Source organism: Leifsonia tongyongensis (assembly GCF_010686705.1).
GTDB lineage: Bacteria > Actinomycetota > Actinomycetes > Actinomycetales > Microbacteriaceae > Diaminobutyricibacter > Diaminobutyricibacter tongyongensis.
Window position 1 is genome coordinate 1,305,584 of the sequence record NZ_JAAGWY010000001.1, and the last position, 113,435, is coordinate 1,419,018.

Here is a 113,435-nt window from a genome sequence, read left to right on the forward strand (position 1 = left end):
CGCAACCTTCAGGCCGAACTGAACATGGGCGTCGTGCTCGTCACGCACAACTTCGGCGTCGTCGCCGACCTGTGCGACCGGGTGTCGGTGATGCGCAACGGGCGCATCGTCGAGTCCGGTCCGGTGCGCGCGATCTTCGCGAACCCCGAGCACGAGTACACCAAGTCGTTGTTCGCCGACATCCTCGAAGAGGGCGAAGCCCGCGGCGAGCTCGTCACATCCAGCGCGATCAGTACGACCAGCGCGACCATCGAAGGAGAACGGTCATGAGCGAGCTGCTCCTCGACGCCGACGAGGTCGTCGTCGACTATCCGGTGAAGGGCTTCCGCAAGGAGCCGTTCCGTGCCCTGAAGGGTGTCTCCCTCGACATCCGGCCGGGCGAGACCGTCGGCCTGGTCGGCGAATCCGGCTCGGGCAAGACGACGCTGGGGCGCGCGGTGCTGGGGCTGGCCCCGGTCACCGGCGGCGCCATCCGGTACAAGGGCAGGGACATCAGCAGGCTGGGCCGCAAGGACCGCCGGGCGCTGTCGAGCGAGATCCAGGTCGTGTTCCAGGATCCGTACACCTCGCTGAACCCGTCGCTGACGATCGAGCAGATCCTCGTCGAGCCGCTCACCGTGCGCAAAGTCCCGGCCAAGGAGGCCTCGAAGCGCGTGCGCGACCTGCTCGACCAGGTCGGCCTGCCGGCCAGTGCCGCGGGCCGTCTGCCCCGCGAGTTCTCCGGCGGCCAGCGTCAGCGCATCGCCATCGCCCGCGCCCTCGCGCTCGAACCGCGGCTGATCGTGTGCGACGAGCCGGTGTCGGCACTTGACCTGTCGACGCAGGCGCGCGTGCTCGACCTGTTCAAGGACATCCAGGACCGCACCGGCGTCGCCTACTTGTTCGTCTCCCACGACCTGGCCGTGGTGCGCCACCTCAGCCACCGGGTCGCGGTCATGTACCACGGTGAGATCGTGGAGTGGGGCTCCGGCGACCAGGTCACCGCCCACCCCGAGCATCCGTACACCCAGCGTCTGTTCCTGGCGGCTCCGGTGCCCGACCCGGACCGCCAGGAGCAGCGGCGTGCCGACCGCGAGCGCCTGCTCGCGGCGCACGCCGAGCAGAACCTGCAGGCGGGCGTCTAGGTGAGCAACGAAGCGGCCGGCCCCGGCATCAGGTTCGGGGCGGCCTACTACCACGAGTACCAGCCGGGGCCTCGGCTCGAGGAGGATTTCGAGCTGATGGCCGCGGCCGGATTCACGGTGATCCGGGTGGGCGAGTCGGTCTGGTCGACCTGGGAGCCGGAGCCGGGCGCGTTCGACCTGGACTGGCTGGAGCCGGTACTGGATGCGGCGCACGCCCGCGGCATCGGTGTCATCCTCGGCACGCCGACGTACGCGATCCCGATGTGGATGAAACGCCTCCACCCCGAGGTCGCTGGCGACAGTGCGACCGGGGTCCCGATCCCGTGGGGGAGCCGGCAGGAGATGGATTTCACCAACCCGGCGTACCTCTTCTACGCCGAGCGCATCATCCGCGCGGTCGTCGGCCGCTTCCGCGACCATCCGGCGATCATCGGCTACCAGGTCGACAACGAGCCCGGGTTGCGGCTGCTGTTCAACGAGGGGATCTTCCAGCGGTTCGTCGACGAGCTGCGGCACACCTACGGCGACGTCGAGACACTGAACCGCGAGTGGGGCCTCGTCTACTGGTCGCACCGGCTGTCGACCTGGGCCGACCTGTGGCGGCCCGACGGCAACTTCCAGCCCCAGTACGACCTTGCGTGGCGGCGCTTCCAGGCGCGACTCGTGACCGAGTTCATCGGCTGGCAGGCCGGCATCGTGCGTGAATTCGCGCACGACGGCCAGTTCGTCACCACGTGCATCTCATACGACCAGGTCGGCGTCGAGGATGTGGACCTCTCGGCGCAGCTCGACATCGCGTCGGGCAACGCCTACTACGAGATGCAGGATGCGCTCGCCCACCCCAGCACGGACGAACGGTCGACCGGCTGGATCGTGAAAGGCACGTGGGCGCTCTACCAGCTCGCCGACCTGATGTTCTCGTCGAAGCAGGCGCCGTTCCTGATCACCGAGACGAACGCCTCGTCGATCGGGCATTCCTCCCTCAACTTCTCGCCCTACGACGGGCAGTGGCGCCAGGCCGCCTGGGCGCTCGTCGCCCGCGGCGCCCGCATGGTCGAGTACTGGCACTGGCACACCCTGCACTTCGGAACCGAGACCTACTGGGGCGGCGTGCTGCCGCACAGCCAGGTTCCCGGCCGCACCTACGCGGAGCTCGCCCGGCTCGGCGCCGAGTTCGCTCGGGCGGGGGAGCGCGTCGCGCGTTCGGTCCCGGATGCGGACGTCGCGGTGCTCTACGACTCGGACAGCACGTTCGCGCTCTCGTCGCAAGCCCCGTTCTCGGCCCCTGGCCAGTACCTGGACCCCGACTCCTACCGGCGCATCGTCTCGGCGTTCTACCGCGGCGCGTTCGACGCCGGACTCCAGACCCGGCTGGTGCGGCCGCAGCAGCTGTTCGCCTCCCGCGGGGGCGAGACGAGCCCCGAGGAGTTCGCGGCCACGCATCCGGTGCTCATCGTGGCCGCCTTCTTCACCGCCGCCGACGACGACCTCGACTGGCTGACCGCGTACGCCGCGGCCGGCGGCCACCTCGTGCTCGGGCCGCGCACCGCCTACGCCGACCGCGAGGGTCGCGCCCGCATCGACGTGAAGCCGTCGAGGCTGACCGGGGCGGCCGGCGTGACGTACGACGAGTTCGCGAACCTCGAGAATCCGGTTCCCGTCGAGGGTACAGAGGGCGCGGGCGGAGCGGACGGCGCGGACGGCTTCGCCGTGGCAGCGGATGCGGTGGCCATCGACTGGATCGACGGTCTCACCCTCGATGGCGCCACCGCCCTCGCCCACTACCGGCACCCGCATTTCGGGCGCTGGCCCGCCGTCACCACGAACGCCTTCGGCTCAGGACGGGTGACGGTCGTCGGCACGGTCCCCGGTCAGTCCCTTGCGCGTTCGCTGGCCGAATGGCTGGTACCCGAACCGCTCGGCGCGTGGGGCGACCTGCCCGAGACCGTGACGGCGACCAGCTCGACGGCGCCGGACGGGGACCGTATCCACTACCTGCACAACTGGTCGTGGACACCGGCGATGGTCGACGTGCCATTCGCGGTCACAGACCTACTCGACGACCACTCCTACGGGGTCGGCGAGACCATCGAGCTCGGGCCGTGGGATGTGCGCATCGTCGCCTCCGCGTTCGACCGACAAGAAACAGAGAGACGGTAACTACCGTGAGCACCACGTCCAGCACGACCAGCACGACCAGCACGACGACGGACGAGCGCCTCCGCACCCTGCTCGACGAACTCACCCTCGAAGAGAAGGTGCAGCTGCTGACCGGGCGCGACTTCTGGAACACCTGGCCGATCGAGAGGATCGGGCTGCGGCGCATCCTGGTCTCCGACGGTCCGTCGGGTGTGCGCGGCGAAGTGTGGGATGAGCGCGATCCGTCGCTCAACCTTCCGTCGGCGACCGCGCTCGCCTCCGCCTGGGATCCGGCGCTCGCCCACCGGTACGGCGCGGTCGCCGCCGTCGAGGCGCGGCGCAAGGGGGTGGATGTGGTCCTCGGCCCGACCATCAACCTGCACCGCTCCCCGCTCGGCGGCCGTCACTTCGAAGCGTTCAGCGAAGACCCCGTGCTCACGGCGGAACTCGCCGCGGCCTACGTCGAGGGTGTCCAGGTGAACGGCGTCGGTGCCACCCCGAAGCACTACATCGCCAACGACTCGGAGACCGACCGCTTCACCGTCGACGTACGGGTGGCCGAGCGGCCGCTGCGCGAGCTGTACCTGCTCGCGTTCGAGAAGGCGATCGTCGACGCCGGCGCGTGGCTGGTGATGAGCGCGTACAACTCGATCAACGGCGTGACCGCCACCGAGAACGACCTGCTCGAGACGCCGCTGAACAGCGAATGGGGCTTCGACGGCGTCGTGATCAGCGACTGGACGGCGGTTCGCAGCCTCGACAGCGCCACCGCATCCCAGGATCTCGTCATGCCCGGCCCGGACGGCCCGTGGGGCGAGGCACTCGTCGCCGCGGTCCGCGACGGCCGTGTCGACGAGGCCGACATCGACCGCAAGGTGCTCCGCATCCTGCAGCTCGCGGCACGCGTCGGAGCGCTCGAGGGGTTCGAACCCGTCGCCGCCGAGCCGACCGAGCTCGAGGACGGCATCGCCTTCGTGCGCGAAGCCGCAGCGGCCGGTACGGTGCTGCTGACGAACCGCTCCGAGCTGCCGTGGCGACGAACCTCGCTCGAATCGGTCGCCGTCATCGGACACAACGCCGACCTGGCCCGCAGCCAGGGCGGAGGTAGCGCCACCGTGCTCCCCGAGCACGTGGTCTCGCCGCTCGAAGGGATCCGCGATGCGCTGCCCGACGCATCCGTCTCCTATTCCATCGGCGCCGTCGTGCAGGAGGGCATCGCCCCGTTCCCGCTCGCCCAGCTCACCAACCCGTTGACGGGCGAGCCGGGCATCCGGGTGAGCTTCCGGGATGCGGACGGCACCGACCTGTTCGCCGAGGACCGCCGCGCGACCTCGCTGGTCTGGTTCGGAGGGGATGCGCCGATCGGCGAGTCCACCACCCTCAACCTCGAGACGCTGTATCAGCCCGACGCGACCGGCGTGATCCGGCTCGGCTTCGCGGCGTCCGGGACCGCGCGCATCTGGGTCGACGACGTGCTCACGCTCGACGCGACCATCGTCCCCGAGGGGACGGACCTGGGCGCCGCCCTGCTCGCCCCGCCTTCCGCGTCAGCGCCCGTCGAGGTCCGCGCCGGTGAAGCGGTGCGCATCCGGGTCGAATACGACCTTCTCGACCGGGTCGGCCCGCTCGCCAACGCGATGGCCTTCACCTTCGGCCTCGAGCCCGGCGACGCCGACCCGCAGACACTGATCGACGAAGCGGTAGACGCCGCGCGCAACGCCGACGTGGCACTCGTCGTCGTCGGCACCAACTCGCGCGTCGAGTCGGAAGGCTACGACCGTGATTCGCTCACGCTCCCGGGCAGGCAGGACGACCTCGTGCGTGCCGTGGCCGCCGTCAACCCCCGCACCGTGGTCGTCGTCAACGCCGGAGCGCCCGTGCTGCTGCCGTGGCGTGACCAGGTCGCGGCCGTGCTGGTCGGCTACTTCGGCGGGCAGGAGTTCGGCAACGCGATCGCCGACATCCTGCTCGGCGACGTCGAACCCGGCGGCCGCCTCCCGACGACCTGGCCGGCCGAGCTCGCCGACGTGCCGGTGATCCAGACGACGCCGACGGACGGCGTGCTCGTCTACGACGAAGGCATCCACATCGGGTACCGGGCGTGGCTGAGAGCAGAGCGAACGCCGGCCTACCCCTTCGGTCACGGACTCGGCTACACGAACATCGTGCCGACGACGATCTCGGCCCCGGCCGCGGTAGCCGCATCCGGCACGGACTTCACCGTCACCGTCGACGTCGCCAACCGCGGCGCGCGGGCCGGCAAGCAGGTCGTCCAGGTGTATGCGGAGCGTCCCGACTCGTCGATCGAGCGACCCGTGCGCTGGCTCGTCGGCTTCGCGCCGGTGCAGGTGGATGCCGCATCGACCGCATCCGTGAGCATCCGGATCCCTGTGCGCGCGTTCGCGCACTGGGACGAGAACACCGGCGAGGGCTGGACGTACGAGCCGGGCGCGTTTACCCTGCGCGTCGGGACCTCAGTGGCAGAGCTGCCGCTGGACACCACTGTGAAACTGGAGGCCTGACCATGACGACCGCGACAGTGACCGCGACAGCGACGAACGGTACCCGCGTCGACTACCCGAACCCGCTCATCCCCGGCTTCAATCCCGATCCGAGCGTGGTTCGCGTCGGCGACGACTTCTACATCGTCACGTCGACGTTCGAATACCTGCCCGGCATCCCCGTCTACCACAGCACCGACTTCGTCGAATGGACACAGATCGGCAACGTGGCCACCCGCATGGAGCAGCTGGGCGTCGAAGACGTGACGACCGGTGGCGGCGTCTGGGCGCCGACGATCCGCTACCGCGACGGCGTCTTCTACGTGATCGTCACGATCGCGATGGGCCGCGGCTGCATCGTCTTCACGGCGACCGACCCTGCCGGACCGTGGAGCGACGGAACGATCATCGAGGGCATCGGCGGAATCGACCCCGACCTGGCCTGGGACGACGACGGCACGGCGCTGGTGACATTCTCCGGGCTGTCGACGACGGGTCCGGATGCGGGGGCCCACCACGGCGTGCAGCAGGTGCGGGTCGACCTCGACGCCGGCCGCGCCCTCGAAGAGCCGCGCTCGCTCTGGTCGGGTACCGGGCTCAAGTTCCCCGAAGCGCCGCACCTCTACCGCCGCGGCGCCTACTGGTACCTGATGATCGCGGAAGGCGGCACCGAGCGTGGGCACGGCGTCAGCATCGCTCGCGGGTCGTCGCCGTACGGGCCGTTCGAAGGGTATGAGGCCAACCCGTTCCTCAGCGCCCGCAGCACCTCGCGGCCGATCCAGAACACCGGCCACGGCGACCTCGTCGAGACCCCGGACGGCGGCACGTCGATCGTGCTGCTCGGGATGCGCCCCCGCGGCATGACGCAGGCGTTCTCGGCACTCGGGCGTGAGACCTTCGTCACCCGCATCGACTGGGTCGACGACTGGCCGGTCGCCCAGCCCGTCGAGCTGCGACCGCGGCCGGGTGTCACCGAATACGACATCACCTTCCACGACGTCGAAGGCCGGAGCCTCGACGACGGCTGGCTGGCCATCCGGCAGGAGCCCGCGAACGTCGCGAAGTTCGACGTCGACGGTCGCCTCGTCATCACGGGGGACGGCTCGACGCTCGACGATCCGCGCCCGAAGTTCATCGGCCGCCGCCAGCTCAACCAGACGGCGCGCTTCTCGACCACCCTCGACGCGACGCAGGGTTCCGGCGGCATCGCCAGCCGGTACGACGAAGACCACCACTACGAGCTCGAGGCGACCACCGGCCCCGAGATGACCGTCGTCGTCGCGCGGGCACGGCTGGCGAGCCTGGTGCAGGAATGGTCCGTGATGCTGCCGGCGGGCCCCGTCGAGCTGACCATCGACGCCGTACCCCCGAGCCCCAGCGGCGGATTCGGGCCGGGCATGATGACGAGCGACCGGGTGCTGCTCCAGGCGACGGCGGGCGGCAAGACGCTGACCCTCGCCGACGTCGACGGACGCTACCTTTCCGCCGAGACGGCCGCATCCTTCACCGGCCGTGTCGTCGGACTGTACGCGACCAGCGGACGCGTCGCCTTCGCGGGCCTGCGCTACCGCGGCTCCGAAGACTAGGGGAGGCGCGATCGATGGCGGGTTTCACCGAAGAATCGCTGCTGCTGGACCTTCTCGACAACCCCCGTGCGCGCGGGGCGGTCCAGCGCGCCCTCCCCGGCGTGCTCGACTCGCCGCTCATCACCCAGCTGCGCTACCTTTCGATCGGCCGGATCACCACGGCCGGGCTCGAGCGCGTCGAGCCTGCCGAACTCGAGACGCTCTGGGAGGAGCTGGCCGGGATCGACGCGGATTCCGTGGCGGTGCGCAGCGAAGAGCCGGCGATCGAACCCCGAACCGACTACGAGCCCGACACCGTTGCGCTCGGGTCGGCGCGGAGCACGCATCCGCCCGTCGTCGAACGGTGGGGCGTGTTCGAACTCGAGATCGACGGGCCGGAGCACGGGAATCCGTTCGTCGACGTGGAGCTGACGGCGACGTTCACGTCGTCTGGCTCCGCAGCCGTTCGTGTCGGGGGCTTCTACGACGGCGACGGCCGGTACCGGGTGCGGTTCATGCCCGAGGCCGACGGGGACTGGACGTTCACGACGTCGTCGACCGCCCGTTCCCTCGACGGGCTCAGCGGGACCTTTGCGGTCACAGCGCCGGATGCGGGCAACGCCGGCCCGGTGCGCGTCGCCGACACCTTCCACTTCGCGTACGCCGACGGCACGCGGTACCTCCCCATCGGCACCACCGCGTACGCCTGGACCCACCAGCCGGAGCCGTTGCAGGAGTCGACGCTCGACACGCTCGCGACCTCACCGTTCAACAAGCTCCGCATGTGCGTCTTCCCCAAATCGTACCTGTACAACTCGAACGACCCCGAACTGTACCCGTTCGTGCGCCGCGACGACGGCACCTTCGACAGCACGCGGTTCGACCCGGCCTACTTCGACGTGCTCGAGCGGCGCATCCAGCAACTGCAGCAACTCGGGATCGAAGCCGACCTCATCCTGTTCCATGCGTACGACCGGTGGGGGTTCTCCGAACTCGGCCGTGCCGCCGACGACCGCTACGTGCGCTACGTCGTCCGGAGGCTCGGAGCCTACCGTTCCGTCTGGTGGTCGCTCGCGAACGAATACGACCTGCTCTGGTCGAAGAACCTCGACGACTGGGAGCGGCTCGCCTCCGTGATCGTCGCCGAAGACCCGGCGAGACACCTGCTGTCCATCCACAACTGCTTCGGGTTCTACGACTACAGCCGGCCGTGGATCACCCACGCGAGCATCCAGCGCATCGACGCGTACCGCACCGCCGAGAACACGGATGCGTGGCGCGAGCAATGGGCTAAGCCGGTCGTCATCGACGAGTGCGCCTACGAAGGCGACATCGACCAGGGCTGGGGCAACATCACCGGCGAAGAGCTGACACGCCGGTTCTGGGAGGGCGCGGTGCGCGGCGGCTACGTCGGACACGGCGAGACCTACCTCAACGACCGCGAGGAGCTGTGGTGGTCGAAAGGCGGCGAGCTCGTCGGGGAGTCGCCGGAGCGCATCCGGTTCCTCGCCGACATCGTCGCAGAGTCGCCGACCGGCGTGCTCGACCCGTTGCCGAGCGACTGGGATGTTCCCTGGGGCGGCGTCGCCGGCGACTACCTCATCGCGTATTTCGGCTTCAACCGGCCGAGTTTCCGCATGGTCACGGCACCGCGCGGCCGCCAGTATCACGTCGACGTGATCGACACGTGGAACATGACCGTCACCCGGCTCGACGGGGTGTTCGAGGGGGCGTTCCGCGTGCCGCTGCCCGCGCGCCAGTACATGGCCGTGCGGCTCACTGCAGTGCCGCTCGGTGACTCAGGGCACTAATTCCGTCCCGCCGCACTAGGTCTACTTAGTGCGCTGGGACGGAGTTAGTGCGGCTGCAGCGGGGGCCCGGCGGACGGGCGCCGGAGGGCTGCGCGATAGAAGCGGACCAGCTCGGCGGCTGGCGGGCGCAAGCGCGACATGGTCGCGGCATCCGTTCGCTTCGACGCCATGTGGTGGCGCCACGATTCGTAGGCGCAGCGGTGATCCCACCCGGCCGAGGCCGCAGCTTCGAGGGTGCGGCACCATCCGATCAGTTCACGGCCGTCGGATGTGGGCGCCCAGGTCACGGCGCGAAACCAGACCTCCGGATGGTTCGGGTCGCCGAACACGAACCGCCGCACCACCGCGTACGGCTGGCCCTGCTCGCCCTGCCGCAGCGTCCACTCCGACGCGTGCGCATTCGCGACCGGGTGCCATGCGGACACGTCTCTCCCTCCAGCTGTCCGCAGCCCGGCCCGCTGCGCTCCGAGTGTATGAGCCGCGGCCGACACTCGCTGCGCTCGTCGCTCGTCGCGCGTCGCGCGTCGCGCTGCCGCTCGCTGCGGCTCGCTGCCGCTCGCTGCCGCTCGCTGCCGCTCGCTGCCGCCGAGCACACGGTTCTTCCCGTTATGGGTTGCTCTTTTCGGGAACAACCCTGTGCTCGCGATCACGGGCACTGCGGAGGGGGCGTGGCGGGAAAGGCGCGGCGGCGCTCAGCGCTTACGCGAAGAGGCGGATGAGGGCGGCCACGACGGCGGCGGCCGGCACGACGACGATGAACGGCACCCGCAACGCGTACAGTCCGGCCGCGGTGGCGACGGCCGGAAGCCGTGCGTCGAGTTGCAGTCCCTGGCCTGCGCCGAACGTCTGCACGCAGATCAGCGCGGCGAGCAACGCCGCGGTCAGCAGGTCGCTGACACGGGCGACCGTAGGATGGTCGAGCGTTTTCGGCGGCACCAGCCAGCCGAGCACCTTGAGCCCGAGCACGGCGATCGACGCGAGCAGGATGATGTTCCAGGTGGTCACGGCTCCACCTCGCGTTCCATCGGGATGGCTTCAGGGCTGGGCGGCCCGCCGCGCGTGCCGAACAGGTTGAGCACACCGACGACGATCGCGACGACGGCAGCCGCCAGCACCGGAAGGCCTGGCGTGAGGAACGGTGTGAGGATGGTCGCTACGAAGCCTGCTGCGACGGCGACCGCCTGCGTCTGGCGGGCCTTGAGCCGCGGCCAGAGCAGGCCGAGGAATGCGGCCGCGGCAGCAGCATCCAGACCGTACGCACGGACGTCGCCGATCAGGTTGCCGAGGAGTGCACCGGCGAGGGTCATCAGGTTCCAGCCGACGTAGACGGTGATGCCGGTCACCCAGAAGCCCAGGCGCTGTGCTGCGGGTTCGGTCTGGGCGGTCGCGACCGCGGTCGACTCGTCGATCGTGAGCGGCGCTGCGGCGGCCCGCTTGAGGAGGCCCGGCCCGATGATGCGCGACAGCCTCAACGCGTAGAAGGTGTTCCGCGACCCGAGGAGGGCGGCGCCGGCGATGGCGGAGCCTGCGGCTGCTGTTCCCCCGGAGGCGAGCACGCCGATCAGGGCGAACTGCGAGCCGCCGCTGAACATCACCAGGCTGAGCACGCACGCCTGCCAGACGTCGAGCCCGGATGCCGTCGCGAGCGCACCGAACGAGATGCCGTAGGCCGCGGTGGCCACGCCGACAGCGATCCCCGAACGCAGCGCGGCAGACTGGGCTGGCGTTCGGCTCATAACAGCCGAGGATAGTCTGCCCGGCGGTGGCCCGGCTCCTCGCGGCGGATCCGCACTACTTCCGTCCCAGCGCACTATGTAGAACGAGTGCGCTGGGACGAAGCTAGGGCGCCGAGCGGCCGAGTCGCCGAATCGCCGGAACCACGCTCAGTCGAACAGGCGCCCCACAACAGTGTCTGCAGTCTGGTCGTCCAGCGTCCACGGCTGGAAGATCACGCGATAGATGATCGGAGCGACGACGACGTCGATGATCTCGTCTGAGCTCACGGCCGAGCCCGGGTACCGGTCGAGGAACATCGTCGCCTCCGCGCGTCGATTGCGCAGGCAATCGGATTCGTTAGCGCCCGCGTTCGCGGCGCCCCCGCGCAGGAGTGCTGCGTTCACCGGCTTGCGGTAGTGCTCGACGATCTCGCGCGCCCACTCCGTGAGGTCTCGTCGCAGGTCGCCGCTCTCCGGAAGCGGACGCTCGGGGTCCAGGCGGTACGTCGCGATGTCGTTGATCAGGGTGGGCAGGTCGCCCCACCGGCGGTAGATGCTCGTGGGATTCACGCCGGCGCGTTCCGCGATCATCGGCACGGTCACGCGTTCGCGGCCCCGCTCTTTCACGAGTTCTTCGACGGCTGTGCGCACCGAGTGCATGACCGCGGCGCTGCGACCGCCCGTCCTCTTCGACGGCAAGGTCTTCGTATCCATACAAGTAGCTTAACGCAAATCTGGTTGCTTTTATAGTGCGATCGCGATAGCGTGCCGTAAAGCAATGGAATTTGCGTTAAGGAGTCACATGTCCGCAGTGAACGAGACCGGGACGACCGGAGCGATCGGCGCGAACTGCCACGAGGCCATGGAGCGCGCGAAGGCCGCCGTGACCGCATCCACCCGCCGCGGGCTTTCACCGGTCGCCGCCTTCGTCGGCGCTGCCCTCGCTTTCGTCGGGGTCACGTTCGCCGCCGGCGCGCCGAGCCCCCTGTTCGTGCTCTACCAGCAGGAGTGGGGCTTCCCCGCCTGGGTGCTCACCATCGCCTTCGCGATCTACGCCATCACCCTGCTCGTGACGCTGCTCATCGCCGGTTCGCTGTCCGACCACATCGGTCGCCGCCCGGTGCTGATCGGCGCGCTTGCGCTCGAAATCGTCTCGATGCTCATCTTCCTGTTCGCGCAGGACATCGGCTGGATCATCGTCGCCCGCGCGATCCAGGGTGTTGCGACGGGAGCTGCGACAGGGACGTTCACAGCCGCCATCGTGGAGCTCGCCCCGGAGCGGCACAAGAAGCTGGGTGCCGTCATCGGCGGCACCGCTCCGGTCGGCGGACTCGCTCTCGGCGCGCTGATCACGGGCGCCGCAGTCCAGTTCACCACCATCCCCACCGTGATCGTGTTCAGTTTCCTCGCCGTGGTGTTCGCACTCGGGATCGTGGTGATCGCTCTGTCATCCGAGACGGTGTCGCGGCGCGCAGGAGCAGTACGCTCGCTCATCCCACGCCTGTCCGTGCCACCGCACGCGCGTGGCGAGTTCGCGGCCATCGTCCCGGTGCTGGTCGGAACCTGGATGCTCGCCGGCCTGTTCCTCGGACTCGCACCGTCGATCATCCGCGGCGTGTTCCACATCGACAGCGGCCTGGTGAACGGGGCGATCGTCGCCCTGACGCCGGCGGCCGGTGCCGTCGCCGGGTTCGTCCTCAGCCGAGTGCCTGCACGAACGTCAGTCATCTGGGGTGCGGCGTCGGTTGTGGCCGGGATCGTCGTCACCCTCTCGGCTGTCGCATTCGGCCTTCTCCCGCTGCTGTTCGTCGGCGGCGTGCTCGGCGGTGCCGGATTCGGGGCTGCGTTCTCGGGCGCGCTGCGCATCCTCGCCCCCCTTGCACCCGTGCACCAGCGTGCCGAACTGTTCGCGGCGGTGTACCTGGTGAACTACCTCGCCTACGGGATCCCCGCACTGATCGTGGGTGAGCTCATCGGCGTGGTCGGGCTGCTGGATGCGGTGATCGGCTACGGGATCGCCGCTGCTGTCGCCACGGCGGTCGGCCTTATGGTGCAGCTGAGGCGTGCGCACGTAACGCGCTCCGCCCGCGCGACGGGTGCCGTGCCTGCGGTGGCCGCGGCCGAGTAGCACGTGGCCGAGTAGCACGCGGCCAGGGCTAGCTCGCCGACCCTGCGACGTCGATCAGCACCTTGCCCACGGCCCCGTCCTCGACCGCGTCATGCGCGGCGGCGGTCTGCGCGAGCGCGAACCGCGTGATCGGCAGGCCCGCTTCGGCGCCGACGGGCAGAGCCCCATCCGCGACCGCCGCCGCAACGGACCGCACGGCCGCATCCTTTTCGTCGACCGGAACCGTGTACGTCAGCATGAACTGGTACCGGATGTTCTTGGTCATGCTCGGCCGCACCGGCACCACGACCGGCTCGCCGTTGTCCGCGTAGATCGAGACGGTCGCGTCGAGCGCGGCAACCTCGGCGTCGAGCCCCAGGTTGGCGGCCGGGTTGACCTCGACGACGATGTCGACACCGGCCGGGGCCAGACCCTGGATCGCGGCCACCGCATCCTCCGCACGGTAGTCGACGATGTGGTGCGCCCCCGCCGCTCGCGCGAGCTCTGCTTTCGACGGGCTGCTCACGGTGGTGATCACGGTCGCGCCGGCCCAGACGGCGAGCTGGATCGCCGCATGCCCGACCGCGCCAGCGCCACCGGCGACCAGCACGATCAGCCCGGTGAGCGTGCCGGGCGCGAGTTCGCGCGGGGCCCGGTCAGACGCTGTGAGCGCCCGGTGCGCGGTCAGTGCCGGGATCCCGAGCGATGCGCCCACGTCGAAGCTCACTCCATCGGGCAGGGCCACCACCTGTCGCACAGGTAACACCACAAGCTCCTGCGCGGTTCCGTCGGGTCGCTGGAAGGCGGCATCCCACACCCAGACGCGGTCGCCGACCGCGAACTCCGTGACGCCTGCGCCGACCTCGTCGACGACGCCGGCGCCGTCCTGGTTCGGCACCTGCGCAGCAGCGAGCCCGGTCGGCCGCCGACCTCCCGAGCGCGCCTTCCAGTCGGTCGGGTTCACACCCGAGACTTGGATGCGCACCCGCACCTCGCCCGGCCCGGGATGCGGTTCGGGGCGATCGCCGAACTCGAGAACGGACGATGGACCAGTGGTGCGGTAGCTGACGGCCTTCATGCTCTCAGCCAATCACAGCGCGCCCGCCGCCGCACCCGTTGCGTCCCGCCGCACTCGTTACACCCCTCGGCACGCGTACGTACGAGTGCGCTCGCGCCGAACGAGTGCGCTCGCGCCGAGCGAGGGCGCGCAACGCCGCCGCACGCGCTCACTCGGTCGCGCATCCGCCCGAACCGACCGGCGCCGAGCCGACCTTCGCCAGCACCGGCCGCAGCTCTGCGAGCGTCAGCGCGTACCCCGTCTCCGGGTCGGTGGTCGAGCGGGCGAACACCACGCCCGCCACTTTGCCCGACGCATCGAACAGCGGACCGCCCGAGTTGCCGGGTCGTACCGAACCGCGCAGCGAGTAGATCTCGCGGTCGACCGTCGTCTGCTGGTAGATGTCGCCGCCGCGCGCGATCAGCTTCTCGCGCACGCGTTCCGGGCTCACCGTGTACGGCCCGTCGCCCGGGTAGCCCGCAGCGTAGGCGGGGGCGCCCGAGCCGAGGTCCCGGCCGAGCGGCAGCGGCGCCTCCGTCAGCCCGTTCACCCGCAGTACGGCGAGGTCGCGTTCCGGGTCGAACGCGACGAGGGTCGCCCGGAGCGCCCGGCCGCCGTTGCCATCCTTGACGAAGACCACGCTCGACCCGGCGACCACGTGCGCGTTCGTGACGACCCGGCCGGGCGCTTCGACCCAGCCGCTTCCTTCGGAGTCCACGCCGCAGCCGGGTTTCGCCGCGAGGATCTTCACGACGGACGCCGAGGCGCTGTTGACGGCGGCGGGCACGTTCGCGTCGGGCGGAGCGATGGCGCGGATCGATTCGCCGCCCTCGAAAACCTGCGGAAGCCCGGCCTGCGAAAGCGCATCGTCGACCGCACCGAGCACCGTGGACGACGGCATGGGTGCGACCGCGTCGAGGGTCGCCACGACGCGCGATGTCGAAGCGGCCTGCACGACCGCGGCAAGATTGGTCGCCTGTGCGAATCCGGCGAACAGCCAGACGAGCACCGCCCAGGTCAGTAGTCCGAGGATCGACCCGCCGAGCGAGTCCAGCCAGCGGATCGGTCCGTGGCGCACCAGTCTGCCGAGCATCCCGGCCAGCGCTGTCGCGAGACCGTAGGCGACGGATGCGCACACCAGGATCACGATGGCGGCCACGATCGTGCGCTGGCTGAGTCCGCTCCAGCCGATCCCGGCGAGCCAGCCGACGACGATCGGCGCAAGGGCGAGACCGAGCCAGAGCCCCACGATCAGGCCGACGAGGGAACCGGCCTGGCGGATGGCCCCGTTCTGCCATCCGACGGCGAACGCGACGACGGCGAGCACGATGAGCACGGCGTCAACCACGATTTCCACGTGTTCACACTGGCGCACGATTCTGGGCGGACGCTGCGGGCGCGCGGGAGGGACGCGGATGAATGCGGGCCGGTTTGGCGTCAGGTAGACAGTGTGGTCTAGAGTGCAGGGGGCAGGGGGATCATGGCGAACGACGACCCGGCGGCGGATGCCGTCATCGGGGCTGTGCGTGGTGCGCGCCAGGTCCCGCCCGAGTCGGATCCCACCGGACCTGTCTCGGTCGTGATCGTCGACGATCACGACCTTTTCCGTGAAGGCGTCGCCGCGATCCTGCGGCACGACCCACGGATGGCCGTGGTCGGGCAGGGCAGCAGTTCGCCCGATGCCGTGTCCCTCACCGCTGCCCTCGACCCGGATGTGCTGCTGCTCGATGTGGAGTTGCCGGGCGGTTCGGCGCGCGCGACGGTGGCGCGCATCCATCGTTCGTCCCCGCGGACGCGGATCGTCATCCTCACGATGCACCGCGACACCCTGCTGAAGGATGAGCTTCTCGCCGCGGGCGCTTTCGCGTACCTCACGAAGGCGACGCCGACCGCCGGGCTCGTGCAGACCATGTTGTTCGCCGGCGCGGTCGCGCGCGGCGTGCGCGCTGTGCCCGAGGCGAGCGCTCGCCCGGCGCGCCAGCGTGCGTCGATCCTGTCGCCGCGTGAACAGGAGGTGCTTCACCTGCTCGCCCAGGCACGCTCGAACCGGGACATCGCGGATGCCATGAGCATCGCCGAAGGAACGGTCAAGCGGCACACGAGCAGCATCTACGCCAAGCTGGGTGCCCGATCGCGGATGGAGGCCGTCCGCAAAGCCTTCCTGCTCGGCATCTTCGCCCGCGACGACCTCTGATCGAGCATCCCCGCGCCCCCGGCCACTCGCCCGTTCCAAGGCGCGCTTTCGACCAGTTTCCCTGTGCTCGATGAAGGGGCGGCCGCGAATGTGACCAACGGGACATTCCGCAGGTCCGAACCGCCTCGATAGAGTCGCGATGTTCGGCGAGTCTGCGGGGGCCGTCGCCGGCGATGCCGGCTGCGCGGAGGCTCCCCGCAACGTCTGACTGCCGCGGCCGCTGCAGGGGGTACAGGGGCCGCGGCAGTCTACGTGCAGAGCGGATGCCCGACGACGGATGCCGGACGACGGATACTGGGACCATGCGCTACACGAAACTAGGAACCACCGGCCTCGACGTCTCCGCTCTCGCCCTCGGCTGCATGACCTTCGGGGAGCCCGACCGCGGCAATCATCCGTGGTCGCTGCCCGAGGAGGAGAGCCGCCCCATCATCAAGCAGGCGCTCGAAGCCGGGATCACCTTCTTCGACACGGCGAACGTGTACTCCGATGGTTCGAGCGAGGAGATCGTCGGTCGCGCGTTGCGCGATTTCGCCGATCGCGACGCCGTCGTCATCGCGACCAAGGTGCACGGCGTGATGCGCCCGGGCCCGAACGGCCGCGGTCTTTCGCGCAAGGCGATCCTCACCGAGATCGACCACAGCCTGCGTCGGCTGGGCACGGACTACGTCGACCTGTACCAGATCCACCGCTGGGACCCGCACACCCCGATCGAGGAGACGCTCGAGGCGCTCCACGACGTGGTCAAGGCGGGCAAGGCGCGCTACATCGGCGCATCCTCGATGTATGCGTGGCAGTTCAGCAAGGCCGTGTACCTGCAGCGGGAGCACGGCTGGACGCGCTTCGTCACCATGCAGGACCACTACAACCTCCTCAACCGGGAGGAGGAGCGCGAGATGCTGCCGCTGTGCGCCGACCTCGGCGTCGGAACGCTGCCGTGGAGCCCGCTCGCTCGCGGCAAGCTCACCCGCGACTGGGATGCGATCACCGAGCGGTCGCAGACCGACGAGTTCGGCAAGACCCTGTACGTCCAGCAGGCGGACAGGGCGGTGGCGGATGCCGTGGCCCGCGTCGCCGAAGCCCGCGGCGTCCCGCGCGCCCAGGTCGCGCTCGCGTGGGTGTCCTCGAACCCGGTGGTGACCGCGCCGATCGTGGGTGCGCGCACGGGGAAACATCTCGAGGATGCGGTGGCCTCGCTCGACATCGAACTCACCGCAGACGAGCGCGCCGAGCTCGAATCGCCCTACGTGCCGCATCCCGTTGTCGGCTTCTGAGCGGTCGGCGCCACACCTGCCGCCGAGATGACCCGCTGTCGCCGAGAATCGCCGTTGGAACGGCGACTCTCGGCGCGAGCGGTGACTCTCGGCGCCAGGGCGCGGCCCGAAGCTACTCGCCGCGGGGACGCCGCCGGGCGGTGAGCACGACGATGAGCACGCCGGCGAGGGCCAGCACGACGATCCCGATGGCGATGCCGAGCACGATGCCCAGGTCGCTGGTCTGAGCGGTCGAGCCGCCCCCCGTCCCACTGCCGGTGCTCGCACCGGGCGCAGCGGTCTCCAGCTGCCCGCACGGAGGCCCGACGGCGTTGCCAGCCGAGGCGACGGTACCGGCGGGCGGCCGGTACGTGAACTCGATCGAGCTGGACACGGTGTGCCCGTCGGCAGAGACGATCTGCCACGTGACCAGGTATTTTCCGCCTGCGCCAAGAGACACAGGAACGGAGAGCACGCGATCGAGCACCGTCGCGCATCCGGTTTCGTAGTGCCGTGCATCCGGGCCGGTGACCTGCATCAGCGCGCCGCTGCCGTTCCCCTTGAGGTCGAGGATGATGTCGTTGAACGTCAGCGTCACCGAGTCCAGGGGCTGGGTCTGAACCGAACCGGCTTTCGGCGTGCTGTCCACGAGGTAGTCGTGGGCGCTCGCCGTGGTCGCCGGCGCCAACGCGAGCAGGCCCGCGACGAGCGCAGCAAGCAGACCGCCGGCGACCGTTCCCCGGCCCGATGCAGACCTGGTCATGTCAGACTCCCTTTCCCGCTCCGTCGCCGGACGGCGAGCCGCCACCAGCAACGGGCCGCCCACGCCTCGTCATCGCGATCACCGCGACGACGAGCGCGATCGCTCCGAGCGCGAGGCCGGCGATCCCGAGACCGATGGCGACCGTCTCCGCCTGACTCGTGCCCGACGCGGTGGCGGGAGCTGTGGTCGGCGTACTCGTCACCAGCGAACTCACGGCCGTCGGGTCGGCCGGGGATGCCGTGTTCACGTACAGGGTGGGCGCCGGATGCTCTGGCTCCTGTCCGGATGCAGGGGTGGGCTGATTCCACTGGACGACGGTTCCGTCCGAGTACGTCTGCGTGACCGGCAGGACGATGCTCCCCGTGTCCGGAACGGGACCGACCTGGACGACGAAGGTCTCGAACGCCCCCGGTCCGACCTGGACGCCCGGATCGGCGGTCCAGGTGATTCGGGTCGGCGCCTCGGTGACCGTACCGTCGTCCGTCTTCACAGGCGTCGCCAGTTTCGAGGTCACGACGATCGTCTTCCATCCCGGCATGGGCTGGTACGCGACGGAGCCGAACGGTGTCTTCGTCGGCAGGTCGACTTCGAGTCTGACCGTTCCGGCGGTCGCCGACTCGGTCGGAACGGTGAACGTGAGCGCGGTGTAGCTGCCGGGCGTGGCCCGGTCGGGGTCGACGTGCACGTGGGCGCTCGCCGCGAGCGGCGCCGCCACGACGAGCACAGCGGTCGCCGTGGCAGCCGTGGCGGCCAGGGCGAGACGTCGTGCGGTGAAGCGTTTCTTCACAATGATGTTGGTCCTCATCTCGGCCGCGAGGTGGCCGGGTTGCATGGGTGTCGTCGCGATCGTGTGCCTGCACGTCATTCGGAGCAGGCACGGGTTCGGATCGCGGAAGACGCGAAAACTGCGAGTGCCGCGCGCGTCAGCTGAGGCGAGCGCGCAGCTGGGATGCAGGTGGACCGCGGTGACGCATCCGGCCGATGAGAATGCCGAGGTCGCGCAGCACGGGCGCGTCCGAGTCACCGTGGACGGCGGCCGGTGCGGCGACCGCAACGACCTGGACGACCGCCCGCCGGACGACACGGCCGAGCCGGATGCGTGCCGTCTCGAAGAGCCCCCAGAACGCTTGCTCGCCGAAGCGCAGGGCGACGATGGTCACGAGAGCAGCGGAGGCGTGACTCAGCCACATCGCGGGGCTGTCCGGGATGACGCCGCTGTCCTGCATGTGCCGGCCGGCCATCGCGATGAGGTGCGATCCCGCGTGGATGTGGGCCATCCCATCCGCAGCCACGAACCGGGTCGTGCCGGATCCGAGGCTGAACAGCGCGTGGAACACGGTCTGGCTGACGACGACGGATGCCGTGAGCCGCCAGAGGGATGCGCGCCGGCCGGTCAGCGCGAGCGCCGCCAGCCCGGAGAAGGTCAGGCTCAGTGTGAGAGCGAGTGCGCTCGGGGTCGCACCGCCGCCGGCGACGTGGAAGAGCGCTGCAACGAAGGTCGCAAAGGTCGCCGCGAGGAGGCCGCGCACGACCCTCGCCCACCGCGTCGCCATCTCGCTCCTGCCTTCGCGTTCGTCCCCCCAGTCTATCGAGGCCACTCCGAGCGACCCCGGGTCAGTGCAGGTGGTCCCGCCAGTCGGCTGGCACGCGCCCTTCCGGGCCGGGCGCGGGCTGCTCTTCCGGGTGACAGACCGGCGGCGCCAGCTCCGGACCACGCAGCAGCACATCCGTCGAGTAGTCGTAGTACCAGTGCTCGCCCGGTTCGAAGGAGCGGATGAGCGGATGCCCTGCTGCTGCTGCGTGCGCTCGCGCGTGCTGCGAGGGCGAGCTGTCGCAGCATCCGATGTGTCCGCAGGTCGCGCAGCGCCGCAGGTGGAACCACCAGCCATCGCTTGCCAGACATTCGACGCAGCCGGTGCCACTCGGGAGGACGGCGACGTCGATGACGCTCGAGTCGGTCATGCTCCATTGTGCAACCGGAACCCTAGACTCCGTCTATGACCGGACAGGATTCCTCGCGCATCGTCGAGCAGCGTGTCGAACGGCTGGTGCGGGAGCGGCTGGCTCCGGCTGTCGAGCGGGCCCGCGCATCCGTCACCGTCGAAGCGTGGGAGGTGCCGGATGAGCCGGTGCCGTTTGCGCAGGCCGTCGGCAATCCGTTCGCTCCGTTTTCGATCGGGCAGGCGTGGGGGCGGCCCTGGGGGACCGTCTGGTTCCGGGTGACCGGGACGGTCCCGGCCGACTGGGCCGCGTCCGGCGATGTCGAACTGGTCGTCGACCTCGGTTTCACCGGAGCGCAGGCCGGCTTCCAGGCCGAAGGTCTCGTCTACGCCAGTGACGGCAGCATCCTCAAAGCGATCGAGCCGCTCAACGGCTACGTTCGCCTGGCGGCGGCGCCCGGTGAGGACGTCGAGGTGTTCATCGAAGCGGCCGCCAATCCCGATATCGGCCACGGCTTCGTCGAGTTCCGGCCGACGCCGTTCGGCCGCAAGGCGACCGCACCGGCGGACCCCCTCTACGCTCTGCGACGGATCGAGCTCGTGCAGCGCGACGGCGAGGTCTGGGAGCTCATCCAGGATGCGTGGACCCTGCAGGGCCTGGCGTCGCAGCTGGCGCCGACCTCACCACGCCGGGCCCAGGTCTTCGCTGCGCTCGAGGCGATGGCGGATGCGGTCGATCCGTTCGACGTATCGGCCACCGCCTCGCAGGGCCGCGCCGCACTCCGCGCCGCACTAGAGGCCCCCGCGGCTGCGAGCGCCCACCGCGTCTTCGCCGTCGGCCACGCCCACATCGATTCGGCGTGGCTGTGGCCGGTGCGCGAGACGATCCGCAAGGTTGCGCGAACGTTCTCGAACGTGCTCGACCTGATGGATCAGGACCCCGACTTCGTGTTCGCCGCATCGTCGGCGCAGCAGTACGCGTGGATGAAGCGGTTCTACCCCGAGCTCTTCGAACGCATCCGGGTCCGTGTCGCCGAAGGCCGGTTCGTGCCGGTCGGCGGGATGTGGGTCGAATCCGACACCAACCTGGTCGGCGCCGAGGCGCTCGCGCGTCAGTTCGTCGAGGGCACGCGGTTCTTCGTGGAGGAGTTCGGGGTGCATCCCCGCGAGGTGTGGCTGCCCGACACGTTCGGGTATACCGCCGCCCTGCCGCAGATCGCGCGCGCCGCGGGGGCCGAGAACTTCCTCTCGCAGAAGATCTCGTGGAACGAGACGAACCGCTTCCCCCACCACACATTCCTGTGGGAGGGCATCGACGGTTCGCGTATCTTCGCGCACTTCCCGCCGGTCGACACCTACAACGCGATGCTCTCGGGCGCCGAGCTGGCCCACGCCGAACAGAACTTCGCGGACAAGGGCCGGGCGAACACCTCGCTCGTTCCGTTCGGGTTCGGCGACGGTGGGGGCGGCCCGACCCGCGAGATGGTCGCGGCCGCGCACCGCACCCGCTCCCTGGAGGGCTCCCCGACCGTGCGGATGGCGTCGCCCGCCGAATTCTTCGACGTGGCCCGCGCAGAACTCGCGGATCCGTCGGTGTGGGCGGGGGAGCTCTACCTCGAACTCCACCGCGGAACGTACACCTCCCAGGCCCGGACGAAACGTGGCAACCGGAGAAGCGAGGCCCTGCTCCACGAGGCGGAACTGTGGTGCGCGACGGCGGCCATCCGCCTCGGTCGCCCGTACCCGTACGCCGACCTGCGGGATGCATGGCAGACCGTGCTGCTGCAGCAGTTCCACGACATCCTCCCCGGGTCGTCGATCGGCTGGGTGCACGACCAGGCCGTCGAGAACTACCGGATCGTGGGCGAGAAGCTGGAGCGGCTGATCGGCGAGGCCGTCGGTGCTCTCGCCGAGGCGGGCGGCGTGCCCGGGGCCGGCGACGAATCCGGTGCGGGCGCGGCCGAGCCGGGTGCGGGCCACGTGCCCCAGGCCGGCGCGGGCATCGTCTTCAACGCGTCCCCGCTCCCCGTCGACGGGGTGCCGGCGTTCGGCGCAGGTCCCCGCGCGACCGGTGGCCGGGCACGCGTCGAACAGACCAGCGGCGGGCTCGTGCTGGCGAACGATCGCCTTCGCGTAGGCATCGACTCCGACGGCCTCATCGACTCCCTCGTCGACGTCGCATCCGGTCGCGAGGTCGTGCCGACCGGCGAGCGGGCCAACCTGCTGCAGCTGTTCCGCGACACCCCGCGCAACTGGGACGCCTGGGACATCGACCTCGACTACCGCCGCACCGGCGAGCCCATCACCGGCGTCGACGCGCTCGAGGTCATGGAGTTCGAGGTCACCGAGGAGACGGATGAACGGGTCGCCGTGCGCATCACCCGCAGCTTCGGCGCATCCACTGTCACCCAGACGATCGCGCTGTCCGCCCGCTCTGCCGCGCTCGACCTGACCACGGACGTCGATTGGCATGAACGGCAGCGGATGCTCAAACTCGCCTTCCCGGTCGACGTGCACACCGCATCCGCCGCATCCGAGATCCAGTTCGGCCACATCGTGCGGCCGACGCACACCAACACCAGCTGGGATGCCGCCCGTTTCGAGACGTCAGCGCACCGCTGGGTGCACGTGGCGGATGCGGGATTCGGCATCGCGGTCGCCAACGACTCCACCTACGGTCACGACATCACCAGGCACGAGCGGGCCGGTGGGGGCACGTACTCCGTTGTGCGCCAGACGCTCCTGCGGGCGCCGCTGTTCCCCGACCCCGAAGCAGACCAGGGGATGCACACGCTGCGGTCATCCCTCGTCGTCGGCGGTGTCGGGGAGGCGATCGAGGAGGGGTACCGGCTGAACCTGCCGCTGCGCGCGGTCGCGGGACCGGCATCCGCCATCGAGCCGATCGTCTCCAGCGACAACCCGGCCGTCGTCATCGAGACCGTCAAACTCGCGGAGGACCGCTCGGGGGATGTGGTGGTGCGGCTCTACGAGTCACATGGGGCGCGCGCATCCGCCGGCCTCGTCATCCGCTTCCCGTTCGCTGTCGTCGTCGAAACCGACCTGCACGAGCAGGAGGTCGCCCCGTCGGCGGTCGCCGGCGCCACCGCCGGCTCGCCCGCCCGCGTCCCTCTCGAGCTGCGCCCCTTCCAGCTCGTCACCCTGCGCTTCGCGCGGTCATGACTCCCACGCGACGCTCGCCCGGTCGTGACTCCCACGCGAGGCTCGTTGACTTGGCACACGTGGCCGTTTTGGCACGGCTCAGAGCGGCCACTCCCGACAAGTGAGCGATCCTCGGGCGGGAGGCGAGCGTCAGCCGGGCGGGAGGCGAGCGAGAACCGGGCTAGAGCGAGCGAGAGCCGGGCGCGTCAGGACTTGCGGGCGCGGGCGAAGCGCCTGCGCACCTCGCGAGACGCGAGCAGGTCGGCCGCCACCGCATCCTGCGCCTTCACGATCGCCGCACTCGATTTGAGCGGAAGCCGCACCCCCTCATCCGCTTCGATTCCCGCCGTCAGTTCGCGGGCGCGCTCGACTTCGACGTCCAGTTCCGCGCCGAGCAGCAGGGCCACGTTCGCGATCCACATCCAGAGCAGGAAGATGATGATCCCCGCGAGCGAACCGTACGTGCGGTTGTAGTTGCCGAAGTTCGCGACGTAGAGGCCGAACAGCGCCGACGCCACACCGAGGACGATGATGGCCGCGGTCGACCCGAACGTGAGCATCCGGAATCGCGGCAGCCGCACATTGGGGGTCGCGTAGTAGAGCAGCGCGGTCAGCACCATCACCGCGACGATCAGCACAGGCCATTTGAGGACCGACCAGACGACCTGGACCGTGTCTCCCAGACCGAGGGCGTCGCCGATGGCTGTCGCGATGGGTCCGGAGATCACGAGCAGAACCGCCATGAGCGACACCAGCAGGAGTGTCGCGATCGTGACGCCCAGCTGCACCGGACGCAGCTTCCAGATCGTGCGGCCCTCCTGGACGCCGTAGATGTGGTTGACCGCCCGCCCGAACGCGCCGACGTAGCCGGATGCCGACCAGATCGCGCCGACGATCCCGATGACGAGGGCCAGCCCGGTGGCGGGGGAGGAGGCCAGCTGTTCGATCGGCCTTTTCACGGTGTCGAGTGCGGCGCCGGGCGCGAGCTGTGCGACGATCGCGAAGAGGGCGTCGATCCCCTTCTGGCTCTGCCCGACCAGGCCGAGGATCGAGACGAGCGCGAGCAGCGCCGGGAAGAGCGAGAGCACGGCGAAGTAGGTGAGCCCGGCGGCCAGGTCGGTGCACTGGTGCCGGCCGAAGCTCCGTAAGGTACGGCGCAGGATGAAGGCCAACGGCAGTTCGTTCCAGGGCACCGGATGCGCGTTCCCGGCCTCGGATCCGGATGCTGCGCCGGTGCCGCGCGAGCTGCCACGGTCGCGCACGGAGCCGGCGTCGCGCACGGTTTCAGCGGCACGCACGGTTTCAGCGGCGCGCACGGGCCCGTCCGCGCCGGAAGGTCAGGACGGCGCCGGTCGCCGCGGCCACGGCGGCGAGGAAGAGTGACGCGAACAGCACCGGATGCGAGCGGATCTGCACAGCCGGGTTGAACGTGGCGAAGAGGTCGTCGAGGGTCGCCGCGAGTTCGTCCCGTGTCTGGTCGATGTCGAGCTGGAGACTGTGCACCCCGGCGTCAGGCGGAAGCGGCGGTCGCGAAATGCTCGGCACGGCCGGAACGGCAGGCGGGTTGTCCTGGGTCACGGGCGGTCCCCTTTCAGCGCCCGCACGTCTTCGCGGAGGCTCTCCACCGTCTCTTCCGGGATGATCGGGGGAACCTTCTTGAGGCTGACCACTCCGATGAGGATGGCGATGCCGGCTATGAGCAGCAGGATCCCCGCGACGATGAGGGCGGCGAGCCACGCGGGGACGATCAGGGCGAAGGCGAGGACGGCTGTCGTGACCAGCGCCGCCAGGGCGAAGAAGACGAAGACGAGGGCGGCCACGAGGAGTCCGACCCCGACGCCCGCCTCCTTCGCCTTCGCGGTCATCTCCGCCTTGAACAGCGCGAACTCTGCGGCGATCAGCCGTCGGATCTCGGCGACCAGGTCGCGGACCAGCACCGACAGAGGGCGGAGGCCCGTGGTGGTGCGGCGGCGTTCGCGGGGCAGCGGTGGCTTGTCGCTCATCGGTCTCCGTTCGTCGTCCTGCCGCGAACCTACGCCACTCCGCCGGTTTCGACTACCCCCGGCGGGTGCCTGCTAACCCTGTGCTGCGACCAGTTCGGCGAGCCTGTCCATCGAGTCCCGCACGCCGCGCTCCATCCCGGACTCGATCATGGCGTCGCGTGTTTCGATGGAGGGGAAGACGGAGTGGGTGTGCAGACGGGTACGACCGCCGAGGTCTTCGTAGGTCGCGGTCTCGAGGGACACCTGCCCGGGCGCGCCCTCCCATTCGAAGGTCTGGATGACACGGGTTGCCGGCTCCACCGAATGGAACACGCCTCGGAACGCGAACTCGTCGCCGTCGGGGTTGCGGTGGATGTAGCGATACCGGCCGCCGTTGCGCACGTCGTATTCGTCGATGATCATCTCCATCTCGCGCGGACCGAGCCATTGTGCGACGAGTGCGGGGTCGGTGGATGCGCGGAAGACCTGGTCGGGCGTCGCGTCGAATTCGCGCACGAGGTCGACGAAGGGCGTCCCGGGCTCTGCGGTGATGGTGGTGGGGTTCTGCGTGGTGCTCATTTCTCCTTCTCCTTCTTCTTCTCGGTGAGGTCGGCCTCTTTCAGGTCGGCGAGCACGCCGTCGAGTGCGCGGAAGCGGCGCTCGGCGACGAGCCGGTAGGTGTCGATCCAGGCGGTCAGTGCTTCGAGGGCGGCCGGATCGAGGTGGCACGGACGGCGCTGACCGTCGCGTGTTCGGGTGATCAGTCCTGCGGTCTCGAGCACCTGGATGTGCCGCGAGATCGCCTGCTTGGTGATCGCGAAGGGCTCGGCGAGCTCGTTGACCGTCGCCTCACCTCGGGAGAGGCGGGCGATGATCGCACGACGCACCGGGTCGGCCAGGGCGAGGAACGCCCGGTCGAGGTGGTCGTCGGCAGCCGCATCCGTGATCATTGACCTGTCCGTATCGTCGATGTCGATTTATAATCAACACATTTCTTTATCAACTAATGTGTTGACTATCACGTTACGACTGCCGCCGGCGAGTGTCAACACCCGAACCGCGCCTGCTTTGCTCACAGCCCCGCCTTTGACACACTTGACCCAGCGGCGAAAGCCGGCGGAACGGCGGAATGCCAGGGAGAGGCCCCTCATGAGCGCGAACAACGGCGAACAGCGCGGCGGAATCATCGTCGCCGTGGTCCCGGGCCAGCCGACAACGGTGATCGAACACGCCGCAGCCCTGGCCGACGACCTCGACGTCCACCTCGTCTGCGCCAACGTCGACGTCAACCGCTATCTGGTCTCCAGCTACGTCGACGGCAGCGTCGTCGCCCTCCCGTACGACCCGGACCTCCCCGAAGTGGAGAAAGCCACCTTCGATGCGGAGCTCGCCGCGAACATCCGGGCGGTCCTCGAACCGAAGGGTGTGCGCTACTCGCTCGAGCAGCTCGCCGGCGACCCCGCCTGGGCGCTGACGCGTCTCGCCGACCAGATCGACGCCCGCTACATCGTGGTCGGAACGCGCGAAGCCGGATTCCGGGGGAGCCTTCGCGAATTCTTCAACGGCTCCGTCGCCGTGCATCTCGCCCACCGCCAGCACCGCCCCGTCATCGTCGTGCCTCTCGCGCCGCTGACGAAGGGCGAGAAGCTGCCGTGGGAGTGACCACGGCGTGCCCATCCATCTCCACTGGCGCTACATCGGACTGGTCTTCATCGGCGGGGCGCTCGGAACGACCGCACGCTACCTGATCTCGGCCGTCATCCCGCCGTGGCTCGGCCTGCCGCTCGGCACCTTCCTGATCAACGTCTCCGGCGCGTTCGTGCTGGGTGTGCTGCTCGAAGCGCTCGCGCTGCGCGGACCCGACGAGGGCATCCGTCGCAACCTGCGCCTCTTCATCGGCACCGGCATCCTGGGCGGCTTCACGACCTACAGCGCGTTCGCCGTCGACACCGATGGGTTGCTGACGTCGAACAATCTGGCCGGCAGTCTCAGCTATGCCGTCGCGACCATCCTGGTCGGTGCGCTCGCCTCGCTTGCCGGGATCGCGCTGGCGGCGTGGCACCACGGGTCGGTCGGTCCCGGGCGCTCCTCGGTGATCGGCGGTGACGAGTGACGCCGCTCCTCGTGGTCGCCGTCGCCGTTGCGGGTGGCCTCGGGGCTGTCGCTCGCCTCGTCTTCGACGGCTTCCTGCGCAGTCGCATCGCGATCGCGTTCCCGATCGGGACCACCATCATCAACGTGACCGGCTCGTTCCTGCTCGGGCTCGTCACGGCGCTCGCCCTCGCGCACGGGCTGCCAACGGAGTGGCGCGTGGTTCTCGGCACGGGATTCCTCGGCGGTTACACGACATTCAGCACGGCCAGCTACGAGACGGTGCGTCTCGCGCAGCAGCGCCGGTACCGTGCGGCGCTCGTCAACGGGTTCGGGATGCTCGTCCTCGCCCTCCTCGCGGCCGGCCTCGGCCTGTGGCTCGGTTCCTTGTTCTGAGAGCGGCCTACCCGGTCCCGTGGCCCGCCGCTTCCTGCGCGTGGGTCACGCGGAGCGCATCCGTCACGACGTCCAGCAGACTGCCCCGCACACCGAACGCCCGCCGCTGGATGCCGGCACCACCGCCGTTCTCGAGCATCCGCTTCAGGCCGGACCGAACGAGCTCGCGGTCGCCGTTCGCCCCCAGCGCCCGGTCGACGTGTGCGACGAGGGCCGCCACCGCATCCGCCGCGGTTCCCCCGCGCCCGTGCTCCGGATGCGGCAGGCGCCCGGCCGCCCCGGTGAGGGCTGCCTGCCACTCGGCCAGCCGAAGGGCCGCAGCGGGCACCGCCACCGGGGCGACGTCGTGTTGCCACTCGTCGACGGCGGTGTCGACGAGCGCACGGATGAGGGCGGCCAGCACGATCGTGTCGCGCGGGTCGAGGCAGACGTCGGCGATCCGCACCTCCACGGTCGGGAGCTGGTGGGGGAGCCGGGCGTCGAGGTAGATCATGCGCCGGTCGAGGATGACCTCGGTGGCGACGAGGATGCGTTCGAACTCCTCGTAGGCGGCGACCGACCCGAACACTTCCGTCGGACCAGCGCTCTGCCACTGGTGCCAGGCCGCGAAACGGTAACTGGCGTAGCCGGTGTCGTCGCCGTTGGCGAAGGGCGAGTTGGCGCTGAGGGCGAGGATCACGGGAAGCCAGTTGCGGATGCGGTCCATGACCGCGACACCCTCATCCCGCGAGTCGATCCCGACGTGCACGTGGCAGCCGCACACGAGCACGTTGCGCGCCGTCGCGCCGTAACGCTCCATCATCGTCCCGTACCGCGGTTCGCGGGTCGGATGCGGCACGAACGACATCGGGGACATCGCCAGGGCCACGGCGCGCGCCCCGTACGGCTTCACGAGACGGTCCGCCAGCGCCCGGCCGGCCACGATCTCGTCGAACAGGTCGGCAGCGGACTCGTGAGGTCGGGTCTGGGCCTCCAGCATCTCCTCCTTGAACTCCTCTTCCACCCCGGGCCCGGAGGTCGATGCCGCCCAGTCGGGTGCGTCGGCGACCGCCTGCGGGGCGACCGCCATGGGGATGCCTGTGCGCTCGTCGACCAGGAGCAGCTCCTCCTCGACGCCGAGAGTCCTCATCGGCGCGAGGGGAGCCGGCTTCGGCCGGTCCTGGTCAGCGAGCGGTCCATGATTACGACTGGAGGAACGGTTCGGTCGAGTAGCCGGAGGCATCCAGGACGGAGACGCTCGACTCGGGTACCTCCAGGAACAGGCCGGGCAGGTCGTTGAGCGGCTCGGAGACGATGACTCGCGCTCGCTTGCCGAATGAGCGCAGGCGCTCGATGTCGGGGTACATCTCCTGCAGGGTTCCCATGTCCGCCGAGTGGAAGAGGGTGCGACTCCGGCCCTGCGTCGAGTACCGGAACGCCCACACCGTCGCTCCGTCCGAGATAGCGATGGTTCCCTGCATCGGGAAGTCGATTCCGTGGTCGTGACCGACCTCTTCCACCATCCGGATCGCTTTGGCCATCGCGTCGACCGGGTCGTCGACCAGCCCCAGCGTCAGTGCGAGGTGGAAGAGCGCCTCCGAGTCGGTGGTGCCCATGATGCGCGGATACAGCGACGGGTCGACGGCGAACGTGAGATCGCGCTTCACCTTGTGGAAATCCTTCAGGTAGCCGTTGTGCATGAACAGCCAGTTCTCGTACCGGAACGGGTGGCAGTTCGACTGCTGGATGGGCGGCCCGGCCGCCGCCCGCACGTGACTGAAGAAGAGCGGGCTCTCGATCGTGCTGGTCAGTTCACGGAGGTTCTCGTCGTTCCACGCCGGCTCCGTGCTGTGGAACAAGGCGGGGTTGGCGCCCGGGGTGCCTGTCGGATACCAGCCGAAACCGAAACCGTCCCCATTCACGGTCTCTTTGCCCAAAGGAGAATTCAGCGATTGCGCCACAAGTGAATGCTCAGTGTTGAGGATCACTTCCGCCGGGACCAACGGCTCCCCTGAATAGGCCAGCCAACGACACATCTTCCACCGCCTTCATGGTTGTGCCCGCCAACACGAACCCGTATCGCACGTGCTTCAAGCGGGCTGTGCCCGAAGCGTAACCGAGCGTTTTCGGGCCGGGCATCACCCGAATCGAATGACCCTCACTCCTCTTCCGAGTCGGAGACGTCGGAAGAGTCGGTCTGGTCCATCCACCACTCGGTGAACTCGCTCGCGCGTCCATCCGGTTCGAGGCGGATGACCCACAGATTGCTGTAGGTCGGGCCGGCGTGGTACTCGGTGACGCCTTCGACGAACACCAGCGAGCCGTCGCGACCGAGTGCACGCCACTCGAAGTCGGCGGCGCCGGGTTCATCCTGCGCATCCAGCCAGCCTTCGACGATCTCGAGATGGCCGACCCACGGGTCGGCGAAAGGCTCGGTGCGGTACGACGCATCCTCGGTGAAAAGCGCGCGGATGTCGTCGGGATCATTCGACTCCCACGCCCGCCGGTACCCGTCGATCCACGTCGCAATCGCATCGCTCATGCGACCGTTATACGCCCTTTGGACCTCCCACGAACATCCGCTTCTCAAACCGGTGGAAGGCCGCTGCTCGAACCGAATGAAAGATTTGGCCGTGTTAGTCGAATTCGTCGTGCGGCCGTTCGACGTTCCCACGTAACGTCTACGACAAGGAGGACGACATGGAATACATGCTCTTGATCACGAACGACCCGGACGCCGAGCCGTACGACCCCCAGTTCGACAACATCGGCGAGTGGGTCGACGACCTCGAGAAGAAGGGGATCCGGGGTCACGGAGACCGGCTGCGCCCGCCGCAGGATGCGAAGATCGTGCGCATCCGGCGCGGACGCCTGGAGGTGACCGACGGCCCGTTCACGGAGACCAAGGAGTGGATCGCCGGGTACGACGTGCTCGACTGCGACAGCATGGACCAGGCCGTCGAGATCGCGTCGCGTCACCCGATGGCGCGGTTCGGCCGTATCGAGGTGCGTGCGATCTGGCCGTTCGAGTGAGCTGAGCCGGCGGGCCGTGCCTGGTGCGTGTGCACGGCCCGCCCGCTCGCGCAGACACCGGGCAGGAAGCACCGGAAACACTTGTATTGCGCGGCCGGATGTGCCGCGTCCATTCGTGTTTCCGCGCGTTGACGCTACCGTGGTTGCAGGCGTCCACAGAGGGGTTCTGGAATGCGTAGATCGTCGAAGCTCATGGCAGCGGCTGCGGCCGCCTTCTTCGTCGTCACCGGCGTCTCCGCCTGTACGTCGACCGACTCGAAAGACCAGACCGTTGTCGCGCCCACGGCGTCGGAAGGGCCGGTCACGGGTTTCGTGCGCGACGGCCAGGTGCTGCACGTCTCCCGCGACGACGTCACCGTGAACATCAAGGCGTCGGGCGGTGAGCTGATCCTGCAGGGCGACGGCCTGACCGTGACCGTCTCGGGCAACGTGGGCGACCTCATCCTGACCGGTTCGAACAACATGGTCACCTCCGGTGACGCGGACTGGCTCGAGGTGTACGGCTCGAGAAACGTCGTGAAGGCGGGCGGCGTGAGCAGCACGGTGCGCATCGAAGGGTCCCGCAACGACGTCTCGTTCAGCGGCGGACCGAGCGTGCGCGTGCGCGGCAGCAACAACACGGTCAACGGCAACCCGCAGTAGCGCGCTCCCACTGTGACCCGCCCGGGCGCACCGACGGCCCACCGCGTCTTCCCAGCCGATCCATAGAGCGCGCGCATCCCGCATCGATAGTTTCCCCTTCTGAGAGGCGACCGCGTACCAGACCGGATGGGGGAGAGCCGATGCGCAGACTGTTCGGAACGCTCGTCGCCGTGATCGTCGCGGCCATGCTGATCGTCGCCGGCGCGTCCGTCATCCCTGCACTGCTCTCGCAGAATCCCGCCAAAGCGGTCGCCGTGACGTGTCCGGCTGCTCCCACTGTCACCGTCGGCACCATCCGGGTCCCGGCCGGCCCGATCGCCGGCTACTGCCAGGACCAGCTCGTGAATGCTGCGCACATCATCAATGCGGCCCGCAACCTCGGGATCGGGACGCACACCCAAGCGATCGGCGTCATGACGGCGATGGGGGAGTCCGGCCTGCACAACCTGAACTACGGCGACGCCGCCGGCCCTGACAGCCGCGGCATCTTCCAGCAACGCGACAACGGCGCCTGGGGAACGCTCGCCGACCGGATGGATCCGTACACCGCTGCCACGAACTTCTTCACGAAGCTGGTCAACCTGCCCGACTGGAAGAGCCTCACTCCCGCGGAGGCCGCGCACGCTGTGCAGGTCAACGCCGATCCGAACTACTACACGGCGTACTGGGCCGACGCCGTCAAGGTCGTCGCAGCGTTGTCGAGTCAGAAATGATACGTTGCGCTTGTGACCCGAATCGTGGCGGTCGCTCCCGCCCTCCCGGCCCGTACTTACACACAGGCTGAGATCACTGCGGCCTTGCTGGCCATGATCACCACCGATCCCGGTCGACAGGCCGTGATGAAGCGCATCCATGCCGCCAGCGGGGTCGAGACACGCAACCTGGTCATGCCTCTCGAGCAATACAGCACGATCGCGTCGTTCCGTGAGTCGAACGACTTCTTCATCGCCGAAGGCACCACTCTCGCCGAACGGGCGCTCGGGGATGCGCTCGCGCTCGCGGGTCTCGTCGCCTCCGATGTCGACTTCCTGCTCTTCACATCCGTGACCGGCATCGCCGCACCGTCGATCGACGCCCAGCTGGTGTCGCGGCTGGGCCTCCGGCCCGACGTCAAACGACTGCCGTCGTTCGGGCTCGGATGCGTCGCCGGCGCCGCGGGGATCGCCCGCGTGCACGACTACCTGGTCGGGCATCCGAACGAGGTCGCCGTGCTGCTGTCGGTGGAGCTGTGCTCGCTGACGGTGCAGGCGAGCGACGATTCCATGGCGAACATCGTCGCGAGCGGTCTGTTCGGCGACGGCGCGGCAGCCGTCGTGATGGTCGGCGACCAGCGCGCCCAGCAGCTCGGCATGGGCGGCCCCGAGGTGGTCGACACCCGCAGCCGCATCTACCCCGACACGCAGGATGTGATCGGCTGGGATATCGGTGGAACCGGTTTCCGCATCGTCCTGAGCGCCGGTGTCCCGGATGTGATCGACCGCAATTTCGCGGATGACGCCGCCGGCCTTCTCGCCCGGCACGGACTCGAGATCGCGGATGTGGGCGTCTGGGCTGCGCATCCGGGTGGCCCGAAAGTGCTCGAAGCATTCTCCCGCGCGCTCGACCTTCCGGATGGCGCGCTGGACGCCAGCTGGCGGTCGCTCGCGCGCGTGGGCAACCTGTCGTCGGCGGCGGTCCTGCACGTCCTGGCGGAGCTGATGGATGCGCATCCTGTGGCCGGCACCAACGGCCTGCTCTTCGCGCTCGGCCCCGGGGTCACGGCCGAGCTCGTCCTGCTGCGCTGGGTGGACGCGTGACCCGGGGCGGACTCATGATCGGGGCAGCCACATGATCTGGTACACGGTCCTCATCCTCGCGACGGGGCTGGAACGCATCCTCGAAATGATCATCTCCACACGCAACGCCAAGTGGTCGTTCGCGCGAGGCGGCGTCGAGTACGGCCGGCGCCATTTTGCGCCGATGATCGCACTTCACGTCGGATTCCTGCTCGCCTGCCTCGCCGAGGTGTGGATAGGGCAGCGTCCGTTCATCCCGTGGCTCGGGTGGCCGATGCTGGTGCTCGTCTTCGCGAGCCAGGCTCTTCGCTACTGGTGCATCGCCGTGCTGGGGCCGCGCTGGAACACGCGGGTGATCGTGGTTCCGGGGCTGCCGCTCGTCGATCGTGGCCCGTACCGGTGGTTCAAGCACCCCAACTATGTGGCCGTCGTGGTCGAGGGGATCGCGCTGCCGCTCATCTACACCGGGTGGATCACCGCCCTCACCTTCACGGTGCTGAACGCCGTGCTGCTGCTCAGGTTCCGCCTGCCGTGCGAGGACACGGCACTCGCGTCGCTCCCACCTGCGACGGATCACGCGACCTCCGTCCGATGAGCACGGGGCACGGTTCGGGCGCGCTCGACGCCGACGTGCTCGTGGTGGGTGGAGGGCCGGTCGGCCTCGCCGCCGCGATCGAGGCCAGCGCCGCCGGGTTCGGCGTGCTCGTCGTCGAGCAGCGCAGTGGGCCGATCGACAAGGCGTGCGGCGAAGGCCTGATGCCCGGTGCGCTCGCCGCGCTGCACCGCCTCGGAGTCGACCCCGTGGGCCACGACTTCCACGGCATCGCCTACGTCAGCGCGACCCAGCGCGTCGAACACCGATTCGACGGCGACGTCGGGCGCGGTGTGCGCCGGACCGTGCTGCACGCGGCAATGGCCGACCGGGTCGCCGAACTGCGCATCCCCGTCCTGCGCGGACGCGTCGGCGCACTGACCCAGGGCGACGGGCGGGTGCGCGTCGACTGGGAAGGCGGTGGGGCGAGCGCGGCCTGGGTGATCGCTGCGGACGGCTTGCACTCGACGGTGCGGCGGCTGGTCGGATGCGAACGGCCGCCCGTGCGTGCGGCGAAGCGGCGGTTCGGCATCCGCCGCCATTTCGAGGTCGCGCCGTGGAACGATCTCGTCGAAGTGCATTGGACGCCGGACGTGGAGGCGTACGTCACGCCCGTCGACGCCGGGTCTGTCGGGGTCGCGCTCCTCGGGCCGCCGCACGTCGACTTCGATGAAGCGCTCGCCCGCATCCCTGAGCTCTCCCGCCGCCTCGCCGGCGCGGCCGCGCTGAGTTCGACCCGCGGTGCCGGGCCGTTGCGCCAGCGGACGACACGCAGGGTCGCCGGTCGGGTGCTGCTGGCGGGCGATGCGTCCGGGTACGTCGACGCCCTCACCGGCGAAGGGCTGCGTGTGGGCTTCGCGCAGGCGCGCTCCGCCGTGCACAGCATCGCGGATGGGGACCCCTCGCGTTACGAACGCGCCTGGTCACGCGACACGCGCGATTTCCGCATCCTCACGAGTGCTCTCGTCGCTGCGGCGCGTTCCCCGTTGCGCGAGCGGATCGTGCCGGCGGCGGTGGCGAGCCCGGCGCTCTTCGGGCGGATCGTCGATCGTCTCGCGCGCTGAGCGGCGCACTCCCGCGCACGGTCAGCCGGTCTCACAATACTTGGAATGCTTTTATAAGAAATATTAACCGGCGATTTTCGTGCCCTTCTCAGGATGAACCGGTATTTCTTGTACTAGTGCGTCACTGTACGGCTGTTATTCAATATGCGGGAGAAGGACGAACATCGATGAGCCAGGTTGAAGCCGACCACAGTTCCGGCGACAGCTCCGGTTCCGACGAATGGGCGGGCCGGCGTCGGCGCACCACCATCACGTTCTACCTCTCGGATGTTCTGCGCAACCGGGCGCGCGCGGCGTACCGGGTGACCTCGTTCGAGGAACAGGACGCCAGCTGGTCGGACATGCTCAGCAAGGCACTCCTGGCCGAGGTCGAGCGCAGGGAGCGCATCCACAACCTCGGCGAACACTTCGCCGGCGGCGAAGAGCCGCTCACACCGGGCCGTCCCATCGGGTTCTGACGAGCGAAGCCCGACGCTCGAGGGGTGTAAACGAGCCGGCCGGATCGTCCACACTCCTGACGGAGGCGGATGATCCGGCCGGCTCTGTTCAGCTCAGTCGGTCTGCTTCAGCTCACACCGGGCTGACGGCGTACGTGACCGCCTGTCCAGGCGTGCTGAGGATCACGGTGTACTTCGGTCCATCGAAGATCGTGGTGCTGGTGTCGGTGGCCTTCGCATTCGGCTCCGCCTTGAACCCGGCCTTCTCGAGGGCGGCCTTCGCGTCCGCGAAACCGGTCTTCGAGGTGGGGATGACGGTGACGCTCCAGCCGGTGCTCGCGTCGCCCTTCGCGACGAGGATCTTGCCATCGACGATGGGGACGTCGCTCTTCGGGAAGCTCGACGGGATGGTCGCTGTGTCGGAGCTCGCGCCTGCGCTCGCGGTGGACGAGCTGCCGGAGGTGGAGCCGGTCGAACAGCCGGCGAGCCCACCCCCCAACGCGATCGTGATGGCCACTACGGCCGGGACGAACAGTTTCTTGCGTGAAAGGTGCATGGTGATTCCTACCGGTGATCGATGATTTCTACTGGTTTCGCATATGAAATACGTGTGGTGCAAACACAGAAGTTTACCCTCGGCCCTCTACGCGCGCAGAGGTGCTCTACACAACCAATGGTGACACCGGCGTCCGACACTTCCAGGGTCGGGTGGGTACCTCACGCACTACTTTCGCGCAGCCGCACTACTTCGTTGCGAGCGCACCAGTACCACGTAGTGCCGTGGGACAAAACACGTGCGCCCAGCGCACAGCCTTCGGCTCAGCCGAGCAGCAGCGTGCTCAGCTGGTCGGTCGAGTGCACGACGGCGATCGCGCCGGCGGCCTCAGCAGGCGAACCGTAGCCCCATTCGACGAGGATCGTCGGCAGGCCGTGTTCGGTCGCGCCTTCCACATCGTGGGACCGGTCGCCGACCATGACGGTCTGCGAAAGGTCGACGCCCTGCTCGGTGAGGCGTCGCAGCGCTTCGGCGACGACATCCCCCTTCGCGCTGCGCGATTCATCCTCGGATGCTCCGCAGATGACGTCGAAGTATTCGGTGAGCCCGAAGTGGTCGAGAATGCGCCGCGCCTGCAGTTCAGGCTTGCTGGTCGCGACGGCGAGCGGGATGCCCGCATCCTTGAGTCGCTTGAGCACGCCACGCACACCCGGGAAGACGGCTGAGTCGAAGGCGCCGTCCTCGTGGTAGCTGGCGCGGTAGATGGCGAGCGCGTCGCGGGCCTCGCTCTCGCTCATGTGTGCGAAGTCGCGGAAGGAGTCGAGCAGGGGCGGCCCCACGTATTCGACGAGTTCGGCCGGCGAGGGGATGGGCAGGCCGAGGGCCTGAAGCGTTGCTGCGATCGACTTGGTGATGCCGGGCGCGGAGTCTGTGATGGTGCCGTCGAGATCGAACAGGACGCAGGTCCAGGTTCGAGTGACGGTCAGGGTCGGGTTAGTCATAACCGTCCAATAGTAGGTTCCGGAATTCGGTGTTTGCTCAACGTCCGCTGAGAGCGGATTCGATGTGTGAGCGCGCGACGACCATCGTATTCGTTCCCGGATTGAACTGAACAGCTACGAAATCCGCAGTTTCGATGAGTGCGAGCGCGTCGCGCGCGGGGATGATGATCGCCTGCACTTTGACGCCCTTCTTGACCGCAGCCCCGACCGCGTCGCGCAGTGCCTTCATGGAGGTGAACAGGGGAAGCACCGGCTCCCCTGCCGTCGAGGCGATGGTGCGGATGCGCGTGCCGGACTCCTGGGTGGACCCAGTGACATCGACGACCAGGCCACCCGTGAGCGCGGCGTCGAGGAGAGCATCCAGCGACTCGCGCGTCGGCTCGGCATTGATCGCATCCAGTGCTTTGCGCACAGGGACGTTCTCGTAACTCTGCGGGAACCGGCCGGCTTTCATCAGAAGAGCCTGCTCCCGCTGTCGTCCAGGCCGCGCATCGCGTCATAGTCGAGGACCAGGCAGCGGATGCCGCGGTCCTCGGCGAGTGTGCGCGCCTGCGGCTTGATCTCCTGTGCCGCGAAGACCCCGGTCACGGGGGCGAGGTGCGGGTCGCGGTTCATGAGTTCGAGGTAGCGGGTGAGCTGCTCGACGCCGTCGATGTCCCCGCGGCGCTTCAGTTCGACGGCGACCGATGAGCCGTTCGCATCCCTCGCCAGGATGTCGACCGGCCCGATCGCGGTCATGTATTCGCGGCGCACGAGCGTATGCCCCTCGCCGAGGAGTTCGATCTGCTCGGCCAGCAGCTTCTGCAGGTGCGCTTCGACGCCGTCCTTCTGCAATCCGGGGTCGATGCCGAGTTCGTGCGCCGAGTCGTGGAGCACGTGATGGATGGACACCACGAGCATGTCCGCCGTCTTCGCCTGGCTCACACGCCACACTTCGGTCACGCCGGCTTCGGTCTGCGCATCGTCGGGCTCGAGCACGGTGAGGGTGCACGGCGGGCTCATCCAGTTCAGCGGCTTGTAAGAGCCTCCGTCGGAGTGCACGAGAACGCTGCCGTCGGATTTGAGCATGAGGAGCCGGGTCGCGAGCGGAAGGTGCGCGCTCAGACGCCCGGCGTAGTCGACGGAGCACTGGGCAATGACGAGACGCACCACTCGAGGTTAACGCACGCCGCCGACGCGTGCGTCCTCGCGCGTTCTCGTGTGCCCGCCCGTTCGGGCATTCCCCGCCACGTCGAGCGGGCGGGGACGTCCCGAGCTGGCGGGCACGCCGCCGGATGCTGGCCGGCGACCGACCCTTAAGCCTCGGCGCGCACGCGGGGCGCCCGAGCCCGCGACGCCTCGCGCACGGCGGGCGCTGCGAGCGCCGACGCCACCATGAGCACGAGCAGCACATACAGGGCGTTCAGGATCCCGAACGCCTGCCCCAGGAACCCGATCAGCGGCGGTCCCACGAGGAAGGCGCAGTAGCCGATCATCGCCACCGCGCTCACGCGGGCGGCCGGCTTGTCGGTGCCGTCGGCAGCCGCCGACATCCCGAGCGGGAAGCCGAGCGAGACGCCGAAGCCCCACAGAACCGTCCCGACCACGACCAGCCACAGGGGGCCGCCGAGAATGAACAGGAGCAGGCCGAGCACCCCCAGCCCCGCAGTGAGCCGGATGGAGTTGGTCCGGCCGATCCGGTCGACGAGCGGGCCGCCGAGGATCCGGCCCACGGTCATCGCCGCGACGAAGAACCCGAAGACGAGTGCGCCGGTGGCGTTGGACTGGTGGTGTCCGTCGACCACGCCGAGGGCCAGCCAGTCGTTGGCGGATCCTTCGGCGAACGCCATCCCGAGCATCACGACGCCGATCAGGATGAGGCGCCAGTCGGCCCACACGGACAGGTTCTCGCGCAGGCGCTCGCCCCACGGACGCTTCTCGGGCACGCCCGCTTCGGGATCGCCGAGCTCGACTTCGTTCGGGATGAACCGCACCGCGACGATCGCGACACCGATGACCAGTACGGCGATCCCCATGAGATGCCATGACACGTCGACGTGCAGGGCAGCGGCGGCGGCGCCGATTCCCGCGCCGACGACGGTGCCGAGGCTGAAGCACGCGTGCATGAGCGGCATCAGCGTCTTGCCGATCTCGCGCTCGACGGCCGCGCCTTCGACGTTCATCATCACGTCGACCATCCCGTTGCCGAAGCCGAGCAGGGCAAGGCCGAAGCCGACGACGGGCACGAAGTGGATGAACGACACACCGCTGCCGATCAGCACCATGCCGGCCGCCACGACACCGAGGGAGATGACCATGCCGCGGTGCGGGCCGACCTTGGCGAGCAACGGCGCGGATGCGACGAGGCCGAGGATGGCGCCGACGGACATCCCGAGGATCAGCAGGCCGACCTGGGCGGTGTCGAGGCCGAGCCCGTCGCGGACGCCGGGGACGCGCGCCACCCACGTCGCGAGACTGAGACCGCTGAGGATGAAGATGACGAACACCGCGTTGCGCCACGCCGAGAGTTCGCGCCGGCTGCGCGTGGTGTGTGCCGGTGTCGACTGCGACATGATGTCCCTGATGGTTCGAAAGCGGTTGGACGTCTGGGTGAAGAGGCCGTCGAATCGATTCGATCGAATCGATTCGACTAAGCTATCGGAGAAAGCGGCCGAATTCAACCGGCGTGGAAGGAAACATCCGTGAGCGACGAGTCGAGAACGCACACCGGCGCACGCCCCACCCTCGCCGCGGTGGCGCAGCTCGCAGGGGTTTCCAACTCCACCGCATCGCTGGCGTTCAGCGGCACCGGGCCGGTCTCCGACGCGACGCGCGAACGCGTGCTCGCCGCCGCGCGCGAACTGAATTACGCGGGGCCGGACCCTCGAGCGCGTTCCCTCCGCACGGGTCGCTCCGGAATCGTCGGCGTCGTCATCGAGGAGCACGTGCGCGACGCGTTCCGCGACCCCATCAAGATCGCACTCCTCGACGGCATTTCGCAGGAGCTCGCCGTCATCGACGCCGGCCTTCTCATCCTCACCGACACGGGCGAGGCTGCTGGGCGCATCCAGGACGCTTCGATGGATGCGGTGGTACTGATCGGATGCAGCCCCCGCCTCGACGAGTCGATCGCCGCTCTCCGCCAGCGCGGCATCCCCCTCGTCGCCATCGAGGGCGACCCGTCCGGCGACGTGCTGACCATCGGCCAGGACAACCGCGAAGCGACGCGTCTCGCCGCACAGCATCTCTGGGATCTCGGACATCGGGATGTCGCGCTCGTGACGCTCCCGCTCGACCGGGACCGCATCCGGGGGCCTCTCACGCCGGAACGTGAGGCCCACGGAAGTTCGAACACGACGATGGAGCGACTCGCCGGCGCCCGCGACGTCTTTCCCGATGCGGTCGCGTTCACGGCCCGCGGGAGCTTCGTCGAAGAAGGAACCATCGCCGGGCATGCGCTGCTCGACGACCCGAATCACCGGCCGACCGCGATCATCGCGCAGAGCGATCTGCTCGCGGCCGGGGTGATCCGCGCCGCCGAGGAGCTCGAGATCGCCGTGCCAGGCGACCTCAGCGTCGTCGGCTTCGACGGGGTGCGCGTCGACGGACTGTGGCCGTACGACCTGACGACGCTCGTCCAGCCGGCGGTCGAGAAGGGCCGGGCGGCGGGTGCCGCGATCGTCGAGATGCTCGACGGCGAGGCGCCGGAGCCCATCGGGTTCACCAGCGAGTTCCACACCGGGAACACGACGGCCCCGCCGTCGCGGTGACCGGATGCGCGGCGTCGTCAGCGAGCGCGCCCGCCGGTCACATAGTGTGAAACCATGACTGCGCTTGAAGAGCTCTACTACGACCTGCACGCCCACCCCGAGCTCTCCTTCGCGGAGCATCGGACTGCCGGAGTGGTCGCCGACGGCCTCACCGCCCTCGGGCTCGATGTGACCGAGGGGATCGGCGGCACCGGCGTCGTCGGTGTCCTCGCGAACGGCAACGGTCCGACCGTGCTGCTCCGCGCCGACATGGACGGCCTTCCGGTGACGGAGGAGACCGGCCTGCCCTACGCGAGCACCCAGACCGTGGTCGACGAACATGGCCACGAAGTCGGGGTCATGCACGCGTGCGGGCACGACATCCACATCACCTGCCTGATCGGCGCCGTGGAGCGACTGATCGAGACGCGCTCGGAATGGAGCGGAACCGTCGTCGCGCTCTTCCAGCCCGCCGAGGAGCACGGCGGCGGCGCCCGGGTTATGGTCGAGGACGGCCTGTACGAGAAGGTTCCGAAGCCCGACATCGTGCTCGGCCAGCACGTGGCTCCTTACCCGGCCGGCATCGTCGGAGCCCATTCGGGCCCCGCCATGGCTGCTGTCGACGCCATGGACGTGACGATGTTCGGGCGTGGTGGTCACGGTTCCCGGCCTGAGACCACCATCGACCCGGTCGTGATGGCCTCCGCTACCGTCATGCGTCTCCAGGGCGTGGTCTCGCGTGAGGTCGCCGCGTTCGACCCCGCGGTGGTGACCGTCGGCTTCGTCTCAGCGGGCACGAAGAGCAACATCATCCCGGCTGAGGCGACCCTCGGCATCAGCATCCGGAGCTTCAGCGATCCCGTGCGCGAGCGCGTGGTCGGTGCGGTGGAGCGCATCGTGCGATCCGAGGCGCAGGCCTCCGGGGCGACCCGCGAACCGGAGTTCTCGGTGACCGAGGCCTATCCGGTGACCGTGAACGACCCGGATGCGACCGAACGCACCAACAACGCGTTCCGTGCCGCGTTCGGTGACGACCGTGTGTTCGACCCGGGGCTCATCGCCGGCAGCGAAGACGTCGGCAACCTCGCGACCGCCGCAGGCGTGCCGCTCGTGTACTGGTTCCTCGGCGGAGCGGACCCCGCGGCGTATGCGGCGGCGGAGGCTGCGGGGACACTCGACACGGACATCCCGTCGAACCACTCGCCGTTCTTCGCGCCGCTGCCGCAGCCGACGATCGACGCGGGTGTGGATGCGCTCGTCGTCGCGGCGCGGGAGTGGCTCGGCTAGGGCTGTCCTCGTCGGCCGATCCGCGCGCGATCGGTTGCCACAAGGTCGCCGTTGTGCCCGATTGCTCGCCACAAAGATTGGCGACCAATCGGGAAATCGGCGAGCAATCGCGCGGGTCACGCGAGGTGGTCGAGGTAGCGCAGGATGATGCCTTCCCGCAGCGCCCACGGCGAGACTTCGAGCTCGTCGACGCGGAACGCGCGCATCGCCTCGCGCAGCACGATGCCGCCGGCGACGATCTGGAACGTGCGGTCGGCCGTGATGCCGGGGAGGGCGATGCGCGCCTCAGGCGGAAGCTGCGCGAGGCGGGGCACCCAGTCCCGGAGCTCACTGCGTTTGAGCAGGCTGCGTTCGGTGCCGCCAGGGCCAGGCGCCACGGAACCGGCGAGCCTGGCAAGGGATCGGATCGTCTTCGACGTGCCGATGACATGCTCGTCGTCGGGTCGGGCCGCGAAGGCGCCGACCGCTTCGGCGAGGACGGCGCGCGCGTGGACGCGCAACGCCTCCACCTGCGATTCGAGCGGGGGGTCGTCATGCAGGAAGCCGATCGTGCTGCGCCCGGCTCCGAGCGGGACCGACACGGCGACATCCGGGATCTCGTCGACGCCGGAGGCGATCTCGAGCGACCCGCCACCGATGTCGAGGAGGAGGATGCTGCCGGCAGACCAGCCCGACCATCGCCGCACCGCGAGAAAGGTCAGCCGCGCCTCATCCGCGCCGGAGAGCACCTGAAGGTCGACACCGGTCCGTTCCGTGATCAGGGCGAGGACTTCGGGCCCGTTCGTCGCCTCGCGGATCGCGGACGTCGCGAACGGCAGCAGCTCGTCGATCTCCTCGTCGGCCGCGGTCCGCACAGCCGCCCCGATCGCGTCCAGGATCGCGGCGACACCCTCGTCGCTGATCGCGCCGTCAGGAGTGATGTACCGCATGAGGCGAAGCACGGATTTGTGCGCGGCGGCAGGGATGGGGCGGGCGCCGGGATGCGCATCCACCACCAGGAGATGCACCGTGTTCGAACCCACATCGAGCACTCCGAGTCGCATGGGACGACACTATCGCCCGCGGCGGCGAAACGGGCGGGGGCCTTGCTGCAAGCGCTTGACGGGCGTACGTTCCGCGACATGAATGAGCAGAAGACCCAGATCGAAGTCCCATTCGGGCTCCGGCCCGCCCTTCACGAGACGGGGTGGGCAGCATGAGCGCGGCCGGATGGATCGCGATCATCATCGCGGTCGTCGCCATCGTCGTGATCATCCTCATCATCACGATGTCGGGCCGGCGGCGCCGCGAGGCGGACCGCGTCCGAGCGGCCGAGATGCGCCAGAAGGCGGAGGCGGATGCGTTCGGCGCGCGCGAACAGCAGGCCAAGGCGGCACGAGCGCAGGCGGATGCGCAACAGGCCGAGGTGGATGCGGAGCGTCTGCGCCGCGAGGCCACCGAGCGCCAGAACGAGGCGCAGGATGCGCAGGCACGGGCCGCCGAGCAGGCTCGTCACGCCGACAAGATCGACCCTGACGTGAAGGGCGACGGCACCGTTCCGGAGGAGCGGATGAACAGACGTGCGGACGGCGCGAGCCCCGCGGCCGCTCCCGCCACGGCTGCGCCTGCGGCCGCGCAGCCCGCAGCAGCTCCGCCCACGACGGCGCAGCCCGCGGCAGCGCCACCCGCGGCAGCCCCGCCCGCGGCAGCGCCACCTACCTCGACCAACCCGGCCCCCGGTACGGTCGGACCCGACGGGGTCCGCCGCTAGCTGCGCGCCACTGACCGGGAGATGCGGGGCGGCGGGTGAAGCCGCCCCGCATGCGCGATCGTTCCTTTCGCCGCCGCCAGGTCTGACGACCCGTTTGCGGGATGCGCGGCCGCTGCACCCGAACATCGTGCCGCGCGGAACTTCATGAACGCATGTCGAGCGTAGGTGCGGACTCACGCCGTTTCAGTAGTCGCTCATGAGATTGCAGTAGTGATTCGGGTGGAATTACGTAGTTGAGCCGTCGGAGTGCGTTCGGACGGTGATCCGGTCGAGCGACAACACGAATTCCTTCACCTCATGCCGGTTCTTGGCCCCGATCTTCCGGGCTATGCGTTGGACGTGGCTCTCCACCGTTCGGATGCTGAGCACGAGTTGCCCGGCGATCTCCCGGTTCGTCTGCCCGATCGAAACCAGCCGGCCGATCTCCAGTTCGCGTTCCGTGAGCCGGATCGGCGTCGCAAGGAAGCGGCTGGCGTCGTACTCGTGGCTGTCCAGGGCGTCGAGGAAGGCCGCGCCCTCCGCTCGCACCGCTCGCGCCTCGCCCGTGCGCCCTGCGCGCCTCAGCCATCTCTCCGCGAGCTGGAAGGCACTGATCGCGTGACCAGGGCGGCCGGTCTTCGCGAGCCGCGGGATCACATCCATCAGTGCATCCGGGTCGCGGGCCAGCTCGGCCTCGAGGTACTGGCGATGCGCGCCGATGAAGTCGCCCCCCACCTGTGCGGCTCGCTTGACGGCTTGAGCGAGGCGGGTCCGGTCGGGCTCGATCTCGAGGGCGACGAGGTAGCCCGTGCACGCGGCGAACTTCGCGCCGCGCTTCCACAGTGCGTCGGATGCGCTCCAGAGCTCCGAAGCGCCCGCATCCGAGCGCCCGCTGGAGGTCTCGAGCTGCGCGATCGCCCAGGAGCGCGACTGGCCGGGCAGCGGTCCGTCCGGGATGCGGAGAGCCTGCAGCTCCTGCAGGTACCGTTCGGCGAGAGTGCCGTGCCCGCGCCGTGCCGCCACGACGGCCGCGATGTTGAGAAGCGCCAGGTGCGTGCCCAGCCGGAGCGGGGACGGATCCCCCGCCGCGAAGACCGTCGCGAGCATGGTCTCGGCACTGTCGTAGTTCCCTTGCAGCGCGAGGCACAGAGCCATGACCCAGGCGTGCGTCCGGGCCGATCCGATGTCGAGGGTCGCGCGCGCTTCGTCGAAGCCACGCCGCGACCAGGCGAGTGCTGCGGCGTGATCGCCTTCGCCCAGCAGGAGGAGGCCGTAGAGAAGGCCGGTGTGCGCGCCGGCCAGGGAGCGATCCCCGGAGCGGATGCGTTCGAAGACGCGTCGCGCGTTGACGAACCTGCCGAGACCGATGAGAACGCCGAATTGCGCCTCCCAGAGCGCGATCTTCACGGAGTCGGGAAGATCGTCCCGCACGTCGAGTCGCCCGGCCCAGTCAGCCGGAAGCTTGCGCAGGTCCACTTCCAGGGTGACTGCCGCCGCATCCGCGATTCCGCCGAAGGTACGGTGCAGGCGGGCTGTCGTGGCGAGCTCCTCGACGGCTCCGTCGAGGTCGTCGTGCACGTAGGCGCGCCACTGCGCGCGCAGTACGGCGAGCCGTACGAGGTCGCTCTCGTCGGCATCCGGATCGGCGGTCGGTTCGGTCCCGAGCACCTCCTCGATGCGATCGCGGGACTGGCCGGTGTTGAGGAGCGCCTCTACGTAGGCGATGGCAGTGGCGGCGGAAGGCGTGCGGTTCCACTCGGCGCGGGTGATCATCCGCCGCGTTCGGGCGTGCTCCTGAAGCAGCCGGGCGAAGATCGCGTCCGAGTCGGCCACGTTGTCGCGAGGCGCGCCGAGGCCGGCGAGGATCGCATCGACCGAATCCGTCGTTCCGAGTCGTTCGACGATCCGTTCGGTGAGGCGGATGCGCCGGGCCGTGAGAGGCGTATGGCGGAAGTACTCGACGAGGAGTGGTGGGACGACGGTGGCGAGCAGGCGGCGCCCCGAGGCGTAGAACCGGATCAGCGACCGCTCTTCGAGTTCTTCGAGCGTCTCCCATCCGATGAGCTGGCGGATGGTCTCGGTGTCGCTCGCCCCGACGAGCGCGATCGTCTCGATCGCATCCCTCGCCGTCGTGTCGAGGCTCTCGAGATGCGCTTCCAGCACTCCGCGGAGGCCGGGGCTCCACAGGTCGCGGGTCGCGGTCCAGACCCCGTCCACGTCCTCCATCCGGTACTCCCGGACCGCCGAATCGATGACGCTGAGCGCGAGGCCCGGGACGCCCCCGGACTTCGCGTAGATCCGGCTCATCGTGCCCGAGTCGACCGGGCCCCCCAGGTGATCGCTCACGACCTGTTCCAGCTCGTCGTACTTGAGCGGCGACATGTCGATGACAACCGACGGTTCGAGCGCCGATGCGGGCAGCCCGCTCGGGGTGTGGCGGGCGCGCAGCCCGTGCAGCCGCGAGATCGCGATCGGGATTCCGTAGCGGCGGCGCACCGACTCGGCGATCCCCCACGACGTTTCGTCCAGGTCATCCCAGTCGTCGAGGAACAGCACCGACCGGCTGGATTTGAGCGCGTTCGTGAGTGCATCCGCGGCTCTCGGGATGGAGGCGCTGCGAAGGTCGACCGGGACTCCGATCCCCGCGATGTGCAAGACGGCCAGCGGATGCGGGCGAAGGGACGCGACGCCGCGAACGACGACGACCGTCCATTCGGCCTCCTCGAGCCGCGCGCGGAACTCGCGGAGGAAGGCGCTGCGCCCGCTGCCGCGCCCTCCGACCACGTCGATGCTGGCCCCCGACGCGATCAACTCCATGGCCATGGCCAGACTGTTCTCGCGCCCGATCAGCGGATGGTTCCTCTTGCGCACAGTCGATCCCTAACACCAAACGCAACCGTCCCGTCCCGGGGGCGCAACAGGGCGCCGGGGGAGGGGGTTACTCGTCTGCGCGCATCGTGTGCAGTCCCGTGCGGGTCTGCTGCGGATGCGCCTGAGCAGCGATCATGGAGTACGAGCGACCGGACTTCGGGGTGCAGCGGCAGCGTCCCGACTTTACCAAACGGGATGCGCGATGCGCAGATCATGAGAATCGCGTTAGGAAGATTCACAAATTTGTGAATTCGGCGTATCGTCAGAAGTATGAACACTGTGATTGAGACCTCAGGTCTCGAGAAGCGCTTCGGCCGCGTTCGCGCCCTCGACGGGCTCGACCTGTCGGTGACGGCGGGCGAAGTGCATGGCTTCCTGGGCCCGAACGGCGCCGGGAAGTCCACGACCATCCGCGTCCTCCTCGGCCTCGCGAAAGCGAGCGGCGGATCCGCGACCGTGTTCGGTCGCGACCCCTGGAAGGACGCCGTCGACCTCCACCGCCAGATCGCGTACGTCCCCGGCGATGTCAGCATCTGGCCGAACCTGACCGGCGGCGAAGCGATCGACCTTCTCAGCCGGCTGCGTGGCGGAACCGTCGACCACGCCGTGTATGCCCAGCGCAAGGCGCGTCTGATCGACGTCTTCCAGCTCGATCCCCGAAAGAAGGGTCGGGCGTACTCGAAAGGCAACCGGCAGAAGGTGGCCCTGGTCGCCGCGTTCGCGACGCCGGCCGACCTCTACATCCTCGACGAGCCCACGAGCGGCCTCGATCCACTGATGGAGGCGACGTTCAACGCCGAGATCGCCCGGGTGTCGCGCGACGGCGCCACCGTTCTGCTGTCGAGCCACATCCTGTCGGAGGTGGAAGAGCTGTGCGACCGGGTGACGATCATCCGCGCGGGCAAGACGGTCGAAACGGGGACGCTCGCTGAGATGCGGCACCTGACCCGGACCGAGATCTCGTTCGCGGCCGACGGCGTCACCGATGCCGATCTCGCCCGCATCCCCGAAGCGCATGACGTCATCACCAACAACGGCCGCGTGCGGTTCACCGCAGACAGCGACAAACTGCCCGGTGTGCTCAACGCGCTCGCCGCGATCGACGCCAAGAGCCTGACGGTCGCACCGCCTTCCCTCGAGGAGCTCTTCCTGCGCCACTACGGCGACCAGCTCGCGTCCGAAGAGTCGGCCGGCGTTCCGGATGCGGCTCGCGACACCGGCAAGACCGGCACGGAGGCGACGCGGCGATGAAGACTTTCGGTGTGCTGCTGCGCCAGCGTCTGCGTCGCGACCGTTGGCAGCTCGTCATCTGGGTGCTCGTCATCGGCCTGCTCGCGCTCTTCTCCGAGGCCTCGCTCAAGAACACGTACGGGACCGCCGCGAGTCGCCTCGAGGTGATGCACCTCGCAATCGCCAACCCGGCGATCGTCGTTATTCGTGGACTCCCGCAGGGGACTACCCTCGCTGCGCTCACGTTCTTCGAGATCTACACCTTCCTCGCCCTCCTCGCCGGCCTCATGAGCACGTTCCTCGCGGTGAGGCACACGCGCGCAGAGGAGGAGTCCGGCCGCGCCGAACTCCTCGCAGCGACGGAGGCCGCACGCATCACGCCCACGGTCGCGACGATCGCGCACGGGGTGATCGCGAACATCCTCGTCGCCCTCGCACTCGGGCTCGCCTTCATCGCGGGCGGTCTCCCCGCTTACGGCTCGTTCGTCGCGGGTGCCGCCGTCGGTGGCGCCGGCATCGCATTCCTCGCGGTCGGGCTGTTCACTTCGCAGCTGATGTCCACTTCGCGCGGGGCGAACGGTCTCGCCGCCGCGATCGTGGTGCTCGCCTATTTCGTCCGCGGAATCGGTGACTCGATCGGGACGGTGAAGCCTGACGGTGTCCACATGACCAGCGGCTGGCCGACCTGGCTGTCGCCGATCGGCTGGGGCGAACAGATGGATGCGTGGGGCAGCGACAACTGGTGGCCCCTCCTGCTCGACCTCGCTTTCGCAGCCGCCGTGGTCGCGGTCGTCTTCGTCCTCCAGTCGCAGCGTGACACGGGCGCGAGCCTCCTCGCCGAACGTTCGGGGCGTGCGGATGCGGGACGCGCCCTGAATGGTCCGCTCGGCCTGGCGTGGCGGCTGCAGTGGCCGACGGTCTTGGGCTGGGCGGCCGGTGGCGCTGCCACCGGTGTTCTCGCGGGCTCGCTCGGGAGCATCCTCAGTTCATCGATCTCGAACGACCCCACTCTCGCGTCGATGCGCAAGGCCCTCGCCGGGATCGGCTCAGGCGGGAGCGGCTCGCTCACCCAGATCTTCATCTCCGCGATCTTCGCCATAGTCGGGGTGCTCTCTGCAGCCTGCGCGACCCAAGTTGTCGTGCGCCTGAGGCAGGAGGAGGCCGGGGGAACAGCGGAGGTACTGCTCGCTACGCCGCTCTCCCGGGTGCGCTGGCTGCTGGAGTTCATGCTCGTCGGACTGATCGCCGTCGTGATCGTTCTCGCGGCCGCGGGGCTCGCCTCGGGCCTGAGTGCGGTCGCCGCGGGAGACCCCTCGTCGATGATCGGCAATTCCTTTGCCGCGGCCGCGGCGCAATTGCCGGTCTCGCTCATCTACCTGGGCGTCCTGTCGCTCGTGTTCGTCGTCCTGCCGAACTGGTCGATCGTGATCGCGTGGGCGACACTCGGTCTCGGCGCGTTCATCGGCATCTTCGGTGCGTTCGTCGGCATCCCTGACTGGATCCACCAGCTCTCGCCGTTCACCCACACTCCGGTCGTGACGGGGACCGTCGACTGGTCGGGAGGCATCTGGATGATCGCCATCGCGATCGTGGCCACGCTGGCCGCGGCAGCCCTCATCCGGAGACGGGACTTCGCCATCGCGTGAAGGCGGCCCACGGTGACCACGAGAGGAGAGCCAGGATGGCCACGGACGAGCAGGCCCTGCATGACGTCGTCGAGCACACCGCCGCGATTCTGACGGCCGCGGGGTTCCCCAAGCAGCCGGCTCGCGTGCTCATGGCGCTGACCGTGTCGACCACCGGGGGGCTGACCGCGCAGGAGCTGTCCGAACAGCTGGGGGTGAGCGCGGCCGCGATCTCGGGAGCGGTCCGTTACCTCCAGACCATCGGCATCGTCCGACGCCTGTCGCAAACCGGGAGTCGACGCGACCGCTACGAACTCCCCGAGAACGCCTGGTACACGGCGCTCACGTCGGAGAGCCCGATCTACGGTGTGCTGGCTGCGCAGGCGGATGCGGGGGTGGCGGCGATCGACGACCCATCATCCGTCGCCACGGCGCGCCTGACCGAGATGGCGCGGTTCTACCGGTTCCTCGAGACCCGGATGCCGCAGTTGCTCATCGAGTGGGAGGCGGTGCGCAACCGCATCGACTGATGCTTCGGGAGCGGCTACGTCGTCCACCGTCGCCATTCCGGTCGAGAGTGCCTCGTAGAACGGGCACACTCGACCGGAACGGCAACACTCGCGGTCTAGACCGCCGGCGGTGCGGGCGGCGCAGCGGGCGGGTAGGCCGCGGGCGGCGTGGCGTACGTCCGGGGCCGGTCGAACCGAGCGCCCTGCGGGTTGGAAGGCAGGGCGAGCAGCACCAGCAGGATGATGATGCCTGCGAACGGGATGAGCGACAGGAAGAAGAACGGCCCCGCCAGGTTGGCGTCGTGCAGTCGCCGCCACGTGATCGCGAGCCACGGGACGATCGTCGCAAGCCAGACGAGGCCGCTCAGAGAGGCGAAGAGCCAGTACCCGGGCGTGAAGTGGAACTCGCCGTTCCGGTACATGGCCGCGCCCATGTTCCCCGTGGCGTTCCCGATGATGTTGATCACGAACTCGATCGCCACCCACGCGAGCACCCACCACCACAGCTCGCTGCGGCTGGCGCGACCGGTGAAGTCGGCGTACTTGCGGAAGAACCGCTGGAACGCGACGCCGAACGAGGCGCCGTAATACGGGGCCCAGTCGGGGACCGGAGCGCCGGGCTGCTGGTACGGCTGACCCATCGGCTGCATGGGCGGCGGCGGTGGAGGCGGGGGCGGAGCCGAGGGGGGACCGCCGGCCGGTGGCTGGTACGGAGGCTGCTGCGAAGACATTCGATGCTCCTTGTTGATCGGTGAACGATCTGTCGAACCTAGTCAACCTCCCGAAGGCCCGGGATGTCATCATTTCAGCGGCGATGTTTCGTCCACAGTCCATCGCACGCGACCCCGGCGACACCATAGGCTGGTCGAATGACTGACGCGGCGCCTGCATCCGGCATCAAGCTCGACGAAATCGACCCCGCCATCCGCCCTCAGGACGACCTCTTCCGGCATGTCAACGGAAAGTGGCTCGCCCGCACCGAGATCCCGGCCGACAAAGCGCGATACGGGTCCTTCCTGATCCTCCGCGAAGAGGCCGAAGCAGCCGTGCGCGAGATCATCGAAGGTGCGACGGATGCGCCTGAGGGTACCGAGGAACGCAAGTTCGGCGATGTGTACACGAGCTTCATGGATGAGGATCGCATCGAGGAACGCGGCGCCACCCCGATCGCGTCGCAGCTCGCCCTCGCGAGCGATGTCAGCAGCATCGCGGAGCTCCTCTCCACCGTCGGCCGGCTCGAGCGCCACGGGCTGAGCGGGTTCTACCAGCTGTTCGTCGACAACGACCCGGGCAACCCGGAACGCTATCTCGTGTTCGTCGAGCAGGCCGGTATCTCGCTTCCCGACGAGAGCTACTACCGCGAAGACAAGTTCGCCTCGGTGCGCACGGCGTACCTGACCCACATCCAGCGGATGTTCGAACTCGCGGGCGTCGAGGACGCACCGGAGCGCGCGCAGCGGGTCTTCGAGCTCGAGACCGCGATCGCGTCGCACCACTGGGACAACGTGGCGTCGCGCGACAGCGAGAAGACGTACAACCTGTACTCGTGGGCCGACGCGGATGCGTTGTTCGCCCACGGTGACATCGGCAGCGGCGTCGCCGCAGGGGCCTCGCTCGACGACTGGGAGAAGGCCCTCGGAGCCCCGGACGGCGCACTCGCCGAGGTCGTCCTGCGCCAGCCCAGCTTCACGAGCGGCGTCTCGTCGCTGCTGACGGAGGACCGCCTGGAGTCTTGGAAGGACTGGCTGGCCTGGCAGGTCATCCATGGTGCCGCGCCCTACCTCTCCGGCGACTTCGTCGAGGAGAACTTCGACTTCTACGGCCGCACCCTCACGGGCACGCCGCAGATCCGCGACCGCTGGAAGCGCGCAGTGTCGCTGGTCGAGGGTGCGATGGGCGAGGCCGTCGGTCGCATCTATGTTGAGAAGCACTTCCCCCCGGTGGCGAAGGAGAGCATGGATGTGCTGGTCGCCAACCTGATCGAGGCGTACCGGCAGAGCATCCGCACCCTCGAATGGATGGGCGAAGACACCCGCGACCGAGCACTCGACAAGCTGGACAAGTTCACGCCGAAGATCGGGTTCCCCGTGAAATGGCGCGACTACTCGAGCCTCGTGATCGACCCGACGGACCTGCTCGGCAATGTGCGCGCCACGAGCCTGTTCGAGTTCAACCGCGAGCTGGGCAAGATCGGCAAGCCACTCGACCGCGACGAATGGTTCATGACGCCGCAGACGATCAACGCGTACTACAACCCGGGCTTCAACGAGATCGTGTTCCCGGCGGCCATCCTCCAATACCCCTTCTTCGACGCCGCCCGCGACGACGCCGCCAACTATGGGGCGATCGGCGCGGTCATCGGCCACGAGATCGGTCACGGCTTCGACGACCAGGGTTCCAAGTACGACGGCGACGGCCGCCTCACCGACTGGTGGACGAGCGCCGACCGCGCCGCGTTCGAGAAGCGCACCGCGTCTCTCATCGAGCAGTACAACGCCCTCGCACCGGCGCAGGTCCCGCAGCACCATGTCAACGGCGCGCTCACGATAGGCGAGAACATCGGCGACCTGGGCGGCCTCGCGATCGCGTGGAAGGCGTACCTGATCTCGCTCGACGGACAGGAGCCCCCGGTGATCGACGGGCTCACCGGCGCGCAGCGCTTCTTCCTGTCGTGGGCCCAGGCCTGGCAGGAGAAGGGACGCGACGAAGAGGTCATCAGGCTGCTCGCGATCGACCCGCATTCGCCGAACGAGTTCCGCTGCAACCAGATCGTCAGGAACATCACCGAGTTCTACGACACGTTCGCTGTGTCGGAGGGCGATTCTCTCTGGCTGGACCCGTCGGAGCGCGTGTCGATCTGGTGATCTAATGGAAGACTGGGGACAGGCCGGGGGACCCCTCCAGACAAGGATTGAGAAGGAATGCCCCCCGCCGTGACGATCCCCAGACAGGTTTCCGAACGCCGCAGCCGGCACAGCGCGATCAGGCGCGGCCGGCACCGTGGCGCGGAAGCGTCGCAGAATTTCAGCCGCGGTTTCGCCGCCCTCGGCCAGCTCGCGCTGAACGGGGTGCAGGTCTCCGCTCGGGCGACCGACCTGGCGACGGGTGCTGTGCTGTTCTCCGTCGACGACCACGTCGTCATGCCGACGGCCAGCATCGGAAAGGTGCTGCTGCTCGTCGAGGTCGCGGCCCGCATCCAGAGCGGACACCTCAGCCCGCTCGCGCTACTCGACCGCTCCCGCGAGGATGCGGTGGGGGACTCCGGGATCTGGCAGCACCTGCAGGCGCCGTCGTTGCCCGTGGCCGACCTTGCCGCCATCGTCGGCGCGACGAGTGACAACCTGGCGACGAACGTGCTGCTTCGCCACATCGGCCTCGAAGCGGTGAGCTCCCGCACGGAGTCGCTCGGCCTCACCCGCACGGCTCTGCTCGACCTGGTACGCGACCACCGCGGACCGGACGACGCCCCTCAGCTGTCCGTCGGCAGCGCCAACGAGCTGACCTGGCTGTTCTCCTCGCTCGCTCGCGGCGAGATCGTCAACTCGGTGACCAGCCAACGAGTCATCTCCTGGCTGTCGCTGAACAGCGACCTGTCGATGGTCGCCAGCGCGTTCGGACTCGACCCGCTGTCGCACCGGGCCGTCGAGCATCGCACACTTCTGGTCAACAAGACCGGCACGGATGCGGGTGTTCGCAGCGAGGTCGGCGTGCTCCGCGGACCGCGCGCCGGAATCACCTACGCGGTCTCGATGTATTTCGACGACGCGACCCTCGCATCCCGTCTGGCCGTCCTCGAGGGGATGCGCACGGTCGGTCTCGACCTGCTCGAATACGTGCACTGACCCGTCGAGCGCCCGGGCTCAATGGCGGACGGCCGCCCGGCTGGCGAAATACTCGTCCTCCGAGGCGTAGTCGAACCATCCATCGGCCTTCGAGCGCGTGACCATGCTGGGGAACACATCCTGCCAGCTCTCCTCGCGGCGTTCGGCGGCCGCCACCTCCCTGGTGACCCAGTCGATGTCCTCGGCCACCGCATCCGCGTAACTCACCGGCTGCCGGTAGCCGAGCTCGACCGTCGCCGCATCCATGCTCATGACCAGCGGATGCGTGACCGACCACGGCGTCGAACCCAGGTTCCCGACCGGCGGCCCGGGGTAGGTGACGATCTCGACCGGGCGGCCCATGGTCTCGAAGATGGTGTGCGCGATCTCGGCGACGCTCAGGTTGTCCCGGTCGACGGCGTTCAGCACACGACGCCCCGGCTTGTCCGCGCAGAGGGAGATGAGTTCGGCGACGTTCACCGTGGAGGACGTGCTGAACCGGTTCGTTCCGTTGTCGGAGAGCACCACTCTGCGGCGCTTGTCGAGCGCGCGCTTCACGAAGTACCACTCGCGCAGGGCAGGACTGAACGGCCCGTGGATGGCGCCCGGTCGCAGGATGCTCACCGGCAGGTCGTCCGCTTCGAGGAGCCTGCGCTCCATCGCAGCCTTGAGCGGCGAGTACGTGCGTTCAGCGTTGTCGACGATCGGGTCGGTCTCACGCAGGGGGACGGGGAAGTCGGGGAAATCCTCGGGCCCGGTCACGACATCCAGGTAGCTGCCGTTCGCTCCGACGTACACCGAGCCAGTCGAGATGACGACGAGCGAACCCACCTCGCCGGCGAGCTGCGCGAGCTGGTCCGCGTGCCGCTCGTCGTAGGCGACCGTGTCGACCACCAGGTCGTGTCCTCGTGCGCGGGCGAGCAGGCTGACGGTGTCGTCGCGGTCGAGGCGGATGGTCGTCACATCCAGGTCGGCGAGGGAGGTGTCGCCGGCATGCTGTCCCCGATGGGCGACGAGCACCGACCAGCCGTCGACGGCGAGTCTGCGGGCGGTGGCCGCACCGAGCTGGCCCGTGCCACCGATGATCATGGCCGTGCGCGCGTGCTCCGCCTCCATGACCCCACGGTACAGCCAAGGCAGTCCGCGCGACCCCGTAAACTGGCTTGAGCGCTTCGACGGCACGGCCGCCGGACATCACGCACCATCCCCTCACGCACCATTGGAGCCACCGTGGCAGCACCCACCCGTCTCGATTCCGTCATCGCTCTCGCTCGCCACCGCGGGTTCGTCTTCCAGGCCGGAGAGATCTACGGCGGATCGCGTTCGGCGTGGGACTACGGGCCCCTGGGTGTCGAGCTCAAAGAGAACATCAAGCGCCAGTGGTGGCGCTACATGGTGCAGAGCCGTGACGATGTCGTGGGCCTCGACTCCAGCGTGATCCTGCCCAGGCAGGTCTGGGAGGCGTCGGGCCACGTCGAGGTGTTCACCGACCCGCTCGTCGAATGCACGCACTGCCACAAGCGTTTCCGCGCCGACACGCTCGTCGAGGAGTTCGAAGAGAAGAAGGGCCGCGCGCCCGAGAACGGTCTCGACGACATCGCGTGCCCGAACTGCGGCAACCGTCACACGTGGACGGAGCCGCGGGCGTTCAGCGGCCTGCTGAAGACGTTCCTCGGGCCGGTCGACGACGAATCCGGACTCCAGTACCTGCGCCCCGAGACCGCGCAGGGAATCTTCGTGAACTTCGCGAACGTGCTGCAGGCGAGCCGCCAGAAGCCGCCGTTCGGCATCGGCCAGATCGGCAAGAGCTTCCGCAACGAGATCACGCCCGGCAACTTCATCTTCCGCACGCGTGAATTCGAGCAGATGGAGATGGAGTTCTTCGTCGAGCCGGGCACCGACGAAGAGTGGCACCAGTACTGGATCGACCAGCGCTGGAACTGGTACGTCGACCTCGGCATCGACCCCGAGAACCTGCGCCTCTACGAGCACCCCAAAGACAAGCTGTCGCACTACTCGAAGCGGACGGTCGACATCGAATACCGCTTCGGCTTCACCGGAAGCGAGTTCGGCGAGCTCGAAGGTGTCGCGAACCGCACCGACTTCGACCTGACGACCCACTCGAACGCCTCGGGCAAGGACCTCAGCTTCTTCGACCAGACGAAGAACGAACGGTGGATCCCGTACGTGATCGAGCCGGCGGCCGGCCTGACGCGCTCGCTGATGGCGTTCCTCGTCGACGCGTACGACGAAGAAGAGGTGCCGAACGCGAAGGGCGGCGTCGACAAGCGCACCGTGCTGCGGCTCGACCCGCGTCTCGCGCCGGTTAAGGTCGCGATCCTGCCCCTGAGCCGCAACGAGGCGCTGTCGCCGGTCGCCCGCGAGCTCGCAACGGAGCTCCGCAAGTACTGGAACGTCGACTTCGACGACGCCGGCGCCATCGGCCGCCGCTACCGCCGCCAGGACGAGATCGGCACACCCTTCTGCGTGACCGTCGACTTCGACTCGCTCGAAGACCGGGCCGTCACGGTGCGCGACCGCGACACCATGGCGCAGGACCGCATCCCGCTCGCCGACCTGCGCGCCTACCTGGCCGAGCGCCTGCTCGGCGCGTAGCGGGGCGCGTCCCCCGTTCCCGCGCTCGGTGCGCGCCCCCGTTCCTGCGCGCTCCCCGCGCTCCCGTTCCCGCGCGCTCCGCGCTCCCCCGACGGGCGGATGCTCATCCACTCGCCCGCCGTGAGTTGGCGCGCTTGGCCCATTCCGAGCGTCCCCAGTGGGCCATTCGTGCCAACTCGCCGCCCGCGCGCTGGGGGCTCGCGCTGCGGGAGTCGACTTGGCGCTAGCGGTCGTTCTGGCGCGCTCATAACGACCGCTACCGCCAAGTGATGGATGCTCATCCGCGCGCCTGCTGTGAGTTGGCGCGCTTGGCCCATTCGGAGCGTTCCCAGTGGGCCATTCGTGACCACTCGCCGCCCGCGCGTCCGGCGGCTCACGCCGCCCGAGTCGACTTGGCGCTAGCGGTCGTTCTGGCGCGCTCATAACGACCGCTACCGCCAAGTGATGGATGCTCATCCACGCGCCCGCTGTGAGTTGGCGCGTTTGGCCCAATCGGAGCGTCCCTAGTGGGCCATTCGTGCCAACTCGGCGCCAGCGGGCGGGCGGGGCGGGCGGCGCGGCGCGGGCGGTCGAGGATGGGGGGAAGCGCGTTCGGGCGCTAGCGGGCGCGGGCGGCGTACTCCGTGTCGAGCATTCCGTAGATGACCGTGTCGCCCCACTCGCCCTTGAAGATCTCGCTCTGGCGGAGGTGGGCTTCCTGGCGCATCCCTAGCCGTTCGCACAGGCGAGCGGACGCCTCGTTACGCGGGTCGAGCTGAGCGAACACCCGGTGGGCGCGCATCGTCTCGAAGCACACCGCGAGCACGGCCTCGGCGGCCTCCGTCGCATACCCCCGCCCGTGGACGGCGGGATGGAAAACCCACCCGACCTCGAGTTGCGCGTGCGCGGCGCTCTTCAGGAAGATACTCATGTCGCCGATGACACGCCCGTGGCCGCCGGCCGGGTCGGGCAGCTCGACCGCATAGATGAGCCCGTCGCCGTCGTCGGCGAGTTCGGTCATCGCGATGCGCTTCTCGAGGTGCTTGGCGGACTCTTCGTGGTCGTGCACCTCCCACATCAGGTAGCGCACCACGTCTTTGCGCTTCTGGTAGGCGTGCACGTCGTCGAGGTCGTTCTTCGTGAGCGGACGGAGCAGCAGCCGCTCGGTGCGGAGCTCGACGGCGTCGTACGGCAGGCCGGTCAGTCCGTGCGCCTCCTCGGCCTGCGCCTCGGAGACCGACGCATCCGACGCTGCAGACGCCGACGCCGACGCATCCGACGATGCAGACGCCGCCGCGACCTCCGCAGCCTCGGTCTCGACCTCGGTCTCTTCGGTCTCGGCCTCGGTCGAGTGTGCTCCGTTGCTCACTGTGTCCTCCAGGTGCTGTTTCGGGAAGGGCTGGGTCAGGATGCGGCGGACTCGCCGGGGCTCGGAAGCGCCGTCAGTCCGCCCTGGCTGCGGGTCTGGTCGCCGGTCAGGTCGACATCGAGGCCGAAGAGGGTGTTGGCCGCCTCGGTGAACGTGTCGGCCTCGCCGTCCCTGGCGAGTGCGCGGGCGCGGACGGAGGGGGTGTGCAGCAGCACACCCGCGAGGTGGCGGAGAGCCGCCTCGGTCTGCTCGCTCGAGTCGCCTCGACTGCGGGCGCGGGCGATTTCGGCGTCCAGCACCTCGAACACGTGGGTGCGAAGCGCGACCAGCGCCGGAGTCACCGACTGCTCGGCGGCCCGTGCGGCGAATTCGGCAGCGGCGTCGCCGACGATCGCGCGTGCCTCGTCGGTGGCGTTGAGTTCTTCGAGGGGCGCATGCTTGCTGATCGTCTCGAGGTCGAGGAGTTCGACGCCGTCGAGGTGTGCGACCGCGGGGTCGACGTTGCGGGGGAGCCCGAGGTCGATGACGAGTCGCCGGGTGAGCGCGCCCGGATGCGCATCCGCCGCCTCCAGCTCGGGAACGCCGAGGATGACGTCGGGCGCGACACTGCAGGTGACGATGAGGCCGGATGCGGCGATCGTCTCGGCCAGACCGCCGGCAGGAACAGCGCCCGCGGCGTGGGCGACGGCGAACTTCTGGGCGCGACCCGAAGGCGAGTACACGTGGATGTCGGTGACGCCCCGCTCGCGGAGCGCCGCGAGACTTGCTCCCGCGTAGGCCCCGGTGCCGACCAGCAGCACCCGGGTCGCGCTCCAGTCCGCGATGCGGCTTTCGGCGAGGTCGAGGGCGAGGCGCACGATCGACCGCCCGGCGCTCGAGATGCCGGTGCGGTTCTTCACGCCCCGGGACGTGCGCGATGCCACCTGGAAGAGTCGTTCCAGTTCGCTGCTGACGGTTCCGGATGCGCGTGCGGCGTCGAGCGCACGCCGCACCTGCCCGGCGATCTCGCCTTCGCCGACGACCACGGACTCGAGTCCGCTGGAGACAGCGAAGAGGTGCTCGGCGACGCCTTCGTCGACGATGACGGCACTGGATGCACGCAGCTCGCGCGCATCCACGCCCGATGCCGCGCTGACCGCCTCGATGATGGTCTCAGCCGCGGCCGAACCGGCGTCGGATTCCGCACCCGCTGCCTCGACGTCGACATCGAGGTAGGCCTCGAAGCGGTTGCAGGTCGCGAGCACGACGGTTCCGCTGAAGAGTTCGGTGTTCTCCGAGAGGGCGGCGGTGACTGCTGCCGCATGCCGCTCCAGCCGGTCGAGGAGGTCGAAACCGGCGGTGCGGTGACTCGAGGTGAAGCAGAGAAGCACGAGGGAAGCCTACGCTTGCCCGGCGGCATCCTCGAATCGAGATGCCGCAGGATGACCCCCGAGCAGCATCTTCAGATTGGTTTGACAGAATCGGGGGGTGAATACGCTCGCTCCGGCCCACCCGCTCAGCTCCGGCACGACCGCCTCGTCGCGGCTGATCGGCGCCTACCAGGGCACCAGGCAGCCGGTCACGCCGGTGTGGTTCATGCGGCAGGCGGGGCGTTCGCTTCCCGAGTACCGGGAGCTCCGGGTCGGCACGCGCATGCTCGACGCCTGCCTCGATCCCGCGCTCGCGAGCGAGATCACCTTGCAGCCAGTACGCCGGCACGGGGTCGACGCCGCCATCTTCTTCAGCGACATCGTCATCCCGCTGCGCCTGGCAGGCGTGGATGTCGACATCGTCCCCGGCAAGGGTCCCGTGCTGAGCGCCCCCGTTCGCACGGCTGCGGATGTGGATGCGCTCACCGCGGTCGACCCCGCCTCCCTGGACGCGACGGCTTTCGCTCCCATCATCGAGGCCGTGCGCCTGACGACCGCGGAACTCGCGACGCTCGGCACCGGCGACACCCCTCTCATCGGTTTCGCGGGTGCGCCGTTCACCCTGGCCGCCTACCTCGTCGAGGGCGGTCCGTCGAAGGACCACATCCGTGCCAGGACGATGATGCACGCCGATCCCGGCGCGTGGGCGCGCCTGATGGACTGGACGGCCGATGTCACCGGGGCGTTCCTGCGCACGCAGGTCCTCGCCGGGGCGAGCGCCGCTCAGCTGTTCGACTCCTGGGCGGGCGCCCTCTCGCTCGACGACTATGTGACCCACGTGGCGCCCGCATCCGCTCGCGCGCTCTCGCACGTGCGCGACCTGACGTTCGAGGTTCCGGCGGCTGAGCTCACCGAGGGTGACGACGCGCTCCTGCCGACGTCGCGGAACGTGCCGATCGTCCACTTCGGCGTCGGGACCGGCGAGCTGCTGAAGGCCATGCACGAGATCGGCGCCGACGTGGTCGGGGTCGACTACCGGGTGCCCCTCGACGAGGCGAGTCGCCGGCTCGGGCATGTGGTCCCGGTGCAGGGCAACGTCGACCCGGCGATGCTCGACGCGCCGTGGCCTGTGCTCGAAGCGCACGTCCTCGATGTGCTCGGGCGTGGCGCGAGCGCGCCGTCGCACGTGCTCAATCTGGGCCACGGCGTTCCCCCGGACACCGACCCCGCCGTGCTCACCCGGCTCGTGGAGTTCGTCCATGGGCTCTGAGCCGGGCGCGGCGCCTGCGGGCGCCGCGGGCGCCGCAGGCGGCGAGAAGGCGGGCGGTGCGGCAGCCGGCGAGCCGCGTCGCGACGACCTCCGGCATGCGATCGACGCGCCGGCCACGCGGGTGGTCGTCGTCGGCGGCGGCATCGCTGGTCTCGTGGTGGCGCGGGAGTGCTCGCGGCCCGGGTTCGAGGTGACCGTGGTCGACGCGGCGGATCGCGTAGGCGGCTCGGTCGCGAGCATCGTGGTCGACGGCATCACCGTCGATGCGGGTGCCGAGAGCTTCGCGACCAGGGGCGGCCATGTGGGCGAGCTCATCGACGAGCTCGGTCTCGCCGACCTGGTCGTGCAGCCGAACCCCGAGGGGGCGTGGGTGCGCTTGCCGTCGGGAACCGTCCCTCTTCCGAAGGCCGGCCTGCTCGGCATCCCGAGCTCCCCGCTCGCCGCCGACGTGGTGCGCGCGATCGGGTGGGCGGGCGCGTGGCGTGCGTACCTGGATCGGATCCTGCCCGTGCTGACGATCGGGCAGGAGCGCAGTCTCGGCACGCTCGTTCGCAAGCGGATGGGCGCCCGCGTGCTCCAGAGGCTCGTCGCCCCTGTCGCCACCGGGGTCTACTCCGCCCAGCCGGACGACCTCGACATCGCGGTCGTCGCCCCCGGCCTGAACGCAGCGCTGACCCGTCAGGGTTCGTTGTCCGGAGCGGTCGCCGAGTTGCGCTCGAACGCCAGGGCGGGCAGCGCCGTCGGCGGCCTGCGCGGAGGCATGTGGATGCTCGCCCGGGCGCTTGAGACGGCGGTCACGGATCGAGGCGGGCGCGTGCTCACCGGCGTGGGCGTGGCGTCCGTCGAACGGTTCGACGCCGACGCCGACGCTGACGCCGGCGCCGGCGCCCCAGAGGAGGGCCACGCCGACGTGGCCGAGCCCGTCAGCGCCGCAACGGCCGTCGATGGGGATGCCGTCACCGGCGCCGAGGCAAGCGCACAACCGACCCAGGACCCTCGCTGGACCGTTCGCCTCGGCGACGGCCGCACACTCCCCGCCGATGTCGTCGTGATCGCCGCTCCCGCTGCCACGTCGCTGGCCCTGCTGTCCGCCGCATCCGCTGAGCTCGCCTCGCTCGGCACGCTCGAATGGCCGGATGCGTCCAGCGTCGAACTCGTCACCCTCGTCATCGACGACGCGGCCCTCGACTCCGCTCCACGCGGAACCGGCGTGCTCGTCGCCGACCTTCCCGGCACGGGTGTCACGGCGAAAGCGATGACGCATTCCACAGCGAAGTGGGCGTGGCTGGCTGACGTCACCGCAGGGCGGCACGTGGTGCGCCTGTCGTACGGAAGGGCCGGTCAGGCGAGCGAGACCGAAGGCCTCGACGACGCGGAGCTGCGCGCGCTCGCGGTCAGGGACGCATCCGCTCTCCTGAATATTCCGATCTCGGAATCCGTCGTGACGGGGTTCGCCCGGACGACCTGGACGAACGCCCTTCCCTACGCGGCGCTGGGCGAACGGGAACGGATCGACGCGGTCCGCACCGCGGTCGAAGGGATGACCGGCATCGAAGTGACCGGGTCGTGGCTGACCGGCACCGGCCTTGCATCCGTCATTCCGGATGCAAAGGAGGCGGCCCAGCGCGTTCGGGGTCTACGCTGGAAAGAACTGACCGAGAATCTCTGACGAACGGGGCGTTCAATGCGGGGAAAGCTTCTATTCGTTGCCGGTGCGGCAGTGGGCTACGTGCTGGGTGCACGTGCCGGCCGCAAGCGGTACGAGCAGATCAAGTCGGCTGCGACGAAGGTGTGGGAGACGCCGGGCATCCAGAAGCAGGTGAACGCCGTCGAGGACTATGCCGCGGCACGGTTCGGTGAGCTCCCCGGCGCGCTGTTCGAAGGCACGAAGAAGGTCGTGACCCAGGTCGTCAACCGGGCACAGGCCGCCCAGAAGCAGAACGCGGCGAACCGGGCGCCCAGTGCACCGCCTGCGCCCACGCGCTCGTACACCTCGTCGGTGACGATCGCCGCGCCGCCGGACGAGGAGACGGCCAACGCGCCCGTCACACCGCCTTCGGCTGCGGCGAGCAAGCCGGCAGCCTCCGGCGGGGGCGCGAAGAAGCGCAAGTCGACCGCGTCTGACGACATCGACGAGGCCGACGACGCCGGAGCGTGAGCGTGCTCGGCGAGAGGACGGTGACGATCGATGACTGACGACGACGGCGTGAAGGCCAGGCGTTCGCTGTTCCAGCTGATCGCCGACCTGCCGGCCCTCTTCGTAGCGCTCCTCAAAGCGGAGCTCGCCCAGCTCAAAGAGGAGCTGACGACGAAGGCGAAGTATGCCGGTGTCGGCATAGGGTTGTTCGCGTTCGCTGCAGGGCTGGGCTTCTTCGCGCTCGGCTGCCTGGTCGCCGCGGCGATCCTCGGGCTCGCACTGGTCCTCCCCGGCTGGGCGTCGGCTCTGATCGTCTTCGGCGGTCTGCTTCTCATCGCCGCCGTTCTGGCGCTCATCGGTGTGCAGTCCCTGAAGAGGATGGACGGCGCCGCTCCGCAGAAGACGATTGCGAGCATCCAGGAAGACGTCGAGGCCGTCAAGGGGATGGGCCGCTATGACAACTGATGCGAGCGACGTCGAGAAGGCCCGCGCCGATCTGGCCGCGACCCTCGAGGCCATCGAAGACAAGCTGAACCTGCCGAAGCAGGCGCGCCTCGCGGTCGACCGGGCGCGTCGCCGCGTCCAGGGCCTGCGCGAGAACCCGACGGCGCTCGTGGCCGTGGCCGCCGTTGCGGCCGTCCTCATCGGAGGTGCTGTGTGGCTCATCGTCAGGGTCGCCCGAAAGTAGAGCGAGGCGTCTACCGCGCTTTTGGCGCTCACAGGATTGCGAGAGAGACTGTGGGGTATGACTAACCCGGCTGCCTTCGAGGCAGGAGAGAGCACCCCTGTCGACAGCCCGAGCGGATTCACTCTGTGGGCTGTTCTCCGTCGCGATCCCGCCCGACCCGACGACCTCGACGGCACCGATGTGCCGCGCGCGGTGCAGGAGCTCGAGGGCGTCATCGCCGACATCGAGCTCGAGAACGTGACGACCCGCGGGCTGTACGACGTCTCGGGGCTGCGCGCCGACGCCGACGTCATGATCTGGCTCCACGGCCCCGACGCGCAGGCCCTGCAGTGGGGGCTCCGCCAGCTGCGTCGCACCCGGCTCCTCAAGGCGCTGCTCCCGACGTGGAACGCGATGGGCGTTCACCGCGACGCCGAGTTCAACAAATCGCATGTGCCCGGTTTCCTCCGCGGCGTCGAGCCGAAGGAATGGCTGACGGTCTACCCGTTCGTGCGCAGCTACGACTGGTACCTGCTTCCCGACGAGGAACGCAGCCGGATGCTCGCCGAGCACGGTCGCAAGGGGGCCGCGTTCCGGTCGGTGATCGCCAACACCGTCGCCTCGTTCGCGCTCGGCGACTACGAGTGGATCCTTCCCCTCGAATCGGATCAGCTCGTCGACCTCGTCGACCTGATGCGCGACCTCCGCCAGACGGACGCGCGGATGCACGTTCGCGAAGAGGTGCCCTTCTTCACCGGACGCCGGGTCGCCCCAGCCGAACTCGTGGAGGTCTTGCAGTGACCGAAGCGCTGACGCGCGTTCTCGGGGCGACGGATGCCGCGGCGGCCGGCCCGGAATACGTCACCGAACCCGTGGCGTACGACGCCATCCTCCTCGCCGGCTTCGGCGGTCCTGAAGGCCAGGACGACGTCATCCCGTTCCTCCGCAATGTGACGCGTGGCCGGGGCATCCCCGAGGAGCGCCTCGAAGAGGTCGCGCACCACTATCGCCATTTCGGCGGCGTGAGCCCGATCAACGACCAGAACCGCGAGCTGAAGGCGGCACTCGAAGCCGAACTCGCATCACGGGGCATCGATCTGCCTGTGCTGTGGGGCAACCGCAACTGGGATCCGTACCTGCGTGACGCTCTCACCGAGGCGAACGAGCGCGGTCTCTCGAAGCTGCTCGCGATCGCCACCAGCGCATACTCCTCCTATTCGAGCTGCCGCCAGTATCGCGAAGACTTCGCCCTGGCCCTTCAGGAGACCGGGCTGCAGGGGACCGTCCAGATCGACAAGGTCCGCCAGTTCTTCGACCATCCCGGCTTCGTCACCCCGTTCGTCGAGGGTGTCCGCCGGGCACTCGACGAGGTGCGGGAGCGCGTGCCGGGTATCGACCCGGCGACCGAGGTCGAACTGCTGTTCACTACTCACAGCATCCCGTCGGTGGACGCGGAGAAGTCGGGCCCGTCCGATCGCGGTTTCGGCGCGGGCGGCGCGTATGCCGCGCAGCACCTCGCCGTCGCCGAAGTCGTCGTGCACGAGGCCGGCGCCGGCCAGGTGCCCTGGCGTCTGGTCTACCAGTCGCGGAGCGGGCCGCCCAGCATGCCGTGGCTGGAGCCGGACATCAACGACGCCATCGCTGAACTTCCCGCCGCGGGCATCCGCGCCGTGATCATCGTTCCGATCGGCTTCGTCAGCGACCACATGGAGGTCCTCTGGGATCTCGACAACGAGGCGATGGAGACGTCCGAACAGAACGGCCTCGTGGCCGTGCGGGTACCGACACCGGGCGTGCACCACGCCTACGTCTCGGGTCTGGTCGATCTCGTGCTCGAGCGCCGCGACGGTGTGCCGGTCGAGGACCGCCCTGCGATGACTGAGCTCGGGCCGTGGTACGACGTCTGCCGGCCCGGGTGCTGCGAGAACACGAGGCTCGGGTTCAGGCCGGCCGTGGCGGGGGTCGCGCCGTGAGTGCCGCATCCGCTTCGGGCATCCTGCGCGTGGGAACGCGGGGGAGTGCGCTCGCCGTCGCACAGACGACCGTCGTGGCGAACGCGATCGCCAAGGCGAGCGGCAAGGATGTCGAGCTCGTGACAATCACGACGCAAGGCGACACCTCGCGTGAGTCCCTGGCGTCGCTCGGGGGCACCGGCGTGTTCGCGAGTGCGTTGCGGGATGCGCTGCTCGCATCCGAATGCGACCTGATCGTGCACTCGCTGAAAGACCTTCCGACGGGCGCGCATCCCGGCCTGGTCATCGGCGCGGTTCCCCGGCGGGCGGATGCGCGCGATGCGCTGTGCGCCGCCGAAGGGATGACGCTGGACACGCTGCCCGAGGGCGCTCGGGTCGGCACGGGCTCACCCCGCCGCGTGGCGCAGCTGCTGTCACGTCGCCCCGACCTGCAGATCGCGGATCTGCGCGGGAACGTCGACACGAGGCTCGGCCGGGTCACCGGTGGCGACCTCGATGCGGTCGTGCTGGCTGCGGCGGGCCTCGAGCGCCTCGGACGCGCCGACGCCATCACGGAATACTTCTCGCTGTCGGATGCTCCGACCGCCCCGGGTCAGGGAGCGCTGGCCATCGAGGTGCGCGCCGGTGACGAACGCGGTCAGGGCGCACTCGCCAAAGCGCTCGCATCCGTCGACCATGTGACCACGCACGCCGCGGTCACGGCAGAGCGCGACGTGCTGGCAGGCCTCGAAGCCGGATGCGCGGCCCCGATCGGCGCGCACGCCCAGATCGACGACGGCCTGTTCTTCCTGACGGCGACGGTCTACCGGCCCGACGGCACCGACCACCTCACGAGTTCGCACGCGGCAACGCCGGACGGCATGAACGCCCGCGACCTCGCCGTCGCTGCGCACGACGTCGCGCAGCGGGTGGTGGCCGAACTGCTCGCGCTGGGCGCCGCCGACCTGGCACCCCTCGGGGGCATCCGATGAACGCGGCGTCCGCATCCGGTTCGGCCCACGGCTCGGCTCGCGGGTCCGCATCGGCCAAGCCGCTCGCGGGCTGGCGCGTGCTGGTCCCCCGGGGAGGCCCCTGGGGCGACGCCGTCGCGGCCGACCTCCGCTCGAAAGGGGCGTCGCCGATCGTCGCGGCGATGATCAACTTCGCCCCGACGGCCGACGCCCCCGCGCTGGATGCCGCCCTCACCTCGCTCGCGGCGGGCAGATTCGACTGGATGACCGTCACCAGTGCGACGACGGTGGATGTCCTGAGCGCGCAGCGGGCCGTCGTGCCGCCGACGACGAAGGTCGCAGCGGTGGGGGAGACCACCGCGGCGGCGCTCACCGCCGCCGGGTACAAGGTCGACCTCGTGCCATCGGAGGAGAACTCCGCTCGCGGACTCCTTGCCGAATGGGAGGCCGCGACGCAGGGTGTCGTGCCTCTGCGCATCCTGACCCTGCGGTCCGAGATCGCGAAGCCGCTCCTCACCGAGGGGCTGCGCCGGATCGGCCATTCCGTCGAGTCCGTCGTGGCGTACCGCACGATCGGTGTGCCGGTGCCCGAGAACGTGGCCGCCGACGTGGCCGCCGGTGCCGTGCAGGCGATCCTCGTGACGAGCGGTTCCGTCGCGGAACAGGTGCAGCTGCAGCTCGGGCCGATACCCGAACAGACGCTGGTCGCCGCGATCGGGCCGCAGACGGCACGGGACGCGCGCGATTTCGGCCTTCGGGTCGACCTCATCGCCGAAGAACGCACCGCCGCGTCCCTCATCGACGCCGTCGCCGACGTCGCGCGCGCTCGCGCCGCCCACTGACGCGCGCCGCGCTGACGCGCCGCGCACTGACGCGCCCCGCGCTGACGCGCCGCCCGCTGACGCGCGCGCCACTCACGCCCGCGTCGTCGTCGAACCTGCGGTCGACTTGACTGTTGTGGTCGCTCTGCCGGTCGAATAACGACCACTGGCGCCAACTCGAGCCCGAGGCGGGAACGGAGCGCGGCGGATGCGGTGCGCGGGCCGCGTAGGCTTGGGCGGTGAGCGAATTCACGCATCCTGTCGTCCGTCCCCGCCGCCTGCGGCAGTCCCCGGCCATGCGCCGGCTGACCGCCGAGACGCGCATCCACCCCTCCGAGCTGATCCTCCCCGCCTTCGTGCGCGAGGGCACCCCCGAGCCGCTGCCGCTGCAGTCGATGCCCGGCGTCGTGCAGCACAGTCTGGACTCACTCCGCCGGGCAGCCGCTGATGCAGCGGAAGCGGGCGTCGGCGGCGTGATGCTGTTCGGCGTCCCCGAGACGCGTGACGCGATCGGGTCGGCCGCGACGGACCCCGACGGCATCCTCAACGTCGCCACCCGGGCGGTCGTCGCCGAAGTCGGCGACGCTCTCGTCGTGCAGACGGATCTCTGCCTCGACGAGTTCACCGACCACGGCCACTGCGGTGTCCTCGATTCCCGAGGCGTCGTCGACAACGATGCGACCCTCGAGCGGTATCGCGAGATGGCTGTCGTCCAGGCCGAAGCCGGGTCTGTCGTGCTCGGGCTGAGCGGAATGATGGACGGTCAGGTCGCCGCCGTGCGCGAGGCCCTCGACGCCGCCGGGCACAACGACACCGCCATCCTCGCCTACGCCGCGAAGTACGCCTCGAGCTTCTACGGCCCCTTCCGCGAAGCGGTCGACTCGCAGCTGCAGGGCGACCGCCGCAGCTACCAGCAGGATCCGGCGAACCGCAGGGAAGGCCTGCGCGAGGCGCGGCTCGACCTCGAGGAGGGCGCCGACATCCTGATGGTGAAGCCGGCGATGAGTTACCTCGACGTGCTCTCCGACGTCGCGGCGTTCAGCGATGTTCCCGTCTGGGCTTACCAGGTCTCGGGAGAGTACGCGATGATCGAGGCGGCCGCCGCGAACGGCTGGATCGACCGGCGTCGTGCGATCGAGGAGTCGCTGACGGGCATCCGCCGGGCCGGAGCCGATGCGGTGCTCACCTACTGGGCGACGGAGGTGGCACGGTGGCTGCGCTGAGGGGGAGCGACGAGGATGCGCTGGCCGACGGTGCGGCGCTGGCCGACGGTGCCGCGCTGGCCGACGGTGCAGCGCTGGCCGACGGTGCAGCGCTGGCCGACGTGAATCTGGTCGAATTCGAGCGGGCCCGACGGGTCATCCCCGGTGGCGTCAACTCGCCGGTGCGCGCGTTCGGCTCCGTCGGCGGCACCCCCCGGTTCATGGTGTCCGCTCGCGGCCCGTACATCACGGATGCGGACGGCCGCGAGTACGTGGACCTGGTCGCTTCGTGGGGTCCTGCGATCCTGGGCCATGCACATCCTTCCGTCGTGGCCGCCGTCCAGGAGGCCGCCGCACGGGGGCTCTCGTTCGGCGCATCGACGCCCGCGGAGACCGCGCTGGCCGAGGCTGTGCGGGCACGTGTCCCGATCGTCGACAAGCTGCGCCTCGTCTCGACCGGCACCGAAGCGACGATGACCGCGATCCGGCTCGCCCGCGGTTTCACCGGCCGGCCCCTGCTGATCAAGTTCGCAGGACACTACCACGGGCACTCCGACGGACTGCTCGCCGAGGCGGGCTCCGGACTGGCGACCCTCGCGATGCCGGGTTCCGCCGGGGTCACCGAGGCGACTGCGGCGCAGACCCTCGTCCTTCCCTACAACGACCTGCCCGCGGTCCGGGCAGCCTTCGAGCATCACGGACCCGACATCGCGGCCGTGATCACCGAGGCGGCGGCAGCCAACATGGGCGTCGTTCCGCCCGACCCAGGATTCAACGCCGCGCTCGTCGACCTCGCCCACGAGTACGGTGCACTGGTCATCCTGGACGAAGTGCTCACCGGCTTCCGCGTCGGCCCGGCCGGGTTCTGGGGGCTCGACCGGTCGTACACACCCGACCTTCTGACGTTCGGCAAAGTGATCGGCGGAGGAATGCCGCTGGCGGCTCTCGGCGGACGAGCCGAGATCATGGACTACCTCGCGCCGAGCGGCCCGGTGTACCAGGCCGGGACGCTGTCCGGCAATCCGGTGGCTGTCGCCGCCGGACTCGCGACGCTCGCCGCAGCCGACGACGCCGTCTATGCGCGACTCGACGAGACGGCTGCGATCATCTCGAAGGCCGTGTCGGATGCGCTGACGAACGCCGGCGTCGCCCATCGCGTCCAGCGGGCGGGCAACCTCTTCAGTTTCGTGTTCGGGTCGTTCGAGACGGCACCCCGCACCTACGCCGACGTGCTCCGTCAGGAAGCGTGGCGGTATCGCCCGTTCTTCCACGCGATGCTCGACGCGGGCGTCTCGCTCCCGCCGAGCGTCTTCGAGGCGTGGTTCGTGACGGCGGCGCACGACGAGGCCGCTGTGGCTCGCATCCTCGAGGCGTTGCCGGCAGCGGCACGGGCGGCCGCGGCGGCGACGCCCGGATAGACGAGCCCCGGATAGACGAGCCCCGAGCTGACGAGCCCCGAGCAGAGGAGCCCCGAGCAGAGGAGCTACGGCCTCAGTTCCGGCCGGCTCAGCGCAGGCGGGTAGCCTTGCGCGGTGGCCCACGCGATCCAGCCCGCGGGCATCCAGCTCCCGTCGACGAGCTGCGGATGCTGCGGGTGACGGTTGGTCGCCCAGAGCACGAACACCAGCTCCGCCCAGTCGGTGACGACGCGCCAGGTGAGCGGCCCGCGGGTGGAACGCCCGCTGACGATCACGCAGCCGAAGGCCGCGAGCTGCATCATGTCGATCGAATTCCAGCCCCAGGGGAATACCCCGAACTGGTCGACGAGGTAGAAGCCCCGGTCGGTGACGACGATCTGCCCGCGAACCTGCGGGCGCCAGGTCACCTGGGCGTCTGCCTCGGCCTGCGCGCGCCGCGCATTGTTGTTGGACGAATTCACCGCCAGTGTCGTCGCCGCGAGCGCAAGGCCGAGCGTGCCGGTGCCGAACGCGAACGCGTTCGATGTCGAATACGATCCGTCGCCCGCCGCCCGGAACTCGTCAACCGATACGATTCCCCCGGCGAACGGCACCTCACCGTCGCGGAGGGGGAAGTAGGTCGGCACCCGCTCGTCCGGCACCTGGCCGCTGCGGATGTCGGTCACGATCCGGCATGTCGTCCACAGCGCCGTGTCCGCGGGAAGCCAGGGTCGGCCTGAGGGTGTGAGCTGGTCCACGAGACCGATCGTAGGGGCTGCCGCAGTCCGGTGGGGAGCGAATTCGCCGAGTGCTACAGGTCGGGGTTCGCGGATGCCCGTTCGACGGTCTCGACGTACGTGTACGTGGCCTCGTGTGGCCAGCCATCCGCATCCACCAGCGCGTAGACGTCGAAGGCGAGTTGCCCGCCACCGCCGGCCGCGCGGCGGAGTGTCTTCGGCGGAGTGTCGGAGGTTCCGCGCACGACCACGGTCTGCGGTGTCGCGTCGCGCCTGAGCAGTCGCGCCGAGAAGGTGAGGTGGCGTGCCACGGATGTCCTTTCGTCCACCCCATTCTGTCGCGCCCACCCCCGCGCACGAGCCAGCGCGAACGAGCCCACGCCCGCCCCCGCGCACGAGCCCGCGCACTAATTCGGCCCGAGCGCACTAGTACAACCACGTGCGCTCGGGCCAAAGGAGTGCGACGAGACGATGCTCGCGCGCGGACGCGCCCGCTATCTCACGACGGTCCCGCCGGACCTCCTCCGCGACAGCGCGTCCACCGTTGCGGCGAGGATCAGCACGCCACCGGTGACGAGGAAGTTCACACCGCCGGGGAGGTTGAGCAGGCCGAGGCCGTTGGTGATGACGGCGATGACGAGCGCGCCGATCGCGGCGTGCAGGAGTCGTCCGCGGCCACCGAAGAGGCTCACACCACCGACGACGGCTGCAGCCACACCGCTCAGGACGATGTCGCGACCGAATGCGGCGTCGACCGACCCGACCTTGCTGGCGCTGAAGAAGCCGGAGACCACCGCCAGCGTGGAACAGATCGCGAATGCGGCCCACTTGATACCGACCACCTTGATACCGGCACGGCGGGCGGCCTCAGCGTTACCGCCGACCGCGTACAGGTAGCGGCCGAACCGGGTGCGGTCGAGGACGAACGTTCCGATCCACAGGATCGCGAGGACGATCGGCACGACGATGGGCACACCCGACACCGCCAGGAACCCGGTGCCACGGTTCTGGTTCAGCAGGGCGATCACGATTCCGCCGATGACGGCGATGACGCCGAGCCGGATCCACAGCAGGATGATCGTGCGGCTGGCCACCCCGGCGCGCGCGCGGCGGCGGCGGTCGATGAACGCCTGGCCCGCGGTGATGCCGAGGATGACCACGAGCATGACCCAGCCCGCCCACGGGGGCATGTTGCTGTTCTGGATCGCGAGGATCTCGGGCTGCTGGATGCGGTACAGGCCGCCGTTCCCGATGATGATGAGCTGCAGGCCTTGCAGGCCGAGGAACAAGCCCAACGTGACGACGAACGATGGAACCCCCACCCTGGCCACGAAGAACCCGATGAAGAGACCGATCACGAGGCCGGAGAGCAGAGCTACCACCGCCGCCAGGATCCAGTTCATGTTGAGTCCGCCCGGATCGGACAGGACCACGAAGAGCGACATCGCAACACCGGAGGTGACACCGGCCGACAGGTCGATCTCACCCAGGAGGATCACGAAGACGAGCGCCATGGCCAGCATGACCAGGGTGGCCGCCTGGGTGAGCAGGTTGGCGAAGTTGCGTTCGGTCAGGAAGAACGGGCTCAGTGCGGTGAAAAGGATGCTCAGCACGACGAACCCGGCGATCGCGGGCAGCGCGCCCATGTCGCCGTTCCGCACCCGCTGGAAGTAGGCCACCGTCTGGTCGCGAAGCGTGCCGTCCTGGCCGCTCCCGATCATATCCGGAGCCGGGGTCTCCGGGACCGGGGTGTCCGATTTCGTTGTGACGCTCATACTGTCGCTCCCGTGTAGGTCTTGCTTCCGGTGATGTAGCCGACGACATCGTCGCTGTTCGTCTTGGAGGTCTCGACCTCTGCGACCATCTGGCCGAGGTAGAGCACGTTGATGAAGTCGGCGACCTGGAAGACGTCGACGAGGTTGTGGCTGATCATGAGCACGCCGACGCCGCGCTCTGCGAGTCGTTTGACGAGGGAGAGCACCTGTTCGGTCTGCGCGACGCCGAGTGCCGCGGTCGGCTCGTCGAGGATGACGACCTTGGCCGATTTCAGCACGGAGCGCGCGATCGCGACCGTCTGCCGCTGGCCACCGGAGAGTGACGAGACTTTCTGGCGAACGGACTTCACGGTTCGGACGGAGAGCGACCGGAGGGTCTCCGAGGCCTCGCGCTCCATCTTGCCTTCGTCGAAGGTGCCGAGTTCCGTCTCCTCGCGGCCGAGGAACATGTTCTGGACGATGTCGAGGTTGTCGCAGAGTGCAAGGTCCTGGTACACGACCTCGATGCCGAGATGCGAGGCCTCGCGCGGGTTGTGTAGTCCGACGACCTCGCCTTCGAACTTCACGACGCCTTCGTCGTAGGGCTGGACGCCCGCGAGGCCTTTGATCAGGGTGGACTTGCCGGCGCCGTTGTCGCCGACGAGTGCGGTGATCTTGCCCGGGTACACCTTCAGCGAGACGCCCTTGAGGACGCTCACCGGCCCGAAGCTCTTCTTCACATCAGTCATTTCGATGATGGGTGAATCCATGTGCGTTCCTTTGCTCGGGGCGACCGTGTCCCAATTGCGTGCTCAACGAAGAGTCTGCCACTGCCGGCGCTGCTGCCGAAGGACGAAGGCTCCGCGTCTGGGTTCATTCTGAACCTGACGCGGAGCCTTCGGTGGGATCGACAGTCCGCTAGCGGGCTCTCATTTCCTAGGTGTTATTTGACGCCGTACTTCGTGCAGGCTGCAGCGACCTCTGCGGTGCAGATGTCCGAAGCCTTCGCGTCGCCCGCGGTCACGACCTGCTCCACCTTGTCAGGTGTGATCAGGATCGGGGTGACAGCGATGAACGGCTTGCCGTACAGCTGCTGCTGCGTCGGCGGCTTCTGGCCCTTCAGGAGCGAGATGGCGAGCGTGGATGCCGCGTCGGCCTCGAGCTTGAACGGCTTGTACACCGTGGCGGTCTGCTTGCCCAGCAACACGTTCTGGAGGCCGGCGGTCGAAGCGTCCTGTCCGGAGACGGGGACCTTCAGGCCGTTCTTGTCCAGAATGGTGATGACACCGGCAGCGTTGGTGTCGTTGGCGACCCAGACTGCGTCGACCTTGCCGCCCAGGCTGGTGAGAGCCTGTTCGAAGTTGGTCGCCGACTTCTGGCCGTCCCAGACACCGGTCGGCTCTGCAGCCGGCTTGATGCCCGCGGCGCTCATGACCGCGACGGCGCCGTCATGGAACAGCTTGGCGTTACCGTCTGTCGGGTCTCCACCCATATAGACGACCTTGGCCGTCTTCGGGTCCTTGCCTGCGGCCTTGAGGCCGTCGACGATGGACTGGCCTTCGAGCGCGCCGACCTTCGTGTTGTCGAACGACACGTAGTAGTCGGCCAGCATCGACGGGGCGGATGCCGAGCCGGTGGTGATGGGGCGGTCGTAGGCGATGACCGGGATGCCCTGCTTCTGGGCCTTCTGGGTCACTGCCACGGCTGCGCCGTTGTAGTCGACGAGGATCATCACGCCGCAGCCCTTGGTGAGCTGCTGGTCGGCGATCGTCGCGTACTTGTTCGGGTCACCCTGGGCGTTCTGGATGTCGGCGGTGAAGCCGGCGTCGGTGAAGGCCTTGTCGAGGGCGGGGCGGTCACCGTTCTCCCAGCGCGGCGAGGACGCCGAGTCGGGGAGGATGACACAAGCTCGCTGAGCTGTGGTTGAAGTGGAGCCTGATCCGCCGCCGGAGCCGCTGCAACCGCTCAACAGCAGTGCTGTTGCGGCAGCGGCCACCGTGATGGGGATCCATGAAGATTTCTTCACGTCGTTCCCTTTCTTCTTTGAAGGAGGACACTCCTCGATGGCCACGCTCGGCTGTGAGCGATGGCTTCTAAAGTTTGGGCCAAATTGGTGACGTTGGCAACATACTTGCGCGTAACGGTTCGGTAACCCTGCCGGACGAGTGTTCGCGACCCGGCAGACTAGGACCATGGCCGATTTGCACGTTCACCCCGACCGCCTGGAGATCCGCCTCACACCGGCAGAGAAGGTGCTCGCGTTCCGACGCGACGACCTGGTGATTCCGCGTGACAGCATCCGTTCGGTGGCCATCACCGACGACCCGTGGATCTGGATCCGGGGGGTCCGTTCGCCTGGCGCCGCCGTGCCGCTGACGCTGGCCGCCGGTACGTGGAAGTTCCATGGCGGCAAGGATTTCCTGCTGCTCAAAGGCAAGCAGCGGGCGGCGGTCGTGCTCGACCTCGAAGGCGAGGATTTCGCGCGTGTGATCGTGTCGACGCCTCATGCGGCGAAGCTGATCGAGGCGCTCCGAGTGGTCGACGATGCGAGCCGCGAGCCCGGCGGCGAACGCATCGAATAGCGCGCTGGAGCTAGGAGGATCGCACTGCGATCCCGCGACGCCAGCGCCGAGGCAGCTGCGCTGCCGAGGGGTCACGCCAGGATGAAGAACACCAGCCCGGCGAGCGGGAGCAGGCCCTGGATGAGGGCAGCACGCACGTAGATCCGCCCGGTCGTCAGAAGCACGACGGATGCGAGCACCATGCAGGTCGCACAGAAGAACACGAGGCCGAATCCGACCTCGCGCAGAGTCGTCCAGTAGAGGACGAGCCCGACAGCGGCGCCGCCGGCGAGGAACAGGTTGTAGAAACCCTGGTTGTAGGCCATCGGCCGCACTGCGTCGGCGTCGCGCTGCGAACTGATCCCGAACCGGCGCCACACTTTCGGCGACGACCACATCACGCTCTCCATGCCGAAGATGACGACGTGAATGAGCACAGCGGCCGAGATCAGGATCGAACCGATGATGGCCATGGTGCGAGCATACGCTGGGGGGTTGCTGGGGGAGCGAGTCCGCCCGCCCGCCGTCAGCTCAGGAGGATGAGGACGAAGCCGACCAGGGGAAGGACACCCTGGATGAGTGCGGGGCGCACGTAGCCCCTGCCTGTGGTGACTAGCACGATGGCGGCGGCGACCATGCATCCGGTGGTGAACAGGATGAGGGCGAGGCCGGCCGCGTGCATCCCGATCCCGTAGAAGATGAGCCCGAGGACCGCGCCGACCGCGAGGAACAGATTGTAGAACCCCTGGTTGTAGGCGAGCGGTCTGGTGGTGTCGGCCGCTTCCTGGCTGGCCACGCCGAAGCGTTTCCAGATCGACGGGCGCGTCCAGCTGATGCTCTCCATGACGAAGATCGCGACGTGGAGCGCAGCGGCGAGTGTCACGAACACGGTCGCGAGGATGATCATGCGCTCATGCTAATGGCGCATCCGTCCGCTCCCCGGTCGGCTCGACGCGAGCGGCTGGGCTAGGGTCGCCCGTATGGCCATGCACGCCGACGAGCTTCACCTCGACGACGCGGTCGTCGCACGGCTGGTCGCCGAGCAGTTCCCGCAGTGGCGGGAGGAGCCGATCCGCCGGATCGTGACGGACGGGACGGTCAACGCCATCTATCGCATCGGCTCCGAGCTCACGGCCCGCTTCCCACTTCGTCAGGCCGACCCGCGGGAGGTGACTGCAGACCTTTCGCGCGAGGCAGCGGCGATGCAGGAGTTCGGCGCATGCTGTCCGTTCCCGACGCCGATCCGCGTGGCCGTGGGCGTGCCGGGCCACGGCTACCCGCTGCCGTGGTCGGTGCAGACGTGGCTCGCCGGCGACGCTGCCACGCCCGGCGGTCTCGCCGACTCCTCGCAGTTCGCTCGAGACCTCGCCGCGCTCGTGCGCGCGCTCCGCGGCGCCGATACGGGAGGCCGCACCTTCCCTGGAACGGGCCGGGGTGGACGGCTGCGGGACTCCGACGAGTGGATGGAGGTCTGCTTCCGCGAGAGCGAAGGGCTGCTTCCGGTCGCACGGCTACGGAAACTGTGGGCGGGCTTCCGCTCCCTGCCGCGGGCGGGCGATGACGTCATGAGCCACCGCGACCTGATCCCCGCCAACCTCCTCGTCGACGGCGAGCAGCTGGTCGGGGTGCTCGACGCGGGCGATTTCGCGCCGGCCGACCCGTCGCTCGACCTGGTCGCGGCCTGGCATCTGCTCGACGCGGACGCGCGCAGGGTGTTTCGATCAGACCTGGGATGCGGCGACCTCGAGTGGCAGCGCGGTGCCGCCTGGGCGTTCCAGCAGGCGATGGGGCTCCCGTGGTACTACCGGGATTCGAACCCGGGCATGGCTTCGCTCGGCCATAGCACCCTCACGCGCATCCTCGCCGCCCCGGAGATCACTCCCGAGCGCAGAACCTAGGCGCGCACGTCGACGAGGGTGCGGCCACGGACGTGGCCTGCGAGGATCTCGGCCGACATGGGCACGGCGTCGGCGAGGGGGATCGACGTCGTCATCTCGGCGAGCAGTGCGGGGTCGAGGTCGGTGGCGAGCCTGGCCCACGCCGCCTCGCGCTGGGCGAGGGGCGCATCCACCGAATTGATGCCCACCAGGGTGACGGCGCGCAGGATGAACGGCAAGACCGTGGCGGGCAGGTCGCTGCCCTGCGCGAGCCCGCACGCGGCGACCGTTCCGCCGTACACCGTCTGGGCGAGCGCGTTGGCGAGCGTGTGGCTTCCGACGGCGTCGACGACCCCGCTCCAGCGCTGGCTCTGCAGCGGTTTGCCCGGGTCGCTCAGTTCGGCGCGGTCGATGATCGTGGAGGCACCGAGGCGCTCGAGGTAGGCGGACTCCTCAACGCGGCGGCCAGTGGATGCGGTGACCGGGTACCCGAGTTTCGCGAGGATCGCGACGGCGACGGAGCCGACACCTCCGGCGGCTCCGGTGACGAGGATGCTCAGTCCGGCGTCCTTCGTTGTCGCCGCCGTCACCCCGTTCCGTTCGAGAGCGAGCACGGCGAGCATGGCCGTGAAGCCGGCCGTGCCGATCGCAGCCGCCTGTTCGCTGGTGAGCGCATCCGGAACCCGCACGAGTGCGGCGCCGTCCACCCGCGCACGCTCCGCGAGGCCACCGTGGTGGCGCTCGCCGATGCCGGAGCCGTTCAGCACCACCCGGTCTCCGGGCGACCAGCGGGGGTCATCCGACAGCTCGACCGTCCCGACGAGGTCGATGCCGGGGATCAGCGGCGAGATCCGGGCGACCCCAGGCCTGCCTGCGATGGCGAGGCCGTCCTTGAAGTTGAGGCCCGAGTATTCGACCGCGATGGTCACGGCTCCCGGCATCAGCAGAGCGTCGGTCAGGCGTCTCACCTCGGCGGTGTGGGCAAGGATGCGGCCCGACTCCGTCTCCTGTTCGATCACGATGGCACGGAACTCAGTCATGGCCTCACGATACGCGGACGCTCGACCCTCGGCAGCATAGCTGCCGCGGCGCTGGCGTCGCGGGATCGCAGTGCGATCCTTTCAGCTCCAGCGCGTCAGCCACTTCGGGACATCCCCGCCAGCTCGACCGGGCGGGGATGCCTCTAAATGGAGGGCACGCGCCGGATGCGCGCCTCAGCTGATGTCGCGTCGCCAGCTCACGAAATAGCCCGCAATCACGAACAGCGCGGCGTAAGCGGCCAGCACCAGGCCGCCCTGCCACCATTCGAGTGCCGCCGCTGTCGCCGCCGCGGGCGACGAGATCGTGAAGACGCTGGAGCCGACGAGGGCATCGCTGGCGGCCCCGGGCAGGAACTTGCCGATGTTCGCCGTGACCTCCGAGAACGAGGTCGCGAGGCGCAGGAGCGGCTCGACGAACTGGGTGAACGCGAGCACGATCACGATCGTCGCGACCTGGTTGGGCACCAGGGTGCCGAGCCCGACCCCGATCAGCGCCCACAGCGCCATCGCCAGGATCGACCGCCCCACCTGGGCCCACGTCGCCGAGTCGCCGAGTGCCGTGTCGACACCCACGATGGCCAGCGCGAGGGCGCCGACCCCGACCGCGGCGACCAGGGCGACGACCCCGTAGACCGCACCGACGACGAAGGTCGAGGTGACCTTGGCGCCCAGCACCTGGCCGCGTCGTGGATTGGCGAGGAAGGTCGGCGTGAGCGTCTGGTGCCGGTACTCGCCGGTGGTCGCCAGCGCACCGAGCAGCACGGGGAACACGTAACCCACGGAGGTCGCGAAGCTGTACACGAGAGGTGCCAGGTTGTGGAAGGCCGCGGCCGCAGCCCCCGCATTTCCGGTGCCCCGGGTGATCTTGCCGGTCGAGATCAGACCGAACAGCGTGCCGAGCCCTCCGGAGATGAGCCCGATGTAGAGGAAGAGCACGATGGCCAGCAGCCACCACATGCGCGTCGTACCGATCTTGGTGAATTCCGAGCGCACCCCGGCGAGGAAGGCGTTCACAGCGAGCCTCCTTCGCCGACGAGTGTGAGGAACGATTCTTCGAGACCCGATCGATGGCGATGCAGGGAGCTCAGTTCGATGCCGGCAACGAACGCCACGTGTCCGACCTGCGCCGGCTCGGCATTCTCCACCAGCACGCCGCTGCGCAGTTCGGACACCGTGAAACCGGATGCGCGGAGAGCGCCGACCAGTGCCGGCCGGTCGGGCGATTCGACGATCGTCTGCGGTCCGCCGGCCGGGTCGAGGCTGGCGAGTGTCCCGCGGTGCACGAGCTCGCCCTTCGCGATGATCACGACCTCGTCCACGCTCTGCTGCACTTCGGAGAGCAGGTGGGAACTGACCAGGATCGTGCGGCCCTCGTTGGCGAGCTCCCGCAGGAAGAGCCGGATCCATTTGATGCCTTCAGGGTCGAGGCCGTTGACCGGCTCGTCGAGCACCAGCACGCCCGGGTCGCCGAGCAGGGCGAACGCGAGGCCGAGGCGCTGGCGCATGCCGAGGGAGTAGCCGCCGACGCGGCGGTCCGCATAGTCCGTGAGCCCGACCTTGTGCAGGGCGACGTCGACCGTGGCCGACGGGAGCCGCGCGGCCTGCGCGTACACGAGGAGGTGGTTGCGCGCGCTGCGGCCCGGGTGGAAGCTCGACGCTTCGAGCGCTGCGCCGACCGAGGTCAGCGGGGACTCGAGACGGGCGTACGGGACTCCGCCGAACGTCGCGGTGCCCGCGTTCGGCGCGATCAGGCCCAGCAGCATCCGCAGCGTCGTGGTCTTGCCCGCGCCGTTCGGCCCCAGAAAGCCGGTGACCCGTCCGGGCTCGACCGTGAAGCTCAGGTCGCTGACGGCCGCGACCGGCCCGAAGTGTTTGGTCAACCCGGAAATCTCGATCGGTACACCGGTCGGCAACGGAACCCCCCTCGATTGGCGCGCACGTTCGGTACAAAATGCAGCCGGTCCAGGATGCAGTCGGTCCAGAATGCGGCGCTCGCCGCCAGCGTACAGCCCGGCCACCGTGATTCAGCGGCACTCGCGGGCATACGATGAGGCCATGCCACGGACGACGGTGGGCAAGACGAGGACGCCGATCGTGCGTGCCGGGTCATCACACGTCGTAGCGGACAATCTCTTCTTCGTCTTCGGCGGGATCTCGGCGGTGTGGCTCGCCGTCCTCGTGCTCACCGAGAGTTTCCGGTGGGGCTGGTTCCTCATCCTCTTCTTCCTGCTGTTCTGGGTGGTGCTCGCGTACCTGGTGCTGCCGCGGCTCCACCGCATCCTGACCTCCATCTACGTGCCCGACTACTTCATCGGCCGCACCCGTACGAGCGACGGCCTGCTCGGCGACCCGATCAACCTCGCGCTTCTCGGGTCGGAGGCGCAGGTGGATGCCGCGATGCGGCGCGCGAACTGGATCCGCGCCGACGAGATCACCCTCGCCAGCAGCTGGCGGATCATCACGTCGACGCTGGGGCGCCGCAGTTACGACGAGGCCCCGGTGAGTCCTCTGTTCCTGTTCGGCCACCAGCAGGAGCTCGCCTACCAGCAGGAGGTGGAGGGCAACCCGGCCAAGCGCCATCATGTGCGGTTCTGGCCGACGCCAGACGGCTGGCTGCTCCCGGGCGGCCGCCGCGTGGAATGGCTGGCGGCGGGCACCTTCGACCGGGCGGTCGGCTTCTCCCTCTTCACGCTGCAGATCACCCACAAGATCGACGCGAACACCGACGTCGAACGGGACCACATCGTCGCAACGCTCCGGTCGGCGGATGCGCCCATCGCGGTCGACGTCCTGCGCGAGTTCTCGAGCGGTTACCACGCGCGCAACGGCGGCGGCGACACGATCGAGACCGACGGCGACCTGCCCGTGGTCGACCTGCGGAGTGTGGTTCCCGGGCAGGAGTCGATCGACGTCGCGGCGCACGTGGCGGCAAGCCGGGCAGCGGAACAGGCGGCGCGGCCCATCCCCACCACCCTGGGGTTCCTGCTGATGCTGCTGCGGGTCGTGGCAGGCTTCGTCTACATCGGGCTGACCCTCGCCGACGTCCGCGGCTTCCTTCAGACGGACGTGGTCTCGCAATCCGCGCCCACGCCGGAACAGCCTGCGGCAGGCACCTGGGTCATCGCGATCTTCCTCGTGGTGGTCGGGCTCTGGCTGCTGCTGTACCTGTGGGTGGCCATCCTCGTCTTCCGCGGCAGCGATCGCGCACGGGTGTTCGCGATGAGCCTCAGCAGCCTGGCGATCATCGCGACGGCCATCGTCTTCTTCAGCGGCGGGCCACAGCTCAATCTGCAGAACAACATCCTGGGGCTGCCGCTCGACATCCTCGTCGTGATCGCGCTGTCGAGTCAGCGGGCGCGGACGTGGGCGCGCCGGCCGCGGGCTGCGACGGCGAGCGCGCGCGTCACGCCATCGGCTTCCTCGGCCCCGACGACTTGAGGGCGGACTCCTCGGCGTCGAGGAACGCCAGCACCGAACGCACCGCCAGCTCCTGGTACCGGCCCTCCGATCGGGCCTCGAGAACGGCCGAGCGCTCGGCTTTGATCATCGACCGCCGCAGCCGCTGGTAGGCGATCGCCGCATCCTCACCGTCCGGCGGGGTCGGGTTCTCGAGTGCGTCGGCGAGGAACACCGCGTTGATACGCAGCCGCTCGACCACGCGCTGGTCCTCGTCGCCGGTGACCTCCTGCTCCAGCTTCGCGAGGCCCGCGGTCTGCGCCTCGGCCAGCAGGCGCTGCATCTCACCGGACTCCTGCTGGAAGTCGGGTGGCGGCAGCTTCAGACGACGGATGACCCACGGGAGCGCGAGCCCCTCGAGAAGCGTGCCGACCACGACGATGAAGGCGAGGAACTGGAGGAACTCGCGATCGGGTGTTCCCGGAGGCAGCAGGAACACCGCGGCCAGCGTGACCACGCCGCGGATGCCGGCGAACGACACCGCGATGCCGGTCGCCCAGTTCCAGCCGCGTTCCCGCAGTCGTTGAGGGCCGTACCGGTAGAGCGCCGTCGTGAGAATCATCCAGACGAACCGCGCGACGAAGAGCGCGACCAGGACGACGATGCTCGTCACGATGGTGCGCCCGATGGTGATGCCCGAGTTGAACGCGCCGGTGGCGATGCCCGCGAGTTCGAGGCCGATGAAGAGGAAGACCGCGTTCTCGAGCAGGAACGAGATCGTGCGCCAGTTGATCGTCTCGGCGATCCGCGCCTCCGCCGTCTGGATCGTCGGCGAACGGTAGCCCAGATACAGGCCCGCGACGACGACAGCGAGGATGCCCGACCCGTGGAGGAACTGCGCGGGGATGAACGCGAGGTACGGCGTGATCAGACCGATCGAGGTGTCGAGGACGGGCGCCCGTAACTGCTTGCGGATCGTCGACAGCACATAGCCGACGAGCAGCCCGACAGCCACGCCCACCACGACGGCGAGCACGAAATCGGTCGCGATCGCGATCGGATTCACCACGCTCACGATGGCGGCGATGGTCGCATTCAGCGCGACCAGAGCGGTCGCGTCGTTGAGCAGGCTCTCGCCCTCGAGCAGGGTGACGAGACGTCTCGGCAGATGAAGGCGGCCCGCGACCGCGGTCACTGCGACGGTGTCCGTGGGTGCCACCACCGCCCCGAACGCGAAGGCCGCCGCGAGGGTGAGGGTCGGGACGACCAGCCAGGTGGCGAAGCCGACGACGATCACCGTGAACACCACGAGACCGACGGAGAGCAGGAGGATACCGTCGCGGCGGGCTCGCACGTCGACGAACGACGTCTGGATGGCAGCGGCGAACAGCAGCGGAGGGAGCAGGCCGTAGAGGATGATCTCCGGCTGGATCTGCACCTGCGGCACACCCGGAATGTAGGAGACGATCGCGCCGACCGCGACCAGCACGACCGGAGCCGACCATCCGACCCGGCGTGAAAGCCCGGTGACCGTGACGGTCACCAGCACGAACGACACGATCCAGACGATGGTGGCGACCGGATCCATGCTGCCCATGATGGCCGCAACGCGCGCCGGACGCTATTGCTTCCGCGGGATTGCGCGTCGCGTTCCGCCGAGAGCGATCAGCTCAGGCGGCGACCGGATGCACGGGGCAGCGCGCCTCGCCGGCGTGCGATTCGCACACCACGAGCTGTTCGCGGCACGAAAGGTCGCCGCAGTTCTGCATCCGCTTCGTCGACATCCCGCACATGACGCAGTGGCCGAGAACGGATGCGTGGTCGCTGAAATCGAGCGAACCGCGCTTGTCGAAGACGTACAGCGAGCCCTCCCACAGACTGTCGTCGCCGAACGTCTCGCCGTAGCGGACGATGCCGCCGTCGAGCTGGTACACCTCGCCGAAGCCGCGCGACTTCATCAGCCCGGAGAGCACCTCGCAGCGGATCCCGCCGGTGCAGTACGTGACGACCGCCTTGTCCTTCAAGTGGTCGTACTTGCCGCTCTCGAGTTCGGCCACGAAATCGCGGGTCGTGGAGACGTCGGGGACCACCGCATCCCGGAATCGCCCGATCTGCGCCTCGAAACGGTTGCGGCCGTCGAAGAAGACGACGTCGTCGCGGCTGGCGACCAGGGCGTCGACCTCGTGCGGCTGCAGTTTCGTGCCACCGCCGATGACGCCGTGGGCGCCGACCGTCAGTTCGCCTGGAGCACCGAAGCTGACGATCTCGTCGCGCACCTTCACCACCAGCTTCGGGAAGTCGACGCTGCGCCCCTCGTCGTCGAGACCGGTGCCCTCGCTCCACTTGACGTCGAGGTTCTTGAATGCGGGGTAGTCCTTCGTCTTGCGCAGGTACCGCTTGACCGCGCTGAGTTCACCACCGATGGTGCCGTTCAGTCCATCCTTCGAGATCAGGATGCGCCCGCGGAGCCCGAGCGACTCGCAGAGGTCGCGCTGCCACAGGCGCACGGCGTCGGGGTCGGCGAGCGGCGTGAAGACGTAAAAGAGCAGGATCTTCGGAACGGGCACCGCACCATGGTAGGCGCGCACGGCTGAGAACACTCTCAGCGGCGCTTCTCGCACAGAAGGGGGAATGCTCAGGCGGCCACGATGGGATAGTTGAAGAATGCCACAGGCGCGACGCGGGAAACGACGGGGGAGGGATGCCATGAGCACGCTGATCATCATCCCCACCTACAACGAGCGCGAGAACGTGGCCTCGATTGTCGGGCGCGTCCGGGCGTCCACCCCCGATGTCTTCGTTCTCGTCGTCGACGACTCGTCACCGGACGGCACAGGCGAGATCGCGGATGCGCTCGCCGCGGCAGACGACCATGTCAGGGTTCTCCACCGAGCCGGCAAGGAAGGCCTGGGCGCGGCCTACCGCGAGGGCATGCAGTGGGCGCTGGCCGCAGGCTACGACCGCATCGTCGAGATGGATGCGGACGGCTCGCACCGCCCCGAAGAACTGCACCGCCTGCTCGAGGCGGTCGAAACGGCGGATGTCGTGCTCGGCTCACGCTGGGTCCCCGGCGGCGGTGTGGAGAACTGGCCGGCGAGCCGGCGTCTGCTCTCACGCGGCGGGAGCGCGTACTCGCGCCTCGCCCTCGGTGTGCCCGTCAAGGATGCGACCGGCGGGTACCGCGCCTTCACGGCTCGTGCGCTGGAGCGCATCCGGTTCACCGACGTCGCCAGCCAGGGCTACTGCTTCCAGATCGATATGCTCCGACGGGCATACGACGAGGGCCTGCGGATCGTGGAGGTTCCGATCACCTTCGTCGAGCGTGAGCACGGTGCGTCCAAGATGACCACCGGCATCGTCGTCGAGGCGATGCTCCGCGTGACCGGCTGGGGGATCATGGGGCTTCCGCGACGGTTCCGGCGGCGCCCGGAGCCGACTGCGCCGATCGAGGAACCCGTCGAGCTGTAGGAGCTCCGCAAGGATCGTGGACGAAGGCGAACCCACCGGCGTAGCGTTGCGGGCATGACAGTTGAAGACCCATTCGCACGCTTCGGCGTGGTGCCCCTGTTCACCCTGACGAGCGACGACGTTGCAGACGACACCCCGTTGGCCTGGGCGCAATGGGGAGCCGGCGACGGCGGAGGCGACCTCTCGCCCCAGTTGTCCTGGAGCGGCTTCCCCGCCGAGACGAAGAGCTTCGCCGTGACCATCCACGACCCGGATGCGCCGACCGGCTCGGGATTCTGGCACTGGGCCGTCTACAACATCCCGGTCACGGTGACGTCGCTGCCGACCGGTGCCGGCGCGGAAGGGGGAGCGAACCTGCCCGTCGGCGCGGCCATGCTCTCGAACGAGATGGGCGCCAAGAGCTACACCGGCGCGGGGCCGCCACCGGGAACCGGAACGCACCACTACAACACCGTGGTGCACGCGCTGGACATCGCGCGACTGGAGCTCGACCCCGGGTCGACGCCCGCGATCCTCGGCTTCAACGCGCACTTCCACTCGCTGGCGCGTGCCGTGCTCGTACCGATCGCGACCGCCGGCGACATCTGAGTCGGGCGCGCGAGCCGCGCGAGCGTCCATCGCACGCATCCGCACTAGCTGTTTCCCGGCGCACGTCGTTGTACGAGTGCGCTGGGACGCAGCGAGTGCGCTGAGGCGAGCGTGGCTTGTCGGGCGGGCGGCGATGTCGCCGACCGCGTGCATCCGCACTTGTTACTTCCAAGCGCACTCGTTTGTATTAGTGCGCTGGGACGCAACGAGTGCGCTGAGGCGAGCGTGGCTTGCCGGGCGGGCGGCGATGTCGCCGACCGCGTGCATCCGCACTTGTTACTTCCCAGCGCACTCGTTTGTATTAGTGCGCTGGGACGCAACGAGTGCGCTGAGGTGAACGTGGCTTGCCGCCAGGCCTGCTAGGGGCACGACGGGCGGCCTGAAGAAGGGGCGCCCGTGCGGGCGCGCGACTTTGGGCGGCGCGGGCGCCGCGCGGGAGGTCTGCGCACAGGTTCTGAACCTGTGCACAGGTTGCAGCGTGTGCGCTCGTTCAGAGAGTGTGCGCGGGCGGCACCGGCACCGACCGCGCGCATCCGCACTAGCTTGTTCCCGGCGCACGTGGTTGTACGAGTGCGCTGGGACGCAGCGAGTGCGCTGAGGAGTGTGCTGGGACGCCCCGAGCGCGATCGAGCGACGCCAGCGTGCTCGGACGCCGCTAGTGCTTGTTGCCCGTGAGGGCCAGCACGCCGCCGAGGCCGATCATCATGACGCCGCCGGCGGTGCCCAGATGCTCCACCCGCCGGGGTGAGCGCGCGAACCAATGCCGCGCCGTCCCCGCGATGAGCGCCCAGGTGCTGTCGCTGAGGAGCGCGAGCACGAAGAAGACGAGCCCCAGTTCGAACATCTGCAGCGGGATGAACCCGGCGCTGTAGTCGACGAACTGCGGCAGCACGGCGACGAAGAAGACGAGCGTCTTCGGGTTGGTCAGCCCGACGAAGAACCCTTCGGCGAGGATGCGAACGCTGGACTTTCTCCTCGGCAGCGCAGCTGCCTCGGCGCTGGCGTCGCCGGATTGCGGTGCAATCCCCTCAGCTCCAGCGCGCAGCGTCACCGCGGTGTGCCTCCGATGACGGATCGCCTGGATCCCGAGGTAGACGAGGTACGCGGCGCCGGCGAACTTGATGATCGAGAAGAGGACGAGCGACTGCGCCACGACCGCGCCGACCCCGACGGCGACGGCGACGATCAGGGGGAGCATCCCGAGCGCGTTCCCGAGAACACTGAGCAGACCGCCCAGGCGACCGAGCGCGATCGACCGGCCGATCACGAAGAGCACGCTCGGCCCGGGGATCACGATGAGGGCCAGCGAGGTGAGCGCGAACGCGAGGAGCGAGGGCGCAGGAACCATTCCGACATCGTAGACCCGGCTGCGAACGGCGGCGTACGATCCGACGTGTGACGGACTACAGCGATCTCAAGGCGATCTACATCAACTGCACACTGAAACGCAGCCCGGAGGTGAGCAACACCCAAGGTCTCCTCGACCGTTCGATCGCCCTGATGCGCGAACAGGGCGTCCATGTCACGGCTGTTCGCGCCATCGACCACGACCTCGCGACCGGCGTCTACCCCGACATGACCGCGCACGGCTGGGACCACGACGGCTGGCCGCAGCTGTGGCCGAAAGTGGAGGCTGCGGACATCCTGGTGCTGGGCGGTCCGATCTGGCTCGGCGACAACGGATCGGTGACCCGGCAGATCATCGAACGACTGTATGCCATGAGCGGCATGTTCAACGACAAGGGCCAGTACGTCTACTACGGCAAGACCGCCGGAGTGGTGATCACCGGCAACGAAGACGGTGTGAAGCACTCGGCGATGAGCCTCCTGTACAGCCTTCAGCACATCGGCTATGTGATCCCGCCGCAGGCCGACGCGGGCTGGATCGGCGAGATCGGGCCTGGGCCCAGCTACCTCGACGAGGGCTCGGGCGGTCCGCAGAACGACTTCACCAACCGCAACACGACCTTCCTGACCTGGAACCTGCTGCACATGGCGAGGATCCTCAAGGACGCCGGCGGGTTCCCCGCGTTCGGCAACCTCCGTGCGCAATGGGACAACGGCGAACGGTTCGGGTACGACGCGAACCCGGAGTACCGCTGATGCACGCCGGGGTCTGGGCGTCGCTGGGCGGCGTGCGCCTGACCGCCGCTCTCGAGGGCCTCGGCTTCGACTGGGTCGGCATCGACGCGCAGCACGGGCATCACGACGACCGCAGCATCCGCGACATCCTGAGCCTGCGGCGCGAGCCCAGGGCGACTGTGCTGGTGCGGGTCGCGGCGAACGACCCGACAATGATCGGCCGCGCCCTCGACGCAGGGGCGGATGGCGTGATCGTGCCGCTCGTGGGTTCACCCGAGGAGGCTGCCGCCGCGGTGGCCGCCGCCCACCATCCGCCGAGGGGCACACGCAGCTGGGGGCCGCTCGCCGGCTACGAGATCGACCTGGCACGCCCCCCGATGTGCGCGGTCATGGTCGAGACGGCGGATGCGCTCGAGCAGGTCGCCGGGATCGCGGCAACCCCCGGCGTCGACATGATCTTCGTCGGCCCGTTCGACCTCAGCCTCGCGCTCGGTCTCGAGGTGAACGAACTGATCGCCGACACGTCCGAGCGCTCGCCCCTTCGCCGCGTCGTCGCCGCGTGCTCCGAAGCCGGAATCGTCGCGGGCGCGTTCGCCGGCGCCCCCGAACGTGCCGTGCACCTGCGCGAACACGGATTCGACTGGGTGGCCGTCGACACCGACTCCGGGCTTCTGGCTCTCGGCGCGGCAAGCGCGATGCTGGCGTCGGCGGCCCCTCTGCCGCCCGGCCATTCACGGTAGATTTCTGTTGTGAAGCTCCACAACGTTCGTGTCCACACCAGTGAAGAGAACCTGCCCCGCGAAGGGCAGCTGGCCTGGGCGATCGCCCAGGTCGCGACCGACCCGGTGGAGGTGACGGATGACGTGGCCGACATGGTCGTCAACCGCGTCATCGACAACGCGGCCGTCGCCGCCGCATCGCTCACCCGCCGACCTGTCGTGTCGGCCCGGTCGCAGGCGCTCGCGCACAAGCTCCCGCTGGAGGAGCTGGCCGAGCTGACGGATCCTGCGGCGGCGCTGCAGCGCGGCTCCACCGTCTTCGGAGAGCCCGCGACGGTGCGGGTCTCGCCGGAATGGGCGGCCTGGGCGAACGGGGTCGCGGTGCGCGAGCTCGACTACCACGACACCTTCCTCGCGGCGGAGTATTCGCACCCGGGCGACAACATCCCCCCGATCACGGCGGTCGCGCAGCATGCGGCCGCTCGGTTCGGGCTGACCGGCCGCGACCTCATCCGCGGCATCGCGACCGGCTACGAGATCCAGATCGATCTCGCGACGGCGATCAGCCTGCACGCGCACAAGATCGACCACGTCGCCCACCTGGGCCCCAGCGCCGCGGCCGGCATCGGCACGTTGCTGGGCCTGCCGGCCGAGACGATCTTCCAGGCGGTCGGCCAGGCGCTCCACACGACGACGGCCACCCGTCAGTCACGCAAGGGCGAGATCTCCACCTGGAAGGCGCACGCGCCCGCGTTCGCAGGGAAGATGGCGGTCGAGGCGATCGACCGGGCGATGCGGGGCGAGACGAGCCCCACCCCGATCTACGAGGGCGAGGACGGCGTGATCGCCTGGCTCCTCGACGGGCCCGACGCCTCCTACGACGTACCGCTTCCCGAGCGGGGCGAGGCCAAGAAGGCGATCCTCGACAGTTACACGAAAGAGCACTCCGCGGAGTACCAGGCGCAGGCGCTGATCGACCTGGCGCGGCGGCTTCACGATGCGCATCCGGAACTGGCCGACCCGGCCAATGTCGAGAGCATCGTCATCCACACGTCGCACCACACGCACAATGTGATCGGGTCCGGCTCCAACGACCCCCAGAAGTACGACCCGACCGCGTCGCGCGAGACGCTCGACCACTCCATCCCGTACATCTTCACGGTCGCGCTGCAGGACGGAGGCTGGCACCACGTCGACTCGTACGCACCTGAGCGGGCGGCCCGGCCGGACACCGTGGCCCTCTGGCAGAAGGTCACAACCACCGAAGACCGCGAGTGGACGCTCCGCTACCACTCGCTCGACCCCGCGAAGAAAGCATTCGGCGGTCGCGTGGAGATCCGGCTGACCGACGGCTCGACCATCGTCGACGAGATCGCGGTGGCGGATGCCCACCCACTCGGCGCCCGTCCGTTCGGCCGCGCCGACTACATCGACAAGTTCCGCACGCTCGCCGAGGGCGTCCTCGAGACGTCGGAGATCGAGCGGTTCCTCGACGTCGCGGAGCGTCTGCCGTCGCTCGCCTCCGACGAGCTCGGCGGGCTCACGATCACGGCGAAACCGGGCCTGCTCGACTCGGTGCACACTCCGAGAGGACTCTTCTGATGCTGTACTCGACCGTTCCCGCGCACGAGAAGCGTGCCGCATTCCGTGCCCGGCTGGCGACCGGTGAGCTGTTGCGGCTTCCGGGCGCGTTCAACCCTCTGAGCGCGCGCCTCATCGAACGCAAGGGTTTCGAGGGCGTCTACATCTCGGGCGCGGTGCTGAGCGCCGACCTCGGTCTGCCGGATATCGGCCTCACCACGCTGACCGAGGTCGCGGGGAGGTCTGCGCAGATCGCGCGGATGACCGACCTGCCCGCACTCGTCGACGCCGACACCGGGTTCGGCGAGCCGATGAACGTCGCCCGCACCGTGCAGACTCTCGAGGATGCGGGCGTCGCCGGCCTCCACATCGAAGACCAGGTGAACCCGAAACGCTGCGGTCACCTCGACGGCAAACAGGTGGTGGATGAGAACACCGCCTTGAAGCGCATCCGGGCCGCCGCCGACGCGCGTCGCGATGCCAACCTGCTGATCATGGCCCGGACCGACGTTCGCGCGATCGACGGCCTGGAGGCCGCTATCGACCGGGCCAAGGCGCTCGTCGACGCGGGGGCCGACGCGATCTTCCCCGAGGCCCTGGCCGACCTCTCCGAATTCGAAGCGGTGCGCCGCGCGATCGACGTGCCGATCCTCGCGAACATGACCGAATTCGGCAAGAGCGAGCTCTTCACCACGGACCAGCTGCGTGACGTCGGGGTGAACATCGTGATCTGGCCGGTCTCGCTCCTCCGCCTGGCGATGGGTGCGGCCGAGCGCGGACTCGACCAGCTCCTCGCAGAAGGAACCCTCGAGCCCAAACTCGGTGAAATGCAGCATCGCGCCGACCTGTACGACCTGATTGACTACGAGGGCTACAACACGTTCGACACTTCGGTGTACAACTTCGACATTGCGCGCTGACGAGGCGTTTCGGGCAAGGGAGCAGAGCATGACCGATCCAGAGATCCACAAGGGACTCGCGGGCGTCGTCGTCGATACGACCACGATCTCGAGCGTCAACCCCGAGACGAACTCCCTGCTCTACCGGGGCTACCCGGTGCAGGAGCTCGCCGCGCGCTGCTCCTACGAGGAGGTCGCCTACCTGCTGTTGCACGGCGACCTTCCGAGCGCGGATGAGCTGGTCGCGTTCGAGGCGCTCGAGCGTTCGCTGCGCGGCCTCGACGTGCGCACGCTGAGGATCATCGACGACATCCCGCTCACCGCGCATCCGATGGATGCGGTCCGCACCGCGGTCAGCCAGCTCGGCGCCTTCGATGCCACCCTCCTGCAGCCGGGGGGCATCCTGAACCCCGAACTGAACGACAGCCGCGCCGTGTACCTGCTCGCACAACTGCCGACGATCGTCGCGTACGAGCAGCGCCGGCGTCGCGGGCTCGCCCTGATCGAGCCGCGCGACGACCTCAACTATTCGGAGAACTTCCTCTACATGACGTTCGGCGAGGTCCCGGATGAGGTGGTCGTCGACGCGTTCCGCGTCTCGCTCGTGCTGTACGCGGAGCACTCGTTCAACGCATCCACGTTCACCGCCCGAGTGATCGCATCCACGCTGAGCGATATCTACTCGGCTGTGACCGGCGCGATCGGTGCGCTGAAGGGGCCGCTGCACGGCGGCGCGAACGAGGCCGTGATGCACGCGTTCGACGAGATCGGTTCGGCCGACCGCGCGGCGGCCTGGCTCGACGAATCCCTGGCCGCGAAGCGCAAGATCATGGGTTTCGGCCACCGCGTCTACAAGCACGGCGACTCCCGCGTTCCCACCATGCGGGCGGCGCTCGAAGTGCTGGTCGACCACTACGACCGGCCCGAGATGCTGGAGCTCTACACGGCGCTCGAAACGGCGATGGATGAGCGCAAAGGCATCAAACCCAATCTCGACTACCCCTCGGGGCCCGCCTACAACCTGATGGGTTTCGACACCGAGACGTTCACGCCGCTCTTCGCGGCAGCGCGGATCGCGGGGTGGACCGCCCACATCATGGAGCAGTACTCGTCGAACTCGCTGATCCGGCCCCTCTCGCAGTACACCGGCCAGCCCGAGCGGCACCTGTCGTAGGTTGCCGCACGGCTCGCCGAGAGTCACCCGTCCGGCCGAGTGTCGCCGTTAGGTCGGGTCATCTCGGCGCGATCGGTGACTTTCGTGCGCGGTGGGGCGTGCAGCGGGTACAAGCGCGCGGCCGGGGACGCGGCACCGCGTTGGAGAGTTTCGACAGCCGAGATGAGCATCCGTTGGCTGATGGGTAGCATGACGCGGTGCACATGATCTTCCGGACGATGCTTCACTTCGTCATTTCGCGTTTCGGCCCGCGGCTCGGACACTTCGACGTGGCGTACACGAAGTTCCGCGTCCTCCCCACGGACCTCGACATCCTCAACCACATGAACAACGGTGTGTACCTGTCGATCGCCGACATCGGCCGGTTCGACCTGCTCACCCGCAACGGGGTGTGGGCGATCTTCAAGAAGCTCGGCTGGTACCCGGTGGTGGCGTCGGAGACGATCTCGTTCCGCAAGTCCCTGGAACTGTGGCAGCCGTTCGTCGTCGAGTCGCGTCTGCTCGGGTTCGACGACAATGCGGTCTATGTCGAGCAGCGGTTCACCGTCGACGGTGAGATCTACACCCAGGCGTTCATCCGCGGCCGTTTCCTGAAGAAGAGCGGCGGCGTCGTCGGCATCGACGAACTCCTCGAGGCGGTCGGCCCGGCGCCCCGGGACTCACAGGTCCCCGAGTGGCTCATCGAGTGGGGCGCGGATGCCGCACTCCCGTCGACGCGCGCCGAAGCTCCCAGCGTCTGGGCCGACTGATCCCAGACCGCTTAATGTGTCCGTTCCGGTCGAGCGTTCCCGGCACACCAGGCACGCTCGACCGGAACGGGCACATTCGCGCCCACTCGACCGCCGCCCCGGACGCGCCCCCGGTTTTCCCGGGACGCTGACGTACGATTCCAGCATGGTTCCACTCGCCGAGGCCGCTCCCGTCACCACGGCGACCGCGCCGGCGAGCATCCCCACTGAACCCGGGGGGCGACCGGAATCGCAGCCGGTGACGACCGTCTACCGACCCTCCGAACCGGTCGACCTGCGGCACACGCTCGGCCCCCTCGGCCGCGGCCCGTACGACCCGACGACTGTGTGGGATGCGCGTGGGCTGTGGCGGACGTTCCGCACCCCCGACGGCCCCGTCACCCTTCGGGTGGAGGCGACCTCCGACGGCTTCCGGGCGACCGCCTGGGGTCCCGGTGCGGACTGGGCGATCGCCGGCGTGCCGCAGCTTCTCGGCGGCGACGACGACTGGTCGGCTCTCGACGTGAGCGCATCGCCGCTGCTGCGTGAGAGCAGGCGTCGCAACCCGGGCATCCGCCTGACCCGCACCCGCAGGGTGTTCGAGGCGCTCGCTCCCGCGATCGTCGAGCAGAAGGTCACGAGCGTGGAGGCGTACCGCTCCTGGGCCCGCCTCGTGCGCAGGTTCGGCGAACCGGCGCCCGGGCCGGCCCCGGAGGGGATGCGCGTTGTCCCGTCACCGGTGACCTGGCGCCGCATTCCGTCGTGGGAGTGGCATAAGGCGGGCGTCGACCCTCGGCGTTCGCGTGCGGTCGTCGAATCGGCGACCGTGGCGGACTCGCTCGAGCGGGCCACCGCATCCGCCGCCTCGCTGGCCGAAGCCGCCGCGCGGCTGCGCACGGTGCTCGGTGTCGGAGTGTGGACCGCGGCGGAGACGTTGCAGCGTTCGCACGGCGATCCGGATGCGGTGAGCGTCGGCGACTACCACCTCGCGCACTATGTCGGCTCGGCACTCATCGGCCGCCGGGTCGACGACGACGGGATGCTCGAACTCCTCGAGCCGTGGGCGGGGCAGCGGCAGCGGGTCATCCGGCTGATCCTTGCGAGCGGGCATCGCGACGAGCGCCACGGGCCGCGGATGACCATCCAGGACCACCGTAACCACTGAGCGCGCGCCGCACTCGTTCGGCGCGAGCGCACTCGTTGGGCGCGACCGCACTCGTTGGGCGCGAGCGCACTCGTTCGGCGCGAGCGCACGCATTCGGCGCGAGCGCACTCGTACAATGGCGTGCGCTCAGAAGGAGCGCGTGCGGATGCGACCTCCGACCGGGACCGCCGGCTCGGACCGCGAACTCAGTCGCCGGCCGCGCGCTGGTTCACCGCGTGCAGAGCCACCTGCTCACGGCGGATGTCCTGGTCCAGCTCCCGGCACAGGGTCTCGTAGTGGTCGAGCATGTCAGGGTAGTAGTCGTTCCAGTCGGGCATGGGCTTGCCGGCGCGAGCCGCAAGCAGCCGGTCGAGGTAGTAGTCCCAGCCGACGCCCATGCTCGGAGCTTCGTCCTTCAGCGAGCGCAGCCGCTGGCCGAACGTCAGGGTTGTGTGCGAACTCGCCTCCTTCAGGTGCCAGAACACGCGGAACGACGCGCCCGCAGGTCCGACATCGGCGGCGAAACGATGCGGCGCATCGCACTCGAGGATGCTGACATCACCCCACTCGGCGCCGTCGCCTTCGGCGTTCATCCGGAACTTGAGCGCGCCCGTCGAGGGGAGCCCCTTGTATTCGCCCACCCATTCGGCGAGCCGCGGCGATCTGCTGAACCAGGACCAGACGTCCTCGATCGGGGCTTTGAAGATCCGGTCGAGAACAACGAAGACCCCGTCGTCCTTGCGAACGAGTCGACCAGTCGGCTGTGGCATCATCTGCACCTCCCGCTAGCTTTCAGAGTAGCCACGTCGCTCCGGAAACGGCAGGGCGAATCGGGGGATCCTTCGAAGAATCCCAGCGCGTGCATCCAAAACTCCCACTAGCGGTGGGCGTGGGGTCCGTCGCTAGGCTGTGCCCATGAGCACGAAGAGCAGGCAGGGACCGAAGCAGGAGGAGCGCGGACTCGACATCGAGGGCGGGCACAGGGGGTTGTGGGGGTTCTTCGCGGGCCTCATCGTGGCCGTGCTGATCGCGTACCCGCTGTCCGCGTCGGTCGCCTTCGCTACGCATCCCGCCACCCAGAACCTGTTCGGCGGCCGGCTCGAGTCGGCGTCGCAGGGCGGCTACCAGGCCTTCTGGTGGATCATCGCGATCATGTGCGCGGCACTGCCGTTCATCGTCGGATTCGGTATCGCGAAGCTGTCGAACCGCACGGTCGGCATCCTGGCGGGCGTCGTCGCGGTGTTCCTCATCCTCGTCATCGTGCTCGGCCAGCTCTTCGCCTTCTGACGGGGGCGCAGCGCACTCTGGTGCGCGCCCCGAGCGCTTGCCCGCCAGGACGGGGCGTGCCCGCCACCTCGAGCGGGCCGGCTTGTCCCGAACGGGCGGGGACACGGCTGGATGCGGGCCGGCTTGTCCCGAACGGGCGGGGACACGGCTGGATGCGGGCCGGCTTGTCCCGAACGGGCGGGGACACGGCCGGATGCGTGCCGACTCAGCTCTCGAGGACGGCCATCGCCGCGTTGTGGCCGCCGAGTCCGCTGACCCCTCCACCCCGGCGCGCGCCCGCGCCGCAGAGCAGTATGCGCTCGTGCCGCGTCGCGACGCCCCAGCGCTGAGCCGGGGTCACCAGCGGATCCCCGTCTTCGGCGAACGGCCACGAGAGCGGGCCGTGGAAGATGTTGCCGCCGGGCATGTTGAGGGCGTGCTGCAGGTCCAGCGTCGTCTTCGTCTCGATACACGGGCGCCCGTCGGCATCGGTCAGCAGCAGGTCCTCGATCGGCTCGGCGAGCACCGAGTTCAAGGAGGCCAGCACGGCCTGCTGGAGGCGCTCGCGTGTCGCGTCGTTGTTCTCCTCGTTCAGCCACCGATCGGGGGTGTGCAGGCCGAACACCGTGAGAGTCTGGGCGCCGGTGGCGGCGAGGTCGGCATCCAGGATGCTCGGATCGGTGAGCGAGTGACAGTAGATCTCGCACGGGATCAGCTCGGGCATGACCCCACGCACCGCGCCGGCGTATGCGGATTCGAGCTGTGTGTAGGTCTCGTTGACATGGAAGGTGCCGCCGAAGGCGGCGGCAGGGTCGACGGATGCGTCGCGCAGGTTCGGCAGCCGCTTCAGGAGCAGGTTCACCTTCACCTGCGCTCCCTCCGGATGCGCTGCCGGCCCCGGCGCCCCCTCGGGATGCGAGGCCGACCCCAGCAGCCCGTCGAGGACCTCGGGCGCCACATTGGCGAGAACGAACCGGCCGATCACGCGGCGTTCATGCTTCTTGCGCCGGTAACGCACCGTGCCGTCGGGGTCGATGGACGTGACCTCGGCTCGCGTCACGATGCGCGCGCCCGAGTCGCGTGCGACCCGGGCGAGCTCGGAGGTGACCGTTCCCATGCCGCCGATCGGGACATCCCAGTCGCCGGTCCCGCCGCCGATCACGTGGTAGAGGAAGCACCGGTTCTGCGCCAGCCCGGGGTCGTCCGCACTCGCGAAGGTGCCGATCAGTGCATCCGTCACCGCGACGCCACGCACGAGATCGTTCCCGAGCCGGGAGGTGATCAGCTCGCCGATGGGGCGCTCGATCAGGGCATCCCACAGGTCGTCGTCGCCGACGAGCGTGCGCGCCTCGCTGCGGGTGAGCAGCGGTTCGGTGACCGTCGGCCAGAGCGCGCGGGCGACGCGCGCGGTGTCCTCGTAGAAGCGGGTGAACGCATCCGCGTCGCCGTCCGCTTCGATCCGGGCGAAGGATGCGGCCGTTGCGTTCTCGTCCGTGGTGTCAATGAGGAGACCGGCGCCATCCGGGTCGCCTGGCACCGGAGTGTAAGAGGAGTAGCGCCGTCGGGCGAGCCCGATGCGCAGTCCGAGCTCGTCGATGATGCGCTGGGGGAGGAGGCTGACCAGGTAGGAGTAGCGCGAAAGCCACGCGTCGACACCCTCGAAGGCCTGCGCGCTCACGGCGGCGCCCCCGACCGAATCGAGGCGCTCGAGCACGATGACGCTCAGCCCGGCCTGGGCGAGGTAGGCGGCGGCGGTCAGCCCGTTGTGGCCGCCTCCGACGATCACGACGTCGTGGGTCGGCTCTGCGGGCGGCTCTGCGGGCGGCTGGTCCGTCGTCGTCGGTCTCGTGGCTGAGGGGTCGCTCATGATCCGAGCCTAGGCCGCGTTGCATCCTGGGCGGCGCGGGTGAGCGCGTCCCGGCAGGCGAGAACGCCGGGACGTGCGGCAGACGACCGGCGCGACGACGTGAAGATGGTGCGTCGCGGCGAGCCGGGGAGCTCCACGAGCGCGACCGACGGTGCGTCCCCCGCCCAGACGAGGTCGGGCAGGAGTCCGACCGCGTTCCCGGACCGGATCAGGCGGATGTGCGCGATCAGGTCCGCGGTCTCGAAACGCACATCCGGCTCGAAGCCCGCGGAGCGACAGAGCTGCACCGCCCAGGTGCGGGCCGCCGTGCCCTCGGGCTCCATCACCCATGGCAGCTCCGCAGCGTCGCGGAGCTCGCGGACGGTAGCGCGGCCGGATGCGCGGGGAGGAACGGGAGGAATGGGAGGAGTGGGAGGAGCGGGAGGAACGGGAGGAACGGCGAGGTGGATGGCGTCGGTCACCAGGTCGACGCGGTCGAGGTCGGCGCGGAGACCCCGCGTGCTGCCGGGATACTGTTCGGCGATGACGAGGTCGAAGTCGCGGGCGGACACTTCGAACAGGCCCCGTTCCGGTTCCCGCTCGGTGACTTCGACGCGGAGATCGGGGTATTCGGCGGCGAGGATGCTCAGCGCACCCGGCACGATAGCGTGCGCGGCCGACTGGAAGACGGCGATCCTGACCACCCCGGTGACAGTGTCGAGGGAGGCGTCGAGCTCGGATTCGGCCTGCTCGAGCAGGTCGAGGAGGTCGGCTGTCCGCGCGGCGAGAAGCTCGGCCTGGGGAGTGAGCTGCACACGGCGGCCCACCTTGCGCAGCAACGTCACCCCGGCTTCGCGCTCGAGCGCGGACAGCTGCTGGGAGACGGAGGACGGGCTGAACGAGAGGGCCTCGGCGACCCCGGCAATGGTGCCGCGGATGGCGAGTTCGCGCAAGAGGCGGAGTTTGCGTACGTCGAGCATCGTCGTCGGTTCCTCTCGGATACTTCAGTGAATGTGAACAATATTGTTCGTAAACATTCGCTTTTTCTAATGAAAGATTACGCGCACACTGTTATCCACAGCGGGCGGTTCCTGACAGATCGGTCGCGCGACAGCAACCACTCAACAGCGAGGAATACAGTCGTGAGCATGGCGAATCAGACGGACGAACCAGGAACGCGCCCGGCCGACCTCGCACAGGACGCGGTGGCGCTCGTGCAGAAGTGGCTGGCCGAAAGCGCGCCCGCCGACGTCGGTGGCCGCAAGCCGGCGCAGGACCCGGCAGCAGAGCGACTCGCCGGGGTGCTCAAAGACCCGAACGGGCTCGACTTCGCGGTCGGTTTCGTCGACGGCGTTGCGCGCCCGCAAGACCTGTTCGTGGCCGGCTACAACCTGCAGCGCGTCGCCAGGAAGATCCCGGCCTTCCTGCCGTGGTACATGCGGCTGGCGATCTGGCTCGGCGGTGTTTTCGGGCCGGTTCTGCCGTGGGTCGTGATCCCGATAGCCCGCCGCGTCCTCCGTGCGATGGTCGGCCACCTCGTCGTGGATGCGACACCGGAGAAGCTGGGGCCGGCCATCGCCCACCTCCGTGCGCCCAGTGATCCGCAGGGCCATGGCGCCCGCCTCAACCTCAACCTGCTCGGTGAGGCCGTGCTCGGCGAACAGGAGGCAGCGCGTCGCCTCGAGGGAACGCGCGCGCTGCTCGCGCGCGACGATGTCGACTACGTATCGATCAAGGTGTCGTCCATCGCCTCGCAGCTGTCCATGTGGTCGTTCGATGAGACCGTCGAACGGGTGATCGCACGACTCACGCCCCTGTACGAGCTCGCCGCATCGTCGCCGAAGCCGAAGTTCATCAACCTCGACATGGAGGAGTACCGCGACCTCGATCTCACGATCGCGGTCTTCACGGGCATCCTGAACCAGCCGAGACTCGCGAACCTCGAGGCGGGAATCGTGCTCCAGGCCTACCTGCCCGATGCGCTGGATGCGCTCCAGGGGCTCACCGAATGGGCGATGAATCGCCGTGCCGGTGGTGGAGCGCCCATCAAGGTCCGGGTGGTCAAGGGCGCGAACCTGGCGATGGAGCGCGTCGACGCAGCCATCCACGGCTGGTCGCTGGCGACCTATGCGACCAAGCAGGCGACCGACACCAACTACAAGCGAGTGCTCGACTGGGCGCTCACGGCCGAGCACACGCACGCGGTGAAGATCGGTGTCGCCGGGCACAACCTGTTCGACGTCGCCTACGCCTGGCTCCTGGCGCAGCAGCGCGGGGTCGAGGACCGCATCGACTTCGAGATGCTGCTCGGCATGGCGACAGCTCAGGCGGAAGCCGTGAAACGCACCGTCGGCACCCTGCTCCTCTACACACCCGTGGTGAACCCGGCCGAGTTCGACGTCGCCATCTCGTATCTCATCCGCCGGCTCGAAGAGAACGCCAGCCAGGAGAACTTCATGTCGGCCGTGTTCGAACTCGATTCGAACCCTGCGCTGTTCGAGCGCGAGAAGCAGCGTTTCCTCGCATCGGTCGCCGAACTCGCGGCCGACCCGAACCCCCACGGCTACGCTCCGCTCCCGAACCGCAAGCAGGACCGCGCCCGTGAATGGGAAGACGCCGGGGCCGAGGCCTTCACGCTGCCTGCGGTCGCCTCCGTGCCATCGCCTCCGGAAGAGCGGCTCACGAGTGTCGTCCTCGGGCTGAGCCGGGGGTCGGACGGAGAGCTGCTCGAACTGGAGGAGGACGTCGTGGACGCCCCCGCCGAGCCGATGACCGCGGCCGTCCCGGACGCGCCGGTCGACTTCCACAACGCAGCGGACACCGACCCGTCGCTCGGAGCGAACCGCGCCTGGGGCAAGAAGATCCTCGCCCGGGTGCCGGGGTCGCAACTCGGTGTCGACACCGTCGCTGCCGCTGCAGTGACCGACGCTCAGGTGCTCGACACGGTCATCTCTCGCGTACAGGTCACGGGTGAGGCCTGGGGGCAGCTCAGCGGCTTCGATCGGGCCGCGATCCTCGATCGAGCAGGGCTCGCGCTGGCGGCCAACCGCGATCGGCTGATCGAAGTGATGGCAGCCGAGACGGGCAAGACGATCGCCGAAGCCGACCCGGAGGTCAGCGAGGCCGTCGACTTCGCCCACTACTACGCGGCGCGAGCGCGCGAGCTCGACAGCATCCAGGGTGCCCGGTTCGTTCCGTCGAAGCTGACCGTCGTCACTCCGCCGTGGAACTTTCCGGTCGCGATCCCTGCGGGCTCGGTGCTGTCTGCGCTCGCGGCGGGCAGCGGAGTGATCATCAAGCCGGCACACCAGGCGAAGCGGTCCGGCGCCGTCATGGTCGAGGCGCTGTGGGAGGCGGGAATCCCGCGTGACCTGCTCGTCCTCGTCGACGTCGCCGAGAACGATCTCGGGCGGCAGCTCGTCTCCGACCCGCGTGTCGACCGGGTGATCCTCACCGGGGCATACGAGACGGCGAAGCTGTTCCGCTCCTGGCGTCCCGACCTTCCGCTGCTCGCCGAGACGAGCGGCAAGAACGCGATCATCGTCACCCCGAACGCCGACTACGACCTTGCAGTGTCCGACATCGTGAAGAGCGCGTTCGGGCACGCTGGGCAGAAATGCTCGGCCGCCAGCCTCGTCATCCTCGTCGGCTCGGTCGCCAAGTCGGAGCGGTTCCGCCACCAGCTCGTCGACGCGACGGTGAGCATGCGGGTCGGCTACCCCGAAGACCCCACCAGCCAGATGGGCCCGCTGATCGAGCCGCCCCAGGGAAAGCTGTTGCACGCGCTGACAACCCTCGGCGGTTCGGAGGAATGGCTCGTTCAACCGCGCCAGCTCGACGACACCGGCCGCCTGTGGTCGCCCGGCATCCGAACGGGTGTGCAACCGGGCTCGTACTTCCACCTCACCGAATTCTTCGGCCCGGTCCTCGGCATCATGACCGCCCGCAACCTCGACGAGGCGATCCGTTTCCAGAACGCGATCGAATACGGGCTGACGGCGGGGCTCCACTCCCTCGACTCCGGAGAGCTCGCGCACTGGCTCGACACGGTCGAGGCGGGCAATCTCTACGTCAACCGCGGGATCACTGGAGCAATCGTGCGGCGTCAGCCGTTCGGTGGCTGGAAGCGATCCTCCGTCGGCGCCGGAACCAAGGCCGGCGGCCCGAACTACCTCATCGGACTCGGTTCATGGGAACCCGAGACGGGAACCTCCAGCGCGAGCCTGCACCTGCGCGGACTGGACCCCCAGGTCTCCCGGCTCATCGAATCGGGCCAGGCGGCGATGGACTACGCCGCGTTCGACCTCGTTCGACGTTCGGCGCTCAGTGACGCGATCGCTGCCGGCACCGAATACCTGCAGACCAAAGACGTGTCCGCCCTCGGAGTGGAACGCAACCTCTTCCGCTACCGGCCGGTCCCGGTGACGATCCGGCTCTCCGACGGCGAAGAGCTCGCCCCCTTGCTCAGGATCATGGCCGCCGCGACCGTCGCGCGTTCGAGGTTTTCCGTCAGCACGGCCATCGCCCTGCCGAAGCCGCTGCAGAGCGTGCTGCGCGAGCGGGACGTTCCCGTCGTGGTCGAAAATGATGAGCGGTGGCTCGCGCGGGTCGCGGGCGGGCAGGTGGCCGCCCACCGCATCCGCTTGATCGGAGGGGATGCGCAAGCGCTCGCCGCGGCGCTGAAGGGAACGCCGGACACGGCGATCTATGCGCACCCCGTCACCCCGTCGGGCCGCGTCGAGCTTCTCCCGTTCCTCCATGAACAGGCGATCTCGATCACGGCACACCGGTTCGGCAACCCGTCACGGCTGTCGCAAGGGGTCATTTGAGCGGAGGGGCGCGCTAGCCTGAAAGTGTGACCATTCCGCTCATCGAACTCAACAACGGAACCACCATTCCCCAGCTGGGGCTGGGAACCTGGCCACTCGACGATACCGAAGTGGCGCGCGCCATCGTCGAAGCCACCGCTCTGGGCTACCGGCACATCGACACCGCAGCGAAATACGGCAACGAAGCAGGCATCGGCGACGGTGTCCGGGCCAGCGGCCTACCCCGCGAAGACCTGTTCGTCACCACCAAACTCGACGGGACCTACCAGGGCGACGACCGGGCCATCGAAGGACTCGACGGCTCGCTCGCGCGGCTCGGCCTCGACTACGTCGACCTGCTGCTCATCCATTGGCCTTTGCCGGCGCGCAACCAGTTCGTCTCGACGTGGAAGACCTACGAGAAGCTGCTGGCCGCCGGTAAAACGCGCTCGATCGGCGTCTCCAACTTCAAGCCGGCGCATCTCGACCGCCTGCTCGCCGAAACCGACATCGTGCCAGCGGTCAACCAGATCCAGCTCAACCCGAAAGTGACCCGTCCGGCGCAGCGTGCGTACGACGCGGAACACGGCATCGTCACCGAGTCGTGGAGTCCGCTCGGTCCCGGCACCGATCTTCTGGACGCACCCGAACTCGCGAGCATCGCGGCGAAACATGGCAAGACCCCCGGGCAGGTCGTGCTGCGCTGGCACATCGAGCTCGGGCTCGTCGCGATCCCGAAGTCGCGCAACCCCTCACGGATGGCCGAGAACATGGACATCTTCGATTTCGCGCTCGACGCCGACGATCGCGCCGTCATCGACTCGCTCTCCGACGGTCCCGACGCCGGGGTCGACTCCGACCGCGGCGGCCACTAGCGGCACGCTCCCGCTCGGCGACGCTCCCAGCCGCACGTGTTCTTTCTGAGCGCACGTCGTTGTACGAGTGCGCTTGCCGCAAACGAGTGCGGCAGGATGCGGTTGGTGCGGTCGCGGCCGCGCTCGGGCTCGGCGACGCTCCCAGCCGCACGTGTTCTTTCTGAGCGCACGTCGTTGTACGAGTGCGCTTGCCGCAAACGAGTGCGCTTGCCGCAAACGAGTGCGGCGAGACGCAGCAGGGCGAGTGCGGCAAGACGCCCAGGGAGAGTGCAGCGGGCGCGGCTACCGCGCGACGCGCAGCGCCGCGGCCGCGAGATCGAGCGCCAGCTCCGGGTCCGCGTCGAGCTCCCGCACCGTGTCCGCGAAGGCCGCCGCCGCGAGTTGCACCTGGCGCGTAGTCCCGTCGCCGCTCGCTGCGATGTACGATCCGTTGCGCCCGCGGGTCTCGATGACCTCGGCCTGCTCGAGCTCGCGGTAAGCGCGCGCGACCGTGTTGGCGGCGAGTCCCAGCTCGTCCGCGAGATGCCGCACGGTGGGCAGTTTCGCGCCCGCCGGCAGCTCACCCGAACGCATTTTCTCGATGACCTGGTGTTTCACCTGCTCGAACGGTGGCACCCCGGACTCGTCGTCGATCCGGAATGTCATGCAGGCGCTCCCTCGGTCGTGGTGGCGGGAAGCACCACCGTTGCCAGCAATCCTCCCGCGCTCGCGTTGGCCAGCACAATGCTGCCACCGGCCGACCGGACGAGTGCCGCCACGATCGCAAGGCCCAGCCCGCCGCCTGCGAGCGCCGAGCGGGGGCCTTCGGCGCGCGTGAACCGGGTCAGCGCGATCGGGATGAAGTCTTCCGGCATCCCCGGACCCGAATCCTGAACTGTCAGGGTCACCCGTCCGGCTACGGCAACGAGTTCAACCCCGATCTCCCCGGACCCTTCCAGCGCGGTGATGGCGTTGCTCAGCAGGTTGTCGACGACCCGACCGAATTCGGTTCGCGAAAGGGCGACCGTCGCGCCGCCGCCGTCCCGGCTGCGCGGCCGATAGTCGAAGTCGATGGACAGGTCGGCGTCGTCGCCGCTGACGGCGCGCGCCCGGTCGATGGCCTCAGCCAGTTCGGAGGTGAGCTCCCGCCAGTCCGCCTGGCCCTGAGTGGCGCCGGCATCGATCCGCGACAGTTCAAGCAGGTTGGCCGCGAGCTGGCCGAGCCGCACCGCTGTGGAGTGGGAGTCGCGGATGTCGGCGAGAAGCGCATCCGCGTCGCCGGCGTCGAGTTCGGCGAGTTCGAGCTGACCGCGCAGCACCGCGAGGGGCGTGCGCAGCTCGTGGCTCGCATCCGACACCATCTGCTTCTCCCGATCGGCGGATGCGCGCAGCCGGCGGAGCAGATCGTTGAGCGTCGTGGCGAGTGCCGCGAGTTCGTCGTTGGCCGGACCGACGGCCAGGAGGCCGGTGGATGACACGTCGGCGATGGCCTCGGCCTCTTCGCGCATCCGGCTCACCGGGCGCAGCGCAGCGCGCGCCAGCAGCCACGACGCTGCGCCGAACACCACGATGGCGATCCCGGCGCCGACGAGCATCGCGACGGTGAGGCGGTCGAGGATGAGGTCGGTTGTCTCCGTGTTGCGCGCGGCGATCACCACGTAGGTTCCCGCCGACGTCTCCACGTTGTGCTTGAGCACGATGTACTGCTGGCCGCCTGCGCTGACCGACGCGGCTTCGGTGCCGAAGGTCTCCAGGTGCTGGATGCGCGCCTCGAGCCTGCGCGGCAGCGTCGACTGCACCACCTGACCGTCAGGGGCGACGACGGCGATCTCCTGGCCGCCGACCGGTGCGTCGAGCTTGCCCGCGGGGTTCGTCTCCAACTCGGTCACGTACGGCGCGATGTCGTTCATCAGCAGCGTGACGGTCGCGTTGTGCAGGATCGTCGCGACTCCGATGCGCACCACCGCGACCGCGACCAGGCCGAAGAGCGTCGCGATGAGGAGGCTCCCGATCGTGATGCGGGCGGTGATCGACAGGCGGCGCAGCCCGTTCACGGGCGGGATGTCTCAGAATTCACAGCGTGTTTGGCGTCGAGCCGGTAGCCGCGACCGCGTTCGGTGACGATCGAGAGTCCGGCGCCCGCCATGTCGAGTTTCTTGCGCAGGTACGACACGTACTGGTCGATGACGTTCTGCCCGATGTTCTCGGTGCCGCCCCAGACGGTTTCGAGGATCTCCGTGCGCGACAGCAGCTTGTCCGGGTTGGTCGCGAACAGGCGCAGCAGGGTGAATTCGCGGCGGCTGAGCGGCATCTCGTGCCCGGCGACGAGGGCGCGGTGCTCATGCGAGTCGATGGTGAGCCGGCCGACGGTGACGTGGGGTCGCGAGCCGGTCGGCTCGCGACGGAGGAGAGCCCGGATGCGCGCGGCCAGTTCCGCGAACGCGAACGGCTTGGTCAGGTAGTCGTCGGCGCCGGAGTCGAGGCCGTGCACCCTGTCCTCGATCGCGTCGCGCGCGGTCAGGAGCAGGATCGGGACGGGATTCTCGGCCTCGCGGATGTGCCGGCACAGTTCGAACCCGCTCATCCCGGGCAGCATCACGTCGATCGCCGCTGCCGCGAACGTCGACTTGCCGATGGCGATGAGCGCATCGATGCCGTTTGTGACGAGCGTGACGTCGTAACCTTCTGCGGCGAGCCCGCGTTCGACGAGCTTGCCCATCTCTGGATCGTCTTCCACCACGAGGAGCTTCATGGGTTCATGCTGCCACGGGTTGCTTGTCGTGGTCTGTACCCTCGAACCATGACCTGGCCTTCCGACCTTTTTCCCAGCCTTCTGGGGGTCGGCATTCTGATCGTTCTGGCGACAGCCGTCCTCTGGTTCTACCGCGCGCCGCATCCGTTCTCCCCAGCGCTCGCCGTGCTGCGCGGTGGGTTGCAGCTCGCGATCATCAGCATCATTCTCACCGGGGTGATCCAGGATCCGGTGTGGGTGACGCTCGCTCTGCTGGTGATGTTCTCGGTCGCCGTGCTCACCGTCTCACGGCGCCTCGGCCCGACGCCGCAGCACCTCTGGATGGTGACGGCGTCGATGGCGGCGGGCATCGTGCTCACACTCGCGATCGTCTTCGCGACGGGTGCCATCCAGCTGTCGGCTCGCTACGCGCTCGCGATCGGCGGCATCGTCATCGGCAATTCGATGACGATCGCCACGCTCGCGGGCCGCCGCTTCAGCGAGAGCGTGAACGAGCACTGGGATGAGGTCGAAGGCTGGCTTGCGCTCGGCGCGACCCCCCGGCAGTCGACGCATGAGTTCACCAGGCGTGCCGTCTATTCAGCGCTCATCCCGTCGACGGACCAGACGAAGACGACCGGGCTCGTCACCCTGCCGGGTGCGTTCGTCGGCGCGATCTTCGGTGGCGTCTCGCCGCTGGAGGCGGGGCGGTTCCAGATCGTCGTGCTGGCCTCCCTGATCTCCGCCGGCACGATCACCGCGGTACTCCTGATCTCCTGGCTCGCGCCGGTGAAGGTGCGGCCGGCCGCCCTCACGTAGCAGTGGGCTCCGCATTCTTGGCGGCTTCTTAGCGATCAGCCCGCTAGGTTCGACTCCATGAGCCAACTCTCGTATCCCGAAGCGATCGTCATGGGTGCGATCCAGGGCATCACCGAACTCTTCCCGATCTCGAGCCTCGGCCATTCGGTGATCATCCCGGCCCTCATCGGCGGAACCTGGGCGAAAGACCTCAACGTCTCGGCGCCCGAGTCGCCCTACCTGGCGTTCATCGTGGGCCTCCACGTCGCGACCGCACTGGCGCTCCTCGTGTTCTTCTGGCGCGACTGGGTGCGCATCATCGGCGGGTTCTTCAGCTCCATCCGGTACCGGCGCGTGCAGACCGGCCCGGAGCGGCTCGCCTGGCTGATCATCCTCGCCACCATCCCCGTCGGGATCGCCGGTCTCCTGCTCGAACACCTTTTCCGCACCCTGCTCGGCCAGCCGGAACCGGCTGCCATCTTCCTCGCCATCAACGGGCTCATCCTGTTCTTCGGCGAATGGCTGCGGCGACGGCAGGTGAGGCGCGAAGGCATCGTGGTGGCGGCCGCTGAGAGCGCCGAGGCGAATGCCGACTTCGACGCGTCCGACACGGTGGCGGATGCACGCGTCTCGCGGATGAAATTCGGCCGCGGCATCGCCATCGGGTCTTCGCAGATCCTGGCGCTCGCAGCCGGCATCAGTCGTTCGGGTGTCGCGATGGTCAGCGGGATGGCCGCCGGACTCAGCCACCGCGAGGCTGCGCGTTTCTCATTCCTGCTGGCCACGCCGGTCATCCTCGCGGCCGGCGTGCTGAAGATCCCCGACCTGGCCGGACCGCTCGGCGCCGGGATCACGGGACAAGTGCTTGCGGGCAGCGCGGCCAGTTTCGTCGCCGCCCTTCTCTCGGTGGGCTTCCTCGACCGCTATTTCCGCACGCGCACGCTGACTCCGTTCGCGATCTACTGCCTGATCGCCGGCATCGGCTCGTTCCTCATCCTCACGCTGCGCTGACCCGCGCCGCGCATCAGCGGCGCGGGCTCAGCGCTCGACGACGCCGCGGAGGCCTTCGAGGACCATGGTCCAGTTGCGGGCCGAGTGGGCGGCTTCGGCCTCGTCGGCGTTGCCGTCCTGGATGACCGTCACCGTCACGCCGCCGTCCACTGCGTCGTCGATCCGGTAGGTCACGTTCTGGTAGTTCTCCGGGATGTCCGGCTTGCCGCGTAACGCGCTGAAGAACGTCGACACGATCGTGTTCGGCTCGTCGAACACGAGGATGGTGCCCTTGTCCTGGTAGGGCTTGCCCTCCCAGACGCCGCTGTAGGTGATCGGGCTGCCGACGGCCCAGTCCGTCTCGACCTGGGTGCCGAAGAGGTACTGGGCGATGAGCCCAGGGTCGGTGAGGGCGCGCCAGACCGCCTCGCGGTCTGCATCGACGTGCACGCTGGCTTCTGCTGTCAGTGACATGTTCTCTCCTTCGTCCATCCCATGATGCGCCCCGCCACCGACGGGGATCGGAGAAGGGCGTCAGTCGTGCGAGCGGTGGATGAGCCGCGATAGGACGATCGCGCTCCGGGTGTGGTCGACGTTGGGCGCGAGCCGCACTTTCTCGAGTGCGGCCTCCAGGCTCGGGATGTCGCGGGATCGGATGTGCACGATCGCGTCGGCGCTGCCCGTCACGGTTCCCGCATCCACCACCTCCGGCACCGCCGAGAGGATGCGCAGCAGTTCGTCGGGCGCGACGGTGCCCCGGCAGAACAACTCGACGTAGGCCTCGGTGCTCATCCCGTCGATCGTGGGGTCGACCTGGATCGTGAAGCCGCGGATCACCCCGTCGGCGACGAGCCGGTCGACGCGTCGCTTCACGGCCGAGGCGGAGAGCCCCACCACCGAACCGATGTCGCCGTAGCCGGCACGCGCGTTCTGGCGGAGCAGGTCGAGGATGCTGCGATCGAGGTTGTCCACGGGCAAATCCTATGGTCGATCGTTGCGCGAGGACCGCTTTTTGCGGCGAATTGTTGCGTCCGGCCATTCGGGCCCTGATGACTCCGCTCCGATCGTGCACGTCGCAAGCAGGTCACGCAACAAATCTCCGCGCGACCCCATCGAGTCAGTGATTTCGTGCGTGGATCCGCAGAAATCCGCGGCGCCCATCGTGTGACACTAGACCCATGTCGATCACATCCGAGGATGAGCAGGCGGGCGCGATGGTCGCCCGGACGGCGCTGCCCGTGCGTACCCCTGTCACCCGCTCCGTCCTGATGTGCCGGCCGGACTTCTTCACCGTCGTCTACCGCATCAACCCGTGGATGGACCCGCATCTGCCGACCGACACCGGCCTGGCCGTGCGCCAGTGGGAACAGCTCTACCGGACCTACCTCGACCTCGGCTACGACGTGCAGCTGATCGACCCGATCGACGGGCTGCCCGACATGGTCTACGCGGCGAACGGCGGCTTCGTCATCGACAACGTCGCCTACGGCGCGAGCTTCACCTATCCCGAGCGGCAACCCGAAGGCCCGGCCTACATGCGCTGGTTCCACGACCACGGCTTCGACGTCGCGGAGCCGCAGAACATCAACGAGGGCGAGGGCGACTTCCTGCTCGTCGGCGACACGATCCTCGCGGGAACCGGGTTCCGCAGCCACACCGACAGCCACGAGGAGCTCGGCCGCATCTACGGTCGCGAGGTGCTCACCCTCAACCTGGTGAACCCCAGCTTCTATCACCTGGACACCGCAGTCGCGGTGCTCGACGGAACTCCCGGCCAGGAGCACATCGCCTACCTGCCGAGTGCGTTCGACGAAACGAGTGTGAAAGCCCTGCATGATCGCTACCCGAACGCGATCATCGTCACCGAAGAGGACGCCTCGGTGTTGGGCCTCAACTCGTTCTCGGACGGCTACAACGTCGTGATCGCATCGCGTGCCGCGGACTTCGACCGGCAGCTTCGCGAGCACGGCTACAACCCGATCGGCGTCGACCTCTCCGAGCTGCTGCTCGGCGGGGGCGGCGTCAAATGCTGCACCCTGGAGTTGCGGCGTTGAGCGGAGACCACCGATGACCAGCAACCGGACGCAGGAGACCGAGCAGACGCAGGAGTCCGGCCAGACGCAGGAGTCCGGCCCGATACAGGAGCGTATGGAGCCTCCGGCGCCCACGGAACACCAGGCGGAGGCGATCGCGCGCGAGGAAGCGCACACCGCGCACAACTACCACCCGCTCCCGGTCGTGATCGCGTCCGGTGAGGGCGCGTGGGTGACGGACCTCGACGGCCGCCGCTACCTCGACTGCCTTGCCGCGTATTCGGCGGTGAACTTCGGCCACTCCAACCCGGAGCTGCTCGAAACGGCGCGCGAGCAGCTCGAGCGCCTGACGCTGACGAGCCGCGCCTTCCACAACGACCAGCTCGGGCCGTTCGTCGAGGCGCTCGCAGCCCTCGCCGGCAAAGACATGGTGCTGCCCATGAACACGGGCGCCGAAGCCGTCGAGTCGGCCATCAAGGTCGCACGTGCCTGGGGGTACCGCGTCAAGGGCGTACCGGATGGGCGGGCGAACATCATCGTCGCATCCGGCAACTTCCACGGGCGCACCACGACGATCGTCGGCTTCTCGGACGACCCGGACGCCCGCAACGATTTCGGCCCGTTCGCGCCCGGCTTCCGCATCGTGCCGTACGGCGATGCCGTCGCCTTGGCCGATGCGATCGACGACGACACTGTCGCGGTGCTGATCGAACCGATCCAGGGCGAGGCCGGCATCCTGGTGCCACCGGCCGACTACCTTCCTGCGGTGCGCGCCGTCTGCACCGAGCGGAACGTCCTGTTCATCGCGGATGAGATCCAGTCCGGTCTCGGACGCACCGGTGCCACGTTCGCCTGCGACCTCGTCGGGGTCGTCCCCGACCTGTACCTCCTCGGCAAAGCGCTCGGCGGCGGTATCGTCCCCGTGTCGGCGGTGGTCGGCGACGAGAACATCCTCGGTGTCCTGCGGCCGGGAGAGCACGGCTCGACGTTCGGCGGCAACCCGCTGGCTGCCGCCATCGGCCGCACGGTGGTCGGGATGCTCGCCACCGGCGAACCGCAGGAACGCGCGCGACTGCTCGGGTTGCGCCTCCACGCCGGCCTCGAACGTCTCGTCGGCCGTGGCGTCGTCGCCGTCCGCGGTGCGGGCCTCTGGGCGGGCATCGACATCGACCCTGCGCTCGGCACGGGTCGCGACGTCTGCGAACTGCTGATGGAGCGCGGTCTGCTGGCCAAGGACACGCACGGTTCGACCATCCGCCTCGCACCGCCCATCGTCGTCGACCCGGCCGACCTGGACTGGGCCGTCGACCAGCTCGAGGCCGTGCTGCTGGAGCTCTCCGCGCGCTGACGAGTGACGGGCGGAACACCCTGCAGAGGCTTCGAGTACTCTCAGCGAAACCTCGGTATCTGCGGACTCTTCCCATCCGCCTCCGCCTCTAATGGAATGAGGTGTCGATCGGGGAGGGCGTACAGACTGTGCTCGAGAGCGTCCGCGCCCCCATCGTTTCCCCGCCCCGTCAGGCGGCAGTGTCACGACGCGACCCGCGAACCCTGCGTACCGCCGCCATCCTCTCGATCGTCGGTTTCGCCCTCGCTACGCTCGGATCGTGGATCCCTTCGTTCTGGGGTGACGAGGCCGCCAGCATCATGTCGGCGGAGCGTCCGCTTCCCTCACTGTTCGTCATGCTCGGAAACGTGGATGCGGTCCACGGCACCTACTACCTGTTCCTGCACTTCTGGGTCGGCGCCTTCGGGGCGTCCCCCCTGTCGGTCCGGCTACCCAGCGCGCTCGCCGTAGGCGCTGCCGTGTTCGGGGTTGTGCTGCTCGCCGAACGCCTCGCGAGCTACCGGATCGCCCTGCTCGCCGGCTGCGTGTGCGTGCTTCTGCCCCGCGTGACCTACATGGGCGAAGAGGCCAGGAGCTACGCGATGAGCGCCGCCTTCGCGGTCTGGCTGACGGTGCTTCTGGTGCGTGCGCTCTCCCGGCGCGACACCCGCCTCATCCGGTGGGCTCCGTATGCGCTGCTGCTCGCCGCATCCGGGTACGTCTTCCTGTTCACCCTGCTGATCGTGGTCGCACACGGGGTCGTGATCCTCACGGTCACTCGCTCGGGACGCGTCCTCAGGGCGTGGGGGATCGCCGTCGCCGCAGCCGTGGTGGCGCTCAGCCCGCTCATCTACTGGGCGATCCGGGAACGCAAGCAGATCTCCTACCTGCAGACGGCAGATGCGGTCAACGCTCAGAGCCTGGGCGTCGACCAGTGGTTCGGCAACCTCGGCCTCGCGATCGTCGCGTGGGGGCTCATCGCCGTCGCTGCCGTGTTCGCGATCCGCGCCATGGTCCGTGCGCGCAGCCGGCGGCGCGGCGAACCCACGGATGCGCTCCAGCTGCCGCGCGGGCGGGCGACGGCGTTCCGTGCGGCGGGAATCCTCACGCCTCGCGAGCCCGGGCTGCCCAGCCTCTTCGTCGTCGCGGCGACGTGGGCGTTCATCCCGATGCTGCTCCTGCTCGCCGGCGACCTCGTGAGCGCGATGTACACCGTCCGCTATCTGTCGTTCGCCGCACCCGCGGTGGCGCTGCTCATCGGGCTCGCGCTCGCGCTGCCGGCCCGGCGCTGGGTCTCGGTCGTCGGCCTCGTCGCCGTGCTCGCCGCATCCGTCCCCAGCTACGTGTACCAGCGCACCCCCTTCGCCAAGAACGAGAGCGACTGGGCCCAAATCGCCGAAACCGTGAAAACCCACGCGAAGGCGGGGGATGCGATCGTCTTCGACCAGACCATCAAGCCGTCGCGGCGTCCGCGGCTCGCGCTCCGCACCTACCCAGCGGCGTTCGCCGGGCTGAACGACGTGACCCTGGCGGTGCCCTTCCAGAAGAACACCTGGTGGTGGGACCAGGTGCACACCATCGGGGCGGTCGCCGGGAAGTTCCGCGACATCGACCGGGTGTGGGCGGTCGAATACCGGCTGCCCGACCAGCATGCGGACACGTGGGGGATGTCCCAGCTGCGCGCGCTCGGCTACACGGTAGCGGCGGAGTACCCCGGCCATCGCTCGGTCGTCTACGAGCTCACCCGCTGACGGCGTCGCCGCGCGCCGCCGCTCGTCGCCGCACGTCGCCGCACGTCGCCGCGCCGCCGAGTCGGCGGTAGCTCCCCTTTTCGCGGCTGCATTCGGGGAGTTGGTGACGACTCGGCCGCGAAATAGAGTTGCGACGTGACCGTCGCCGCATCGCTCAAGACCGAAGCCTTCATCCTCTCCGAAGGGCCGACCTGGGATCCGGTCGACGGCCGGGTCACCTGGGTCGACCTCGAGGCAGGCCGCATCCTGAGCGCCCCGTGGATCGATGAACGTGCTGCGCTCGGTGCGGTCACATCCGTCTCCGTCGGCGAGCGGGTCGGATGCGTGTTCCCGATCGGCGGCGGCCGGTTCCTCGCTGCGCTCACCCGCGAGCTCGCGATCGTGGATGCAGAGGGCGTGACCGAGCGCAGCGTCGCGCTGACCCCCGAGGGGACACGCTTCAACGACGGCAAGATCGACCCCGCGGGGCGCCTGCTCGTCGGCACGCTCGCCCTCGACGAGGAGGGGTCGGATCACCTGCTGCTCCGGCTCGAACACGATGGCAGCGTCACGACCCTCGACAACGACCTCCGGCTCTCGAACGGCCTCGGCTGGTCGCCCGACGGCTCCGTCTTCTACTCGATCGACACCCCGCGCAACACGGTGTTCCGCCGCGACTACGACGTCGCATCCGGACGCGTCGGCGAGCGTTCCGTATTCATCGACCTCATGGATGCGCATCCCGACGGCATGACCGTCGACGCCGACGGCAACCTGTGGGTCGCGATCTGGGGAGGGTTCGAGGTGCGCTGCTACGACGCATCCGGGCGCCGCGTCCAGGACGCGACCATCGCTGTGGATGCGCCCCACGTGTCGAGCGCGGCGTTCGTGGGATCGGACCTCGACCAGCTCGTGATCACAAGTGCCAGCCGGGACCTGTCGCCGGAGGAACGCCTGCGCTGGCCGCACGCCGGCGGCCTCTTCGTCGCGCGCTCCGGCGCACGCGGCCTCGCGCCGACCCCCTGGCGCGAGGTCCCTCTCCCCGCCTAGCGCGCGCCCCGCCCCGCCCCGCCCTCGCCCCCGCTTTCGTCCCGCGCGCGACGACTTGGCAGTCGTGGTCGCTATGGGGCGAGCAGAACAGCCACGACTGCCAAGTCGACCGGTCTGAGGGGGCGAGGGGGCGAGGGGGCGACGGGGCGCGGGGGCGGGGGCGCGCGGGAGCGCGCGACCTCGGGCAGAATGGGTTAAATGGGTCAAATGGGTCAGCTGCTTGCGCTTTGCCGGGTCGACCGGCTGCTGCCCGACGCGGGCAGCGTCGGAGTGACCGCGATCGACAAGCGCCCCGTCGACGAGCCGCTGCGCGTGCGGCCGCTCGGGCTGTACGGCGACGTCCAGGCGAACCGCACGCACCACGGGGGCGCGACGAAGGCGCTGTACGCGTACGCCGACGAGGATGCGCAGGTGTGGGCGGATGCGCTGGCTCGCGACATCCCGCCCGGTCTGTTCGGTGAGAACCTGCGCACCGCCGGGCTCGACGTGTCGGGGGCCGAGATCGGTGAGCGGTGGCGCATCGGCGACGAACTGGTGGTGGAGGTCACGTTCCCGCGGATGCCGTGCGCCACGTTCCAGCGCCGGATGGGCGAGCGGCAGTGGGTGCGACGCTTCACCGAAGCAGGCATGCCCGGTGCGTACCTCCGGGTCGTCCACAGTGGGACGATCGCCGCAGGCGATCCCATCGAAGTCGTGTCGAGACCTGGTCATGGGGTGACGGTCGCGTCGTGGTTCACGGCGGCGGATGCTCAGCAGGCGGCCACTCTCGATGCGGCCGAACGTGCCGGAACCGTGAGACTCGCGCCCGAGTTGCGCGAGACGGTGGCGAAGCTCAACTGATGAATCCGCCACCATTGTCCAGTAGAATCGCACAATGGAGCTTCGCCAGTTAGAGCATTTCGTCACCG

113 protein-coding genes (2 of these 113 running past the window's edge) are annotated in these 113,435 nt (G+C 68.9%); 63 read left to right on the plus strand and 50 right to left on the minus strand.

The window, feature by feature from the left end:
• The 6 genes in view from G3T36_RS06315 to G3T36_RS06340 are tightly spaced (at most 14 nt apart) and all read left to right on the plus strand, a layout consistent with a single transcriptional unit that may run on beyond the window.
• Positions 1-270 carry the 3' end of a dipeptide/oligopeptide/nickel ABC transporter permease/ATP-binding protein gene (locus G3T36_RS06315; RefSeq protein ID WP_163288691.1) on the plus strand. It extends 1,575 nt beyond the left edge of the window, so 270 of the gene's 1,845 nt are visible here — the last part of the coding sequence; its start codon lies off the left edge, out of view; its stop codon occupies positions 268-270.
• Positions 267-1,124: an ATP-binding cassette domain-containing protein gene (locus G3T36_RS06320; protein ID WP_163288692.1), complete on the plus strand. Its 858-nt coding sequence runs from the start codon at positions 267-269 to the stop codon at positions 1,122-1,124. Before G3T36_RS06315 ends, G3T36_RS06320 begins: the two co-directional genes overlap by 4 nt.
• Positions 1,125-3,284, plus strand: a complete 2,160-nt coding sequence (locus G3T36_RS06325) for a beta-galactosidase (RefSeq protein WP_338031482.1) — start codon at positions 1,125-1,127, stop codon at positions 3,282-3,284. It abuts the gene before it with no gap.
• Between the two features lie 5 nt (positions 3,285-3,289).
• The gene (locus G3T36_RS06330; RefSeq protein ID WP_163288693.1) at positions 3,290-5,785 is read left to right on the plus strand and encodes a glycoside hydrolase family 3 C-terminal domain-containing protein; all 2,496 of its coding nucleotides are present in this window, start codon (positions 3,290-3,292) and stop codon (positions 5,783-5,785) included.
• Between the two features lie 2 nt (positions 5,786-5,787).
• Complete coding sequence (locus tag G3T36_RS06335; protein ID WP_163288694.1) at positions 5,788-7,350, plus strand: glycoside hydrolase family 43 protein; 1,563 nt, start codon at positions 5,788-5,790, stop codon at positions 7,348-7,350.
• A gap of 14 nt (positions 7,351-7,364) precedes the next feature.
• Positions 7,365-9,140, plus strand: coding sequence for a DUF5605 domain-containing protein (locus G3T36_RS06340; RefSeq protein WP_163288695.1), 1,776 nt, complete (start codon positions 7,365-7,367; stop codon positions 9,138-9,140).
• Positions 9,141-9,184: 44 nt separating this feature from the next.
• On the opposite strand, the gene G3T36_RS06345 is transcribed toward G3T36_RS06340, so the two are convergent.
• The 4 genes from G3T36_RS06345 to G3T36_RS06360 form a co-directional block, all read right to left on the minus strand.
• Positions 9,185-9,565, minus strand: a complete 381-nt coding sequence (locus G3T36_RS06345) for a hypothetical protein (RefSeq protein WP_163288696.1) — start codon at positions 9,563-9,565, stop codon at positions 9,185-9,187.
• A gap of 274 nt (positions 9,566-9,839) precedes the next feature.
• Positions 9,840-10,145, minus strand: a complete 306-nt coding sequence (locus G3T36_RS06350; protein WP_163288697.1) for an AzlD domain-containing protein — start codon at positions 10,143-10,145, stop codon at positions 9,840-9,842.
• Positions 10,142-10,876, minus strand: coding sequence for an AzlC family ABC transporter permease (locus G3T36_RS06355; RefSeq protein WP_163288698.1), 735 nt, complete (start codon positions 10,874-10,876; stop codon positions 10,142-10,144). The genes G3T36_RS06350 and G3T36_RS06355 overlap by 4 nt, the downstream gene beginning before the upstream one ends.
• Before the next feature lie 147 nt (positions 10,877-11,023).
• Positions 11,024-11,569, minus strand: coding sequence for a TetR/AcrR family transcriptional regulator (locus G3T36_RS06360; RefSeq protein WP_163288699.1), 546 nt, complete (start codon positions 11,567-11,569; stop codon positions 11,024-11,026).
• Positions 11,570-11,657: 88 nt separating this feature from the next.
• Here G3T36_RS06360 and G3T36_RS06365 point away from each other — a divergent pair, with 88 nt between their 5' ends.
• Positions 11,658-12,983 carry an MFS transporter gene (locus G3T36_RS06365; protein ID WP_240148254.1) on the plus strand — a complete coding sequence of 442 codons (1,326 nt, stop codon included), beginning with the start codon at positions 11,658-11,660 and terminating at the stop codon, positions 12,981-12,983.
• 28 nt (positions 12,984-13,011) lie between these two features.
• On the opposite strand, the gene G3T36_RS06370 is transcribed toward G3T36_RS06365, so the two are convergent.
• Together G3T36_RS06370 and G3T36_RS06375 are read right to left on the minus strand one after the other, a co-directional pair.
• A complete protein-coding gene (locus G3T36_RS06370) occupies positions 13,012-14,040 on the minus strand; it encodes an NADPH:quinone reductase (RefSeq protein ID WP_163288700.1) in 1,029 nt (342 codons plus the stop codon).
• Positions 14,041-14,188: 148 nt separating this feature from the next.
• A complete protein-coding gene (locus tag G3T36_RS06375) occupies positions 14,189-15,376 on the minus strand; it encodes a MarP family serine protease (RefSeq protein WP_163288701.1) in 1,188 nt (395 codons plus the stop codon).
• Between the two features lie 123 nt (positions 15,377-15,499).
• Here G3T36_RS06375 and G3T36_RS06380 point away from each other — a divergent pair, with 123 nt between their 5' ends.
• Both G3T36_RS06380 and G3T36_RS06385 read left to right on the plus strand, forming a co-directional pair.
• The gene (locus G3T36_RS06380) at positions 15,500-16,213 is read left to right on the plus strand and encodes a response regulator (RefSeq protein WP_163288702.1); all 714 of its coding nucleotides are present in this window, start codon (positions 15,500-15,502) and stop codon (positions 16,211-16,213) included.
• A 302-nt stretch (positions 16,214-16,515) separates the two neighbouring features.
• Complete coding sequence (locus tag G3T36_RS06385) at positions 16,516-17,487, plus strand: aldo/keto reductase (protein ID WP_163288703.1); 972 nt, start codon at positions 16,516-16,518, stop codon at positions 17,485-17,487.
• Positions 17,488-17,599: 112 nt separating this feature from the next.
• Here G3T36_RS06385 and G3T36_RS06390 read toward each other — a convergent pair whose 3' ends face one another.
• The 4 genes from G3T36_RS06390 to G3T36_RS06405 all read right to left on the minus strand — a co-directional run bounded on the left by G3T36_RS06390 (position 17,600) and on the right by G3T36_RS06405 (position 20,191).
• Complete coding sequence (locus G3T36_RS06390; RefSeq protein ID WP_163288704.1) at positions 17,600-18,229, minus strand: copper resistance CopC family protein; 630 nt, start codon at positions 18,227-18,229, stop codon at positions 17,600-17,602.
• 1 nt (position 18,230) lies between these two features.
• Positions 18,231-19,016 carry a YcnI family copper-binding membrane protein gene (locus tag G3T36_RS06395; RefSeq protein WP_338031483.1) on the minus strand — a complete coding sequence of 262 codons (786 nt, stop codon included), beginning with the start codon at positions 19,014-19,016 and terminating at the stop codon, positions 18,231-18,233.
• A 136-nt stretch (positions 19,017-19,152) separates the two neighbouring features.
• Positions 19,153-19,782, minus strand: a complete 630-nt coding sequence (locus tag G3T36_RS06400) for a hypothetical protein (protein WP_163288705.1) — start codon at positions 19,780-19,782, stop codon at positions 19,153-19,155.
• 61 nt (positions 19,783-19,843) lie between these two features.
• Positions 19,844-20,191, minus strand: coding sequence for a UBP-type zinc finger domain-containing protein (locus tag G3T36_RS06405; protein ID WP_163288706.1), 348 nt, complete (start codon positions 20,189-20,191; stop codon positions 19,844-19,846).
• A 35-nt stretch (positions 20,192-20,226) separates the two neighbouring features.
• On the opposite strand from G3T36_RS06405, the gene G3T36_RS06410 reads away from it, so the two are divergent.
• Positions 20,227-23,349 (plus strand): alpha-mannosidase, encoded by a 3,123-nt coding sequence (locus G3T36_RS06410; protein WP_163288707.1) that lies wholly within the window; start codon positions 20,227-20,229, stop codon positions 23,347-23,349.
• Between the two features lie 185 nt (positions 23,350-23,534).
• Here the strand turns inward: G3T36_RS06410 and G3T36_RS06415 are convergent, their stop codons facing one another.
• The 5 genes from G3T36_RS06415 to G3T36_RS06435 form a co-directional block, all read right to left on the minus strand.
• Positions 23,535-24,626: a YihY/virulence factor BrkB family protein gene (locus G3T36_RS06415; RefSeq protein WP_338031484.1), complete on the minus strand. Its 1,092-nt coding sequence runs from the start codon at positions 24,624-24,626 to the stop codon at positions 23,535-23,537.
• Positions 24,627-24,630: 4 nt separating this feature from the next.
• Positions 24,631-24,906, minus strand: coding sequence for a DUF3618 domain-containing protein (locus tag G3T36_RS06420; RefSeq protein ID WP_163288708.1), 276 nt, complete (start codon positions 24,904-24,906; stop codon positions 24,631-24,633).
• Positions 24,903-25,331, minus strand: a complete 429-nt coding sequence (locus tag G3T36_RS06425; protein WP_163288709.1) for a phage holin family protein — start codon at positions 25,329-25,331, stop codon at positions 24,903-24,905. Before G3T36_RS06425 ends, G3T36_RS06420 begins: the two co-directional genes overlap by 4 nt.
• A 72-nt stretch (positions 25,332-25,403) precedes the next feature.
• Positions 25,404-25,889: an SRPBCC family protein gene (locus G3T36_RS06430; RefSeq protein WP_163288710.1), complete on the minus strand. Its 486-nt coding sequence runs from the start codon at positions 25,887-25,889 to the stop codon at positions 25,404-25,406.
• Positions 25,886-26,260, minus strand: coding sequence for an ArsR/SmtB family transcription factor (locus tag G3T36_RS06435; protein ID WP_163288711.1), 375 nt, complete (start codon positions 26,258-26,260; stop codon positions 25,886-25,888). Before G3T36_RS06435 ends, G3T36_RS06430 begins: the two co-directional genes overlap by 4 nt.
• A gap of 199 nt (positions 26,261-26,459) precedes the next feature.
• Between G3T36_RS06435 and G3T36_RS06440 the strand changes: the two genes are divergently transcribed.
• The 3 genes from G3T36_RS06440 to crcB (G3T36_RS06450) are packed head-to-tail and all read left to right on the plus strand — an operon-like array spanning position 26,460 to position 27,797.
• Entirely contained in the window at positions 26,460-26,972 is a 513-nt protein-coding gene (locus G3T36_RS06440; protein ID WP_163288712.1) for a universal stress protein, read from the plus strand.
• A gap of 7 nt (positions 26,973-26,979) precedes the next feature.
• Positions 26,980-27,423 (plus strand): fluoride efflux transporter CrcB, encoded by a 444-nt coding sequence (gene crcB / locus G3T36_RS06445; protein ID WP_338031485.1) that lies wholly within the window; start codon positions 26,980-26,982, stop codon positions 27,421-27,423.
• Entirely contained in the window at positions 27,420-27,797 is a 378-nt protein-coding gene (gene crcB / locus G3T36_RS06450; RefSeq protein WP_163288713.1) for a fluoride efflux transporter CrcB, read from the plus strand. Before crcB (G3T36_RS06445) ends, crcB (G3T36_RS06450) begins: the two co-directional genes overlap by 4 nt.
• Before the next feature lie 7 nt (positions 27,798-27,804).
• On the opposite strand, the gene G3T36_RS06455 is transcribed toward crcB (G3T36_RS06450), so the two are convergent.
• The 3 genes from G3T36_RS06455 to G3T36_RS06465 all read right to left on the minus strand — a co-directional run bounded on the left by G3T36_RS06455 (position 27,805) and on the right by G3T36_RS06465 (position 30,318).
• Positions 27,805-28,926, minus strand: coding sequence for a carboxylate-amine ligase (locus tag G3T36_RS06455; protein ID WP_163288714.1), 1,122 nt, complete (start codon positions 28,924-28,926; stop codon positions 27,805-27,807).
• Positions 28,927-28,978: 52 nt separating this feature from the next.
• Complete coding sequence (locus tag G3T36_RS06460) at positions 28,979-29,812, minus strand: class II glutamine amidotransferase (protein WP_163288715.1); 834 nt, start codon at positions 29,810-29,812, stop codon at positions 28,979-28,981.
• 122 nt (positions 29,813-29,934) lie between these two features.
• Positions 29,935-30,318, minus strand: coding sequence for a nuclear transport factor 2 family protein (locus G3T36_RS06465; RefSeq protein ID WP_163288716.1), 384 nt, complete (start codon positions 30,316-30,318; stop codon positions 29,935-29,937).
• A 158-nt stretch (positions 30,319-30,476) separates the two neighbouring features.
• On the opposite strand from G3T36_RS06465, the gene G3T36_RS06470 reads away from it, so the two are divergent.
• The 7 genes from G3T36_RS06470 (at position 30,477) to G3T36_RS06500 (ending at position 35,340) form a co-directional block, all read left to right on the plus strand.
• Positions 30,477-30,809, plus strand: coding sequence for a YciI family protein (locus G3T36_RS06470; protein WP_163288717.1), 333 nt, complete (start codon positions 30,477-30,479; stop codon positions 30,807-30,809).
• A 171-nt stretch (positions 30,810-30,980) separates the two neighbouring features.
• Positions 30,981-31,451 carry a DUF3060 domain-containing protein gene (locus tag G3T36_RS06475; RefSeq protein ID WP_163288718.1) on the plus strand — a complete coding sequence of 157 codons (471 nt, stop codon included), beginning with the start codon at positions 30,981-30,983 and terminating at the stop codon, positions 31,449-31,451.
• A gap of 140 nt (positions 31,452-31,591) precedes the next feature.
• A complete protein-coding gene (locus G3T36_RS06480; protein WP_163288719.1) occupies positions 31,592-32,164 on the plus strand; it encodes a hypothetical protein in 573 nt (190 codons plus the stop codon).
• Between the two features lie 12 nt (positions 32,165-32,176).
• A complete protein-coding gene (locus G3T36_RS06485) occupies positions 32,177-33,247 on the plus strand; it encodes a 3-oxoacyl-[acyl-carrier-protein] synthase III C-terminal domain-containing protein (RefSeq protein ID WP_163288720.1) in 1,071 nt (356 codons plus the stop codon).
• Between the two features lie 31 nt (positions 33,248-33,278).
• Positions 33,279-33,821: an isoprenylcysteine carboxyl methyltransferase family protein gene (locus G3T36_RS06490; protein WP_163288721.1), complete on the plus strand. Its 543-nt coding sequence runs from the start codon at positions 33,279-33,281 to the stop codon at positions 33,819-33,821.
• A complete protein-coding gene (locus tag G3T36_RS06495) occupies positions 33,818-34,882 on the plus strand; it encodes an NAD(P)/FAD-dependent oxidoreductase (protein ID WP_163288722.1) in 1,065 nt (354 codons plus the stop codon). The genes G3T36_RS06490 and G3T36_RS06495 overlap by 4 nt, the downstream gene beginning before the upstream one ends.
• A gap of 167 nt (positions 34,883-35,049) precedes the next feature.
• Positions 35,050-35,340 carry a ParB family protein gene (locus tag G3T36_RS06500; RefSeq protein ID WP_163288723.1) on the plus strand — a complete coding sequence of 97 codons (291 nt, stop codon included), beginning with the start codon at positions 35,050-35,052 and terminating at the stop codon, positions 35,338-35,340.
• Positions 35,341-35,452: 112 nt separating this feature from the next.
• On the opposite strand, the gene G3T36_RS06505 is transcribed toward G3T36_RS06500, so the two are convergent.
• The 5 genes from G3T36_RS06505 to G3T36_RS06525 all read right to left on the minus strand — a co-directional run bounded on the left by G3T36_RS06505 (position 35,453) and on the right by G3T36_RS06525 (position 39,368).
• Entirely contained in the window at positions 35,453-35,875 is a 423-nt protein-coding gene (locus tag G3T36_RS06505) for a hypothetical protein (RefSeq protein WP_163288724.1), read from the minus strand.
• A 263-nt stretch (positions 35,876-36,138) separates the two neighbouring features.
• Positions 36,139-36,816, minus strand: coding sequence for an HAD family hydrolase (locus G3T36_RS06510; protein ID WP_163288725.1), 678 nt, complete (start codon positions 36,814-36,816; stop codon positions 36,139-36,141).
• A 37-nt stretch (positions 36,817-36,853) separates the two neighbouring features.
• Positions 36,854-37,270 (minus strand): SseB family protein, encoded by a 417-nt coding sequence (locus G3T36_RS06515; protein ID WP_163288726.1) that lies wholly within the window; start codon positions 37,268-37,270, stop codon positions 36,854-36,856.
• A complete protein-coding gene (gene nucS, locus G3T36_RS06520) occupies positions 37,270-37,965 on the minus strand; it encodes an endonuclease NucS (RefSeq protein ID WP_163288727.1) in 696 nt (231 codons plus the stop codon). Before nucS ends, G3T36_RS06515 begins: the two co-directional genes overlap by 1 nt.
• A 146-nt stretch (positions 37,966-38,111) precedes the next feature.
• Positions 38,112-39,368: an MFS transporter gene (locus G3T36_RS06525; protein WP_163288728.1), complete on the minus strand. Its 1,257-nt coding sequence runs from the start codon at positions 39,366-39,368 to the stop codon at positions 38,112-38,114.
• 129 nt (positions 39,369-39,497) lie between these two features.
• On the opposite strand from G3T36_RS06525, the gene G3T36_RS06530 reads away from it, so the two are divergent.
• Both G3T36_RS06530 and G3T36_RS06535 read left to right on the plus strand, forming a co-directional pair.
• Complete coding sequence (locus G3T36_RS06530; RefSeq protein ID WP_163288729.1) at positions 39,498-40,565, plus strand: substrate-binding domain-containing protein; 1,068 nt, start codon at positions 39,498-39,500, stop codon at positions 40,563-40,565.
• Between the two features lie 54 nt (positions 40,566-40,619).
• A complete protein-coding gene (locus G3T36_RS06535; RefSeq protein ID WP_163288730.1) occupies positions 40,620-41,831 on the plus strand; it encodes an amidohydrolase in 1,212 nt (403 codons plus the stop codon).
• Positions 41,832-41,947: 116 nt separating this feature from the next.
• Here G3T36_RS06535 and G3T36_RS06540 read toward each other — a convergent pair whose 3' ends face one another.
• A complete protein-coding gene (locus tag G3T36_RS06540) occupies positions 41,948-42,874 on the minus strand; it encodes a Ppx/GppA phosphatase family protein (protein ID WP_163288731.1) in 927 nt (308 codons plus the stop codon).
• A gap of 152 nt (positions 42,875-43,026) precedes the next feature.
• Between G3T36_RS06540 and G3T36_RS06545 the strand changes: the two genes are divergently transcribed.
• Positions 43,027-43,581, plus strand: coding sequence for a hypothetical protein (locus G3T36_RS06545; RefSeq protein ID WP_163288732.1), 555 nt, complete (start codon positions 43,027-43,029; stop codon positions 43,579-43,581).
• 225 nt (positions 43,582-43,806) lie between these two features.
• Here G3T36_RS06545 and G3T36_RS20145 read toward each other — a convergent pair whose 3' ends face one another.
• Positions 43,807-46,431 (minus strand): LuxR C-terminal-related transcriptional regulator, encoded by a 2,625-nt coding sequence (locus G3T36_RS20145; protein WP_163288733.1) that lies wholly within the window; start codon positions 46,429-46,431, stop codon positions 43,807-43,809.
• Positions 46,432-46,701: 270 nt separating this feature from the next.
• Here G3T36_RS20145 and G3T36_RS06555 point away from each other — a divergent pair, with 270 nt between their 5' ends.
• Genes G3T36_RS06555 through G3T36_RS06565 form a run of 3 tightly spaced genes read left to right on the plus strand, consistent with a single transcriptional unit; the run spans position 46,702 to position 49,816 of the window.
• Entirely contained in the window at positions 46,702-47,682 is a 981-nt protein-coding gene (locus G3T36_RS06555) for an ABC transporter ATP-binding protein (protein WP_193570874.1), read from the plus strand.
• Entirely contained in the window at positions 47,679-49,307 is a 1,629-nt protein-coding gene (locus tag G3T36_RS06560) for an ABC transporter permease (protein WP_163288734.1), read from the plus strand. Before G3T36_RS06555 ends, G3T36_RS06560 begins: the two co-directional genes overlap by 4 nt.
• Before the next feature lie 35 nt (positions 49,308-49,342).
• Positions 49,343-49,816, plus strand: coding sequence for a GbsR/MarR family transcriptional regulator (locus tag G3T36_RS06565; RefSeq protein WP_163288735.1), 474 nt, complete (start codon positions 49,343-49,345; stop codon positions 49,814-49,816).
• Positions 49,817-49,911: 95 nt separating this feature from the next.
• Here the strand turns inward: G3T36_RS06565 and G3T36_RS06570 are convergent, their stop codons facing one another.
• Entirely contained in the window at positions 49,912-50,445 is a 534-nt protein-coding gene (locus tag G3T36_RS06570; protein WP_163289120.1) for a DUF805 domain-containing protein, read from the minus strand.
• A gap of 219 nt (positions 50,446-50,664) precedes the next feature.
• Between G3T36_RS06570 and G3T36_RS06575 the strand changes: the two genes are divergently transcribed.
• Positions 50,665-52,659: a M13 family metallopeptidase gene (locus G3T36_RS06575; RefSeq protein WP_163288736.1), complete on the plus strand. Its 1,995-nt coding sequence runs from the start codon at positions 50,665-50,667 to the stop codon at positions 52,657-52,659.
• Positions 52,660-52,728: 69 nt separating this feature from the next.
• Positions 52,729-53,637, plus strand: coding sequence for a serine hydrolase (locus tag G3T36_RS06580; protein ID WP_163288737.1), 909 nt, complete (start codon positions 52,729-52,731; stop codon positions 53,635-53,637).
• 18 nt (positions 53,638-53,655) lie between these two features.
• Here the strand turns inward: G3T36_RS06580 and G3T36_RS06585 are convergent, their stop codons facing one another.
• Positions 53,656-54,732 (minus strand): NAD-dependent epimerase/dehydratase family protein, encoded by a 1,077-nt coding sequence (locus tag G3T36_RS06585; protein WP_163288738.1) that lies wholly within the window; start codon positions 54,730-54,732, stop codon positions 53,656-53,658.
• 114 nt (positions 54,733-54,846) lie between these two features.
• On the opposite strand from G3T36_RS06585, the gene G3T36_RS06590 reads away from it, so the two are divergent.
• The gene (locus tag G3T36_RS06590; protein WP_163288739.1) at positions 54,847-56,232 is read left to right on the plus strand and encodes a glycine--tRNA ligase; all 1,386 of its coding nucleotides are present in this window, start codon (positions 54,847-54,849) and stop codon (positions 56,230-56,232) included.
• A 598-nt stretch (positions 56,233-56,830) separates the two neighbouring features.
• Here the strand turns inward: G3T36_RS06590 and G3T36_RS06595 are convergent.
• Both G3T36_RS06595 and G3T36_RS06600 read right to left on the minus strand, forming a co-directional pair.
• Complete coding sequence (locus G3T36_RS06595) at positions 56,831-57,580, minus strand: GNAT family N-acetyltransferase (protein WP_338031487.1); 750 nt, start codon at positions 57,578-57,580, stop codon at positions 56,831-56,833.
• A gap of 35 nt (positions 57,581-57,615) precedes the next feature.
• A complete protein-coding gene (locus tag G3T36_RS06600; RefSeq protein WP_163288740.1) occupies positions 57,616-58,950 on the minus strand; it encodes a glutamyl-tRNA reductase in 1,335 nt (444 codons plus the stop codon).
• Positions 58,951-59,047: 97 nt separating this feature from the next.
• On the opposite strand from G3T36_RS06600, the gene hemE reads away from it, so the two are divergent.
• The 11 genes from hemE (at position 59,048) to hemL (ending at position 69,367) form a co-directional block, all read left to right on the plus strand.
• Entirely contained in the window at positions 59,048-60,199 is a 1,152-nt protein-coding gene (gene hemE, locus G3T36_RS06605) for a uroporphyrinogen decarboxylase (protein WP_163288741.1), read from the plus strand.
• Positions 60,189-61,868: a protoporphyrinogen oxidase gene (gene hemG, locus G3T36_RS06610; RefSeq protein ID WP_163288742.1), complete on the plus strand. Its 1,680-nt coding sequence runs from the start codon at positions 60,189-60,191 to the stop codon at positions 61,866-61,868. The genes hemE and hemG overlap by 11 nt, the downstream gene beginning before the upstream one ends.
• 15 nt (positions 61,869-61,883) lie before the next feature.
• A complete protein-coding gene (locus G3T36_RS06615; RefSeq protein WP_163287393.1) occupies positions 61,884-62,357 on the plus strand; it encodes a hypothetical protein in 474 nt (157 codons plus the stop codon).
• A 30-nt stretch (positions 62,358-62,387) separates the two neighbouring features.
• Positions 62,388-62,801, plus strand: coding sequence for a phage holin family protein (locus G3T36_RS06620; protein ID WP_163288743.1), 414 nt, complete (start codon positions 62,388-62,390; stop codon positions 62,799-62,801).
• Positions 62,791-63,024: a DUF3618 domain-containing protein gene (locus G3T36_RS06625; RefSeq protein ID WP_163288744.1), complete on the plus strand. Its 234-nt coding sequence runs from the start codon at positions 62,791-62,793 to the stop codon at positions 63,022-63,024. Before G3T36_RS06620 ends, G3T36_RS06625 begins: the two co-directional genes overlap by 11 nt.
• A gap of 57 nt (positions 63,025-63,081) precedes the next feature.
• Complete coding sequence (gene hemQ / locus G3T36_RS06630) at positions 63,082-63,804, plus strand: hydrogen peroxide-dependent heme synthase (protein WP_163288745.1); 723 nt, start codon at positions 63,082-63,084, stop codon at positions 63,802-63,804.
• Complete coding sequence (locus G3T36_RS06635; RefSeq protein WP_163288746.1) at positions 63,801-64,976, plus strand: ferrochelatase; 1,176 nt, start codon at positions 63,801-63,803, stop codon at positions 64,974-64,976. Before hemQ ends, G3T36_RS06635 begins: the two co-directional genes overlap by 4 nt.
• Complete coding sequence (gene hemC, locus G3T36_RS06640; protein WP_163288747.1) at positions 64,973-65,947, plus strand: hydroxymethylbilane synthase; 975 nt, start codon at positions 64,973-64,975, stop codon at positions 65,945-65,947. The genes G3T36_RS06635 and hemC overlap by 4 nt, the downstream gene beginning before the upstream one ends.
• Positions 65,944-66,768, plus strand: a complete 825-nt coding sequence (locus G3T36_RS06645; protein WP_163288748.1) for a uroporphyrinogen-III synthase — start codon at positions 65,944-65,946, stop codon at positions 66,766-66,768. Before hemC ends, G3T36_RS06645 begins: the two co-directional genes overlap by 4 nt.
• Positions 66,769-67,043: 275 nt before the next feature.
• Positions 67,044-67,970, plus strand: coding sequence for a porphobilinogen synthase (hemB, locus tag G3T36_RS06650; protein ID WP_193571026.1), 927 nt, complete (start codon positions 67,044-67,046; stop codon positions 67,968-67,970).
• A gap of 92 nt (positions 67,971-68,062) precedes the next feature.
• The gene (hemL, locus tag G3T36_RS06655; RefSeq protein WP_163289122.1) at positions 68,063-69,367 is read left to right on the plus strand and encodes a glutamate-1-semialdehyde 2,1-aminomutase; all 1,305 of its coding nucleotides are present in this window, start codon (positions 68,063-68,065) and stop codon (positions 69,365-69,367) included.
• A 65-nt stretch (positions 69,368-69,432) separates the two neighbouring features.
• On the opposite strand, the gene G3T36_RS06660 is transcribed toward hemL, so the two are convergent.
• The 5 genes from G3T36_RS06660 to G3T36_RS06680 form a co-directional block, all read right to left on the minus strand.
• The gene (locus G3T36_RS06660; RefSeq protein ID WP_163288750.1) at positions 69,433-70,104 is read right to left on the minus strand and encodes a hypothetical protein; all 672 of its coding nucleotides are present in this window, start codon (positions 70,102-70,104) and stop codon (positions 69,433-69,435) included.
• 53 nt (positions 70,105-70,157) lie between these two features.
• Entirely contained in the window at positions 70,158-70,394 is a 237-nt protein-coding gene (locus G3T36_RS06665) for a hypothetical protein (RefSeq protein WP_163288751.1), read from the minus strand.
• Between the two features lie 183 nt (positions 70,395-70,577).
• Positions 70,578-71,858 (minus strand): sugar ABC transporter permease, encoded by a 1,281-nt coding sequence (locus tag G3T36_RS06670; RefSeq protein ID WP_163288752.1) that lies wholly within the window; start codon positions 71,856-71,858, stop codon positions 70,578-70,580.
• Entirely contained in the window at positions 71,855-72,607 is a 753-nt protein-coding gene (locus G3T36_RS06675; RefSeq protein ID WP_163288753.1) for an ATP-binding cassette domain-containing protein, read from the minus strand. Before G3T36_RS06675 ends, G3T36_RS06670 begins: the two co-directional genes overlap by 4 nt.
• A 173-nt stretch (positions 72,608-72,780) precedes the next feature.
• Positions 72,781-73,863, minus strand: coding sequence for a sugar ABC transporter substrate-binding protein (locus tag G3T36_RS06680; RefSeq protein ID WP_338031488.1), 1,083 nt, complete (start codon positions 73,861-73,863; stop codon positions 72,781-72,783).
• A gap of 166 nt (positions 73,864-74,029) precedes the next feature.
• On the opposite strand from G3T36_RS06680, the gene G3T36_RS06685 reads away from it, so the two are divergent.
• Entirely contained in the window at positions 74,030-74,419 is a 390-nt protein-coding gene (locus tag G3T36_RS06685; RefSeq protein WP_163288755.1) for a hypothetical protein, read from the plus strand.
• Positions 74,420-74,490: 71 nt separating this feature from the next.
• Here the strand turns inward: G3T36_RS06685 and G3T36_RS06690 are convergent, their stop codons facing one another.
• The gene (locus G3T36_RS06690; protein ID WP_163288756.1) at positions 74,491-74,871 is read right to left on the minus strand and encodes a DUF1304 domain-containing protein; all 381 of its coding nucleotides are present in this window, start codon (positions 74,869-74,871) and stop codon (positions 74,491-74,493) included.
• 53 nt (positions 74,872-74,924) lie between these two features.
• Complete coding sequence (locus G3T36_RS06695) at positions 74,925-75,305, minus strand: DUF1304 domain-containing protein (protein WP_163288757.1); 381 nt, start codon at positions 75,303-75,305, stop codon at positions 74,925-74,927.
• 73 nt (positions 75,306-75,378) lie between these two features.
• On the opposite strand from G3T36_RS06695, the gene G3T36_RS06700 reads away from it, so the two are divergent.
• On the plus strand, positions 75,379-76,296 hold the full coding sequence (locus G3T36_RS06700; protein WP_240148256.1) for an aminoglycoside phosphotransferase family protein: 918 nt from the start codon (positions 75,379-75,381) through the stop codon (positions 76,294-76,296).
• Here G3T36_RS06700 and G3T36_RS06705 read toward each other — a convergent pair.
• The 3 genes from G3T36_RS06705 to G3T36_RS06715 all read right to left on the minus strand — a co-directional run bounded on the left by G3T36_RS06705 (position 76,293) and on the right by G3T36_RS06715 (position 79,195).
• Positions 76,293-77,315 (minus strand): MDR family oxidoreductase, encoded by a 1,023-nt coding sequence (locus G3T36_RS06705; protein WP_163288758.1) that lies wholly within the window; start codon positions 77,313-77,315, stop codon positions 76,293-76,295. The genes G3T36_RS06700 and G3T36_RS06705 overlap by 4 nt on opposite strands.
• Positions 77,316-77,489: 174 nt before the next feature.
• On the minus strand, positions 77,490-78,329 hold the full coding sequence (locus tag G3T36_RS06710) for an ABC transporter permease (protein WP_338031489.1): 840 nt from the start codon (positions 78,327-78,329) through the stop codon (positions 77,490-77,492).
• Positions 78,326-79,195, minus strand: coding sequence for an ATP-binding cassette domain-containing protein (locus tag G3T36_RS06715; protein ID WP_240148257.1), 870 nt, complete (start codon positions 79,193-79,195; stop codon positions 78,326-78,328). Before G3T36_RS06715 ends, G3T36_RS06710 begins: the two co-directional genes overlap by 4 nt.
• Before the next feature lie 175 nt (positions 79,196-79,370).
• Here G3T36_RS06715 and G3T36_RS06720 point away from each other — a divergent pair, with 175 nt between their 5' ends.
• Positions 79,371-80,753, plus strand: a complete 1,383-nt coding sequence (locus G3T36_RS06720; protein WP_163288760.1) for an LssY C-terminal domain-containing protein — start codon at positions 79,371-79,373, stop codon at positions 80,751-80,753.
• Here the strand turns inward: G3T36_RS06720 and G3T36_RS06725 are convergent.
• Together G3T36_RS06725 and trhO are read right to left on the minus strand one after the other, a co-directional pair.
• Positions 80,719-82,299: a Na+/H+ antiporter gene (locus tag G3T36_RS06725; protein WP_240148258.1), complete on the minus strand. Its 1,581-nt coding sequence runs from the start codon at positions 82,297-82,299 to the stop codon at positions 80,719-80,721. The genes G3T36_RS06720 and G3T36_RS06725 overlap by 35 nt on opposite strands.
• Positions 82,300-82,381: 82 nt before the next feature.
• Entirely contained in the window at positions 82,382-83,278 is an 897-nt protein-coding gene (trhO, locus tag G3T36_RS06730; RefSeq protein ID WP_163288762.1) for an oxygen-dependent tRNA uridine(34) hydroxylase TrhO, read from the minus strand.
• Between the two features lie 139 nt (positions 83,279-83,417).
• Between trhO and G3T36_RS06735 the strand changes: the two genes are divergently transcribed.
• Together G3T36_RS06735 and G3T36_RS06740 are read left to right on the plus strand one after the other, a co-directional pair.
• On the plus strand, positions 83,418-84,179 hold the full coding sequence (locus G3T36_RS06735; protein ID WP_163288763.1) for a polyprenol monophosphomannose synthase: 762 nt from the start codon (positions 83,418-83,420) through the stop codon (positions 84,177-84,179).
• A gap of 54 nt (positions 84,180-84,233) precedes the next feature.
• On the plus strand, positions 84,234-84,767 hold the full coding sequence (locus G3T36_RS06740; protein WP_163288764.1) for a YbhB/YbcL family Raf kinase inhibitor-like protein: 534 nt from the start codon (positions 84,234-84,236) through the stop codon (positions 84,765-84,767).
• Between the two features lie 655 nt (positions 84,768-85,422).
• Here the strand turns inward: G3T36_RS06740 and G3T36_RS06745 are convergent.
• Positions 85,423-86,115, minus strand: a complete 693-nt coding sequence (locus tag G3T36_RS06745; RefSeq protein WP_163288765.1) for a LysE family translocator — start codon at positions 86,113-86,115, stop codon at positions 85,423-85,425.
• A gap of 47 nt (positions 86,116-86,162) precedes the next feature.
• Between G3T36_RS06745 and G3T36_RS06750 the strand changes: the two genes are divergently transcribed.
• From G3T36_RS06750 to G3T36_RS06780, 7 genes are all read left to right on the plus strand, one after another.
• Complete coding sequence (locus G3T36_RS06750) at positions 86,163-86,870, plus strand: NAD(P)H-dependent oxidoreductase (protein ID WP_163288766.1); 708 nt, start codon at positions 86,163-86,165, stop codon at positions 86,868-86,870.
• Entirely contained in the window at positions 86,870-87,589 is a 720-nt protein-coding gene (locus G3T36_RS06755; RefSeq protein ID WP_163288767.1) for an HpcH/HpaI aldolase family protein, read from the plus strand. Before G3T36_RS06750 ends, G3T36_RS06755 begins: the two co-directional genes overlap by 1 nt.
• Before the next feature lie 9 nt (positions 87,590-87,598).
• Positions 87,599-89,170 carry an MmgE/PrpD family protein gene (locus tag G3T36_RS06760; protein ID WP_163288768.1) on the plus strand — a complete coding sequence of 524 codons (1,572 nt, stop codon included), beginning with the start codon at positions 87,599-87,601 and terminating at the stop codon, positions 89,168-89,170.
• The gene (gene prpB / locus G3T36_RS06765) at positions 89,170-90,069 is read left to right on the plus strand and encodes a methylisocitrate lyase (RefSeq protein WP_163288769.1); all 900 of its coding nucleotides are present in this window, start codon (positions 89,170-89,172) and stop codon (positions 90,067-90,069) included. Before G3T36_RS06760 ends, prpB begins: the two co-directional genes overlap by 1 nt.
• A gap of 28 nt (positions 90,070-90,097) precedes the next feature.
• Complete coding sequence (locus G3T36_RS06770; RefSeq protein ID WP_163288770.1) at positions 90,098-91,222, plus strand: bifunctional 2-methylcitrate synthase/citrate synthase; 1,125 nt, start codon at positions 90,098-90,100, stop codon at positions 91,220-91,222.
• Between the two features lie 203 nt (positions 91,223-91,425).
• On the plus strand, positions 91,426-91,971 hold the full coding sequence (locus G3T36_RS06775) for a thioesterase family protein (protein WP_163289125.1): 546 nt from the start codon (positions 91,426-91,428) through the stop codon (positions 91,969-91,971).
• A 145-nt stretch (positions 91,972-92,116) separates the two neighbouring features.
• Positions 92,117-93,115: a DNA-3-methyladenine glycosylase family protein gene (locus G3T36_RS06780; protein WP_193570876.1), complete on the plus strand. Its 999-nt coding sequence runs from the start codon at positions 92,117-92,119 to the stop codon at positions 93,113-93,115.
• Between the two features lie 185 nt (positions 93,116-93,300).
• On the opposite strand, the gene G3T36_RS06785 is transcribed toward G3T36_RS06780, so the two are convergent.
• Positions 93,301-93,864, minus strand: coding sequence for an SRPBCC domain-containing protein (locus G3T36_RS06785; protein WP_240148259.1), 564 nt, complete (start codon positions 93,862-93,864; stop codon positions 93,301-93,303).
• Positions 93,865-94,009: 145 nt separating this feature from the next.
• On the opposite strand from G3T36_RS06785, the gene G3T36_RS06790 reads away from it, so the two are divergent.
• A complete protein-coding gene (locus G3T36_RS06790) occupies positions 94,010-94,381 on the plus strand; it encodes a hypothetical protein (RefSeq protein ID WP_163288772.1) in 372 nt (123 codons plus the stop codon).
• 205 nt (positions 94,382-94,586) lie between these two features.
• On the opposite strand, the gene G3T36_RS06795 is transcribed toward G3T36_RS06790, so the two are convergent.
• On the minus strand, positions 94,587-96,227 hold the full coding sequence (locus tag G3T36_RS06795) for a phytoene desaturase family protein (protein ID WP_163288773.1): 1,641 nt from the start codon (positions 96,225-96,227) through the stop codon (positions 94,587-94,589).
• Positions 96,224-97,186 carry a LysR family transcriptional regulator gene (locus G3T36_RS06800; RefSeq protein ID WP_163288774.1) on the minus strand — a complete coding sequence of 321 codons (963 nt, stop codon included), beginning with the start codon at positions 97,184-97,186 and terminating at the stop codon, positions 96,224-96,226. Before G3T36_RS06800 ends, G3T36_RS06795 begins: the two co-directional genes overlap by 4 nt.
• 168 nt (positions 97,187-97,354) lie before the next feature.
• Between G3T36_RS06800 and G3T36_RS06805 the strand changes: the two genes are divergently transcribed.
• Entirely contained in the window at positions 97,355-101,035 is a 3,681-nt protein-coding gene (locus G3T36_RS06805; RefSeq protein WP_163288775.1) for a proline dehydrogenase family protein, read from the plus strand.
• 26 nt (positions 101,036-101,061) lie between these two features.
• Entirely contained in the window at positions 101,062-101,889 is an 828-nt protein-coding gene (locus tag G3T36_RS06810) for an aldo/keto reductase (protein WP_163288776.1), read from the plus strand.
• A 282-nt stretch (positions 101,890-102,171) separates the two neighbouring features.
• Here G3T36_RS06810 and G3T36_RS06815 read toward each other — a convergent pair whose 3' ends face one another.
• Genes G3T36_RS06815 through G3T36_RS06825 form a run of 3 tightly spaced genes read right to left on the minus strand, consistent with a single transcriptional unit; the run spans position 102,172 to position 104,620 of the window.
• Positions 102,172-102,534: a GntR family transcriptional regulator gene (locus G3T36_RS06815; protein ID WP_163288777.1), complete on the minus strand. Its 363-nt coding sequence runs from the start codon at positions 102,532-102,534 to the stop codon at positions 102,172-102,174.
• The gene (locus tag G3T36_RS06820; RefSeq protein WP_163288778.1) at positions 102,531-103,922 is read right to left on the minus strand and encodes an ATP-binding protein; all 1,392 of its coding nucleotides are present in this window, start codon (positions 103,920-103,922) and stop codon (positions 102,531-102,533) included. Before G3T36_RS06820 ends, G3T36_RS06815 begins: the two co-directional genes overlap by 4 nt.
• Positions 103,919-104,620 carry a response regulator transcription factor gene (locus G3T36_RS06825; protein ID WP_163288779.1) on the minus strand — a complete coding sequence of 234 codons (702 nt, stop codon included), beginning with the start codon at positions 104,618-104,620 and terminating at the stop codon, positions 103,919-103,921. Before G3T36_RS06825 ends, G3T36_RS06820 begins: the two co-directional genes overlap by 4 nt.
• A gap of 48 nt (positions 104,621-104,668) precedes the next feature.
• Between G3T36_RS06825 and G3T36_RS06830 the strand changes: the two genes are divergently transcribed.
• Both G3T36_RS06830 and G3T36_RS06835 read left to right on the plus strand, forming a co-directional pair.
• On the plus strand, positions 104,669-105,418 hold the full coding sequence (locus tag G3T36_RS06830; RefSeq protein ID WP_163288780.1) for an ABC transporter permease: 750 nt from the start codon (positions 104,669-104,671) through the stop codon (positions 105,416-105,418).
• A 57-nt stretch (positions 105,419-105,475) separates the two neighbouring features.
• Positions 105,476-106,408 carry an undecaprenyl-diphosphate phosphatase gene (locus G3T36_RS06835; protein WP_163288781.1) on the plus strand — a complete coding sequence of 311 codons (933 nt, stop codon included), beginning with the start codon at positions 105,476-105,478 and terminating at the stop codon, positions 106,406-106,408.
• Between the two features lie 27 nt (positions 106,409-106,435).
• Here the strand turns inward: G3T36_RS06835 and G3T36_RS06840 are convergent, their stop codons facing one another.
• Both G3T36_RS06840 and G3T36_RS06845 read right to left on the minus strand, forming a co-directional pair.
• Positions 106,436-106,861 carry an SRPBCC family protein gene (locus G3T36_RS06840; RefSeq protein WP_163288782.1) on the minus strand — a complete coding sequence of 142 codons (426 nt, stop codon included), beginning with the start codon at positions 106,859-106,861 and terminating at the stop codon, positions 106,436-106,438.
• 60 nt (positions 106,862-106,921) lie between these two features.
• Positions 106,922-107,359 (minus strand): AsnC family transcriptional regulator, encoded by a 438-nt coding sequence (locus tag G3T36_RS06845; protein WP_163288783.1) that lies wholly within the window; start codon positions 107,357-107,359, stop codon positions 106,922-106,924.
• A gap of 242 nt (positions 107,360-107,601) precedes the next feature.
• On the opposite strand from G3T36_RS06845, the gene ddaH reads away from it, so the two are divergent.
• The 6 genes from ddaH to G3T36_RS06875 form a co-directional block, all read left to right on the plus strand.
• The gene (gene ddaH, locus G3T36_RS06850; protein WP_163289127.1) at positions 107,602-108,441 is read left to right on the plus strand and encodes a dimethylargininase; all 840 of its coding nucleotides are present in this window, start codon (positions 107,602-107,604) and stop codon (positions 108,439-108,441) included.
• A 94-nt stretch (positions 108,442-108,535) separates the two neighbouring features.
• Complete coding sequence (gene rocD / locus G3T36_RS06855) at positions 108,536-109,768, plus strand: ornithine--oxo-acid transaminase (protein ID WP_163289128.1); 1,233 nt, start codon at positions 108,536-108,538, stop codon at positions 109,766-109,768.
• Between the two features lie 179 nt (positions 109,769-109,947).
• A complete protein-coding gene (locus G3T36_RS06860) occupies positions 109,948-111,498 on the plus strand; it encodes a glycosyltransferase family 39 protein (protein ID WP_163288784.1) in 1,551 nt (516 codons plus the stop codon).
• Between the two features lie 135 nt (positions 111,499-111,633).
• A complete protein-coding gene (locus G3T36_RS06865) occupies positions 111,634-112,527 on the plus strand; it encodes an SMP-30/gluconolactonase/LRE family protein (protein ID WP_163288785.1) in 894 nt (297 codons plus the stop codon).
• Positions 112,528-112,734: 207 nt separating this feature from the next.
• The gene (locus G3T36_RS06870; protein ID WP_163289129.1) at positions 112,735-113,367 is read left to right on the plus strand and encodes an MOSC domain-containing protein; all 633 of its coding nucleotides are present in this window, start codon (positions 112,735-112,737) and stop codon (positions 113,365-113,367) included.
• 34 nt (positions 113,368-113,401) lie between these two features.
• Positions 113,402-113,435 carry the 5' end (the start) of a LysR family transcriptional regulator gene (locus G3T36_RS06875; RefSeq protein ID WP_163288786.1) on the plus strand. 836 nt of this gene lie beyond the right edge of the window, so the window shows 34 of its 870 coding nt (coding positions 1-34); the start codon lies at positions 113,402-113,404; the stop codon falls past the right edge of the window.

Bases quoted from the DNA above. Each gene is read 5' to 3' on its own strand.
- G3T36_RS06515 (WP_163288726.1), bottom strand. From the start codon at position 37,270: ATGAAAGCCGGCCGGTTCCCGCAGAGTTACGAGAACGTCCCTGTGCGC.
- G3T36_RS06425 (WP_163288709.1), bottom strand. From the start codon at position 25,331: ATGAGCGACAAGCCACCGCTGCCCCGCGAACGCCGCCGCACCACCACG.
- hemQ (WP_163288745.1), top strand. From the start codon at position 63,082: ATGACTAACCCGGCTGCCTTCGAGGCAGGAGAGAGCACCCCTGTCGAC.
- G3T36_RS06790 (WP_163288772.1), top strand. From the start codon at position 94,010: ATGAGCACGAAGAGCAGGCAGGGACCGAAGCAGGAGGAGCGCGGACTC.
- G3T36_RS06440 (WP_163288712.1), top strand. From the start codon at position 26,460: ATGAGCGCGAACAACGGCGAACAGCGCGGCGGAATCATCGTCGCCGTG.
- G3T36_RS06455 (WP_163288714.1), bottom strand. From the start codon at position 28,926: ATGAGGACTCTCGGCGTCGAGGAGGAGCTGCTCCTGGTCGACGAGCGC.
- G3T36_RS06685 (WP_163288755.1), top strand. From the start codon at position 74,030: ATGGCCGATTTGCACGTTCACCCCGACCGCCTGGAGATCCGCCTCACA.
- G3T36_RS06805 (WP_163288775.1), top strand. From the start codon at position 97,355: ATGGCGAATCAGACGGACGAACCAGGAACGCGCCCGGCCGACCTCGCA.
- G3T36_RS06560 (WP_163288734.1), top strand. From the start codon at position 47,679: ATGAAGACTTTCGGTGTGCTGCTGCGCCAGCGTCTGCGTCGCGACCGT.
- G3T36_RS06615 (WP_163287393.1), top strand. From the start codon at position 61,884: ATGCGGGGAAAGCTTCTATTCGTTGCCGGTGCGGCAGTGGGCTACGTG.
- G3T36_RS06745 (WP_163288765.1), bottom strand. From the start codon at position 86,115: ATGGTTCCTGCGCCCTCGCTCCTCGCGTTCGCGCTCACCTCGCTGGCC.
- G3T36_RS06675 (WP_163288753.1), bottom strand. From the start codon at position 72,607: ATGGATTCACCCATCATCGAAATGACTGATGTGAAGAAGAGCTTCGGG.
- G3T36_RS06705 (WP_163288758.1), bottom strand. From the start codon at position 77,315: ATGACTGAGTTCCGTGCCATCGTGATCGAACAGGAGACGGAGTCGGGC.
- G3T36_RS06840 (WP_163288782.1), bottom strand. From the start codon at position 106,861: ATGTCACTGACAGCAGAAGCCAGCGTGCACGTCGATGCAGACCGCGAG.
- G3T36_RS06585 (WP_163288738.1), bottom strand. From the start codon at position 54,732: ATGGAGGCGGAGCACGCGCGCACGGCCATGATCATCGGTGGCACGGGC.
- G3T36_RS06405 (WP_163288706.1), bottom strand. From the start codon at position 20,191: ATGACCGACTCGAGCGTCATCGACGTCGCCGTCCTCCCGAGTGGCACC.
- G3T36_RS06645 (WP_163288748.1), top strand. From the start codon at position 65,944: ATGAACGCGGCGTCCGCATCCGGTTCGGCCCACGGCTCGGCTCGCGGG.
- G3T36_RS06410 (WP_163288707.1), top strand. From the start codon at position 20,227: ATGACCGGACAGGATTCCTCGCGCATCGTCGAGCAGCGTGTCGAACGG.
- G3T36_RS06700 (WP_240148256.1), top strand. From the start codon at position 75,379: ATGGCCATGCACGCCGACGAGCTTCACCTCGACGACGCGGTCGTCGCA.
- G3T36_RS06830 (WP_163288780.1), top strand. From the start codon at position 104,669: ATGACCTGGCCTTCCGACCTTTTTCCCAGCCTTCTGGGGGTCGGCATT.
- G3T36_RS06795 (WP_163288773.1), bottom strand. From the start codon at position 96,227: ATGAGCGACCCCTCAGCCACGAGACCGACGACGACGGACCAGCCGCCC.
- G3T36_RS06770 (WP_163288770.1), top strand. From the start codon at position 90,098: ATGACCGATCCAGAGATCCACAAGGGACTCGCGGGCGTCGTCGTCGAT.
- G3T36_RS06355 (WP_163288698.1), bottom strand. From the start codon at position 10,876: ATGAGCCGAACGCCAGCCCAGTCTGCCGCGCTGCGTTCGGGGATCGCT.
- G3T36_RS06815 (WP_163288777.1), bottom strand. From the start codon at position 102,534: ATGACATTCCGGATCGACGACGAGTCCGGGGTGCCACCGTTCGAGCAG.
- rocD (WP_163289128.1), top strand. From the start codon at position 108,536: ATGGAGCCTCCGGCGCCCACGGAACACCAGGCGGAGGCGATCGCGCGC.
- G3T36_RS06785 (WP_240148259.1), bottom strand. From the start codon at position 93,864: ATGCCACAGCCGACTGGTCGACTCGTTCGCAAGGACGACGGGGTCTTC.
- G3T36_RS06755 (WP_163288767.1), top strand. From the start codon at position 86,870: ATGCACGCCGGGGTCTGGGCGTCGCTGGGCGGCGTGCGCCTGACCGCC.
- G3T36_RS06570 (WP_163289120.1), bottom strand. From the start codon at position 50,445: ATGCAGCCGATGGGTCAGCCGTACCAGCAGCCCGGCGCTCCGGTCCCC.
- G3T36_RS06335 (WP_163288694.1), top strand. From the start codon at position 5,788: ATGACGACCGCGACAGTGACCGCGACAGCGACGAACGGTACCCGCGTC.
- G3T36_RS06565 (WP_163288735.1), top strand. From the start codon at position 49,343: ATGGCCACGGACGAGCAGGCCCTGCATGACGTCGTCGAGCACACCGCC.
- G3T36_RS06535 (WP_163288730.1), top strand. From the start codon at position 40,620: ATGACTGCGCTTGAAGAGCTCTACTACGACCTGCACGCCCACCCCGAG.
- G3T36_RS06385 (WP_163288703.1), top strand. From the start codon at position 16,516: ATGCGCTACACGAAACTAGGAACCACCGGCCTCGACGTCTCCGCTCTC.
- ddaH (WP_163289127.1), top strand. From the start codon at position 107,602: ATGGTCGCCCGGACGGCGCTGCCCGTGCGTACCCCTGTCACCCGCTCC.
- G3T36_RS06670 (WP_163288752.1), bottom strand. From the start codon at position 71,858: ATGAGCGTCACAACGAAATCGGACACCCCGGTCCCGGAGACCCCGGCT.
- G3T36_RS06475 (WP_163288718.1), top strand. From the start codon at position 30,981: ATGCGTAGATCGTCGAAGCTCATGGCAGCGGCTGCGGCCGCCTTCTTC.
- G3T36_RS06725 (WP_240148258.1), bottom strand. From the start codon at position 82,299: ATGGATCCGGTCGCCACCATCGTCTGGATCGTGTCGTTCGTGCTGGTG.
- G3T36_RS06620 (WP_163288743.1), top strand. From the start codon at position 62,388: ATGACTGACGACGACGGCGTGAAGGCCAGGCGTTCGCTGTTCCAGCTG.
- hemG (WP_163288742.1), top strand. From the start codon at position 60,189: ATGGGCTCTGAGCCGGGCGCGGCGCCTGCGGGCGCCGCGGGCGCCGCA.
- G3T36_RS06510 (WP_163288725.1), bottom strand. From the start codon at position 36,816: ATGACTAACCCGACCCTGACCGTCACTCGAACCTGGACCTGCGTCCTG.
- G3T36_RS06500 (WP_163288723.1), top strand. From the start codon at position 35,050: ATGAGCCAGGTTGAAGCCGACCACAGTTCCGGCGACAGCTCCGGTTCC.
- G3T36_RS06490 (WP_163288721.1), top strand. From the start codon at position 33,279: ATGATCTGGTACACGGTCCTCATCCTCGCGACGGGGCTGGAACGCATC.
- G3T36_RS06625 (WP_163288744.1), top strand. From the start codon at position 62,791: ATGACAACTGATGCGAGCGACGTCGAGAAGGCCCGCGCCGATCTGGCC.
- G3T36_RS06825 (WP_163288779.1), bottom strand. From the start codon at position 104,620: ATGAAGCTCCTCGTGGTGGAAGACGATCCAGAGATGGGCAAGCTCGTC.
- G3T36_RS06390 (WP_163288704.1), bottom strand. From the start codon at position 18,229: ATGACCAGGTCTGCATCGGGCCGGGGAACGGTCGCCGGCGGTCTGCTT.
- G3T36_RS06780 (WP_193570876.1), top strand. From the start codon at position 92,117: ATGGTTCCACTCGCCGAGGCCGCTCCCGTCACCACGGCGACCGCGCCG.
- G3T36_RS06690 (WP_163288756.1), bottom strand. From the start codon at position 74,871: ATGGCCATCATCGGTTCGATCCTGATCTCGGCCGCTGTGCTCATTCAC.
- G3T36_RS06545 (WP_163288732.1), top strand. From the start codon at position 43,027: ATGAGCGCGGCCGGATGGATCGCGATCATCATCGCGGTCGTCGCCATC.
- G3T36_RS06430 (WP_163288710.1), bottom strand. From the start codon at position 25,889: ATGAGCACCACGCAGAACCCCACCACCATCACCGCAGAGCCCGGGACG.
- G3T36_RS06380 (WP_163288702.1), top strand. From the start codon at position 15,500: ATGGCGAACGACGACCCGGCGGCGGATGCCGTCATCGGGGCTGTGCGT.
- G3T36_RS06835 (WP_163288781.1), top strand. From the start codon at position 105,476: ATGAGCCAACTCTCGTATCCCGAAGCGATCGTCATGGGTGCGATCCAG.
- G3T36_RS06575 (WP_163288736.1), top strand. From the start codon at position 50,665: ATGACTGACGCGGCGCCTGCATCCGGCATCAAGCTCGACGAAATCGAC.
- G3T36_RS06555 (WP_193570874.1), top strand. From the start codon at position 46,702: ATGAACACTGTGATTGAGACCTCAGGTCTCGAGAAGCGCTTCGGCCGC.
- G3T36_RS06365 (WP_240148254.1), top strand. From the start codon at position 11,658: ATGTCCGCAGTGAACGAGACCGGGACGACCGGAGCGATCGGCGCGAAC.
- G3T36_RS06465 (WP_163288716.1), bottom strand. From the start codon at position 30,318: ATGAGCGATGCGATTGCGACGTGGATCGACGGGTACCGGCGGGCGTGG.
- G3T36_RS06740 (WP_163288764.1), top strand. From the start codon at position 84,234: ATGACAGTTGAAGACCCATTCGCACGCTTCGGCGTGGTGCCCCTGTTC.
- G3T36_RS06480 (WP_163288719.1), top strand. From the start codon at position 31,592: ATGCGCAGACTGTTCGGAACGCTCGTCGCCGTGATCGTCGCGGCCATG.
- G3T36_RS06470 (WP_163288717.1), top strand. From the start codon at position 30,477: ATGGAATACATGCTCTTGATCACGAACGACCCGGACGCCGAGCCGTAC.
- G3T36_RS06400 (WP_163288705.1), bottom strand. From the start codon at position 19,782: ATGGCGACGCGGTGGGCGAGGGTCGTGCGCGGCCTCCTCGCGGCGACC.
- G3T36_RS06340 (WP_163288695.1), top strand. From the start codon at position 7,365: ATGGCGGGTTTCACCGAAGAATCGCTGCTGCTGGACCTTCTCGACAAC.
- G3T36_RS06370 (WP_163288700.1), bottom strand. From the start codon at position 14,040: ATGAAGGCCGTCAGCTACCGCACCACTGGTCCATCGTCCGTTCTCGAG.
- G3T36_RS06320 (WP_163288692.1), top strand. From the start codon at position 267: ATGAGCGAGCTGCTCCTCGACGCCGACGAGGTCGTCGTCGACTATCCG.
- G3T36_RS06505 (WP_163288724.1), bottom strand. From the start codon at position 35,875: ATGCACCTTTCACGCAAGAAACTGTTCGTCCCGGCCGTAGTGGCCATC.
- G3T36_RS06720 (WP_163288760.1), top strand. From the start codon at position 79,371: ATGCCACGGACGACGGTGGGCAAGACGAGGACGCCGATCGTGCGTGCC.
- G3T36_RS06460 (WP_163288715.1), bottom strand. From the start codon at position 29,812: ATGTGTCGTTGGCTGGCCTATTCAGGGGAGCCGTTGGTCCCGGCGGAA.
- prpB (WP_163288769.1), top strand. From the start codon at position 89,170: ATGCTGTACTCGACCGTTCCCGCGCACGAGAAGCGTGCCGCATTCCGT.
- G3T36_RS06525 (WP_163288728.1), bottom strand. From the start codon at position 39,368: ATGTCGCAGTCGACACCGGCACACACCACGCGCAGCCGGCGCGAACTC.
- G3T36_RS06435 (WP_163288711.1), bottom strand. From the start codon at position 26,260: ATGATCACGGATGCGGCTGCCGACGACCACCTCGACCGGGCGTTCCTC.
- hemB (WP_193571026.1), top strand. From the start codon at position 67,044: ATGCGCCGGCTGACCGCCGAGACGCGCATCCACCCCTCCGAGCTGATC.
- G3T36_RS06540 (WP_163288731.1), bottom strand. From the start codon at position 42,874: ATGCGACTCGGAGTGCTCGATGTGGGTTCGAACACGGTGCATCTCCTG.
- G3T36_RS06800 (WP_163288774.1), bottom strand. From the start codon at position 97,186: ATGCTCGACGTACGCAAACTCCGCCTCTTGCGCGAACTCGCCATCCGC.
- G3T36_RS06360 (WP_163288699.1), bottom strand. From the start codon at position 11,569: ATGGATACGAAGACCTTGCCGTCGAAGAGGACGGGCGGTCGCAGCGCC.
- G3T36_RS06495 (WP_163288722.1), top strand. From the start codon at position 33,818: ATGAGCACGGGGCACGGTTCGGGCGCGCTCGACGCCGACGTGCTCGTG.
- G3T36_RS06735 (WP_163288763.1), top strand. From the start codon at position 83,418: ATGAGCACGCTGATCATCATCCCCACCTACAACGAGCGCGAGAACGTG.
- G3T36_RS06870 (WP_163289129.1), top strand. From the start codon at position 112,735: ATGGGTCAGCTGCTTGCGCTTTGCCGGGTCGACCGGCTGCTGCCCGAC.
- G3T36_RS06775 (WP_163289125.1), top strand. From the start codon at position 91,426: ATGATCTTCCGGACGATGCTTCACTTCGTCATTTCGCGTTTCGGCCCG.
- G3T36_RS06695 (WP_163288757.1), bottom strand. From the start codon at position 75,305: ATGATCATCCTCGCGACCGTGTTCGTGACACTCGCCGCTGCGCTCCAC.